The following is a 112411-nucleotide window of genomic DNA, read 5'->3' on the forward strand; positions in this document are numbered from 1 at the left end:
TATGGAGGTGGTAGCCGCCGCCTTCGCTGCGAATCCGCTTCCGGTCGGCGAAAAACTCCCTCAGCGTGTGGCTGACCGTGGGAAAAGCAATCTCGTCCCACGGAATCTCCGCCTCGGTGAAAAGTTGTACTTCAAGGCTTTCGACGCCGGCTGCATAGTCCAGGTCGAGCAGTGTCGCCCGATAGAACATATGTACCTGGTGGACGTGGGGCACATTCAGAAGCGAAAACAGCTCATGCAATTCGACGCGCGCGCCGGCTTCTTCCATCGTCTCGCGCAGTGCCGCTTCGTTGGTGGTCTCGTCGTTTTCCATGAATCCCGCGGGCAGCGTCCAGAAACCATAACGCGGCTCGATGGCGCGCTTGCAAAGCAATACCCGGCTTTCGCCTTCGGACTCCCATAGCGGAATGGAGCCGATCACCATCTTTGGATTTTGATAGTGGATGGTCCCGCACTGGCTGCAGACATAACGGAGACGGTTGTCATCCGGCGGAATCAGCAGGGATACCGGTTGCGCGCATTCAGAGCAGAATTTCATGGTGAAGAGGACGGCAATGGCAGTCGAATCGAGAACAGCGCAAGTGTATCACCCTGTCATTTGAAGCAATTGCATTTGCTTTGCATGCTGATACCCGATATACTTCTGTTCTTCAGACGCGGGGTGGAGCAGTCTGGCAGCTCGTCGGGCTCATAACCCGAAGGTCGCAGGTTCAAATCCTGCCCCCGCAACCAAGTCTTTAAGTCTTATCAATTCCCGCCCCCATCACTACTCTAATAAACCGGGCGTCGGAATAGCTTCAACGGGTTTCTCTAACCGGGCAGCATTGCAGCGGGATGCCTGCCGTTGACGAAAACTTCTGCAGTCAATTAAAAACAAGAAGCAAAATGAATACACTTGAGGCGAAGAAAGTCCTCGAAACCGCGTTACTGTGTGCCCATGAGCCCTTGTCGATCAACGACATGAAGAAGCTCTACGTGGAGGAGGGTGAGGCGGCCGAGGAGGTCGGCGGCGACACCATCAAGGCGATGCTCGAGGAGCTTCGCGGTGACTGGAGCGACAAGGGAATCGAAATCGTCTGCCTGTCCACAGGCTGGCGCTTTCAGAGCCGTCCCGAAATGAAGCGCTATCTCGAGCGCCTCAACCCCGAAAAGCCGCCGAAATACTCGCGTGCGACACTTGAAACCCTGGCGATTATTGCATACCGCCAGCCGGTCACGCGGGGCGACATCGAAGAAATCCGCGGCGTGACCGTGAACTCGCAGACGATCAAGATGCTCGAAGACCGAGGATGGATCGAGTCCATCGGACATCGTGACGTTCCAGGCCGGCCATCGCTGTTTGCGACGACCAAGCAGTTCCTGGACGACCTCGGCATGACCTCCCTCGATCAGCTTCCGCCGCTCCAGCAGGTCAGCAAGGACAATGTGCCGGACAGCATGCTCCCGGAGATGCAGGCGCTGGAGGCGGAAATGCAGGGGCGGCTGGATGCCTCCGGAACCGAAGGTGCCGCGGGCGCGTCCACTCAGAACTCGCAAGAAGATCCGGCAGGCGCAAAGCCGGATGATTCGCCGGTCACTGGAAGTGTGCCCTCTGCGCCTTCCGGTTCCTCTACCGCTCAAATGCAGTCGGACGAGGCCGTTCCCGGCCCCGACGACGAGATCCAGGGCTCCGCTGCTGCTACGGAAGCACAGGATGATGTGACGCGCAATCAGCAACCCAAAGACCCGAACGATGACTCTTCCACCAAACAGTGACGCGCCAGTGCCTGTAGCAACCGATTCTCCTTCCCGCAACGACAGAAAAGCAGATGCCAGCGACCCGACGCGGGACGCAACGGCAGGGGCGCCGGCGGGCGACGAGAGCAAGAAGAAGCCGGCCAAGCGCGGCTTGCGCGGTCCTCGCAGCCTGCGACGTACCCGCGGTGCGAAACAGGGCGATGGCGACGGTTCGGCGACGGACGGCGGCGCCGCGCCCCGCGAAGCCGCTCCCGCGCGTTCCGCCGGCCGCACGGAGCAGGGCGCCGACAAGAAGGAGCGTGCCGGTCGCGAAGGTCAAAAGCGCAACGAGCGCAGCAAGGGCAAACCGGAACAGAAGGCGGCCGGCGTCCAGGCGCGCGGCGGCAAGCCTCAGCGCGGGCAGGGCAGACCTGCCGCCGACGACGTGTTCGCTTTCGTGACTTCCGATGCGTTCGACGCCGCCGCCCAGGACGATGCGTCGCGCAGCGGCCGCCAGTCCCAGGCCAAGAGCGTGCGCCGCGACCTCACCGCGGAAGACGACGCGCCGAAACTGCACAAGGTGCTGGCCGAGGCGGGGCTTGGTTCGCGACGCGACATGGAGGAGCTGATCATCGCCGGACGGGTGTCCGTCAATGGCGAGCCGGCGCACATCGGGCAACGCATTCTGCCAACCGATCAGGTCAGGATCAACGGCAAGCTGATCCACCGCAAGGTCAGTAAGCGCCCCCCGCGCGTGCTGATGTACCACAAGCCGGCCGGGGAAATCGTGAGCCATGACGATCCGGAAGGCCGCCCGTCGGTGTTCGAGCGGCTGCCAACGATGAAGGCCGGTAAATGGCTCGCCGTCGGTCGCCTCGACTTCAACACCGAGGGACTCCTGCTGTTTACGACCTCCGGCGATCTGGCGAACCGCCTGATGCATCCCCGTTACAACATCGAGCGCGAATATGCCGTGCGTACGCTGGGCGAGCTGGAAGAGGGCATGCGCCAGAAACTGCTGAGCGGCGTCGAGCTGGAGGACGGTACGGCCCAGTTCTCGAAGATCGCCGACGGCGGCGGCGAAGGCGTCAACCGCTGGTACCGCGTCGTGATCGGCGAAGGCCGCAACCGCGAAGTCCGCCGCATGTTCGAGGCAGTCGGTCTGACGGTGTCGCGCCTGATCCGCACCCGTTACGGGGCGATGACCTTGCCGAGCAATCTGAAACGCGGGCGGTGGGAAGAGCTGGGCGAGCATGCGGTGCGCGATCTGATGGCCTTGAGCGGACTGGAAAAGCCGGCGGCAGCGGGCGGTGCAGGCAAGACGCGCGGCGAGCGCAACGGCAACGTGGCCGAGCGCGCCGAAGGAGGACGCCGCGGAGGCGGCGGTCAGCCGCGCGGCCCCGGCAAATCTCCCCAGGGCGGCCAGCGCAGCCGTCAGCCCGATCCGCTGCAGACGGCACTGGGGTTTCCTGACGCCGGACGGCCGCGCCGCGGTGCGCAGTTCAGGAGTGCAGGGGCAATGCCCGGACTTCCGAGGCGTCGCGCACGGGGCTGACCTGGGATGAAGTGCGCCGACGTGAATGCCGGAGAGGGGTGGGAAACCGCTCTTCGGCATTGCGACGCACCAAATATTTGTTTATAATTAGAGAGTTAACAGGGTGTGTGCCATCGGCTGTATGGCGGCGAACCTGGTTAGGGAGATTCCCGCGCTGGCAGGAATGATAAAAAGAGATGGGCAGATGCCCATTTTTTTTTTGTTCGACACTTTGTCGCACTGGCCTGTCGGCGGTAACGCCATCTGGAGAATGTTTTGCGCTTGTCGGAATTGATTGAGAAAACGCTTTCGGGCATGGGATACGAGCTTGTTGATTTCGAGCAAGCGGCCCGTGGCCTGTTGCGTGTCTTTATCGACCTGCCCTTCGATCCAGAAGCGGCCGAGCAGAGGAATATCACGGTCGAGGACTGCGAGAGCGTGAGTCACCAGTTGTCGCACCTGCTGACGGTGGAGAACGTGAACTACGAAAGGCTGGAGGTTTCCTCTCCCGGCCTGGACCGGCCGCTGAAGAAGGTGGCGGACTATGCGCGTTTCGCCGGGCACGAGGCGGTCGTCAAGCTGCGTGTGCCGATGCCCGCGGTGGCCAACCGCAAGTCGTTCGAAGGCGTGCTGCATGCTCCGGAGGGCGACACCCTGAAGCTGGAATTCGAATCAAAAGATGGGCCGGCGATGCTGGAGTTTTCGCTCGCCGACGTGGACAAGGCACGCCTGGTGCCGAAAGTGGACTTTAGGAGTCGCAAAGCATGAGTCGCGAAGTATTGTTGTTGGTCGATGCTCTGGCACGAGAAAAAAACGTCGATAAGGAAATCGTATTCGGGGCGCTCGAGCACGCGCTCGGGCAGGCGACCAAGAAACGCTACGAAGGCGATGTGGATGTGCGTGTGTCGATCGACCGCGAGACCGGCGAATTCGAGTCCTTCCGTCGCTGGCATGTGGTGCCGGACGAGGCCGGCCTGCAGCTCCCGGACCAGGAAGTGCTGCTGTTTGAAGCCAAGGAACAGATCCCCGATATCGAAGTCGATGACTATATCGAGGAACCGATCGAGTCCGTGGATTTCGGCCGCCGTTTTGCGCAGGATACCAAGCAGGTGGTGCTGCAGCGAATCCGCGATGCGGAGCGCGAGCAGATCCTGGCCGACTTCCTGGCGCGCGGCGACGCGCTGGTGACGGGTACCATCAAGCGCATGGAACGCGGCGATGCGATCGTCGAATCCGGCAAGATCGAGGCGCGCCTGCCGCGCGACCAGATGATCCCGAAGGAGAACCTGCGCATCGGCGACCGGGTGCGGGCGTACATCCTCCGGATCGACCGCAACGCGCGCGGCCCGCAGGTGATCCTGTCCCGAACGGCGCCTGAATTCATTATGAAACTGTTCGAACTCGAAGTGCCGGAGATCGAGCAGGGCCTGCTGGAGATCAAGTCCGCGGCGCGAGATTCGGGCGTGCGGGCGAAGATCGCCGTATTCACCAATGACAAGCGTATCGACCCGATCGGTACCTGCGTGGGCATGCGCGGTTCGCGCGTGCAGGCCGTCACCGGCGAACTCGGCGGCGAACGGGTGGACATCGTGCTGTGGTCCGATGACCCGGCTCAGTTCGTGATCGGCGCGCTGGCGCCGGCCAACGTCTCGTCGATCGTGGTCGACGAAGAGAAGCACGCGATGGACGTGGTTGTCGACGAAGAGAACCTTGCGATCGCGATCGGGCGCGGCGGCCAGAACGTACGCCTGGCTTCCGAGCTGACCGGATGGCAAATCAACATCATGACGGCGGAGGAGTCGGCGGACAAGTCCGCCGCCGAAACGGCAGCGACCCGCGCGCTGTTCATGGAAAAGCTGGATGTGGACGAGGAAGTCGCGAACATCCTGGTCGACGAGGGCTTTGCCAGCCTGGAAGAGATCGCCTACGTGCCGATCACCGAGATGCTGGATATCGAGGCATTCGACGAAGACACCGTCAACGAACTGCGCAGCCGCGCCCGCGATGCGCTCGTGACGGAAGCGATTGCTTCGGAAGAGGGCCTCGAGGGCATGGAAGATGCGCTGGTCAACCTGGAAGGCATGGACCGTACCGCCGCCGGCAAGCTCGGCCTGGCCGGCATCAAGACCGTGCAGGCTTTCGCTGACCTCGCCTACGACGAGTTTGGCGCGATCCTGGCCCTGCCGATCGAACGTGCACGTGAACTGATTCAAAACGAATTTAAGGATGTGACCGACGAGGAAATGCGTCTGATCGATGCCAAGTACGATGACCGTGCGAGGGCATTGCAGGGCATGGCGCGCGAGCTTGCCGAAGTAAAGTAAGTGCAGCGCCCCACCAACTTCCGTCGTGCCACATAGAAAAGAGGACTGAATGGCGAGTAACAACGTAGCCCAATTTGCCACCGAACTGAAGATGCCAGCAGATCTGCTGCTGACGCAATTGCGCGCTGCCGGCGTCGAGAAGAGTTCGGCGTCCGACCCCTTGTCGAAGGAAGACAAGGACAAGCTGTTGAACCACTTGCGTCGTGCCCACGGCGCGGCGCCCGACGGCGAAAAGAAGAAGATCACGCTGACGCGCAAGGAAACGACGGAAATCAAGCAAGCCGACGCGACTGGCAAGTCGCGCACCATCCAGGTGGAAGTGCGCAAGAAGCGCACGTTCATCAAGCGCGACGAACCGGCAGCCGAGGAAGCGCCGGTTGCCGCCGCGCCGGTCGTTGACGAGGCCGAGACGGCACGCCGCGCCGAGGAAGCTCGCCGCCAGGCGGAGCTGTTGGCGCGCCAGGAAGCCGACCTGCGCGAGAAGCAGGAGCGGCTCGCAAAGCTGGAAGCGGAAAAGGAAGCCCAAGCCAAGGCCATGCGCGAAGCGGAGGAAGCCGAGAAGGCTGCCGCCGCCCGTGCTGCGGCCGAGCAGGCCGCGCGCGTCGAGAAGGAGCAACTGAGCACCGCCGACGAGCAGAAGCGCCGCGAAGACGAAGAGGCCCGGAAGAAGGCAGCCGAGCAGGAAGCGCGTGCGGCCGCAGCCGAACGCGCCGCGGCGACGGAACGCGCCCGCAAGGCGGTCGCCGACGAGGTTGCCCAGATCAAGGCCATGATGAGCGCGCCGCGCAAGGTGATGAAGGCGCCCGAGCCGGCGCCCGCGCCCGCACCCGCCGCAAAGGCTGCCGAAGGCACGCTGCACAAGCCGGCCGACAAGAAGCCGGGTGACAAGCCCGGTGACAAGAAACCGGCTGTCGGCGACAAGAAATCGATCAAGTCGGCCAATGTATCGTCGACCTGGCAGGATGACGCGAAGAAGCGCGGAGCGGGGCTCAAGACCCGCGGCGCGACCACCGGGCCGGGTGGCCGCGACGGCTGGCGCGGTGGTCCGAAAGGGCGGCGTTCCCATCATGGCGACGATCAGCGCGAATCGAATTTCCAGGTGCCGACCGAAGCCATCGTCAAGGACGTGCACGTGCCGGAGACCATCACTGTCGCCGAACTGGCGCACAAGATGGCAGTGAAGGCGTCCGAAGTGATCAAGCACCTGATGAAGCTTGGCCAGATGGTGACGATCAACCAGGTGCTGGACCAGGAAACCGCAATGATCCTGGTCGAGGAAATGGGGCACAAGGCGTTTGCCGCAAAGCTCGACGATCCCGAGGCGATGCTGGAGGAAGCCGGCGAGCAGGCCGACGCCGAGCAATTGCCGCGCGCTCCGGTGGTGACCGTCATGGGTCACGTCGACCACGGCAAGACCTCCTTGCTGGACTCGATCCGCCGCGCGAAAGTGGCGGCGGGAGAAGCCGGCGGCATTACGCAGCATATCGGCGCATACCACGTCGAGACGCCGCGCGGCATCATCACCTTCCTCGATACCCCGGGCCACGAAGCGTTCACCGCAATGCGGGCGCGCGGCGCGAAGGCGACCGACATCGTGATCCTGGTGGTGGCAGCCGACGACGGCGTGATGCCGCAGACGAAGGAGGCGATCGCCCATGCGAAGGCCGCAGGCGTTCCTATCGTCGTCGCGATCAACAAGATCGACAAGCAGGGCGCCAACCCGGACCGGGTGAAGCAGGAACTGGTGGCCGAACAGGTGGTGCCGGAAGAGTACGGCGGCGATTCGCCGTTCATCGAAGTCTCCGCCAAGACCGGCCAGGGCATCGAGGACCTGCTTGAGAACGTGCTGCTGCAAGCGGAGGTGCTGGAACTGAAGGCGCCGGTCGATACCCATGCCAAGGGCCTGGTGATCGAAGCAAAGCTCGACAAGGGCCGCGGCCCTGTCGCCACAGTGCTGGTGCAGTCCGGTACGCTCAAGCGCGGCGACATCGTGCTGGCGGGTTCGTCCTACGGCCGCGTGCGCGCGATGCTGGACGAGAACGGCAAGAACATCGCGGATGCCGGTCCCTCGATCCCGGTCGAGATCCAGGGCCTGACCGAGGTGCCGGCAGCCGGCGAGGAGGTCATGGTGATGGCCGACGAGCGGAAAGCGCGCGAGATCGCCCTGTTCAGGCAGGGCAAGTTCCGCGACGTCAAGCTGGCCAAGCAGCAGGCGGCGAAGCTGGAGAACATGTTCGAGCAGATGGCCGAAGGGGAGGTGAAGAACCTGCCGCTGATCATCAAGGCCGACGTCCAGGGTTCGCAGGAGGCGATCGTCCATGCGATGCAGAAGCTGTCCACCAACGAGGTGCGCGTGCAGGTCGTCCATGCGGCGGTTGGCGGCATCAGCGAGTCGGACGTCAATCTGGCGGTCGCATCGAAGGCGGTCATCATCGGCTTCAACACGCGTGCCGACACATCTGCGCGCAAGCTTGCGGAAACCAGCGGCATCGACATCCGCTACTACAACATCATTTACGATGCGGTGGACGAGATCAAGGCGGCGATGTCCGGCATGCTGTCCCCCGAGAAGCGCGAAGCGGCACTGGGCCTGGTGGAAATCCGCCAGGTCTTCCTGGTCAGCAAGGTTGGCGCGATCGCCGGCTGCTACGTCCTCGACGGCCTCGTCAAGCGTGGCGCCTCGGTACGCCTGCTGCGCGACAACGTGGTGCTGTGGACCGGCGAGCTCGATTCGCTCAAGCGCTTCAAGGATGACGTGAAGGAAGTGAAGGCCGGCTTCGAATGCGGCCTGTCGCTGAAGAACTTCAACGACATCAAGGAAGGCGACCAGCTCGAGATCTTCGAGGTGCAGGAAGTCGCCCGCACGCTGTAATACAGGACCGATGCGCCCCATGCAACCCATGGGGCGCACCGCACTCCAACCGGTACAGCGAGTCCATCATGGCCAAACACAGTAAATCCATTCCCGGTCGCGGCGTGCGCGTCGCGGACCAGATCCAGCGCGACCTGGCGGAGATCATCGCCTACGAGTTGAAGGATCCGCGCGTCGGCATGATCACGATCACCGAAGTGCAGGTGACGCCGGATTATGCTCACGCGAAGGTGTTTTTCACTTCCCTTGTCGACAATGACGAGGCGGTGCAGAACACCTTGTCCGGCCTGCGCAAGGCGGCGGGCTTCATTCGTGGCCAGCTCGGGCGCCGCCTGACGATCCATACGACGCCCGACCTGCATTTCGTCTACGACAACTCGACTTCGCGCGGCATGCAGCTGTCGAAGCTGATCGACGAGGCAAACGCGACCCGCTCCGGCGACTCGGAGCAGGAATGATTCCCGCCGCCGTGCGCGGCATTCCCCCGATTCTCCATGGCGCAAGCGACGCTCAAGAAAACCCGCGTGCCGGTGCACGGTGTGCTGCTGATCGACAAGTCGGCCGGCCAGACCAGCAATGATGTCCTGATCAAGGCCAAACGCCTGCTCAATGCACAGAAGGCCGGCCATACCGGTACCCTCGATCCGTTCGCGACCGGCCTTCTGCCACTGTGCTTCGGCGAGGCCACCAAGTTCGCACAGGACCTGCTCGATGCAGACAAGACCTACGAAGCCGTGGTGCACCTTGGGGTCACCACGACCACCGGCGATACCGAGGGCGAGGTGCTGGAGCGTCGCGACGTCAAGGTGGATGCTGCGATGATCGAAGCCGCGTTGTCCGCATTCCGCGGCGAAATTGCACAGGTACCGCCGATGTATTCGGCCTTGAAGCGTGACGGCAAGCCACTCTATGAATATGCGCGGGCCGGCGTGACGCTGGAGCGCGAGGCGCGGCGCGTGACCATCCACGCACTGGAATGCACCGGATACGCGCCGCCGTTCCTGCGCCTGCGGGTGAGGTGCAGCAAGGGCACTTATGTACGCGTGCTGGGCGAGGACATCGGCGCCGCCCTCGGCTGCGGTGCGCATCTGCATGCATTGCGTCGCACCGGGGCAGGCTGCCTCTCGCTTGACCACGCCCTGACGCTGGAAGCGCTGGAAGCGATGGAAGGACCGGCGCGGACACAGCGCCTGTCCGCGGTGGATGCGCTGCTGACAACGTTTCCGCCGGTGGTTCTCAGCGACGAGATGGCGAAGCGCTTCCTGCATGGCCAGCGTCTGCCGCTGCGCAGGGAAGGGGCGTCCTGCCCGGCGGACGCCGGCAGGGTAAGGGTGTACCGGGAGACGGGTATGCAACTGCTGGGCACGGCGCAGTTGAACGAACACGGCGTCCTTGCACCGGAACGGCTGATTGCCAGCCCTGCACCGACTTAACATCGCGCAACTCTTTGAAATTCAAGCGCTTTCCTCGGTTATTGCGAGGCAGCATGCTATACTCTCCGGTTTCCCGAATCACGCACCAGGGCATCATGTCAAACACCAAACGCGCATTGCGCAACATCGCCATCATTGCACACGTCGACCATGGCAAGACCACGCTGGTCGACCAGCTGCTGCGCCAGTCCGGCACCTTCCGTGAAAACCAGCAGGTCGACAATCGGGTCATGGACTCGAACGATCTCGAAAAGGAACGCGGCATCACCATCCTGGCGAAGAATTGCGCAGTCGAGTATGAGGGCACGCACATCAACATCGTCGACACCCCGGGCCACGCCGATTTCGGCGGCGAGGTGGAGCGCGTGCTGTCGATGGTGGACTCGGTGCTGCTCCTGGTGGACGCGGTGGAAGGCCCGATGCCGCAGACCCGCTTCGTGACGCGCAAGGCGCTGGGCCTCGGCCTGAAGCCGATCGTCGTCGTCAACAAGATCGACCGTCCGGGCGCGCGTCCTGACTGGGTGATCAACGCGACCTTTGAGCTGTTCGACAAACTCGGCGCGACCGAAGAGCAGCTGGATTTCCCGGTTGTCTACGCATCCGCGCTGAACGGCTATGCCAGCCTCGACCCCTCGGTCCGCGAAGGCACGATGAAGCCCTTGTTCGACGCGGTGCTCGAGCACGTGCCGGTGCGCGACGACGATCCTGACGGCTCGCTGCAGCTGCAGATCACCTCCCTCGATTATTCTTCCTATGTCGGCAAGATCGGCATTGGACGCATCACCCGCGGCCGGGTGAAGGCGGCGCAGGACGTGATCGTGATGAACGGCCCGGACTCCTCCCCGATCAAGGCGCGCATCAACCAGGTGCTGAAGTTCAAGGGACTGGAGCGCGTGCTGGTCGACGAGGCGCAGGCCGGCGACATCGTCCTGATCAACGGCATCGAGGAGGTCGGCATCGGCAGCACGGTGTGCGCCCCTGACGCACCGGACGCCCTGCCGATGCTGAAGGTGGACGAACCGACGCTGACCATGAACTTCCTGGTCAACAGCTCGCCGCTCGCCGGGCGCGAAGGCAAGTTCGTCACCAGCCGCCAGATCCGCGAACGGCTCGACCGCGAGCTGAAATCCAACGTCGCGCTGCGCGTGACCGACACCGGCGACGAGACCACGTTCGAAGTCTCCGGACGCGGCGAACTGCACCTGACCATTCTGCTGGAAAACATGCGCCGGGAAGGTTACGAGCTGGCCGTGTCGCGCCCGCGCGTCGTGTTCAAGGAGATCGACGGCGTCAAATGCGAGCCGTACGAGCTGCTGACCGTAGACGTCGAAGAGCCGCACCAGGGCGGCGTGATGGAAGAGCTGGGCCGCCGCCGTGGCGACCTGCAGAACATGGAGCCGGACGGCAAGGGCCGTGTGCGCCTCGAATACCGTATTCCGGCGCGCGGCCTGATCGGGTTCCAGTCGGAATTCATGACGCTTACGCGGGGTACCGGCCTGATGAGCCATATCTTCGACGACTACGCGCCGGTGGACGCCAGCAAGCCGGAGATGGCCGGTCGCCGCAATGGTGTGCTGGTGTCGCAGGAAGACGGCGCTGCCGTCGCCTACGCGCTGTGGAAGCTGCAGGACCGCGGCCGCATGTTCGTGAGCCATAACGATCCGGTATACGAAGGCATGATCATCGGCATCCACTCGCGTGACAACGACCTGGTCGTGAACCCGGTGAAGGGCAAGCAGCTGACCAACGTCCGTGCCTCGGGTACCGACGAGGCGGTGCGCCTGGTGCCGCCCATCCAGCTGACCCTGGAGTACGCGGTGGAATTCATCGAGGATGACGAGCTGGTCGAGATCACGCCGAAGAGCATCCGCCTGCGCAAGCGCCACCTGAAGGAGCACGAGCGCAAGAAGGCATCGCGCGAAGCGGCATAAGCCCTTTCGCCGGCAAGCAGCAAGATCGACCTGGCCCGGCCAACCGAAAGGATGGCCGGGCCTTTCTACTTATTGGACTTGGCAACGATGACAACCCACCGGCAAGCCCTGCTGCTGATGGTGATTGCGCCCGCTTTGTGGAGCATCGCCGGCGTCCTGACACGCCAGCTCGATGCCGCACGCGGCTTCGAGGTGACGTTCTGGCGCAGCCTTTTCTCTGCGCTGTTCGTCGCGGCGGCCATGTGCTGGCAGCAGGGATGGCGGCAGTCGGTGGCGACGCTGCGCGGCGTAGGCGGCGCGGGCGTCGTGAGCGGCCTGATGTGGTGCACGATGTTTGTCGCATTCATGATTGCGCTCACCATGACCACGGTCGCCAATACGCTGATCGTCATGAGCGTGTCACCGCTGCTTACGGCACTGCTTGCGTGGATCGTGCTGAAACAGGCGATTCCGGGGCGTACCTGGCTGGCGATCGTGGCGGCCTTCGTCGGCATCTGCTGGATGTTCGTCAACAGCCTGGGCGGGGTCGACGGCAATCACCTGGCAGGCATGCTGATCGCATGCGCGGTGCCGGTTGCCGCCGCGGTCAACCTGATCGCGATAAAACGGGCAGGCCATGGCGTCGATTTGATTCCCGCGGTATTCCTGGGAAGCGTGTTCTCGGCCTGCCTGATGCTGCCGTTTGCCTGGCCGCTGCAGGCGTCGCTGCATGACATCGGCATCCTTGCCATCCTCGGCTTCTTCCAGCTCGGATTTCCCTGCATGCTGATGGTGCGCGCTGCCCGCAGCCTGACGGCGCCGGAGGTTTCCCTGCTGGCGTTGCTGGAAGTCCTGCTGGGACCGCTGTGGGCATGGCTGGGAGCGGGAGAAGTGCCGGCGCCAGAGACGCTGGTGGGTGGCGGCGTCGTGGTCGCCGCGCTGGTCCTCAACGAGGTGGCGGCAATGCGTTCGGCGCGGCTGGCGCGGGGCGCACTCCAGCCGCGGAGTTGAAAGGCGGCCGCGAGGCGGCCTTTCAGCCTGACATCAGGCCGCGACGGTACTGGTCTGCGGCAGTGCCTGCTGCGTCTTCAGCACTTCGCCGATGGCGGCGAACAGCTGGTCGACCTGCAGCTTGTCGATGATCAGCGGCGGCGACAGCGCAATGATGTCGCCGGTGGTGCGGATCAGCACGCCCTTGTCCCAGAAGCATTTCTGGAAAACGTCGAATGCGCGTGCCGTCGGCTTGCCCGGCACCCCTTCGAGCTCGATGCCGCAGACCATGCCGAGATTGCGAATGTCCTTCACGTAGGGCAGTCCCTTCAGGCTGTGTGCGGCTTCCTCGAAGTAGGGCGCCATGGCGGCCGCCCTGTCGAAGAGGCCTTCCTCTCGGTAGACCTCAATCGTCGCGACGCATGCTGCCGAGGCCAGGGGGTGGCCGGAGTAGGTATAGCCGTGGAAGAACTCGATTGTGTTCTCGGGCGCGGCGGACATGAACGCGTCGTGAATATCCTGGCGCACGATGACGGCGCCCATCGGCACCGCGGCGTTGGTGAGACCCTTCGCGCAGGTGATCATGTCGGGCACGACGCCGAAATGGTCGGCCGCGAATGCGGTGCCGAGGCGTCCGAAACCGGTGATGACCTCGTCGAAGATCAGCAGGATGCCGTACTTGTCACAGATCGCGCGCAGTTTCTGCAGATAGCCCTTGGGCGGCAGGATGACACCGGTCGAGCCCTGCACCGGCTCGACGATCACGGCGGCGACCGTGGCGGGATCGTGCAGCGCGAGCATGCGCTGCTCCAGCTCGTCCGCCAGTTCGGCGCCGTGCTCGGGCAGTCCGCGGGAATAGGCGTTCCTGGCGATGTCGAGCGGGTGCCGCAGGTGGTCGACGCCGGCGAGCGTCGGGCCGAAATGCTTGCGGTTGCCGGCGATGCCGCCGACGGCGATGCCACCGAAGCCGACGCCGTGGTAGCCGCGCTCACGTCCGATCAGGCGTGTGCGCAGGCCGTCGCCCCGCACCCGGTGATAGGCCAGCGCGATCTTCAGGGCGCTGTCCACTGCTTCGGAGCCATCATTGCAGAAGAAGACGCGATTGAGCCCTTCCGGGGCGATGCCGGCAAGTGCGGTGGCGGCTTCGAAGACCTTCGGATGACCCATCTGGAAGGTCGGCGCAAAATCCATGGTCGCCGCCTGCTGCTGGATGGCGGCAGTGATCTTGGGGTGGCAATGGCCGGCGTTCACGCACCAGAGGCCGGCGGTGCCGTCGAGGATGCGCCGCCCGTCGTCCGTCGTGTAGTGCATGCCAGATGCCGCGGCGAGCAGGCGCGGCTTGCTCTTGAACTGCCGGTTGGCGGTGAAGGGCATCCAGAAATGCGAAGTGTCGAGTTGTTCGGCCATGTCGTGTTTCCCTTGTGGAGAATGTTGGGGAGGGAGCGTCGCCGGCGGGGCGCCGGCGGCATCCTGTCTCACCGGAATTGCCGGCCAGCGGTACGGCTTCCGGGGCATACCGTTAAAATACCGTCCTTATTATGAGCGTCCTGAAAAAAACCGCCAAGCTGCCACCGCGCCGCCTTTCCGTCGCACCGATGATGGACTGGACTGACCGCCATTGCCGCATGTTCCATCGCCAGATCACCCGGCACACCTGGTTGTACACCGAAATGGTAACGACCGGCGCGCTGCTCCACGGAGACGTGCCGCGCCACCTTGACTTCAATCAAGAGGAGCACCCCGTCGCACTCCAGCTCGGCGGCAGCGAGCCGGCCGACCTGGCGAAGTGCGCGAAGCTCGGTGCGCAATGGGGCTATGACGAGATCAACCTGAATTGCGGATGTCCGTCCGAGCGGGTGCAGAAGGGCGCCTTCGGCGCCTGCCTGATGGCCGAGCCCTCGCTGGTCGCGGACTGCGTCAAGGCGATGCGCGATGCGGTCGACATCGATGTGACGGTGAAGCACCGCATCGGCATCGACGGCGTCGAGTCCTACGATTTCGTGCGCGATTTCGTCGGCACCATCGCCGCCGCCGGCTGCGCCACATTCATCGTCCATGCACGCAATGCGATCCTCAAGGGTCTGAGCCCGAAGGAGAACAGGGAAATTCCGCCGCTCAAGCCGGACTATGCCTACCGGCTGAAACGGGACTTTCCGCAACTGGAAATCCTGATCAACGGCGGTATCAAGACCCTGGAGGAGATCGACCTGCACCTGCAGCATGTCGATGGCGTGATGATCGGCCGCGAGGCATATCACAATCCCTACCTGATGGCGAGTTTCGACAGCCGCTACTACGGCGACAGCACCGCGCCCCGATCGCGCGAAGAGGTGCTGAAGGCCATGCAGCCCTATCTGCAGGAACAGCTGGCCCGCTACGGCAACAACGGCAACGGCCTCAAGCTCAACAGCATCACCCGCCACATGCTCGGCCTGACGAGCGGCCTGCCCGGCGCGCGTGCGTTCCGCCAGACCTTGTCCGATGCCCGGCAGCTCGCCGCGGGCGATCCCGCGTTGTTGTTGCGGGCACTCGCACGCATGCAGGCAAGCGCCGCCTGATCGCCGGCCGGCCGCCGTCGCCGTGCCGCAATGGCACGGAACCTGCTCGAATGATGCGTTTCGGATCGCGCCCTCCGGGCGCGATCGTCCTTGCCAACCGAAATTTTCAAACCTTGGAAAGGAAGACCATGTCGGATCAGGACAAGAAGATGGATATCCCGCCGCAGCACCAGGACCACCAGCCGGGATCACAGCAGCAGATGACGCCGAAGCCGCTTGCAGAAATGCGCAACTACAAGGGCAGCGGCAAGCTGAAAGGGAAGATTGCCCTCGTCACGGGCGGCGACAGCGGCATCGGCCGTGCAACCGCCATCGGTTTCGCGAAGGAAGGGGCAAGCGTGGTGGTCGCCTACCTCGACGAACACGAGGATGCCAAGGAGACCCAACGCCTGATCGAGGCGGAGGGGAGGGAGTGCGTGCTCATTGCAGGCGATATCGGCAGCGAGGACTACTGCCGCAAGATGGTGGAGACCGCGATCTCGTCCTTCGGGCGGCTCGACATCGTCGTCAACAACGCCGCGCAGCAGTATCCGCAGGAAAGCATTACCGACATCACGGAAGAACAGTTGCTGAAGACCTTCCGCACCAATATCTTCTCGATGTTCTTCACCGTCAAGGCAGCGCTGCCGCACCTGAAGGAAGGTGCGCGCATCATCAACACCACTTCGGTCACTGCCTACCGCGGCAGCCCGCAGCTGCTCGACTACTCGTCGACCAAGGGCGCCATCGTCGCCTTCACCCGTTCGCTGTCAAAACAGCTCATCTCGAAGAAGATCCTGGTCAATGCGGTGGCCCCGGGGCCGGTATGGACGCCGCTGATACCGTCATCCTTCTCCCCGGAAAACGTCGACAAGTTCGGCGAGCAGTCTCCGCTGGGGAGGGCAGGGCAGCCGGACGAGATTGCGCCGTCGTACATTTTCCTTGCTTCGGAAGATGCATCGTTCATGAGCGGCCAGGTGCTGCACCCGAACGGCGGCGACGTCGTCAATTCCTGATGCAGGAGGGCGCGGCCTCGGCCGCGCCAGTCATTGCACGCATGCCGCTCAGTATTCCTTCAGGCGGTTGTAGAGCGTCTTGAGGCTGATGCCGAGTGCTTCCGCCGTGAGGCGCTTGTTGCCGCTGTAATGCTTGAGCGTGGCGAGGATGATTTCCTTCTGCGCGTCCGCAAGCGGCGTGCCGACGAAGAAGTTGAGGTAGCCCTCGTGCACCGTGGGCTTCTTGGTCGACAGATCGGAAATGCAGTCCTCGATATTGAGCGTGTCGGTTGCCAGGATGAAGGCGCGCTGGACCACGTTCTTGAGCTCACGGACATTTCCTGGCCAGGAGTACGAGCGGATCACTTCCAGCGATGCGCGCGAAAAAGCCTTGGACGTGCCGTCCTTCTCGTTGAGCTCCTGCAGGAAGTGGTGCGCGAGAAATTCGATATCACTGCCGCGTTCCCGGAGCGGAGGGATGCGGATCGGGAAGACCGCCAGCCTGTACATCAGGTCCTCGCGCAAGTTGCCCTGCTTGACCGCGGCTTCCAGATCGCGGTTGGTGGCGGCGACCAATCGTACATCCACCTTGACCTCATGGTCGCCCCCGACCCTGACGAAGGTGCCCGACTCGAGCACGCGAAGGAGCTTCACCTGCATGTCGATCGGCATTTCGGTGATCTCGTCCAGAAACAGGGTGCCGCCCGATGCGTGTTCGAAATAGCCGATGTGCTGCTTGGAAGCGCCGGTAAAACTTCCCTTCTCGTGACCGAAAAGCGCCGCCTCGATCAGGTGGGCCGGGATCGCGCCGCAGTTGACGGCGACAAAGGCTTGCTCGCTGCGCTGACTTCCCTGATGGATGGCATTCGCAATGACTTCCTTGCCGGTACCGCTTTCCCCGACGAGGAGGACAGTCGCTTCGGTCGCCGCGACCCTGTCCACCTGTTCGTGGAGCCGCTCCATGATGGGGGAGTTGCCCGAGACGAAGCCGAATCGCTTGAGTTTGTCGTGGATCATGTATGTTCTCAGTGGGCGCGCCGGAGTTCGCATTGCCGACAAGGGCGGCGCCCCGTGGCGTGTGCCTTGATGCTTTGATTCTTACATCATTCGGCCGCCCTGCACTTGCGCTAATTCAGTTCATGCGGGCGAGTCGAAGATCAGCCTTGGTGCTTGCGGAGGATGGGACGACGACCTCGAACAATACACGATATACAGCCCGCCGTGGAGGCGCGATCCCGATACTTGCATGTGTATTCCGAACGGAAACAGGGCCGGTTCGAGCCTGGCGACAGCATGTGCGAAATAACGAAACGCGCGGTAAGTTTTACGAAGCGGCGCACAAACAAACGTGCGTTCATCGCCGGCGGGCGAAGAGGATCATGCTGCACTGAGCGACGTCGCAGTTGGCATGGAATCTGCGTTTTCCATCTTGCCGGCCTTCCGGCGCAGAAGAGAACTTATCGGAATTGAATCGGTCACTACTGAACCTTTAAGGCCAAATTTTCATGAAAGGAACAAGAATGAAATCAATCAAGACGACATCGAAGATCCTGCTGGTCCTTGCAGCGCTCGGCATGACTGCCGTAGGTTGCGATCGCGCCGGTGACGCAAGCTCCGGAGCGAGTGGCTCCTCCGGTAGCAGCGCGTCCGGCGCAGGCGGTAGCGGTGCCGGCTCCTCCGGTGGCAGCTCCGGCATGAGCGGAGGCTCCGGGATGAGCGGCGGCAGTGGCGCCGGCGGTGCCGGTGGCGCCAGCGGCAGCGGCAGCGGCAGCGGCTCGAAGTAAGCGTTCTGTCGACAACGCCCGGTGACGAAGGTCGTCGCCGGGCGTTGTCGCGCATATCCGACCGCTCACTCGCCGTGGCCCGCGACGGCGTCCTGATCCGCGGCGCCAGTCTCGCAAACCCGCGCATGCCTGCATCAACGGTATCAAAGGCATACCGGTACAAGCTGTCATGCCTTCCGCCAGCGTTCTTCAATACACCTGATCACTGCTCTGCCTCAATGAGGATTCGACAGCGCCCTTGGACAATGACGGCAAGGGGCGCGCGCGTTGAACGGACGGCCGGCACCGTGATCGAACTTCCTGCAACGGATCGTTCAGTGCCGCTTTCACTGATGGAAGCGGGACCGGCGGCCCCGGCAGCAAGCATGGCCGCACCGGAATAGCCGCAGACCGGGTGCACTCGATGTCGCACCGTCGACGTCGCCATGCGCGGAGACGCAGACGCAGCCAGCAAACGAACAGAGAAACCACGCCATGCCACATGTACTGATCGTAGACGACGATGTGAACACGCGCGAAGCGCTGATGGAAATCACCGCGGCCGAAGGCTTCACGACTGCCGTGGCCGGCAGCATCCGGGATGCCCAGGTGCAGATCGCCCGCCAGCGGCCGGATGTCGTGCTGATTGACCTTAAGCTGCCGGACGGCAACGGGATGGATCTGTTCAACGATATCGAGTCCCGTGCGACGACCGAGATCGTGCTGATCACCGGGCATGCGAGCGTAGAGACGGCAGTCGAGGCGCTGCGCCTCGGTGCCGCGGACTATCTGACCAAACCGATCAACTTCCGGCGACTGAAAGCGCTGCTCTCGCGCATTCCACGCACGATCGACCTGAAGGAGGAAATCGGCGTGCTCCGCAGCGAGCTGCGCAGGCTGGGCCATTTCGGCCAGATGCTTGGCGCGGCGCCTGCCATGCAGAAGCTGTACAACCATATCGGCCGCGTCGCGCCGACCGAGGCGACGGTGCTGCTGCTTGGCGAGAGCGGCACCGGGAAAGAGCTTGCGGCACAAACGATCCACGACCTCAGCCTGCGACAGAAGCATCCGTTCCTGCCGGTGAACTGCGGTGCGATCTCGCCGCAACTGATCGAGAGCGAGATCTTCGGTCATGAGAAGGGCAGTTTCACCGGCGCGGACCGGCAGCACAAGGGTTACTTCGAGCGCGCCAACGGCGGCACGCTGTTCCTCGACGAGATCACCGAGATGCCGGTCGAGTTGCAGGTCAAGCTGCTGCGGGTGCTGGAGACCGGCTCCTTCATGCGTATCGGCAGCAACCAGGAAATCGAGACCGACGTGCGCGTTGTCGCGGCGACCAATCGGGACCCCGAGGCCGCCGTCGCCGAAGGCAAGCTGCGGCTCGACCTCTATCATCGGCTGAACGTGTTCCCGCTGAAGATACCGCCGCTCCGCGAGCGCGGGAGCGACATCGAGCTGCTTGCCCAGCATTTCCTCGACGAGCTCAATGCCGCCCACGGCACCAGCAAGGTACTCTCGGCCGATGGCCTTGCCTGCCTGAGCAACTACCACTGGCCGGGCAACGTGCGCGAGTTGCGCAACTACATGCAGCGGGCATTCATCCTGTCCGATCATACGATCGATGCGGCGGCGCTCGCGCCCGTGATCACGACACAGTCGCCGGTCGGGCTGACGCTGGCCATCCCGGTGGGCACGTCGCTGGCGGACGTCGACCGCAAGCTGATCTATGCGACGCTGGAGCTCTGCGGCGGCGTGAAGAAGCGCGCCGCGGACATCCTGGGCATCAGCCTGAAGACGCTCTACAACCGCCTGGAGGAGTACGGGCCGTATGAGCCGGGCATGCACAAGAAGGAAGAGACGCAGGTACACGGCGGCGGCGACGCGATGCATTGAGCGCGGTGCCGCCGGGGCCCGTCGCAGCGATCTCAGCCGGCCGGCACGTCTGCCGTCACGCGGCTGAGGACCGCTTCTTGCGGCCCGTCGGACGATCCGGCCGCGTCCTGGGGGCGCACCCCGGAACCGCCGTCCGCAAGCATTGCGCAAGCAAATGAAGCCGACTGGCCATGCCTGTGCGTCGCGCGGTTGCGTGGCGCGCGGCCTGTCCTTTCCACCGCATCACTTTCCACCGTATCAGCACGGCCGCACCGCAGCGGAGCCGTTGCTCATCGCCGCGTGGCCATCGTGTCGATGACGACGATCAGCTCTTCCGGCGCGACCGGCTTCGTGACATGCATCTGGAAGCCGGCGGTGAGCGCGCGGATCCGGTCCTCGCGCTGCGCAAACGCGGTGAGCGCCAGTGCCGGCATGCGCTTCAGCGGTGTATCCCCCCGTGGCGAACGCCATCCCCGTATTCTCTGAAGTACGGAATAGCCGTCTTCGCCCGGCATGGCGATGTCGCATACCAGTACGTCCGGCAGCTGGTCCGGGCTGCGCCCCTCCAGCCAGGCGAACGCCTCGGGCGCGCAACTTCCGGCGAACACATTCGCGCCCGCGCCGGTGAGGACGATGGTGAGGGCCTCGCGGGCTTCTGCCTGGTCGTCGATCAGCAGCACGTTCAGGCCGGACAAGGAGGGCAGCGGCGTGCTTCCGCTCGTGTCTTCCGAAGGGCCGACGGTGAGGTACTGGTCGGAGCGCGCGCGAAGGGGGAAATAGACGTAGAAGGTGGTGCCCTTGCTTTCACCGGCGCTTTCGGCCTTTACCCAGCCGCCGTGCAGCTCGACCAGGTGCCGGACCAGGAACAGGCCGAGGCCGAGGCCGCTGTGGCCGCGGGTGCTCGACGTGTCTTCCTGGCTGAAGCGGCTGAACAGATGCGGCAGGAACTCGGGTGAAATGCCGGCACCATCGTCCCGCAACGTCACGCAGATCTCCTTGCCGGCCTCGGCCGCGCCGAGCCAGACGTTGCCGCCCTCAGGCGTGAACTTGATTGCGTTCGACAGCAAATTCCAGAAGATCTGCTGCACCCTGTCGGCGTCACCCTCGATCTGCTCGCTCGTGATACGGTAGTCGCAGGTAATGCCGATGCGCTTCGCGGCAGCGAGGTTCCGCACGCTTTCGACTGCCGACTGCAGGGTCGGCAGCAGGGCCAGCGGCTGCTTCACCAGGCGCAGCCTGCCGCTCATCATGCGGGTCACATCCAGCAAGTCCTCGATCAGACGCACCTGCTGGCTGACACCGGTCTTGATTCCCTGCAGCGCGCGTTGCGCCAAGGGAGCAGACGACGCGTCCTGCACGTAGTTTTCCAGTACATGGGCCCAGCTCTGGATGCCGTTCAACGGCGCCCGCAGCTCATGCGAGACCACCGCGAGGAATTCGTCTCGCGCCCGCGCAGCCGTCTCGGCCTGGATACGCGCATTGCGCTCGCGTGCCAGCAGGTCGTCGCGTTCCTTTTCCATGCGCGCCCGCTCGGTGACGTCGTAGGCGATGCCGACCACGGACTCGATGCGGCCGAAGGCATCTATTTCGGGGATCACGCGGCCGGAGAAATTACGGACATGGCCATCGATGACGCGGTTAAAGTCGAGCTTTTGCTCGACACCGCTGTCGAACGCCGCACGCGCGGCGTCGTCCCAGGCCTGCACCATGTCCGGGGGCAAACCGAGTTCGGCCTTGGTCTTGCCGAAAAAGGCCTCCGCCTTGAGGTCGGCAAGCTTCTCGATGGCCGGGTTGACGTAGAGGTGCCGCATCTCGCGGTCCATGCGCGAGATGATGTCGGTGGAATTCTCTACCAGCGTCGCGAACTCCCGGTCACGCCTGTGCAACTGCTCCTCGGTGATTCGCAACCGGGTGACGTCGCTGAGGACGAGTAGTGCGCCGCCGCCGACAGGATCGGGCCTGCACTCGAGGTGGAAGTGGCGGTCGTCCGTCATCTCGGGCAGCGCCATGCGCACCTCCGCCTGCTGGCTCGCGCCTGCAAGGGCGGCGTCGACATACTGGCGCAGCAGGGCAAATCCCTGTTCGCCGAAAACCTGCGGCAGCGTCGGCCCCGTCGATGCATGGATCCCGAGGCGAGCCGCCGCTTCGCCGTTTGCGTAGGTGATCGCGTAGTCCGGGTCGCAATGCATGGCGAGCGCGGGCAGCATGTCGGCGATCCGGCTTGCCGGATGGGCATGCTCGGCGAATGCACAGGCAAGACCGTACTGGGCCTGCGCGTCGTGCAGGACGAGCAGGCGGGCGTCCATCCCGGCGAGCAGCGGGCCGGCGATTTCATGCACCTCAAGCTCGGCAACGCTGCCGTCCGACCGCATGCGGCAAAGCGGATGGTGTTGTTCACCGTTGCCACCGCCGATATCGCCCAGCACCTCGTCAACCGCCGACCCTTCCAGCGCTTGTTCTGTCCAGTCGAGCAACAGCGCGGCGTTGTCGCTCGCGGCGACGACGATGCCGCCGGCTACGAGCAGGAAGGCGTCGCGGGCACGCGCGGCGAGACTGCTGCTCCGGAGTCCCGCAGGCAGATCGCCGCCTGGCTGGCGCGGTCCGGCCGCCAGCAGCGCACCTTCCCGATTTCCGCCATGAATGAAGAACACCTTGTCGCGCGATACTGCCATTGTTGAGCCTGCTCCTCTGTACTTTTCCACGTCCGCGCGTACCCCGGGGAGGGCTCGCGTAAGCCTTACACCTGTTTGCCATTTTTACATGACGCGCGCTGCCGGAATTGTCCGCCGTCAGCTTGCGCGCCGCCTTTGCTTGTGCGGCGACCACGGCAACCAATGGGCTCCAGCAGGAAGCATGCCGAGCTGCATGACGGGCTCCGGGCCGTTTGCGGAAGATCAGCGTGCGCGCGGCGGCAGCCTCGTATAGTGGGCAGGTTCGACCCTGTCGCCACACATGGCGGCAGCCGCGCCGGGCACGTGGCGTTCCTGTCCGTCGCGTCTTCGCGCTTCGCATCTTCGGACCACTTGACCGCAGCGCAGCGCGGGCGTGATGCATGTACCTGAAGCGCGCTGCAGGACGGTCCGGCATGCTGCGCGCCTGCGTGCGACTGGACGGCGCGCGGACGAGCCGCGTCGCAGCGCATTTTCCCGTGGCCTCAACTGCTCTCGGCATACGTCTTGCGTGTGCATCGACCGGTATGCGGTAGCGCAGAGAGATGCCTGCCCGCTTCCAAATTTCGCCCGGCCTGCACCGCTGACGAGGGCCGCAGCAACGGCCGTACGCGGCGGCGCGGTACGACAAGACATACACAGCGCAGACATGACAGGCATTCATCGGCATTTGCTTTCGACTCTTCATCGCGCGGCCAGCAGCCGCCCGTTGCGTATCCCGCAGCGGGAAGCGACGGCGCCCGCTTATCAGGCGGACACCTTCCGACCCATCCCCCCAGAACACCTCTACCTATCGGCAAGGAGATAGCATGGCTTCTGCAATCATCGTTTTTTCGCACCTGCGCTGGGACTTCGTCTACCAGCGGCCCCAGCATCTGCTTTCGCGCCTGGCCAAGCACTTCCCGATAGTGATCGTGGAAGAGCCGGTGTACGACGAGCATGAGACCCGCATGAAAACCTACTCGCCGGCGCCGAACATCCTGGTGTGCCAGCCGCACACGCCGGTCAACATGCCCGGCTTTCATGATGACCAGCTGCCCCACCTGCAGAAACTGCTGCGCCAGCTGGTGCGGGATTACGATGACCATATGGCGTGGTTCTATACCCCGATGGCATTGCCGCTCCTGCAGGAGCTGCATCCGCGGCTGGTGGTCTACGACTGCATGGACGAGCTGGCTTCTTTCAAGAACGCGCCCAAGCAATTGCTGCAACGGGAGAGCGCGTTGCTGAAGGTGGCCGACCTGGTGTTCACCGGCGGCCAGAGCCTGTACCGATCGAAGCGCGACCGGCATCCGAACGTCCACTGCTTTCCCAGCAGCGTCGACAGCGCCCATTTCATCCAGGCGCTGGACCGGACCAACTCGCATCCCGCGCACAAGGACATACCGGGCCCGCGGCTTGGATTCTACGGCGTGATCGACGAGCGCTTCGACGCGCGGCTGGTTGAGCAGCTCGCGGACGCGCACCCGATGTGGCAGATCGTGCTGGTGGGGCCGGTCGTCAAGATCGACCCTTCGCTGCTGCCGCAGCGGGCCAACATCCACTATCTCGGCCAGCAGCCCTACGAGGCGCTGCCCCAGTTCCTCGCTGGCTGGGACGTGTGCCTGCTGCCGTTCGCATTGAACGAATCCACCCGTTACATCAGTCCCACCAAGACGCTCGAGTACATGGCGGCAGAGCTTCCCATCGTGAGCACGCCGGTCACGGATGTCGCAGACGCCTACAGCGACATTGTCGCGATCGCGGATGATCCAAAGGCGTTCATCGCTGCCTGCGAGGCGGCGCTGCTCGCGAGCCCCGACCAGCACGCCGAGAAAGTGGCGAAAATGCGGCGCGTGCTGGCATCGACATCGTGGGACACCACCGCCGAGAAGATGCGTGCGCTGCTCGACAGCGTCCCGCGCCGAACCGACCGGACGACGCCGGCGATGGCCCCTGCCGATCCGGCCATCGCCGCGGCGTCCAACGTGAACCGCCTGCCGGTCCAGGATAACGCGCGCTTTGCCAGGACGGCGATCATCGGCGCCGGTCCGACCGGGCTCTCCGCCGCCTATCACCTCGGGCACGACGCCGTCCTGCTGGAGAAGGGCGACATGGTTGGCGGCTGGTGCCGTTCGATCAGGCAGGACGGATTCACTTTCGACCATGCCGGTCACATCATGTTTTCCAATGACCCCTACGTGCGCGACATGTACGACCTGCTGCTCGGCTCGAACGTCCACTGGCAGGATCGCGAAGCCTGGGTGTACAGCAAGAACGTCTACACGCGCTATCCGTTCCAGGGCGCGCTCTACGGACTGCCACCGGAGGTGGTCAAGGAATGCATCCTCGGGGCGGTGGAGGCACGCTATGGCGCCAGCGCCGAGCAGGCCGTCGCGCCGGCCCCGGCGCGCGCAGGAGAGGCGGCCGACGGGGCGGGGACAGGCGCGGCCAACGTGGCGGCGCTGGAGACCCGCGCCCCGGAGAACTTCGAGGAGTTCATCTACCAGGTCTGGGGCACCGGCATCGCCAAGCACTTCGCCATTCCCTACAATCGCAAGCTGTGGGCGGTGCCGCTGAACCAGATGGAGACCTCCTGGCTTGGCGGGCGCGTGCCCCTGCCGGACCTGGAGCAGATCCTCGACGGCGCGCTGCAGCCGGTCGCGAAGCCGCTCGGCCCTAACGCCCGTTTCGGCTATCCGCTGCGGGGCGGCTTCCAGGCGCTGATGTCCGCCTTCGTCCCGCACATCAAGGGCACGATCGAGCTCAACGCGGAAGTGGTCGGCGTGTCGCCGCGGCAGCGCACGCTGACGCTGGCGGACGGACGCCGCTACCAGTACGAAAACCTGATCAGCACCATGCCCTTGCCCCTGCTGGTGCAGATGATCGGCGACGAGGCGCCGCAGGAAGTACGGGATGCCGCCGCCGACCTGAAGCACGTCTCCGTGCGCTGCGTCAACCTTGGCGTGGCACGCGAGAACATCACCGACAAGCACTGGATCTATTATCCGGAGGACAGCATCTTCCATCGCATTTTCGTGCAGGGGAACGCCAGCCCGGAATGCAATCCGCCCGGCGGCTTCGGCCTGACCTGCGAGATCAGTTATTCGGCCGAATGGAAACCGCTGCCTTGCACCGGCCAGGCGCTGATCGACCGCTGCATACAGGACTGCATCAAGGTGGGCATCCTGCGCGAGGACGACCGCATCGTCGTCGCCAACGAGGTGGACATGCCCTATGCCTACGTGATCTACGACCATGCCCGGGCCAGGAACGTCGATGTCATCCGCTCCTGGCTGCAGAAGTACGACATCATCCTTGCCGGACGCTATAGCGAATGGGAGTACTACAACTCGGACCATGCCTTCCTGGCCGGGAAGAAGGCGGCGGACGCGGTCAGGTGGCAGGAGCAGAAGAGCGCGGTGGCTGCGGAATAGGGCGGGCGCGCAGGACGGCGTATGACGCCGACGTTCAACCTTCAAGGAAAACCCGTCCGCATGAGAAAACTGACCACCATCCTTCTTGCCGCGCTGGTGTATGCCGGGGCCGCCGACGCCGACGCCGCCGGCGACAGCGCACGCGGCGGCGGCGGACGCAAGGCCTCGTTGCAGCAGCAGGAGCTGTACCGGGGCAGCCGCATCATCGGCGCGCCCGTGCATGATGCGAACGACCGCAAGATCGGCGAAGTAAAGGACCTGCTCCTGGACAGCGGCCGGGGCGAGGTCGCCTACGCGGTGCTCGGCTTCAACTCGCGGCGCAGGCTGCATCCGGTCCCATGGCGCGCGCTCGAACCGGCAGCTGATGGCGGCCATTATGTCTTGCATGCCGACCGCGAGGTGATCGCCCAGGCGCCCGGCTTCGACATGGGCGAATGGCCCGACACGGATGACCAGCGCTGGAACGAGGAGATCGACCGCTACTGGAACCGGGCGGTGGGACGCGGCCCGTTCCCGACGCAGCCGCTCACTTCGGGCAACGCGGGGGGCAGCGCCAGTTCGGGCGCGGGCAACACAGGCAGCGGCAACGCAGGGCGCGGCGAACGGCGCTAGATCTGGCGCGTGCCGGTTCATGCCGGCAACCCCTGCATTGCGCGGGCGCCCGCGAAGGCGCCTATTTTTGTGCCGCAGGCAGGCGGCATATCACCGGAGACTTCATGGAAGCATTCTCGTCCGTCGACTGGGAGGCGCTGTTCCGCTTCAGCATTCCCCCAATGGAAATCGTGGTGCGAGGCACGGCGATCTACTGGTTCCTGTTCCTGATCTTCCGCTTCGTCATCCGACGCGACGTTGGCGCAGTGGGCATTGCCGACGTACTGCTGCTGGTGATCGTGGCCGACGCAGCACAGAACGGCATGTCGGGTGAGTATCAGTCCGTGGTGGACGGCATGCTGCTGGTGTCGGTGCTGATCGGATGGAATTTCCTGTTCGACTGGATGAGCTTCCGCTTTGCCTGGTTCCGGCGGCTGGCGGAGCCGCGGTCGCTACCTTTGGTGAAGGAGGGCCGTATCCAGTATCGCAACATGCGGCGCGAGCTGATCACGGAAGACGAACTGTGGAGCAAGCTGCGCCAGAACGGCTTCGAGTCGCTGGCACAGGTACGGCACGTCTACATGGAGTCCGACGGCCAGATCAGCGTCATCAAGAGGGACTGAGCGCCGCGAGCCGCGCGGCCGCGCCATGCGCTCCCATGGCGCGCGCCGCGTCCAGCGCCGTCATGCCGCGCCCGTCGCGGGCGAACATATCGGCGCCGGCCGCAAGCAGCAGTTCGAGCACCTCGACACGGTCGAACATCGCCGCCAGCATCAGGACCGTCCTGCCGTCGGGGCTCACCCCCTCGACATCCGCGCCGTGAGCCAGCAGCAGTGACACGACAGGCGTGTCGCCCTTGAAAGCGGCCGCCGCCAGCGGCGTCTGCCCGCGATCGTTGCGCAAGCCGGTATCCGCGCCGTGCAGGAGCAGCAGGCGCGCAGCCTCCGCATGGCCATGGTAGCTTGCCAGCATCAGCAGGCTGTCGCCGTTCTGGTTGCACAGATTGGGTGGCAGCCCACGCGCGAGCAACGGGCCGAGGCGGGCGGCGTCGCCGCCCCGCACCAGCTGAAAGATCAGCTGCGCATAGGCGAGCGTTTCGTCGTCGAGGGGCGGAGGGGCTGGGCGGACGCCAGCCTCCGCGTCCGCGCCGCGCCGTTCTCCTTGTGCCTGGCGTTCCATGCCTGCTACTTCGCGCCTGCGGTTTCGTCCGCCCGGGTGGTCGACGCCTCCTGGCTGCCGCTGCTGTAGGTCGACGCCTGGCGGGCCTGGTGCGGAGCCGGCTTGCCGGGCAGCGGCGGCAGCGCCCTGGCCTTGTCGAGGTCGACGCCGGCCGTCTCCGCCACCCGCCTTCCGTAGTCCTCGTCGCAATGCCAGAGATGCCAGACCATGCGCAGCTGCACCGGCTCCGGGCACTGCCTGAGGTCGCCGCCGATGTTGGCGACCAGGTCGTCGCGCTCCCAATCCGCGAAGGAGCGGTAGCGGTCACCCGCCTGCCGGTAGTCGTCCGCGGTACGGGTGGTCTGGTAGCGGCCCAGATGTCCTTCCACCCACTGGTGGTATTCCTTCTCCGGCTTTGGCGCTTCCCGCAGGCCGCCGAGGCCGCTTGGCTCATAGTTGATGTGCTTGTTCTGCGCCGACTGATCGACGTAGAACGCCATCTGCCCGTCGCGCTGGTTGGTGTGCGCACGCGCATTCTCCTGCGGCGCATTGATCGGCAGCTGCAGGTAGTTCGGGCCGACGCGGTAGCGCTGCGTGTCGGAATAGGACAAGGTACGGCCCTGCAGCATCTTATCGTCGGAGAAATCGATGCCGTCCACCAGCACGCCAGTGCCGAAGGCGGACTGCTCGGTCTCGGCAAAGACATTGTCGGGATTGCGGTCGAGCACCAGGCGTCCCGCGGGCAGCAGTGGAAAACGGTCTTCCGGCCAGCGCTTGGTATCGTCGAGCGGGTCGAAGTCCAGCTCGGGGTGCTCGCCGTCCTCCATGATCTGCACGCAGAATTCCCATTCCGGGAAGTCGCCACGCTCGATGGCCTCGTACAGGTCGCGCGTCGCATGGCCGACGTCGTTGGCCTGGATCTCGGCCGCCTGCTGTGCCGTCAGATTCCGCACGCCCTGCTTTGGCTGGAAGTGGAACTTGACCAGATGCGCGACGCCCTGGTCGTTGACCAGTTTGTAAGTGTTGACGCCCGAGCCCTCCATCTCACGATAGTTGGCAGGTATTCCCCATGGACTCTTCACCCAGGTGACCATGTGCAGGGCTTCGGGCGACTGGGATACGAAGTCGTAGAAGCGCCACGGCTCCTGGCGATTGGTGACCGGGTCGGGCTTGAACGCATGGATCATGTCGGGAAACTTGATGGCATCGCGGATGAAAAAAACCTTCAGGTTGTTGCCGACCAGGTCCCAGTTTCCGTCCACCGTCTTGAACTTGATGGCGAAGCCGCGCGGATCGCGCGCCGTCTCCGGCGACTCGCGTCCACCGATGACGGTGGAAAAGCGGACGAATACCGGCGTACGCACGCCGGTTTGGGTAAGCACCGTGGCGCGGGTATATTTCGATGCGGGCTCCTGGCCGATCCGCCCGTACGGTTCGAACCACCCATGGGCGCCGGTGCCGCGCGCATGCACCACGCGCTCGGGAATGCGCTCGCGGTCGAAATGGGTGATCTTCTCGATGAACTGGTAGTTCTCCAGGGTGGCCGGTCCGCGTTCGCCGACCGAACGCAAGGCCTGGTTGTCGCTGATGGGATGACCCTGCCGGTTGGTCAGGATGGGCGCTTGCTCTTTCATGGCGATTCCTTTCTTGAGGGCGATGCGGGTGCGGTCGCGGCGTGGTAGCGGTGCCAGGGCGCAACCCGGGTATGCGCAGCGGGAGCGGGGAGGAGAATGCCGTAGCGGTATAGAGGCTGCGGCCGCACAAGCGTTCCCGCCGCGTCCGGACGAAAAAAAGCAGGGCAATTTTCATTGCCCTGCAAGCCGAACAGGCATGGCTTCGCCTCAGGAAATCGTTATCTGCGCGTGCGCCAGTGGCCGCCCCGGGCGCGGCGCGCGGCATGGCCGTCCGCGAGGTGGCGGCGCTGCCGCAGCGTGTAGCACAGGTAATCGTCGAAATCGATGTCGTCCTCGTCGTCGCTGAACGCGTCCAGCTCCTCCACGACGATTGCCGGCCGGTTGTCAAGCTTGTCGGAGTGCTGGGCAAGGGTGTTGAAATCCCGCTCGTAGGACTGGCGGTGCCAGTCCAGGTCCCAGCTCGCGGTGCCGGCGTCGTCCCAGCGGGGCGACATCATGGCCAGTTCGCGGGCCTCCATCGCATCTTCCTCGGGCAGGCCGAAGAAGTCGGCGTCGCCCGCTTCGCTGGTCCAGCGCAGGGTATTCAGCACCAGCGACTGCCCTTGCGGCACGAGCGCGGCAAGGTGCCGCCGGGCGCGGATCACGACATACGCGATGCCGATCCTGCGGGTACGGCGGAGCGTCTCGCGCAGCAGCGCGTACGCCTTCTCGCCACCGGGCGCGGGAGACAGGGTGTAGGGCGTCTCGAAATAGTCCGGCGGTATCTCCTGCGCTTCGACGAACGCAAGGATGTCGACTGCGTGCGTCGGTCGCGACGCGGTTGGGTGGAGTTCCGTTTCAGGCAGAATCACAAGTAGCCTTTCTTCATTGAATATGCAGGTCTGCCACTACTGCGCGTGCCGGGCCTGCCGAGAGGCCCTGCCGGGGCGGATTTGATGCCGCCGCCCCGATTGCCGTTGCTGGCGCCTGCCGTCTGCTGCAGCGCCTCAGTGCACGCTGCGACGGCGCTTGGTGGTGCTGGGTGCTTCTTCCGCTTCGATTTCTTCCTCGTCGGAGGCGATGCCGAGCTCCTCGCGCAGTTCCATCCGGCGCTGCAGGATCTCCTCGCCGATCTCCTCCAGGTCGAGCTCGGCCTTCTTCACTTTCTTGAAGAGCTCGTTCTCTTCCTCTTCGACGTGATGCTTCACATACTCGCCGAGCACCGTGAACTTGGCGTCGTACAGGTCGTCGCCCGGCTGCATGGCGGACAGTTCGCTGATCAGCTGCTTGGCCGAAGCATGCTCGACCTCTGCCTCGTCGAGCAGGTCCATGTCCTCGATCGCGTCACGCGCGGCCGGGTAGAAGATCTCCTCCTCCAGCTGGGCGTGTATCGTGAGCTCCGCGCACGCGGTCTCGACGATGTACTGCTTCGACTCGTCATCCAGCTCGTCCTTCTTCTTCAGTTTCTCGAACTCGTCGAACAGATCGGCGACCTTCCGGTGGTCTTCGGTCAGGATCTTGATTGCGTCGGCTTTCTTTGCTGCCTTCGGCGCGGGTCGGGCGGATTTCGAGGCAGTCTTCGAGGCGGTCTTTGAAGGTGCATTGCGTGGCATCTTTGTTCTCCTATGTTTGGCTGCGTGATGACAGTATCGCAAGCTCCATGCCATGTGCCCCGGGTCCGGAATCCGGGCTGCGGCGGCGGGAAATCAACAGAAAACTTGATGCAGATCGGATCGGGAGGATGCCGGCGGCGGCACCTTGCCGCCGCAGCCCCGCGGGCTGTTGGAGCCCGCCTTCCGTTTTTTCATGCAGGTGTAAAAAGTTCAGCGGAACATGCCGCGGCCTCACGCCGCCCTGGCACGCACCGGAATGCGGACGACAGCAGTGTTCGGTTCTTGCTGCCTGCCACCTTGCAGCAGTTCAATCGCGGCGTTCGCGACCTGCTCCGGAGTGACACCGGCAAGGCAGCGGTTGTGGCCGTGGGGACAGGCGCTCTTGTAGCAGAAGGCGCAGTCGACCTCCTGGTAGAGGACGCGGCTGGGGACCTGCCATGGCGTGTGCTGCGGGTTGGTCAACGCGTACAGGTCGACCACCGGCGTACCTACCGCCGCAGCGATGTGCGCGGGACCGGTATTGTTGGAAATTAACAGCGGGGCCTCGGCCAGCAGGGCTGCGAGTTCGCCGAGCTGGAGTGCGCCGGCCAGGCTGTGGGTGCCCGGCATGCCCGCGCGCACCTGCTCGACCAGCTCGGCCTCGTCGGCGCCGCCGGTGAAGACCAGCTGGCAGCCGGTGCGCGACTGCAGGCGGCGCGCCGCTTCACGGAAGAGCTCTGGTGGATAGCGGCGGGAAGCAGCCGTGGCCCCGGGATGCACGACCGCCCAGGGACGTGCGCGATCGATCCCGAGTGCGTCGAGCCGTTCGCGCACCGCCCGCCGGTCGGCATCCCCGGGCGTGAAGGACAGGCGCTCGTCCGCGGTACGGGCGCCGACGCTGGCGACCAGGTCCAGCTGGCGCTGCACCTCGTGCCGCAGGTTTTCCTGTGGTTCGGTGTCGCGCACCCAGTTCGTCAGCAGCTGGTACGGATTCTCGCGGCAATGCGCGAGGCGCAGCGGAATGCCGGCGAGGTAGCAGAACATTGCCGCCGGCAGCGGGTTCTGGCTGTAGACGGTGAAGATGACCGCGGCGTCGAAGCGGCCGGCCGCGAGGCGCGCAATCATTTCCATGTCCTGGGCGGAGCCGTGCGGCGTGCTGCTCTTGAGCCATGGCGCGGCGTAAACGATCGTGTCGTCGATCTCCGGGATGTAGCGCGCGGCGGCCGCACCGCTGCCCGAGGTGAGCAGGGTGATATGACACCCCGGCAGCGACTCGCGCAGTGCGCGGATGGCGGGCGACGTCATCAGGACGTCGCCGAGATAATCGAGACGGATGCACAGCACGCGCCGTGCTTGCCGCCATTGCTGGTCATTCATGGTGTGGTGCTTCCTCCTGGCCCACGGCACATGCGGCATGCTGCGCCGCGATCATGGTGGCGGCCACGTAAAGATTGGGCGCGGTCAGGTGCGGCGCGCGCAGCGCCGACATCTCCCACTCGGTTTCGTTGCCGTTGTCGAGGAGCACCGTCCGGCAGCCGGCGCGCCGTCCGGCCTCGACGTCGTTCAGGATGTCGCCGATCATCCACGACTGCGACAGGTCGATGCCGTGCTCCTGTGCCGCGCGCAGCAGCATGCCGGGCATCGGCTTGCGGCAATCGCACTCGGTCGTGTAGCGGGCCACCACGCCGTCCGGACTGTGCGGACAGTAATAGAAACCGCGCAGGCTCACGCCATACTGCGCGAGCCGCTCGGCCAACCGGCTATGAATCGGCTGCAGCGCGGTTTCTGTAAACAGGCCCTTGGCGACGCCGGCCTGGTTGGTCACGACGAATAGCGCATAGCCGAGCTGCTGCAGGATCTGCAGCGCCTGGCCGGCCTGCCACGTCAGCTCGAGCAGGGCTGGGTTGACGTTGTAGGGAATGTCCTCCACCAAGGTCCCATCCTTGTCGAGAAAGATTGCGCGCATATGGGGTGTTCCAGGTATTCGGATGGGGGTGGGCCGGGCGGAAGACGCCGCCCGGCGCGGGTGCAACCCGCGGGCCGCCGCCCGCGGGAATCGGCGCCCGGGGTTCAGGGCCAGGAGCTCTCCTTCATCGGCAGCACCATGATCTCGGGGATCACGGTTTCTTCGGGCAGCAGGATCACGCCTTTCACTGCCTTGGCGACGTTGACCGGGTCCTGCAGGGTCGAGACGTCGATGTCCGGGAAGCGGTCGAGCAGGAAGGGGGTGCGCATGCCGCCGGCCAGGACCGCGGTGACCTTGATGTTCATCGAACGCAGCTCGGCATGCAGGGCATGCGACAGGCCGAGCAGGCCCCACTTGCTGGCGTGGTAGACGGAGGCATTCGGCCATGCGCGCTTGGCCGCAGTGGAGGCGATGTTGATGATCTGGCCGCCGGCCTTCTTCATGTGCCGCGCGGCGAACTTGGACAGCAGGAAGGGGCCGTAGAGATTGGTGCGCATCACCCGGTCCCAGTCGTTGAACGTCAGTTCCTCGACCGGCAAGGTGACGTCGGTGCCGGCATTGTTGATCAGCACGTCGAGCCGGCCGAAGCGCGCCACCGCGTCTTCGATCGCACGCTCGGCGGCGACCGGATCGCCAACGTTGAAGCCGACCGCATGCGTCTTGCCCGCCGATGCATCGAGCAACGAGGCGACAGTCTGCGCCTTGTCGAGGTTGAGGTCGCCGACGATCACGTTGGCGCCCGCCCCGGAAAGCACATGGCAGAGGGCGGTGCCGAGGCCGCTGGCGCCGCCGGTGACGAGGATGGTCTTGCCCGCCAGTTGGCCGGCGTCCGCCGGGTCTGCGACATAACTGGTCAGTTGTGTTGTGCTCAATTCACTCTCCAGAGAAGTTGATGACGAAAACTGCGACTAGCGTACGATGCGCTGCAACAAGCGTTCTTGACGCAAACGGAATTGCTGTTCAACTGCGCAAGCCGACCTCGCCGGACGCGACCAGCGGCGGCAGCGGATAGGTGCCGGCCGGTTCCAGCACGCGCTCGTAGACGGCGGCGACATTGCCCGCGACGCTTCGCCAGGTATAGTTCTGATAGGCGCGGCGCATGCCGGACCAGCCCATGCGTTGTGCCGCGTGCGGATGCCGGTACAGCCATTCAAGCCGCTCGGCCAGCGCCTCGGGGTCCTTCGGCGGCACCAGGCATCCGGTCTCGCCGTCGACCACGGTGGTCTTGATGCCGCCCACCGCGCTGCCAACCACCGGCGTACCGCAGGCCATTGCCTCCAGTGGCGTGATGCCGAAGGGTTCATACCAGGGCGTGGTGACGAAGACGTTCGCGGCGCTGTAGTAATAGCGCAGCTGTCCGCGCTGGCGCTGGCCGGTGAAAGTCACGCAGTCGTCGATGCCCAGCTCGCGGGTCTTCCGCTGCAGCCGCCCCAGCTCAGGCGTCGCCACCGGGTCCGGCGTCTCGGAATTGCCGCCGACGACCAGCAGCCGCACCGGCACCTTGTAGCGGTGCCGCAGGATCGCGGTTGCCTCGATCACGTTGTCGACGCCCTTGCGCGGCACCATGCGGCCCAGCTGCAGGATGATGAACTCGTCCCGGTTCAATCCGAGCTGCTGACGGGCGTCCAGGGTCACCGGCCAGAACTCGTCCGGATCGAAGCCGCAGGGAACGATGTCGATGCGATCCGCGGGCGCGTGATAGAGCGCCTCCATGTCCTGCCGGTCCTGCGGGCATTCGGCGATGACGCGGTCGGCCTCGCGCATCAGCTGTTCCTCGATGTCGAACCGGGCATCCGGGAAGCCGTCTGCCTCCTTCTGCGACAGGCGGCGTACGCGCCCGAGTGCATGGAAGGTGATCACGAACGGAATGCCGAGCGCCTGCCTGACCTGCTTTGCCACGATGCCCGACATGAAGAAGTTTGCATGGACGAGGTCGTACGGAATCTTTTCCCTGCGGGCGAAGCGGATCATGAAGCGCGCGAACTGCTCCATGAAGGGCAGCATCGACTCCTTCTGGATGAAATGCGCGGGGCCGGCCGGCACATGCACGACCCGTACGCCGGGGACCCAGTCCACGACCTGGTCGAGCAGCGTCGAATCGCGGCGGGTGAAAACGTCCACCAGGTAGCCGAGGCGGGCCAGGTGCATCGCCAGTTGGGCGACGTAGACGTTCTGGCCGCCGCTGTCGATGCTGCCGGGCTTGGCCAGGGGCGATGCATGTTCGCTGATGAGGGCAATTTTTCGCATGGTCGAAATAGAGTGTTGATGGTCAAGGTCCGCCATGTTGTTGCAGAAGCAAACCTTGTACCCAGTGCATGTCCTGTAGGTATTCCCGGCAGGTGCGGCATCCGAAGGTGCCGGATTGCATTGCAATGGCTTCGTAATTCCTACCCGTGGCTGTAAATCTTTCGGCGGGTCTGCTGCAGAGATATACGGTGACCTTACTGCAGCCTCCCGTGGTCCGAACTGCGCTTTAGCAAGCTCGTCGCGCGTTGGCACGGGACATGCATCGCGCCTTGTTCGAGACGGCGTGAAATTTTCCTGCTGGATGCAGGGGCGCCGACCTGTGAAGTCTGAAAAAGGAGATGACCATGCGTACCAACAAGATCAAACTGGCAGTTGCCAGCGCTTCGGTCGCACTGCTCGCCGCGTGCGGCAGTACCCCGACCAGTACCTCCTCCAGCAGCGCGATTCCCGTCACCACGACCAGCTCCATTCCAGTCACCACCACGACCAGCGCCGCGACCGGCTATGGCGTCGTGCAGGCGATTGACGTCGTGCCGCGCGAGCAGGCCGGTGTCGGCCTCGGCACCGTCGCCGGCGCAGTGGTCGGCGGCGTGCTCGGCAACCAGGTCGGCGGCGGCAGTGGTCGTACCGCGGCCACCGTCGCCGGCGTGGCGGGCGGCGCCCTGGCAGGGCGGGCGATGGAGCGCAATGCGCGCGCCGGCGAGGTCTACCGCGTCGCCGTGCGGATGGACAACGGCGCGGTCCAGACGCTGATGCAGGAAGTGCCGCCGGGTGTCCAGATCGGCGAGCGCGTCCGCTTGGACAACGGGGTGATAGTCGAGCGTTTCCGCTGACCCGCGCGGCCATTGCCACGGAAGTGCAGGCAGCGATGCCTGCACTTCCTTTTTGTGCTGAAGAAACGGGAGGACGATGGACAACGAACTGCTCGGCCTGAAACTCTGGATGGCCACGTTGCGCCCGTGGGTCGACATCCTGCTGATCTGGGCACTTGCCTGGCTCTCCCTGCGCCTGATACGGCGTACGCTGCGCACCCTCCGCACGCATATCGTCGAGCACCGGACCGGCCAGAACCGGGACGCGCGCCGTATCGAGACGCTGATGAACGTGTTCCGGTACACGGCGAACGTGGTGATCATCGGCATCGCCGTCATGCTCACCCTGGGTGCGATCGGAATTTCGGTGACGCCACTGCTTGCCACGGCCGGCGTGGCCGGCATCGCCGTCGGCTTTGGCGCCCAGAGCCTGGTCAAGGATTTCTTTACCGGACTGTTTCTGCTGATCGAGAACCAGGTAAGCGAAGGTGACGTGATCGAGGCGGCGGGCAAGAGCGGCTTCGTCGAGCGCGTGACGCTGCGCCACATCCGCATCCGCGACTACGATGGCAGCGTACATTTCATCCCGAACGGCATGATCACCACGGTCACCAACCGCAGCCGCGATTTTGCCTATGCGGTCATCGACCTCAACGTGCGCCGGCAGGACAACCTGGACGAAGTCTTCGGGACGATGCGCGCGATATCGGCAGCGCTGCGCGCCGATCCGGTAACCGGCCCGCTCATCCTCGAGGACATCGATATCGGCGGGGTCGAGCAGGTTGCGGACGCAGCCGTCACGCTGCGCTGCCGGATCAAGGTCATGCCGGGGAAGCAGTGGCGGGTGCGACGCGAGTTCCTGCGCAGGATGAAGCTCGCGATCGACGAGGTGAAGGAGACCGAGGCCGCTTCCTGAAGCACCTTGCGCCAGTGGAACTTAGCCCCGGTCCGGACAGTCTTGCCTAATGCAAGGCCCTTGCATCGGCACGGATGTTGCGTCCGTAAATACCGGGAAGAAGAATCTGACCCGATCGAAGGAGAGGACAAGATGGCGATCAGCGAAACCCACGGCGCCGGAGCCGATGCCGTCCGGCAGGTCGGCGCGGCCGGAGACGGCATGCGCCGCCAGGTGTTTCCGGCGATCCGCTGGGGTGCGGTGCTGGCCGGGGTCGCGGTCGGTATCTCTGTCCAGCTCGTCCTGACGCTCCTTGGCATTGCGATGGGCCTGTCGTCCACGGCGCTTGCCGAGGGCGAGAGCATGGGCACCGGACCATTGATCTGGGCCGGCATCAGCATGCTGGTGGCGGCGTTCTTCGGAGGTTACGTCGCTGCCCGCATGTCGGGCCTGAAGCGCAAGGCCGACGGCGTGCTGCACGGCGCGGTGTCATGGGCGGTCACCACGATCATGTTCGTGATCCTGGCGACGTCGGTCGGCGGCGCGCTGGTCAGCGGCGTCTTCAGCAACATGAACAAGCTGGCGGGGGCGGCGGGCGCCCAGACCGCCAGCGGCGGCCAGTCTCCCCTGGCCTCGCTGCTGCGGATGCAGGGCGCGAACGTGACGCCGCAGGCGATGCGGCAGTTGCAGCAGCACCTGCAGGACGGGCAGCGGGAGCAGGCGGTACAGCTGGTGGGCGGCACCATGGGCGTGGAGCAGGCGAAGGCGGAGGCGCTGGTGGACCAGGCGCTGATCCTTGCCGGCACCCCGGATGCCGCTTCGCAGCAAGGCAAGGTCAAGGCCGAGGATGCAGTACGCGCGGCAGGCACCGCGGCCTGGGTGGTGTTCCTGACGGTGGCGCTGGCGCTCGCCATCGGCATCATCGGCGGCATGCTTGGCGCGCGCGGATCGCGGCGCCGGGTCAGCTGGACCGGCAGCGGCGGTCGCTGAGCCTTGAACGTCACCCCTCTCCACCAAACTCTTACAGCAGGAGCCGTCATGCAAAGCAAAGCAGGCAGCCGCTTCCGGCCGCGTCGGGCGAAACCCGGACCGCCGCGGTTCATGAAGATGTCGGTACAGGAATCGAATACCGCGGAACTGCTGCACGGGTGCCCGGTGGTGACGACGGCGGGTGAGAGGATCGGCGTGGTCGATCATTTGATGGTGGATGCCGTCACCCATCAGCTGCGTTTCGTGCTGCTGGCGCGGCGGCGCCAGGGCGCCGTGGTGGCGATCCCCTGGCACACGCTGTACTTCGATTCGGAAAAGTCGCGGCTGGTGTTCTATACCTTTGCCTGAGGCAGGGCGGCGTTACTCCGCCGGCAGGAACAGGCCCCTCTTCCTTTCCTCGACCACCGCCGCCTTCGCCAGCGCACGCATGCACATCGCGATCGTGCCGGCAAAGGCCTCGTCATACCAGGCATTGGCGCCGCTGACGCCGACTACGATGCCGTCGACGACGACACTCCCCCACAACACCGTGTCCTTTGCCGCGAGCAGATGCGGCCGCAGCTCCTGTACCAGGTGGCTGTCCATGCCCGTACGCCAGGCGACGCGCGCCTTGGCGCGCGCAAATCCCGCATAGTCGGCATCCCACTTCTCGCGATCGCCGATGGCGTGTTCGTACAGGATCGCCTCCTCGAAGCTTGCGTTGTCGGGCGTGCGCAGCGGATCCATGATGACGATGTACAGGAAGCCGCTCTCGCCGACTTCCTTGTGCTTCATCGCCTCTTCGATCATGGGCAGGCTGAGCTTCACCGCCTTCGCGGCGGCGTCGCGGTCGAGCAGATAACTACCGGTGTGGCCAGGCATTGCGTTTCTCCCGTTTTGAATGAATCTGGTGGTTCAGGCGGCGACGGTGCGGAATACCGCGTCCCAGTCGCGCGCGAAGCGTTCGATGCCGAAGCGCTCAGAGGCGTAGCGGCGGGCGGCGTCGCCCATGCCGGCGGCCAGGTCCCGGTCCGCGAGCAGCCGTTGCATGCGGTCGGCGAGGGTCGAGGGGTCGTTGCTGGCGAAGCCGGACACGCCGTCCTGGATCACGGTCGCCATCTCGGTCGTGGCCAGCGCCACCACGGGCAAGCCGACCATCATCGCCTCGATCACCGCCAGGCCGAGGCTGGTGTAGCGGATCGGATTGAAGAAGAAGCGGTACTTTGCGGAGAAGGCGGGCAGTTGCGCATGCTGGACCTCGCCGATGCCGCCGATCTCGGCGGCGCCCATGCCCACCAGGTCGAGCGGCACCCGGTCGCGCATGTCGGCGAAGATGTCTCCGCCGAGACGGCGTCCGCGGCTGGCGATGTTGTTGACCACCACCAGCCCGCGCGGGATGTCGCCGGAATACGTGACGCCCGCGGGCACCTTGACGCCATGCTCGACCACCCGCGAGGGCGTGCGGCCGCTGTCCCACATCAGCGCGTTGAACGGGGTGACGTGCACCAGCAGCACATCGGGGTCGTCCACCGGGTGCCGCTCGTCGGTCGGGTTCTGGCGCGGCGGGTCATGCTCGATGTAGACCTTCGGCAGGCGGCGCTGCGCCTCGCTCAGGAATTCATGCTGATCGCTGAAGTACTGGTGGTCGTCCTGGAAGACGATGCAGTCGAACTCATGGTTGCGCACCTCGCTGACCGGCATGTCGAAGACGTTGTCGCCCCAGGGGATATGACCGCCGCGTCCGCCGTAGCCGGCCGGACGGCCGGGCTTCGACAGCACGTAGAAATCATGCGGCGCCTGGGTCAGGTAGTAGAGATAGCTGCCATGGGTATGCCAGGTCAGGATTCTGAGTTTTCTCTGCATGAGCGAAGGGTTCCAACAGGCCGTGGTTGACGGGTACGGAGGACGCCGGCCCGGAAGGGGCGGCGATGGCGCCGCTGTGCCGCGCTAGAACGTGCCCGCGTACAGCGCGCAGCTCCGGCAGACTTCCGGCGCCGGTCCTTTCTCGAGCTGATCGCGAAAGGCCGAGTAAGCCTGATTGTTCCAGACCTGTTCCACGCCGTCTTGCGCCATATCACCAAAGTGAATACGGTCCGGCGTGGCGACCATGCAGCAGGGCATCGCCTTGCCGTCATAGCTGATGTAGGCGCCGCGCCATGGCCAGTCGCAGCGGGCGCGGCCGGACGTGCCGGCAGGATGGCTGCGCGGCTGCAGACTGGGCAGGCGCAGTTCGAGGCCGAGGCCGGCGGCTTCCTCGCGCGCCTCGCCGAAGTAGCGTGCCACCCGATCCGGGTCTTCGTTGAGCAGGGTCTGCCGGTCGATGAAGCTGCGCATCGGCTGGTAGCGGCCGGGCAGGGTGGATTCGCCGAAATCGTGGCACAGGTGCTGGACGAAGATCGTCCGGATGCCCTCACGATGGGCCAGTCTGACCAGGTCGGGAAGCTCCTCGAGATTGCGCCGCATGGCGACCGCCACCAGGCGCAGGTGAGGCAGGAGGTTGTTGCGGCTTGCGCGCATCTGCACCAGCCGCCGCAGGTTGCGCAGCACCCGGTCGAACCGGGCGCGCAGGCGAATCTCCTGGTAGGTGTCGGCGGTGGCGCCGTCGAGCGAGACATGCAGGGTGTGCAGCCCGCTGTCGACGCATTCCGACGCCCCGCGCTCGCTCATCACCGTCATGTTGCTGTTGGTCGAGACCTGTATGCCGCGGGCCGTGGCATAGCGCACCATGTCGAAGAAGCGCGGATGCAGCAGCGGCTCCCCCAGTCCCTGCAGCTGCAGTTCGGTCATCGATGGAAACTGGTCCACCAGGCGGCAGAACAGGTCGAAGTCGATGTACGCGCGCGGCTGTCCGGGATGGCCCTCGTCCCGGAACTGGATCGGACACATGCGGCAGCGGAGGTTGCACTGCCCGACCGGCTCGATCTGCACGTAGCGGGGCAGGGCAGTGGTGGCGTTCACAGCAGTCCTGCCTTGAATCTCCAGGCGCCGACCACGCGCCAGAACACGGCAAGCGGCGGTATCAGCATCGAGGTCACCACCATCTCCAGGACATGCGAGGGAGAATGGGAAGTGTTGCGCAGCCGGCGGGCGCAGAAGCGCGCCGTCATCAACAACCAGACGGCGCCGGCGGCGCCGGCCAGCAGGCGCGCGCCGAACGGCAGCGCGGCCAGCGCCAGCGCCAGCGCCGCCACCGTCAGGTAGAAATCCCACCGGGGCGTCGCGCGGATGCGCCGCCGGTAAAGCTGGCGATGCTTCTTGTACAGCAGCGCATCGAACTGCACCTTCTTCACCTGCTGCAGGCTGACCCCCCAGCCGGCGGGGCGCACCGGGTGCATCATCACCGCGCGCGGCTCGCGCACGATATTGGCGTGGTAGTCGATCAGGCGGAAGTACAGGTCCGAGTCCTCGCGCCAGGCGCTGAGGAAGCGTTCGTCGAATCCGCCAAGATCCTCCAGCACCTTGCGCCGGCAGAAGCAGTTGGCCGTGACGAACTCGGCGTTCTCCAGCTGCTTGGCGTCGAGTTCATAGTCGGTCGGCGTTCCCGACAACGGCATGACGATGCGGCCGCAAACGGCGTCCACGCCGTCCTCGAACGCGCGCACCCCGTTCTTCAGCCAGTCGGTCCGGGCGATGGTGTCGTCGTCGGTGAACGCGATGATCGCACCGCGGGCCGCACGCCATCCATGGTTGCGTGCCGCGGCCGGCCCATGCGGCCCCATCGACGGAATGTAGATGACTTCCGGTCCCTTGCCTTCGGTGTGCGATGCCCAATCGGTCACGACTTCCCGGGTGCCGTCATCCGGTCCGTCATCCACCACGATGATTTCGAAGCGCTCGGGATCGAAACGCTGCAGCACCAGGCTGGCCAGGCATCGGTTGAGCAGCTGGGGACGGCCCTTGCTGGGCACGACCACCGAGACGGCAATCCTGCTCTCGATGGCGACACCGCCTGCGCCGCCCTCGATCACGGTGAATGGGACGGCGCCGCCGCGCAGCCTGAGGCCGCCAGTCTCGGCGCCGGCGCCGCGGCCGGCGGCGCCGCGGCGGTTCCTGTCAAATGCAAGTATCTTTGTCATGGATGCTGCCTCGCAAGCCCCTTATTGTTTTTCAAGCTGCCCGGTCGCACAGGCTACCGGCGTACCCGATACAGCAAGAGTTGTTCCAGCGCGTGGTACGGCGGCGTCCGGTCGTTTCAGGCAGCGCGATGCATCCGCCGCTGCGCGTTGTCGGTGTCCTCGCGCTGTTGCAACTGCCACAGCCGGGCATAGGCGCCGTTCTGCTGCAACAGCTGGCTGTGCGTACCGCGTTCGATGATCCTGCCGCGGTCCATCACCAGGATCTCGGTCGCGTCGACCACGGTCGACAGCCGGTGTGCGATCACCAGCGTGGTCCGGTTGACCGCGAGCGCGTCGAGTTCGGCCTGGATCGCCTGTTCGGATGCGGTATCGAGCGCCGACGTCGCCTCGTCGAAAATCAGCAGCGGCGGATTCTTCAGGATGGCGCGGGCCAGTGCGATCCGTTGCTTCTCCCCGCCCGACATCTTGACGCCGCGTTCCCCGACCGGCGTGTCGTACTTCTGCGGCAGCGAGTCGATCAGCTCGTGGATGTGCGCGGCGCGGGCGGCGGCGACGATCTGCTCCTTGGTGGCATTCTTGCGCCCGTAGCCGATGTTGTAGCCGATGGTGTCGTTGAACATGAGCGCCTCCTGCGGCACCACGCCGATCGCCTCCCTCAGGCTGGCCGAGCTGACCTTGCGGATGTCCTGGCCGTCCACCGATACCGTGCCCGAGCCGACTTCGTAGAAGCGCAGCAGCAGGCGCGCCAGGGTCGACTTGCCGGAGCCGCTGCCGCCGACCACCGCGACGGTGCCGCCCGGCGGAATGCGGAAGCTGACGTTGTGCAGGATCGGCCGCTCCGGCTCATAGGCGAAGCTGACGTTGTCGAACACCACTTCGCCGCGCGTCACCCGTAACGGCGGCAGGTTGGGGGCCTCCTCGATCTCCGGCCGTTCGCGCAGCAGCTGGAACAGCTTTTCGGCATTCACCAGGGCGTCGCGCGCCTCGCGGTAGACGAAGCCGAGGGCGTTCAGCGGAAGGCAGATCTGGATCACATAGGCGTTGATCAGGATCAGGTCGCCGACGGTCATGGCCCGCGTCAGCACGTCGCGTCCCGCAAGCAGCATCACGGCGCCGACGCCGAAGGCGATGATGGCGCTCTGGCCGACGTGAAGGGTGAACAGGGCTTTCTGGTTGTGCACCTGCGCGTCGGCCCAGTTGTCCATGATGTGGTTGAAGCGCTGCGACTCGACCTTCTCGTTGGTGAAGTACTTCACCGTGTCGTAGTTGAGCAGGCTGTCCGCCAGCAGGCTCTTGGCATTGGAGTCGAGGCGGTTGACCCGGCGCTGGAAGATCGCCCGGCGCGCGGTGAAGACCAGGGTGAAACCGCAGTAGACGACGAAAGTGACACCGAGGATCAGCGTGTACCAGTCACTGTAGCGGGCGGTCATGATGCCGACCACCATGGCGATCTCGAGAAAGGTCGGCACCAGCGTAAACAGCGCGACGCCGAGCAGGAAGGCGATGCCGTTGGTGCCGCGGTCGATATCCGGAAGCAGGCCGCCGATGCGCCGCTGCGCGTGGAAGCGCGAACCGAGCGCATGCAGGTGGGCGAAGGTGTTCAGCGCGTAGTTGGCGACCGTGTGCTGGGTCACGCGCGAGAAGGCCAGGTCGCGCAGCTCGTTGAAGAGCGTGCTCGCGAAGCGCAGCAGCGCATACCCGGCCAGCAGCATCACCGGCAGAATCAGCGTGTTTTCCGGCCGGGACAGTTCGTCGACGATGCTCTTCAACGCCAGCGGCACCGACACCACCGCCAGCTTTGCCAGGATCAGGAAGAACAGCGCAATCGCGATGCGGCCGCGGAACTGCTTGACGACCTGCCACAGGTCGCGCATCACCCGCGCGGTGTTGACCGGCTTTTCTTGTTTGGTTTCTGTCATCTGTGTTCAGTTCCCTTATTGCAAGCACTGCCGCTTGCCGTGGAATGGAAGTTGCAATAGCGACTTCAGTGCCTTGCCTGCCGGTCAGGCCGCATGCGGCGACCACCGGGGATGCACACCGCTATTTCGGTGCTGTCCGGCACTTTTGTTTGGCTGTGCTGCGCGAAGGGAACTGCAAACAAGGAGATCCATGATGGCTAGCGTCGAGCAATCGATAGAGGTCAATGTGTCACCGGGTACCGCTTACGCGCTGCTGACGCGCTTCGAGCAGTACCCGCGCTTCATGCAGGGAGTGAAGGAAGTGCGCAAGCTCGATGACCGGCGGCTGCGCTGGCACGCACATGTCGCCGGGATCGACAGGGAATGGGATGCGGAGATTACACAACAAGTTCCGGAGCAATGCATCGCCTGGCGCAGCCTCGACGGCCCGCGCATCGAGGCGAGGATCGCGCTGCAGCCGACCTCCGGTGCATGCACCCGGGTAACACTGCAGCGGGACCAGGACGGTCAGGCGACGGACGATGTCCGCCACGGCGCCGAGCAGGACCTTGTGCGTTTCAAGCAGTTCATCGAAAAGCTCGGGCGGGACAGCGGAGACTGGCGCGGGCGGGAGCAGGACGGCACGGCAAGTCACAGTGCCGCGGCGGAGCGCGCCGCGGGCACGCTTGATCCGCTGGCTGGCGGCACGGGATTGCGGGCGACGGCCAGCGTTGCGGAATTTCCCGACGGGCCGCAACAAGCTTTCGGCGCGGATGACGCGGACAACGTCGACAACGCGGCCACACTTGCGATCGGCGCGGGTGGCAGCGGGGGGAACGGCGCGGCCAGCGGCAATGGCGGTGGAAGCCGGGCCGGCGGGCGCGCGCGACGCAGTGGTCCGCGGCTGTCGCTGACGGACATGCTGCCCGCTCTTTTCGGCCGGTGGCAGGATCCGGTGACCACCATGCGCAGGGTATCGGACAGCGTCGAGCAGGCCTTTACCGTGCTGGCCCAGGCCTCGGGCGTGCTGCGCGGCCAGGAGGATGCCGGCGGCGCCTGGTCGCCGCGGATCGAAACGGTACAGAGTCCGGACCGGGTCCTGCTGTTCGTCGAAGTTCCCGGCGTCCCCCGTGCCGACATCACCGTCGATGCGCGGCCGGGGCGGCTGCAGGTCAGCGGCTTGCGGCCGCAGGCCGTGACCGTCGGCGAGGACGTACAGCATTGCAGCGAATTCCGCTACGGCCGCTTCCACCGCACGCTGGCCCTCCCCGAAGACGCCGATACCGAAGCAGTAAGCGCGGAATTGCGCAACGGTGTGCTGCAGGTGACGGTGCTGCGCAGACCGCGGCCCGCAACAGGGCGGGTGGAAATCAGCGAAGCATGAAGGGGCGCGGAACATCGCCACGGTTTCCGGCGTCCATTCCTGCAATGTCTTCAACCGATAAGGAAACCCATGAATGCCGACATCATCGGCTGGATCAGCGCCGCCATTCTCGTCCTCACCATTTCCCGACAGGTCTACTCGCAGTGGCGCAGCGGTAGCATCGCCGGCGTCTCGAAGTGGCTCTTCATCGGCCAGATCTCGGCTTCGCTGGGATTCACCATCTACAGCTATCTCGTGGAAAACTGGGTGTTCGTCTTTGCCAACTTCTTCATCCTGATGACCGCGCTTGCCGGCGAGGCGGTCTACCTGCGCAACAAGCGCATGGCGCAGCGCGAGCAGGCGGCGCCACTAAATGCACAGGCAGTGCGGCGCCGGGCATAGGCAAGGCAGGCAGCAAGGCGCCGGCGGAAACCAAAATTACAAGCCGCTGCACTTCTTACAGCCGGGCAGGACGGCCTGCCGGGGATTTGCGGAAGAGGAATGCCCCGGGTACAGGGATTGCATACGGCATGGAAAAACGGCTTTCCTGCTTTCAATGCCGCCGTCCACTCGGAGTGGCGCGTGTCCTGCCCGGAGGAAGATGTGCACACGCTCGGAATCAACGCCGCCTACCATGATTGTTCCGCCTGCCTGGTGCGCGATGGCGAGGTGATCGCCGCCGCCGAGGAAGAGCGGTTCACCCGCATCAAGCACGGCAAGAGACCGGTGCCGTTCTCCACCTGGCAGCTCCCTTTCCATGCGATCGACTACTGCCTGCGCGAGGCGGGCATACGGCTGGCGGATGTCGAGCATGTGGCGTACTCGTACGACCCCGGCATTCTGCTTGGCCCGCATCGCGGCAAGCCGGTGATCACGCTGCCGCTCGAACCGTCCGCGCATCCGGACAAGGAGTGGATGTCACCCTGGGACCCGCTGTTCCTGTCCTCCATCGTCAACGCACCGCGCCAGTTGGCCGGCGGAGCCCCGCACCACCTGCGCAAGCGCTTCGAAGGCGTGCGCCACGACGGGCCGTTCCGGTGGCATTTCATCGAGCACCATCTCGCGCACGAAGCCAGCGCTTTCCTGGCTGCGCCCTTCGACGAGTGCGCGGTGCTGACGATGGACGGCCGCGGCGAGCAGGCGACGACCAGCTACGGCATCTACCGGGACCGCCGCTATAAGCGGCTTGGCCAGGTGAACCTGCCGCACTCGCTCGGCCTGTTGTACGAGTCCCTGACCACCCATCTCGGCTTCCTGCATTCCTCCGACGAGTACAAGGTGATGGCGCTGGCGTCCTATGGCAAGCCGCTGTTCGCCGCGCAGTTCCGGGACATCCTGCGCTACCGCGGCGACGGCCAGTACGAGGTGCGTCCCGCGGACTGGACCGCACTGTTCGGCCCACAGCGCGAGCGCGGCAGCGAATTCACCGACCATCACATGAATGTCGCCGCCTCCTTGCAGCGCGTGCTGGAAGAGACCGTCCTGGAGATGGTGCGCTGGCTGCATGCGGCAACCGGGGCCGAGAACCTGGCGCTGGCCGGCGGCGTCGCGCTGAATTGCGTGATGAACGCGCGCATACGCGACCGCGGACCGTTCCGGCGGGTCTGGGTGCAGCCGGCGGCGGGGGACGCCGGCACCGCGCTCGGCGCTGCGCTGTGGGTCGACGCCTGCCAGCGCGGCAGCGACGGGCGGCGCTGGGTCATGGAGCATGCCTTCCTCGGCCCGGCCCACGGCGAGGAGGAGATCGAAGCCTTCCTGCGGCAGGCCAAGCTGCGCTACCGGCGCGCGCAGGACCTGTCGGAAGAGGTGGCCGGACTGCTGGCGGAGGACAAGGTCATCGGCTGGTTCCAGGGGCGGATGGAATTCGGCCCGCGCGCGCTCGGCGCCCGGTCGATCCTGGCGTCGCCGCTCGACCCCGGCATGCAGCAGCGCCTCAATCAGATCAAGGACCGGGAGGATTTCCGCCCGGTCGCGCCGGTGGTGCTGGAGGAGGAGGCGGCCGCATGGTTCGTCAACGGCGGCGTCTCGCCGTTCATGGTGTTCGTGTACGACGTGCGCCCGGACCGGGAGGCGCGGATTCCTGCTGTGCGGCACGTCGACGGCACGGCCCGCATCCAGACCATCAACCGCAGCCAGAACCCGGTGTACCACGACCTGCTGCGGGCATTCCACCGGCGCACCGGCGTGCCGGTGCTGATCAACACCTCGTTCAACACCCGTGGCGAGCCGGTGGTCTGCAATCCGCGCGATGCGGTGGAGTCGTTCTGCAGCACGCCGCTCGATGTGCTTGCCATCGGCCCCTTCATCGTGGAGAAGCCATGAAGACGGTCGCTTGCGGACGCCGCTGGATGGACGGACGGCGCAACGGCCCGACAACCAGGAGAAAGGGGCGGCGATGAAGCCAGCGGACGGAAAACGCATACTCGTGACCGGCGGCGCCGGCTTCCTCGGCTCCCACCTGTGCGACTACCTGCTGCGGCAAGGACACGAGGTGCTGTGCGTGGACAACTTCCATACGGGTTCGCGGCGCAACATACTGCACCTGCTGGGTCATCCGCGCTTCGAGCTCCTGCGGCACGACGTCACCGCGCCGCTGGCGGTCGAGGTCGATGAAATCTACAACCTGGCCTGTCCGGCGTCGCCGGTGCATTACCAGACCGACCCGATCCAGACCACCAAGACCAGCGTGCTCGGCACCCTCAACATGCTGGGACTGGCGCGGCGCCTGAAGGCGCGGTTCCTGCAGGCATCCACCAGCGAGGTTTACGGCGACCCGCTGCAGCATCCGCAGACCGAGGCCTACTGGGGGAATGTGAACCCGCTCGGCATCCGCGCCTGCTATGACGAGGGCAAGCGCTGCGCGGAGAGCCTGTGCATGGACTACCGGCGCCAGCATGGACTCGATGTGAAGATCGTCCGCATTTTCAACACCTACGGCCCCCGCATGCATCCGGAGGACGGCAGGGTAGTGTCCAATTTCGTGGTGCAGGCACTGTCCGGACAGCCGCTGACAATCTACGGCGACGGCAGCCAGACGCGTTCGTTCTGCTATGTGGACGACCTGGTCCGTGGCCTGGCGCGCCTGATGCAGACCCCCCCGGAGACCGCCGGGCCCGTCAACCTCGGCAACCCGGTGGAGTACAGCATGCGCGCCCTCGCCGAGACCGTCATCCGCTTGTGCGATTCGCGTTCGGGCATCCTGTTCATGCCGCTGCCGGGCGACGACCCGGCGCGGCGTCGACCGGACATCTCGCTGGCGCGCAAGCTGTTGCACTGGGCGCCGGAAATCGGGCTGGAGGAAGGCCTGGCGCGCACGATTGCCTATTTCCGCCAACAGCTCGACGATGCGGAACCGCCGCCGGTCGACGGGCCGCTTCACGCGCCGGCCGCCGCGGTGGGTGCGGACGCCCGGCAATAGACAGCGACGCGGCATGCGCTGGCACAAAGCTTGCGGAGGCCGGACGTTATCCCGCGTCCGCCACGGGCGGAGGGATGCGAGACGCGTGCCGGCGCGACGACGGTCTGCCGCTGCCCGTGCGTGCGCAGTGTAAGCCGGTTGGAGGTCGATGATGTCGTTGGGAATGCAGAGGGACAAGATCAGGATTCCGCTGAAACAGGCGGAGTTGGAAGGCGTACTGTGGCTGCCGGCCGATGCGCTTGGCATCGTCGTGTGCGCCAATAGCATCGCCGGACCGCGAATGACGCCGCCGAATGACTACGTGGGCAGCGTGCTGCGCAGCGCGCGCCTCGGCACGCTGTGGGTCGACCTGTCCGGGTCCGGCGGGGTCGGGCAGGGGACGCAGGAAGCCGAGGCGCCGGTGGAACTTGGCGATCGTATCGCCGCCGTTTGCAACTGGCTGGGCGAGCATCAGGCAACGACCGATTTGCCGGTTGCGCTGTTTGGCGCGGGCGAGGCCGGCGCCGCTGCGCTCGACCTGGCGGCGACGCGCCCGCCTTGCGTCTGCGCCGTCGTCACCCGCGGCGCGCGTACCGATATTGTCGGTACGGCGGCGCTGGCGCGAATCACGGCGCCGACGCTGTTGATCGTCGGCAGCCTGGACGACGCCATGATCGCCTCGCACCGCGGCGCCTATGCCGCGCTGCGCTGCAAGAAGCGACTGGAGATCATTCCAGGCGGCACGCGCACCTTCGAGGAACCTGGCAGCCTGGAGGTGGTGGCCAGGCTGACCCGGTCGTGGTTCCTGCAGCATGCGCATTTTGTGGTGACGTAGCAGGCGGCGGGCAGGCATTGGCGCAGGTCATCGGACGCGCGGGGAGCGGAAACCACAGCCCGGCGCGGCTCCTCTATGCATTTACCCACCCACGACACAGGAGGACTTCATGAGAAAAATTATGGTACCCGTCATGCTTGCATGCAGTTTGCTGGCGACGGGCTGCGGCACGATGGGCGGCTCCCAGCAGGACGGCAGCAAGAAGTCCGTCGGCGCAGTGGTCGATGACGCGCTGATCACCTCGAAGGTGAAGGCGGCCTTCGTCGCCGACCCGGACATCAGCGCCTTCAAGATCAACGTGGACACTGCCAAGGGCGTGGTCAGCCTGAAGGGCGAGGTGAAGACGCTGGCATTGCGGCGCAAGGCCGAGTCGATCGCCTCGGGCGTGGAAGGCGTGCGCAAGGTCGACAACCAGCTGATCATCACGGGCTGACGCGACCGAGCTGCCCGGCGGCCGAGGCGCCTTGCCGGGCCGCCGTTTTTCTTCCCTTGGGGCTGCCGGACGCCGGCGAGCGGATTACAATGCCGGCTGACAAGTCCGACCGACATGGAAGAATTGGCAATGGAAGCCCAGATCCTCGAAATCGACGCCACCGAGTGGCAACTGCCCGCTACCAGGAAGGAATGGATCGCCGCGCTCGAAGCCGGCAAGGTCCTGTATTTTCCCCGCCTGGCATTCCAGCCGGATGCGGCCGAGCGCGCGCTGATGAAACCCGAGCTGCTTGCCACCGGCATCCGCAGCATCACGCTCGAGGCGCAGGGGCGATTGAAGGGCGTCAACGGCGGACCGGACGAACAGGCGGTCGTGATGCGGATGATGGCGCGTTTCCGCCACCAGGCCGAGCAGCTGATTGCATCCCTGGTGCCGGACTACATGAAATCGATACGCTTCGCCACCACCAGCTATCGCCCCTTGCAGGTCGAGACGCGCCAGCAGACCTGGCGCGGCGACGACAAGCGCCTGCATGTGGATGCCTTTGCCGGCCGGCCGAACCACGGCGAGCGCATCCTGCGCGTGTTTGCCAATGTCAACCCGGACGGCGTGCCGCGGGTATGGCGGGTGGGCGAGCCTTTCGAGGACGCCGCCCGGCGCTTCATGCCCCGCATGGAAAAGTACCGCCGCTGGCACGCACTGTACCTGCGCGCAATGTACAAGACCAAGAAGGTGCGCAGCGAGTACGACCACCTGATGCTGCAATTGCATGACGCAATGAAGCTGGACATGGAGTACCAGAAGACCTCGCCGCAGGTGACGATGCCTTTCCCGGCCGGCAGCGTCTGGGTTTGCTTCTCCGACCAGACTACCCATGCGGCGATGTCGGGCCAGCACATGATGGAGCAGACGTTGCACCTGCCGCCGGAGTGCCAATACGATCCTGCCAGCAGTCCGCTTGGCATCCTTACCCGGATCGTGGGGCACGAACTCGTCTAGGCCGTTTCCGTGAAACCGGCGCGCGGCGTGTTCGCGTGCGATTTGGCCGGCCTCATCCGGCCGGCAATTTACGTGCGCCGGGCACCAGCAGCGTGAGATCCGATTCCGCACAGGCGACGCACGGCAGGATGTAGCCGTCGCGCTTTTCCTCGGCGCTCAGCCCGGGCCATTCGATCCGGTGCCGTATGCGCCCCTCGACCAGGATGCAGATGCAGGTGCGGCAGGTGCCATTCCTGCAGGATGCCGGCAGCGCGATGCCGGCGCAGCGCGCCGCCTCCATCAGCGTGGCCTCGCCGTTCGTCTCGAAACGCCAACCCGCGGGCTGCAACAGCACGCTGTAGGTATTTTCCGCCATCATCGCACCGCTTCGAACCGGGCGAACAACCAGGCCAGCAGCAGGCCGGCGAGCAGTAGCCACGCTGCGCCGATGACGATGGCGGCCACCAGGCTGACCGGCTTGCCTCCCGCTTCCGCCGCCCGTGCCCGGCATTCCTGCAATACCGGGCCGGGCACGAGGCGAATGGCGAGGGCGATACCGGCTGGCAGCAGCACGAGCTCGTCGAGCAGCCCGAGCACCGGGATGAAGTCGGGAATCAGGTCGATCGGGCTGCAGGCGTAGGCCACGATCGCGGCCACCAGCAGCTTCGCGTACCACGGCGTGGCGGGATGGCGGGCCGCGTAGTAGAGGGCGAGCGTGTCCGCCTTCAGGCGGCGCGCATGCTGTTTCAACCGGTCGAGCATGAGGTTGGGAAGGCGGCAGGAAAAGCTGCATTGTAGCCAAGGGGCGGCGCGTCACGCATGTGCAGTGTCGACCGCTTCCCGCAGTCCGGCAATCACCGCCGCGCGCAAGGCGCGCCACGCCTGCCCGCCTTCCAGCACATGCTTCTGGTTGATCTCCAGCTCGATGCCCAGGTACTGCTCCGGCGGGATGCGCCGGCGCAGGTGGGTGGTGAGGCCGTCCGCCGTGCCGGCGTAGGGATAGTTCATCCTTACCCGGGCCGACGGCGCATGGACCGAAAGCGCCGTCTTCCAACGCCGGCACAGCCGGGTCTCCGGCGCCCTGGCGGGATCGTAGAGCAGCCCGATGTCGGCATTCCTTACCTGTTCCCCCAGTTGCGGCGTGAAGCTGTGGCAGGAGACGTGCAGCACCCGCGCGCCCCTGCCGGCGGCCGCCGTCGCGATCGCCTCGGCCTGCACCCGGTAGGGCAGGTAGTGCTGCCGCAGGATTGCCTCGCGTACCGGTCCGGGGGCGCGCCGCGACGCTTCGGAAAAGAGACGGGGATGGCCCGGCGAGCGGTTGAGGTCGATCAGCAGGCGGCTGACGGTGGCGGCGAGCAGCGGGGCGTCGAAAGCGGCGGCAAGCTCCCGCGCCAGGCGCAGCGCGCCCGGGTCGTGGCCGCGATGGGTGCGCAGCAGGGATTCATGGCCCCGGAACAGGTGGCGGTAGGGGGGCGGGATGCGGTTGCCGCCGTGCTCGCAGGTGACCATCATGAAGCAGTCCCTGTCGTGGAGGGGGGGCGCCGCGCCTGCCATCCCCATCAGCCCGGCAGGAACATTGCGCCCTGACGCAGGCAGTCGCAGAGCCGGCGGTAGACTTCGTCGATCGCTTCGCGGCCGGGCTCGGGTCCGAGCGCGCGCAGGATGCGGCGGGACAGCGTGCCGTGCCGCAGGATGGCCTGCAGCGGCGTCGACCAGGGACCGGCTTGCGCCAGCGGGGCGGCGAGCTGGCGCCACAGGTCCCCCGCGCGGCAGCGGTTGGCCGGATAGCCGAGCAGCGCCAAATAGCGTGGGTCGTCGATGACCGCGTCTTCCGCATCCCGGATGCAATCCTGCAGGATCCTCGCCAGCGCCGCGGTCGGCATCTCCTGCTGCCGGTCCAGCGCGTGCGCGCCCTTGTCATACAGCATGCGCACGGCGGCGCAGCAGGCGACGGCAACCGCCAGGTCGGCCTGCACGCACTCCTGCGTATCGAGCACCCGGATCTCGATCGCATTGCGCGAGAAACGGGCGATCGCACCACGCGAGTTGAGCCACTCCTCGCGCAGCACGCCGTCGGGATCGTGCGGCGCGATGTCGCGGTACATTGGGGCGAGGATGCAGTCCTCATAGGCGCGCCGGCTGCTCACCGTTTCCGGCACCACCATGCCGGCAATGGACGGAATCCCGTTCGCGTTGTCGCTGTAGACCTGCATCCGGTAGTCCGCGCAACCGGTAACACGGCTGTCCGCGACCGGCGAACTGGCGGCGAGGGCCGGCAGCACGGGAAGCAGAAGGCGGATCGCCGCGTGCAGCCGCGCAAACTCCGCATCGCCGGCGAACGGCAGGTTCACATGCATGCTTTGCAGGTTTGCCCAGCCGTGGCTGCGGCTGTCGAAGATGCGGTCGTAGGCGCGGTAGATCGCGTCGTTGGCATGCGGCCAGAGCCGGGTTTCGGCGCGCGGATCCATGCACGGGTGCATGGCACCCGGCATCAGGCGCGCGTTCAGCGCCGCCAGCCGGGCGTCGATCGCCAGCACCTCCCGCTGGAATGCCGCCGGCAATTCCTCCAGGGTCGCCGCCGGGCGCAGGTTCTTGACCTCGATCACGTGCAGTACGAATTCATTGGACCACCCGAGCGGGCCGCCTGCAGGTCCGCCCGTGCCATCCTGTGCCAGCAACCGGTCTGCCACCGGGAGCACCGACAGATGCTCGCGATCGACGATCATGTATTCCAGCTCGATGCCGTACCCCGCGAATGCATGCAGCAACGGCGGCTCGTCGTCTTCGTTCATGCGCTGCTCCCCCGGCCGGACTCGATACGCTTGCGGAAGACGCCCATCACTTCCCGGTACAGCGCGTCGGAAAGCACCGCATCCTCATTGCCGGCATCGACGTTCGGATTGTCGTTGATCTCGATGACATGGACCTGCGCGCCGACCTGCTTCAGGTCGACCCCGTAGAATCCGTCGCCGATCAGGTTGGCGGCCTGCACGGCGATGCTCACCACCTCGTCAGGCGCCTCGCCGATCGAGAGCGCCTCGGTGCGGCCTTCACTGACCTGGTGCTGGTCGTGCCTGATGATTTGCCAGTGGCCCGGCGCCATGTAGTACTTGCAGACGAACAGCGGCCGGCGGTCGAGCACGCCGACGCGCCAGTCGTACTCTGTCGGCAAAAACTCCTGGGCAAGCACCAGTTCGGAGCTGCGCAGCATGTCCGTCACCTTGGCCGGCAGGTCCTGTTCGTTCTCGACCTTCACCACACCCCGCGAGAACGCGCCATCGGGTTGCTTGAGGATGCAGGGAAGGCCGAGCAGGGGCACGATCTGGTCGATATTGCCGCGATGGACAACCAGGGTCCGCGGCGTCGGCACATGATGGCGCGCGAGCAGCTCGTTGAGATAGATCTTGTTGGTGCAGCGCAGGATGGAGTCGGGATCGTCGATCACCACCATGCCGGCTTCCGCCGCCTGCCGCGACAATTGGTAGGTGTAGTGGTCGACGTTGGTGGTGGCACGGATGAACAGGGCGTCGTAGTCCGCCAGCCGGTGCGCGTCGCGCCGCGTCACCAGGGCGGTCTCCATCCCGATCAGTTCGGCCGCCTCCCGGAACTTGTCCATTGCCGCCGGATTGGAGGGCCGCTCGCGGTCGTCCGGCGCGTGCAGGATCGCCACCGTCGGCTTGCGCGCCGAAACCGGGCCGCCGCGGATCTTCTGTTCCCTCAGGTAGTCGGCCGCCGCCTGTAGCGCGAAGGCGCGATGCCGGTCGGGAATCTCCGCTGCCCCGCCCGGCGCGAGGCGGCACAGCATCCAGTGTCCCGCGCCCCGTTCGAAGCGCGCGCGCAGCACGGGTGTCTGCAGCAGCTTGAAGAGAGTGTCGGCCATGTGCGGATGCTGCTGGCCAGCGTCGCGTCCGAAGTAGATATCGAGATCGACCGTGTCCTCCTGTGTCAGCGCGAAGGAGCAGTCCGCCAGGGTGCCCAGCTTGTCGCCGATCTCCTGCAGCAGGGTGGGGGAGTGCAGGTCCTTCAGCACACCCACGCCGGGCACCGGACGATGCCCCCGGGCCTCCGCCAGCAGGGAGACGTAGTAGCCGGCGGTCTGGTAACCGTAGCTCCTGCACAGGTTGACGACGCGCGCCGCGGCGGTGTCGCCGAAGGCCGGGTCGAGCAGGTAGGTCCGGTCGGAAACGATGGTCACCCCCGTCATCTCGCCGGGCCAGTCGCCCGGCTCGCTGACGACGAAGAACACGTTCATGGCGCCTCCCCGCCGGGCGCATTGCGCGGGTGGATGACCAGCAGGTTGGCATCGTGCGTGACGATGCCGAGCAGGACCGCATTCACCACCCGGTCCACGCTCAGCCAGTATTCCTGGCTGGCCGCGTACGGATTCTGCTGGTAGGGATCGATCACCAGCAACTGGCGCCGCTCGCTGTCATAGCCGGCAATCACCACGAAATGCCCGGAGGGGCGGCCGCGCACGTCGTCCGGGATATCGTCGGGACCGTACTCCCGTGCGGTGCGGTACAGGTAGGTGGAACTGAGGCCGGTGATGATCGGCAGGCGCCGGCGCAGGATGCCGCGGATCAGGTAGCGCGACAGGTCGATCAGCTTGAGCCGTCCGCCCAGCTGGAGGAATTCGAGGTAGCCCTCGGTTGCATGGCGCAGCCGCGCATCGGTCTTGATCTCGGCCTGGCGCTGCAGGCGTCCGGCGATGTCGAAGTCCCGCTGCCTGAACCAGGTCGGGTCGAACACCGTCAGGTTGTAGGTATAGATGGTGGCCTTGTAGCCGCGTTTCAGCGCGTCGCAGGCCAGAAAGACGGCGAAGGTGCCGCCGTGCTCGAGGCGGCCCGTGCGGCCGATGATGTCGCCGAGCGCTTCCGTGTCGCCCCAGTACCGGTACACCGAATGCAGGCAGGTAGGGCCGCAGGTGGTCTCGTCGGGTTGCGGCAGGATCTTGAACGGCAGTTGCAGGACAGTCTTGATGGCGGACATGGCTGGTGGGCGGGATGAAGGGGGCGCGGGCGGCTCGATTTGCCCACGTGCAGCGGGTTTAGCATTTTCGGTGCCAGTCCTGCGGAGACGACAGTGCATGCACCGGACCGGCAGCCTGTTGGCCGAAGGACATCCGTGGCGGTGGCACTCCTTCGCCGTCCTTGCCGGGCTCCCCCGGGTGGACCTGTGATGCAGTGCAAAGCGGTCCCGGCGCGGGAGCACGATACTGCATCCATTGCCCGTGCCATGCCGGACGCGGCGCCGCCTTGCCTGTCAAGTGGAGAACATGAGAACGACAACCGATCCCAGCGCCCGTCGCAGTCCGTCTGCCCGTACAACCCGCCACCGCGCGGATGGCCGCTGACATGGCCGGCCGCATGGATACGCCGTTGGCGCCGGTCCCCGCGCCCGAGCATACCGCCGCGCAGGCGGAGCAGACCCTGCGCCTGAGCGATCCTGCACAGGCGGCGGCGAGCGAAGCGGCAGCCACTGTCGCCGCCGCCCAGGAGTTGAGCGACAGCCGCTTCCTGCGACGCGCATTGCTGGTGGCGGGGCTGTTCCTGTTCACCGGACTGACGCTCACCCTGATGTGGTTTGCAAGCGATGTATTCCTGGTGCTGTTCGCCGGCATCCTGATGGCGGTGCTGCTGCGCGCCCCGACCAACTGGCTGGTGCGGCGCACAGGCATCAGCCAGGCCCTTGCGCTCGGCGCAACGATCACCGTGCTCGCGCTCTCGCTGTTCGTGATGGTGTCGCTGTTTGCAAGACCGTTGGCGGAGCAGATCGGGCAACTGATCGAGACGCTGCCCCAGGCGATGGAGCGCGCCGAGGAATGGATGGGAAAGTACCGCTGGGCACGTCCGTTGCAGCCCCTGCTTGGCGAACTCAGCCGGATCCGGCTCGATTCCCAGCTGCTCGGCCGCGCCACCGGCCTGATCACTTCCATCGGTGCCGCCATCGGCGGACTGGTGGTGGTGATCTTCATCGGGATCTATCTTGCCGCTCAGCCGCGCCTGTACCAGCGCGGCATCATGCACCTGCTGCCGCGCCGCGCCCGCCCGCGCGCCTATGAGGTGATGGACGAGATCGGCCGGGTGTTGCGCGCCTGGCTGGTCGGCCGTCTCGTCACGATGGCCGTCGTCGGCGCCGCTGCCGGCATCGGACTGTGGTGGCTTCAGGTGCCGCTGGCCTTCACGCTGGCGGTAATGACCGGCCTGCTGGAGTTCGTGCCTTACATCGGACCCATCCTCGCGGCCGCTGCGCCGCTGCTCATCGCATTCAACCTGGATCCAGAGCTCGCCTTTTATGTCGCCTTGCTGTACATCGGCATCCAGTCCGCGGAGAACTACCTGCTCTCGCCGCTGATCGAGCAGCGCGCCGTCGCGCTGCCGCCGGCGCTGGTGGTGTTCTCGACACTGCTGCTGGCGGCGCTGGCGGGACCACTTGGCGTACTGCTGGCGTCGCCGCTGACCGCGACCGGCATCGTGGCGGTCAAGCTGCTCTACGTGGAGGACGTGGTCGAGAATCCGACCAGGAGTTGAGCCGGCGGCCCGGACTGCATGTCAGGTCCGGCCGATGCAGTTCCCAGGGCGCAGGAAACCGGGGGTTCCGGTGCGGATCTCGCCCGCCTTGACTTCCCCCCAATCGATTCCCTTGGGACGGCCGCTTGCCCCGTAACGCCTGTGCCCTGGGCGCAGCCGCTTGCCGCATCGCTGCACGCGCTCCAGGTGCGGAAGGCACGGAAGGCAGGCCGGAAAGGGGGCAGGTGGCCGAAGCAGGCGCGCGAACATCGCTGGAAGAACGAGCGGGCAAGTCCGCGGGACCGCAAGGGATAGCGCAAGCAAAGCAGGGCAGGCCGGGATCGCTCCCGGCCTGCCCTGCTTGTGGATCCTTCCCGCGTGGCGCTTACTTGTTCTTCTCTGCGGAACCCTGGATCTTCTCGCCGCCGCGCTCGATGTCCTTGCCCATGCCGGACATGGTGTTGCATGCGGCCAGGCCGAGGGTGAAAGCCAGGATGCTGAAGACGGAGACGATCTTTTTCATGATTTTTCCTTTCATTGATTAGCGATTAAAACGTTCTTTTCCTCTCCAAACGCTGCTCGGATCGTGCCCTGACGGGCAAGACACGCTCCGTTGCAACACTGCCTTGCCGGGTGCCGGCCAACGACTTCGCCCTTTGATTCAAGCACCCGCCATTGTTATGAGTCCGGCGAACAGGCCGGCGTTCGATTTGTTGTTCGCCGTCAAATCGACGGCGGCTTCCGAGCGGCCGGCGATGTGCGGTGCGATGCGCTACGGATTCCGCCTCGATTCGCTCCTCAGCCGCTTCGTACCGCGGGCCCCGCATCGGGGAACAAGCTCGTGACATCGCTTTGAATTCCGTAGCGTCGTGCCGATGCGGCCTGCGCCCGGAAAAACAATCGCGTGCCCCTGCGGCGCGGCGTTCAGCGCCGGCCGAACAGCATCCCGAGCAACAGCCCGGTGCCGACCGCGACCGCAACGGATTGCATCGGCTTTTCCTTCACATAGCCGGTGGTGGTCTCCACGCCGCGATTGAGCTGGCGCGAAGCTTCGCTGGCAATGCCCTTGGCGGCGTAGCGGACAGAGCTGAATTTGGCCATCAGCTGCGCATGCGCCTGGGTCAGTTCCTCGTCGCTCAGGCTGGCGGAACGGTCCACCAGCGAATCGAGGTCGCTCTTGAGGCTGGACAGTTCACTGCGCAGCGAGGCGGCACTTTTCGGCGCCGCGCCTTTCAGCGGATTGAAGCTGGTCCTGCCGCCCTGCTGTGGAGAGGCGGGGACCGGGTTGCTGCCATTGCCACCTGGGGTGGTCGTAATCGGGTCCATGAATCGTTCCTTGGCGGTGGATTGTCGAATGCGGTTACACGCGGTTCTTTCCGCAACTTGCCGGTTGCAGTCCCGCGCTTGTTTGTTCGGCAATAGCGCGCAGCAATTCGTATGCCACCCTGGGACGCATCCGTGCCGGGCCGCCGACTTTCCTTATCAGGGAAAAGATTTGCACGGATTGCTGTAATTCTTGCAAACATGAACACACGGAAAACTTGCGAACATTGCCTCGGAGAAACATAATGTCTGTTCCACGCGCAGAAGAGGTTTTTCCATGTCCAGCAATTTTGGCCCGGATGAAGCACGGGCCTATATGCACCAGCTGCTGAAGGCGATGTTCCAGCAGGGCGGTTCCGACCTGTTCATCTCCGCCGATTTCCCGCCAAGCATGAAGCATCAAGGCGCAATGAAGGCGCTCAGCCAGCAGAAGCTGCACGGCGACATCACCCGCATGCTTGCGCTCTCGCTGATGAACGACAAGCAGAGGAAGGAATTCGAGGCCGAGCTGGAATGCAATTTCGCCATTTCGCTGCCCAATGTATGCCGCTTCCGCGTCAACGTCTTCGTCCAGCAGCAGCAGGTCGGCATGGTGATCCGCACGATCGCGGCGGAGATCCCGAGCTTCGAAAAGCTGCAACTGCCCGAGGTGCTGAAGGATGTGATCATGACCAAGCGCGGGCTGGTGCTGGTGGTAGGCGGAACCGGCTCCGGCAAATCGACCACGCTGGCGGCGATGATCGACCACCGCAACGCGAGCTCGGCGGGGCATATCATCACCGTCGAGGACCCGGTCGAGTACGTCCACAAGAACAAGTCCTGCCTGATCACCCATCGGGAAGTCGGCGTCGACACGCTGTCCTGGCACCACGCCTTGAAGAACACCCTGCGACAGGCGCCCGACGTGATCCTGATCGGCGAGATCCGGGACACCGAGACCATGGAGCATGCAATTGCGTTCGCCGAGACGGGCCATCTTTGCCTCGGCACCCTGCACGCCAACAATGCGAACCAGACGATCGACCGCATCATCAACTTCTTCCCCGAAGAGCGGCGCCACCAGCTGCTCGGCGACCTGTCGTCGAACCTGCGGGCGATCATCTCGCAACGCCTGGTCCGCACCGAGGACGGCAAGGGCCGCCGGGCGGCGATCGAGATCCTGCTCAATACGCCGACCATCGCCGAGCAGATCCTGAAGGGCCAGTTCCACGGCATCAAGGAGATCATGGCCAAGTCGAAGGAACTCGGCATGCGCACCTTCGACCAGGCGCTGTTCGACTTGTACAACGCCGGCCATATCGGCTATGACGAGGCGATCCGCAATGCCGACTCGGCCAACGAGCTGCGCCTGCAGATCAAATTGCGCGGCAGCCGCGGCGCGCGGCCCGGCGGCAGCGACGGCTTCAACCTCGCGCTCGACGAGGAAAAGCAGGAAGCCGGCGAAGAGCAGAAATAGGACAGCCGGGCAATTCCGCCGCAGCCGCCTCGCCGAAACCGACGCCGCCCTGCCGGCTGCGTCCGCGGCACCCGCGGTCCTCCCCGCGGCGCGGCCGCGGCCGGGCGCGCGGCCGTGATAGGATCGTCGCGATACTTTCACACCTCAGCACGCCCACACCATGCAACATGCCGATGCCCTGGCCGATATCGCCACACCCGCCATCCTGCTCGACCGCCGACGCCTTGAGGCCAACTGCGCGCGCATGTCCGCACGCGCGGCATCGGCCGGCGTACGCCTGCGCCCGCATCTCAAGACCGCGAAATCGGCGGCGGTGGCGGCGCTCGCGACCGCCGGCCAGTTCGGCGGCATCACCGTCTCCACGCTGGCGGAACTTGCCTACTTCTTCGAGGCCGGGTTCACCGACCTGACCTATGCAGTCGGCATCGTGCCGTCCAAGCTGCCGGCGATCCACCGCCTGCTTGCCCGCGGCGCCCGCATCCAGGTGGTGGTCGACTCGGTGCAGGGCGTGGAGGCGATTGCCGGCCGCCAAGCCGGCCAGCCGCCGCTGCGCGTGCTGATCGAGATCGATTGCGGCGGCCACCGGGCCGGCGTTGCGCCGGACAGCGCCGCCTTGCTCGACATCGCCCGCCGCATCGGCGCCGCGCCCGGGCTCGCGCTCGAAGGCGTGCTGACCCACGCCGGCCACGCCTACCATGCACAGGACGGCCAGGCGCGCACCGCGATCGCCTTGCAGGAACGCGATGCGGCGCTGCTCGCGGCACAACGGCTGCGCGAAGCCGGCTTCGCCGTTCCCGTCGTCAGCATCGGCTCGACCCCGACCGCGCTGACGGACATCCCGCTCGACGGCATCACCGAGATCCGGCCGGGCGTCTACGTGTTCTTCGACCTGTCGCAGGCCCGGCTCGGCGTCTGCAGCACCGACGACATCGCCGTCAGCGTGCTCGCCACCGTCATCGGCCACCAGGCCGGCCATCTGCTGGTCGATGCGGGTGCGCTGGCGCTGTCGAAGGACATCAGCGCGAACGAATACGATGCCGCGATCGGCTACGGCCTGGTGTGCGACGAGCAGGGGCAGTTGATCGACGGCCTGCATGTGGCCGACGTGCACCAGGAGCACGGGTTCCTGAAAACCGCGGCCGGCGCGCTGCCGTACGCGCGGCTGCCGGTCGGCAGCCGGGTGCGCATCCTGCCCAACCATGCGTGCATGACGGTGGCGCCGTACCGGCAATACCTGGTGCCCGATGGCGCAGGCGGCATCGAGGCCTGGGACAAGACCGGTGGCTGGTGATCAGCCGAGCTGCATCCGCCTGCCCTCGATCACCATCTGCTCGAAGGCGTCGGCGGCCACCGGCGGGCTGAACAGGTAGCCCTGCAGCTGGTCGCAACCGAGGCTGCGCAAAAAGTGCATCTGCTCAGGCGTTTCCACGCCCTCGGCGACGATCTCCTGGCGCAGCTGCTGGCCCATCGTGACGATGGCGCGTGCGATGGCGCAGTCGTTCTCCTCGCGCGGCAGGCCGACCACGAAGGCGCGATCGATCTTCAGGGTGCTGATCGGGAATTTCTTCAGGTAGGCAAGGCTGGAATACCCAGTGCCGAAATCGTCCAGCGCCAGCGACAGTCCCATGGCGGCAAGCTCGTTCATGATCGGGATGACCAGGTCCGGCCCGCGCACCAGCAGCGTCTCCGTGATCTCCAGCCTGATCTGCTGCGGGGCCAGGCCATACTGGTCGAGCACCGCCTGCACCCGCATCGGCAGATGATGGTCGAACTGGCGCGATGACAGGTTGACGGCGACCGGCGGCACGTCGACGCCGCGGTCCTTCCATGCCCGGATCTGGCGGCAGGCTTCCTCCAGCACCCAGGTGCCGATGTCGAGAATCAGGCCGGTTTCCTCGGCGACCGGGATGAACTGCCCGGGCGGCACCATGCCGCGCTGCGGGTGACGCCAGCGGATCAGTGCCTCGGCCCCGACGATGCGGCCGGAGCGGAGGCTGACCTTTGGCTGGTAGTGCAGCAGCAGCTGGCCGGCGGCGAGTCCGCGGCGCAATTCGCTCTCGATGCGCAGGTGTTCCTTGGCGCGCCGGTTCATCTCCGGGCTGAAGAACAGGTAGCCGTTCTCGCCTTCCTGGCGGGCGCGGGTCAGCGCGGCGTCCGCAAAGCGCAGCAGCGAGGCGGTGTCGAGGGCATCCTCGGGATAGACCGCGATCCCGGCGCAGGCATGCACCCGCAGGTCGTGACCGTCGATCAGGAAGGGCGCCGCGAGGGCGGAGATGAGCTTCTGCGCGACCATGCCGGCGTGTTCGCGTTTCTGGATGTCGAGCAGGCCTATTGCAAACTTGCCGTTCTCGATGCGGGCCAGGATATCCTCCTCGCGCAGCGCGCCGCGCAGCCGCCGTCCGATCTCGGACACGAGTTCGTCGGCAACCTCCTGGCCCAGCGTGTCGTACACCTGCTCCAGCCGCTGCACGCCGATCGTCAGCAGCGCGCCATGGACCTGGTTGCGGCGGGCGACGTTGAGCGCATGCCCGACGAGCTGCATCAGCAGCGTGCGGTTCGGCAGGCCGGTGAGGGCGTCGTAGTTCGCCATGCGCTGCATGCGCGCCTCGGCCTCCTTGAAGACGCTGATATCGGAAAAGATCGAGAAGGCATGCGTGATGCGGCCGAGCTCGTCGCGCACCACGCTGATGGTCACCGATTGCGGAAAGATCTCGCCGTTCTTGCGGCGGCCAAGAATCTCGCCCTGCCACGGGCCCGATCCCTGCATCGCCGCCCGCACTTCGGCCCGGAAGTCGGCGTTATGCTTCCCGGAACGCAGCAGGTCCGGCGTCTGACCGATCGCCTCCGCCGCGGAGTAGCCGGTGATGCGGGTGAAGGCGGTGTTGACCGAGACGATCCTTTCGTTGGCGTCCGTGATCAGGATGCCCTGGTCGCTGTCCTCGATGATGCGGGCGTGCAGCCGCGATTTTTCCTGCTCGGACAGGCGCTCGGCGATCTCGGACATCTGCGCCACCAGGGCGACCGGATTGCCGTGCTCGTCGTGGTCGACCGAGAGCGCAAGGCTGGCCCAGAAAATCTCGCCGGATTTCTTGCGGCGCCTGACCTCCATCAGCGAGGTGCCCTGGTCGAGGAACAGCTCGGCCACCTGGCTGTCGTCGCTGGCGTACAGGAACAGCACATGCTGGCCTACCGCTTCCTTTGCGGTGTAGCCGAACAGCCTTTCTGCCCCGGCATTCCATGAGGTCACGTACCCCGCAAGGTCCATCGTGATCACCGGGGCGGGCGAGGCAACGGCGGCGCGGGCGGCCTGCAGCGCCGCTTCAAGCTGCGCGAGCGCCTGCCTGCCGTCCTCGCCCGGCAGTTCCCGCGCCTGCCTGCACAGCGCAAGCCAGTCTTGCAGATCGTTCTCAGCCATGCTGTCCTCCGCCGCTGTCGCGCACCACTTCCATCGCCCAGCCGTAGGCCTGCAGGACCAGCAGGTTGAATTCGGCGTGCCCGACCTGGAGGCCGGCCAGCAGGGTGGCCAGCGACGCGAAATCCGCGGCCTGCGCATGGTTCGCGACGCGTAGCAGCGTGCCCAGCTCGCCGCGCTGTTCGAGCAGCGCTTCCCGCAGCGATTCGCTGATCTGCAGCGGGCGCAGCACGTCCGCCAGCGGCATGCCGAACAGGATGCCGAGCAGCGAGAACATGCCGCCCATGAAGGCCAGCTCCTGGCCTGCCTTGTCCAGGCCGGCGGCACGCGCCAGCAGCTCCATCATGCGCGCGCGCGACGCGGCGCGGGCGAGCAGCATTCCCGCGCGGTCGTCGCCTGCGCGCGAGGAGAACAGCATGAGATTGAGCCAGCGCCGCAACTGCGTGCGTCCGAGGATCAGGATTGCCTGGGAAAAGCTGCCGACCTTTTTGCCCGCGCCGACACCGAGGGAATTCACCAGCCGCAGCAGGTGATAGGAAAGCGCGGGGTCGCGCCGCAGCACCGCCTCGATCTCATGGTTGTCGGCGTCGGCGACCACCAGCTCCACCAGCTGCAGTGCCAGCGCGCGCGAGGCAGACTGGCTGCTGCCGGCTTTCGCCGGCAGCCCCATGTACCAGTCGCCGGCGAGCCACTCGCCCGGCGGCAGCGGCAGCCAGCCGGCGGCCTCCATGTTTTCCTGGCCCGCTTGGCCCGGCAGGAAATGGCACTTGCAGAGGACGGCGAGCCGTTCCAGTTCTTCCTGCCCGTTCTCGTCCAGGTCGCTCGCCGCTTCGTCGGCGTCGCTGCGTTTTATCAGCAGTGCAGCCGGATTCTTCTTGCGATCGGCAAGCACTTCCAGCGCAATCAGGGGAACAGGTCGGTCCATGCTCGGGTGAACAATCAGTAGGGATGAGCAATACTAACCGAGATATTGTTATAAAGAAACTTTTCAAATGCGGTTGTACTGTGCCTTTGCGCGGCAGCGGCAACGCTGAACTTTGGCTTGCGCGGGTGGACTTAGCTGTTAACAAGCAGGCAAATAAATGCCTGCAGGAGCGAAAGCGAGATGGCGACAGGCAGCAAAACCATAGACGGCAAACCGATAGGTCCCCTGAATGTCCAGGGGGGCGGCCAGAGTGCGGGCGTGCCGGCGCAGACCGAGATGGATGACAGCAGCTACAATCCGCTCGGCAATCCCGGCGTCAAGCACTGGCAGGCATCCTACGTGACGCGGCCCGGCCTGGACGATCGCAGCAACATCTTCTTCGCCGCAGTGGAAATGACGAGGATGCCGATGGTCGTCGCCGACGCGCGCCAGCAAGACACCCCGATCGCTTTTGCCAACCGTGCCTTCCTCGACATGACGGGCTACGAGGAAGAGCAGGTGCTCGGACGGAACTGCCGTTTCCTGCAGGGGCCGGACACCGATCCGGCCAGCATCGCCGAGATACGCGCGGCGCTGGCCGAGAAGCGCGCGGTCGCGCTCGACCTGCTGAACTACAAGGCGGACGGCTCGCCTTTCTGGAATGCGCTGTTCATCGGTCCGGTATTCGACGATCACGGCGAGCTGCTCTATTTCTTTGCATCGCAGATGGACATCACGCGGCGCCGCGTGTCCGAGCAGGCCTTCCGGCAGGCGCAGAAGATGGAAGCGATCGGCCAGCTGACCGCGGGCCTCGCGCATGACTTCAACAACCTGCTGCAGGTCATCAGCGGCAACCTGGAGCTGGCGGAACACTTTGCCGGCGACGAGCCCGACGCGGCCCAGCTCCGCAATGCGATCCATCATGCCGCAAGCGCCGTCGAGAAGGGCGCCAAGCTTACCCAGCAGCTCCTCACCTTCGCCCGCAAGCAGCGGCTCGAGCCGCGGCACGTCAACCTCAACGCACTGGTGGTGGAATTCAGCGAGATGCTGGTGCGTACCCTGGGCGACAGGGTGGAACTGCGGCTGGACCTGCTGCCCGGCCTGCCTTCCTGTACGGTCGATCCGACCCATCTCGAAATGGCGCTGCTGAACGTGCTGATCAATGCCCGGGATGCCATGCGTACCGGCGGCCGGGTCGTGGTCGCCACCAGCATGCTGCAAGACCCGGCACGCCTCACCGCCCACAATCTGCCGGCAGGCGGCTATGTGATGCTGTGCGTGGTGGACGAAGGCGAAGGCATGCCGCCGGAGGTACTGCAAAGGGCGACCGAACCCTTCTTCACGACCAAGGGACCGGGTACCGGGCTGGGACTGGCCATGGTGCACGGTTTCGTCCAGCAATCCCACGGGCGCCTGGAACTGGACAGCACGCCGGGCAAGGGGACCACCGTGCGGATGATCTTCCCGGTCGCGTCCGGCCAGCCGGTACCGCCCGCACCGCTGGAATTGCCAGGACAGGCATCCGCTCCCCGCGGTGCGGTGCAGACCATCCTGCTGGCGGAGGACAGCGACGACGTGCGCCATCTCGCCGATACCTGGCTACGTGCGCAGGGCTACCGGGTGCTGGCGGCCCGCAGTGGTGAGGAGGCGCTCGCCTTGCTTGACGACGAGAGCGTGGTCGACCTGTTGCTGACGGACGTGATCATGCCGGGCGGGATGAACGGACTCGCGCTGGCAGAACGCCTGCGTCGACGGATGCCGCAGTTGCCGGTACTGCTGATGACCGGCTACATGGACGAGATCGTGAAGCCGGACGATGCGCCGAGCATGGATGTGATCACCAAGCCATTTCGCAGCGCCGAGCTCGCGGAGCGGGTGCGCGTCGCGATTGGCCGCCGCAGTCAGGGCGCGCCGCCTCCCACGCCTTCCACCTTCCGCCACGAAGGCTGAGTCCCGGCCTTGCCGCCCGCCCGGCAGCGACGGCCGGCTTCCATCCGGACCGCGGCCCACGCGGCTTGCGCTTCCTGTTCCCCGGCACCCCCCGGCGACGGCGCCGGATTGCTTGCATCGAGCAGGTGCACGCACCAGCGCTCCATGCCAGCCGGAACCTGCACCGCGCGGGCGTCTCCCGCATCCTTGCCGAGGAAGTGCAGCTTGGTGCCTTGCGACAGCCACCATCCGCGCATGTTGTGCTGCAGGCGCCAGCCTCCCACGACCGGGGTGGACTGGCGCGCACCGGCCGCCAGCTCGAGCCATGGCCTGGGATTGTCCACCAGGTGCATGGTGATGCGGTCGCTGGGTCCGGCCGGTGATGCGTGGCGCCGCGCTTCGACGACCTGCTCGCGGAATTCCTGCGGCAGGCGGGCGGGCCAGGGACGGATGCGCAGGTTGCGGTCGGCAAGCGGAATGTCGAGCACGCCGTCCCTGACGACCGGGACAGCCGAACCGGAGGCCGCGTTCTCGAACGGCAGCAGGCCGCTGATGCGCAGTTCATCCGCCTGGCCTGCCGGCGCAGCAAGCAGCCCCGTGAGCGCGGCGAGGAGGGCGAGTCCCGCGCGAAGCGGCCCTGCAGGTATCCCGGTCATCGTCCGTCTCCCGTCACTGCCAGAATCGTGCATACCGCACCATTTCGCGAACGTGATGCGGCAGCGGTTCTTCCACCGTGCGATTGCGCGCGAAGCGGTTCATCGGATTGGTGGGCCGTTCGGGCTGCTCGGCATCCGCCTGGACATTCGGCGAGTAGCCGAAGCTGGCGCCGGAATAGGCGCGCGAGAAACTCATCACCAGGTTGCCCCATTCGTTGTAGTCCTTCAGCACGGTCTTGTCCGAACCATACAGCGGATTGATATTGCGCGCCACGGCACTGCTGGTCCAGGCGCCGTTGTCGTCCCAGTCGGCAAACGCGCCGCCGCTGCTGCCGCGGCCGATATTGACGGCCTCCGCCAGGTTGCGTTCATCGAGATCGCTGCTGCTGCCATCCGAGAAGTCGATGACGAAGTTGCTCGAACAGGGGGAGTTTTCCGACAGGTTGCAATATGTCTTGCCCTTCAGGCCGTTGACCAGGTAGTAGCGCTCGGCCGCGAACGGGGAATGGGGCGTCGCGCTCAGGCCTGCGAACTGATACATGTAGTTCATGACGCTGTAGTGGTTCGGCTTGTAGTTGATGTCCTCGTTGCCGCCGTGGCGCAGGCCGAGGTTGTGGCCGAACTCGTGCATCAGCGTGCTGGCCTGCAGGTTGATCAGCATGTTCTGGTCCACGCCAGGGGCACCGGTGAAACCGTAGCCGCCGAGGGACACGACCAGGTCGGCGCCGTACAGTTCAGCCACGCCGGAAGAGCCGGCGCTGCCGTCGGTGCGCTGCGAATTCGCAAACAGCGCGTAGTGGAACACCAGTTTGCGGCGCACGTCGAAATGCCGGCTCTTGTAGCTGTAGAACGAGGCGCAGCCGGTACGCGTGGCGCTTCCCGCCAGATCGAGATCCACGCACTTCGCGAACTCCACCGGGTTGCCGCCGCCGAGGTTGAACGACGCCGCGTCGTTGCCATGCAATGCGCCGGTGTCGATGTGCAGCGCGATGTTTTTCGCGGCGAAGGCGGCGACCACCTTCTGCAGCGCCTCGCTGCGCGGCAGGAGGGCAGGATCGTCGCCCTGCATGTAGTCGATTTCCATGAAGGCGTCGCGCCTGCCGGGCCGTGCCCCCATCGCATACAGGTCGAGTCCGGCATAGGTGCCGCCGGGGACCTTGGCGCTGTCCGGGATGCCGTCGTGGTCGGAATCGGTCACCCCCGGTGCGACGTCGTTGGGCCCGGCCGGTGTCGCGAAACTGACCTGCTGCCAGTCGCTGTCGTTGTTGGTGTCGGGCATGCCGGCGGCGGCAAGGCGGACCATGGCCTTGCCGTGCTCGTTGGCCCCCGACGGCATCGCGCGGGCGCTGCCGCTGGTCCATTCTTCCGCGGCCGCGGGGGAGGCCGACGAGCGGCCGAAGCGCACGAAGTCGACGGTAGCGCCGTTGCGTCGCAACTCGAGCGAGCCGCTGCCGTTCCAGAACGGGATCTTGCTTCCGCTGCTGGTGTAGACCATCTGGCTGCTGTCGCGCAGCTTCGCATGCGCCTTGGCGGCCACCACCAGATAGCCGTGGGGAGGGACCGTCGCCATTGGCAAGGCAAACTCCATCGGCGTCAGCGAGCTGCGCTGCGTGACGGTATCGATCCACGAGCTGACCAGCGTGTAGTCCGATAGCTGCAACGGCGTTCCGCCGGTGTTGTGAATCTCGAACCAGGCGACGTCGTCGCTGTAGAAGTTGCTCGCGACTTCCGACAGGAGCAGCTTGCCGGCGGAGGCAGCCGCAGGCTGGGAAAGCTGGTCGCTGGTCGCGGCCAGGCTGGATGGCCCGTCTCCGCCGCCGCCGCCGCAGGCGCTGAGTCCGGCAAGAAGCAGGGTAGAGCAGGCGGAGCGGAGCAGGCGCGGAAAGCGGGGAGGAAGATTCATGACGGCGCGGTCGGGAAGTGGAGTAGTTCCCGTAGACAACACCTGTAAGAATTAGTTTCTTATTGGAAATAAGACAAGTGATATATGGCTGTCCCGTACTTTGCCGGCCTCATTCATGGACATAGGCTGAAGGAGCGGCGGAGAAGCGGAGAAGCGGAGAAGCGGAGAAGCGGAGGCGGGGGGTTGGCGTGCCGCCCCGTTTCTGTTCGGGTATGGCGGCACGCCGGGCTGCCGCCATGCATATCGGTTGCATGTGCAGCAGATGAGGAGATGATAGCGATGCCGTATGACGGCACCATGAAATCGCTCAAGCGATTCTTTTTTCTGCATGAGCTGGCGCAAACAGTCGTTTTCGCCGGTTGCCGGACGCAGAGCAGGCCTTCAGTGACAATGCTGACGCTGCGACCCCGCCGTCGCCGTCGCCGGCTGCGCCGGCTCACCGCATGCTATCGGCGCGACGAGGTGCTTGTGGCAAGCCGCTTCATCAGGGCGGCGTATTCATCGAAGGCGGCATTTTCCGCACCCGCCTTCTGGTAGCAGAGGGCCACCAGGCCGATCAGCGCTTCCAGCTCCGCGTCGGGCAGGCGATGGGCGACAGTCAGCAGGCTGTTCGCTGCCCGTGCCACCACACCCGTCCACCCGCACTGGTCCGTGGGCGGCGCGGTTCTGATGATTCCAAGGATTTCACTTTCAGTCACAACCCCTCCTTGCCAAACGAATAAGCAGATTAGAAGAGCGCGGGAGGACGCCTGCCTTGCGCAAGCGCAACATTGTCGTGCGGCCTGTTCCCGCGCAATGCCTGTCCGTACAGAAATGCTGTAATGACTACAGGAGGAATACCGTGGAAATCTTCATCATTCTGCTTGCCGGTGCCATCGTGTTGTTCGTCGCCTCGCACTTCATCGATCCGGTGCTTGCGTTGGGAGAGGACTGGGAGCGTACCGGACGCCGCGGTCCGAGCGATTCGGCACTGCTGCTGATGCGCCAAGACGAAGCCGCGCGCGAGGGCGGTGCGTCGATAAAACAATGCCTTGATTTTAGTCAACGAGAATTTATTGCATAGAATCAGCGACTTGGCGCTCGCTCTGCCGCTTATCCTCAGGCTTATCCACAGAAACAGTGGGTATGTGGGAGCGGTCTCGGACGCGCCCCGGCCCAGCGCCGGTACGCGCGTCATGCCGGCAATGCGAGTCCGGTGGCGTGCAGGCAGGGACACGATGATCGGGCGGCGCCAGCCGCCCATGCACGCCGTGATCAGCCGCGTTTCTTGCTCTTGGCCGAATCGGCTGTCTTGCGGACCGGGGTAGCCTTGCGGACCGTAGCGGTCTTGCGGGCGGAGGCGGGCGCCGCCTTGCGATAGGTTTTCGTCGCCGCGGTCCTCGTGGCTGTTCCCTTGCCGGAGGCCGCCACGCGATTCGGCAGGTTCAGCTCCAGGGTCTGGCCGGCACTGACCGTGTCCTTCTTCAGTTCGTTCCAGTCCTTTATCTGTGCGACGGTCACCTTGTGACGGCGCGCGATCGATGCGAGCGAATCCTTCTTGCCGACCTTGACCATCACCCGGCGGGTTTCCGGTACATCAGGCGCCGTCAGCAGGGTCGCGCTTTCCACCAGTTCCGGCGCAATGTCCTTTTCCGCCAGGTGCTCCGGGCGGGGAACAAGGATTGTCGAGCCGGCCTTGACGACTGTCTTCGGCGGAATGTTGTTGACCTCGCGGATCACTTCCGGCGTGGTGCCGAAGCGCTTGGCAATGGTGTCGATACGCTCGCGCGCGGCGGTCACCTTGTGCGCGGTCCAGCTGGACAAGGCACGGCCCCATTTCGACAGGTTGGACTTGAATTTCTCCGCATTCGACTGCGGCAGCAGGATCTGCGTGCCCGCGCTGCCCGGAATGACCGGCCGGTTGAATTGCGGATTGAGCGCCTTGAATTCATCGATCGATAACTCCGCCAGCTGCGCCGCCACCTTGATATCGATGTCCCGCGTCTTGCCGATCGTGACGAAATAGGGCTGGTTATCCACCTTCGGCAAGGTCAGTCCGTAGTCGGACGGCGCCGCCACGATGTTCTTGACCGCCTGGAGTTTGGGCACATAGTTGCGGGTCTCGGCCGGCATGTACTGCGACAGGCTGTTGAAATCCGTCCCCTGGCCCGCCGCGCGGGCCTTGTTGATGGCCCGCTGCACCGAACCCTCGCCCCAGTTGTACGCGGCCAGCGCGAGCTGCCAGTCGCCAAACATCCCGTACAGTTTCTGCAGGTAGCTCAGCGCCGCGTCGGTCGAGGCGATGATGTTGCGCCGTTCATCCTTGAAGAGATTTTGCGTCAGGTTGAAGTCGCGTCCAGTCGAGGGGATGAACTGCCACATGCCCGCCGCATGCGCGGTCGAATAGGCATTCGGGTTGAAGGCGGACTCGATGAAGGGCAGCAGGGCCAGCTCCATTGGCATGCCGCGCTTCTCAAGTTCCTGAACGACGTGGAACAGGTAGCGCGACGCGCGGGTCGTGGTGCGCTGGATGTAGTCCGGCCGTGCGACGTACCACTGCAGCTGGTTGTTCACCAGCGGATTCTCCAGGTCGGGAATGGCGAAACCCTTGCGGATGCGCGCCCAGACGTCGAACTCCTCGATGGCCAGCAGCTGGATCAGCGGATCGTTCGGATCGTAGGGCCGTTCCAGCGCGGACACCTGCGACCAGGTATGCAGGGGGAGCGAAAGATCCGCTGAATGAACGACCGGTGCGACGAAAGGGGTACCTAGAAGGAGGAGCGCTGTAAATGGGAGTTTTCTTATCTGCAGCGTGTGCATGTATCCTCGCTTGCTGGTGAAGGCGGAGCCCTGGGGCGACCGGTGAATCGACGAAGTTTACGGAAGGGTGTTTTCCTGCGTCAAGATTTATCGTAAACGTTAATTCGACGACAATGGCCCGGCCGCACTAGCGGAAGACGTTCTTCCAGGCGCGTAGGGCAGCGAAAACAGCAATTGGTTCCCGAGAGGAAACATGCCCTGCTGCAATCATCTGGTCTGCGATTGCAGGCTCGGCGTACCGCAGGAACGGGTTGGTCGCTTTTTCAAGTCCCACCGTGGTCGGCACGGTCGGCTGGCCGGCATCGCGTTTCGCCTGCTCGGCGCGGATCCGCTCCTGCAGCGCTTCGTTCCCCGGCTCGACGGCGGCGGCGAAGCGCAGGTTTGATAATGTATATTCGTGCGCGCAGAAGACTTGCGTTTGCTCAGGCAGGCCCGCGAGCTTCATCAAGGATGCCGCCATCTGTTCCGGCGTCCCCTCGAACAGCCGGCCGCAGCCGCCGGCGAACAGCGTGTCGCCGCAAAACAGCCATCCCTGTTCCGGCGCATGGTAGGCAATATGGCCCCGGGTATGGCCGGGCACGTCGATCACCTCGAGGCGCAGCGCCGGCCGGTCCAGCACTACCTGGTCGCCGCCTGTCAGCGTGCGGCTCACCACGTCGATCCCGTCGTTGCGCGGCCCGAATACGGGCACGGAATGCCGCGCCAGCAGTGCCGGCACACCGCCGACATGGTCAGCATGATGATGAGTCAGTAGAATAGCGGCCAGCGAGAGGCCATGCGCGTCGAGCGCGGCAAGAATGGGCTCGGCGTCGCCCGGGTCGACGGCAGCAGCGTGCGTACCATCGTGAATCAGCCAGAGGTAGTTGTCCTGGAATGCCGGAACGGTCAATACATTCAACATGCGATGGAAAATCGTTCGTCCGAAAAACCCATTATAGCCCTCGGCTCCTGGCTCGAAACGCCGGTTGGCGCCTACATGCGCGCGTGGCAGCAGCAGCGCCTGGACGTGCTGACCGCAGATATCTTCGGTTTCAATGCGGTGCAGATCGGGCTTCCGCAGATCAACGCGCTGCGGGCAAACCGGATGCCCAACAAATGGCTTACCGACACGAGCCTGCCGGCCGCCGGTGCCGCCGAAGGCACGCCGCCGGTGGTGATGGTGCATGACTTCGCCGAGCTGCCGTTCGCCTCGCAAAGCCTGGATTTGGTGGTCCTGCCCCACGCGCTGGAATTCACCGGCGAACCGCACCAGCTGCTGCGCGAGGTCGAGCGCGTGCTGATCCCGGAGGGGCAACTGATCATCTGCGGCTTCAATCCGGCAAGCATGTGGGGGCTGCGGCAGGTGGCGGGCCGCCTGACCGGCGCACACTTCCTGCCCCAGGACGGGGAATTCATCAGCCTGCCGCGACTGAAGGACTGGATGAAGCTGCTCAGCATGGAAGTCAATCGGGGCCATTTCGGCTGCTATGCGCCACCCTGCGTCACGGAAAAATGGCTCAGCCGCTTCGATTTCATGGAGCGGGCCGGCGACCGCTGGTGGCCCTACCTCGGCGCCGTCTACATCGTGCAGGCCATCAAGCGGGTACGCGGCATGCGCCTGATCGGACCTGCCTGGAGCCGGAAGGCGGCGAGTGCCGCCAAGGGTGTGCCGGCGACCAACAGAATTCACAAACAAGAGTAAAGATGGAAAAAGTCGAGATCTACACGGACGGTGCATGCAAGGGCAACCCTGGCACCGGCGGCTGGGGTGCGCTGATGATCGCCGGTACCCATACCAAGGAGCTGTACGGCGGCGAGCGCAACACCACCAACAACAGGATGGAACTGCGTGCCGTCATCGAGGCCCTCCTGGCGCTCAAGCGGCCGTGCGAGGTCGTCGTCCATACCGACAGCCAGTATGTGCAGAAGGGCATCAGCGAATGGATCCACGGCTGGAAGGCGCGCGGCTGGAAAACCGCCTCGAAGGAGCCGGTCAAGAACGTCGACCTGTGGCAGGCGCTGGATGCCGCGCAGGCGGTGCACAAGATCGAATGGCGCTGGGTCAAGGGGCATGCCGGGCATGCCGGTAACGAACGCGCCGACGCGCTTGCCAACCGGGGGGCTGCTTCCGTATCCTGAAAGACGCCGTGTGCTAAATTGACCGGCTGGCGATGCCCGCCCCCGACTGCCCCAACATAAAAAAGATAACGCAAATGAACGTTCGGAGACTCCTCTATCCCGTCGTTGCCCTGGCCGGCATCGGCGCTTTGGGCGGCTACGCCTGGCACGCGCAGCGGCAGCAACCTGCGCCGGTGGAGCAGGGCAACGGCCAGGCGCCCGGCACGGCGGCGAAGGATGCAGGCAAGCAGGGGCCGGCCGGGCCGGTGGCGGTCGACGTCGCCGTCGTCACCGGCATCAGGCTGGTCGACGACGTCAACGCGGTCGGCACGCTGCGCTCCAACGAAGCCGTGATCCTCCGCCCTGAAGTCGCCGGGCGCATCACCCGCCTCAATTTCTCCGACGGTCAGCAGGTGCGCAAGGGGCAGGTGCTGATCGCCTTCGATTCCGCCGTCAACCAGGCGGAAGTGCGGCAGGCCCGCGCCGAGCTCAACATCGCCCGTGCGAACTTCGAGCGCAACGCCGACCTGGCCAAGCAGAAGTTCATCTCGGATCGTGCCCGCGACGAGTCGCAGGCGAACGTGCAGGTCCTCGAAGCCAGGCTTGCGCTCGCCGAGGCCCGTCTTTCCAAGCTGGAGATCCGGGCGCCTTTCTCCGGCGTGGTCGGCATACGCAATGTCAGCGTCGGCGACTACGTCAAGGACGGTGCCGACCTGGTGAACCTAGAGGACCTTTCCAGCGTCAAGGTGGACTTCCGCCTGCCCGAACGCTACGTCGACCAGGTCAAGCGCGGCCAGGCGCTGGAGGTCATGGTCGACGCGCTGCCGGGCAAGCCGTTCGCCGCCAGGGTCGACGCGATCGACCCGCAGGTGGACAGCAACGGCCGTTCGGCCCTGCTGCGCGGACGCATCGACAACCCGGAGGGGCGGCTCAAGCCGGGCATGTTCGCCCGTGTGCGCCTGATCCTGTCCGAGCGTGCAAACGCCCTGATGGTCCCGGAAGAGGCGATCGTTCCCCAGGGCGCCAAGGTGACGGTATGGAAGGTGGTGGACGGCCAGGCGGTCCGCACCGAAGTCAAGACCGGCCTGCGGCGCGCCGCCAAGGTGGAGATCACCGAGGGCCTGAGCGCCGGCGACAGAGTGGTGACGGCCGGGCAGGTCCGGCTGGCACGCGACGGCACGCCCGTGCGCATCATGCAGGGCGGGACCATCCAGGGCATGCAGGAGGCCAAGCCGAATGCCGCCGCCACCGCCGCCGTCGCGAGAAGCTGACGGAGACGCCCATGGTCATCTCCGACATCTGCATTCGCCGTCCGGTCTTCGCGACGGTGCTCTCCCTCATCATCGTGCTCGTCGGCCTCGTCTGCTACAAGCGGCTCGCGGTGCGCGAGTATCCGAAGATCGACGAACCCGTCGTCACGGTGGAGACCCGCTATCCGGGCGCCAGCTCCGAGATCGTGGAGTCGCAGGTCACCAAGCCGATGGAGGATTCGATCGCCGGCATCGACGGCATCGATGTCCTGACGTCGATCTCGCGTGCGGAACAGAGCCAGATCACGGTGCGGTTCCGTCTCGAGAAGGATCCCGACTCGGGCGCCAATGACGTGCGCGACCGCGTCTCGCGGGTCAGGTCGAAGCTGCCGCAGACGATAGAGGAGCCAGTGATCGCCAAGGTCGAGGCGGACGCGTCGCCGATCATCTGGTTGTCGTTCTCGAGCGACAGCCTGTCCGCGCTGGACCTGACCGACATCGCCAACCGCATCGTCAAGCCGCGCCTGCAACTGTTGCCGGGCGCGGCGGACGTACGGATCGGGGGCGAGCGCAAGTATGCGATGCGCATCTGGCTCAATCGCGACAAGCTCGCGTCCTACAACCTGACGCCGGCCGACGTGGAGGAAGCGCTTCGCCGCCAGAACGTGGAAGTCCCGGCAGGCAGGATCGAGTCGCGCCAGCGCGAGTTCTCGGTCGTGTCCCAGACCGATCTCACCACGCCCGGCCAGTTCGAGGACATCATCGTCCGTACGGTCAATGGCTACGCGGTGCGCATCAAGGACGTGGCCAGCGTCGGCGTCGGCCCCGCGGCCGAACGTTCTTCGGTGCGCTTCAACGGCCAGAGCGCGGTGTCGCTCGGCGTGATCCGGCAGGCCACCGCCAACCCGCTGGAGCTCGCCGAGTACGTGAAGGCCGAGCTGCCGAAACTGAACGAGGAGCTTGCGCCCCAGGGGGTGAAGATCCTGATCTCGGTCGACAACACGGTATTCATCGACCGTTCGATCAAGTCCGTCTACCAGACCATCGGCGAGGCCGTGGTGCTGGTGGCCCTGGTGATTTTCGTGTTCCTGCGCTCGTTCCGCGCGTCGATCATTCCGCTCGTTACGATCCCGGTGTCGCTGATCGGGGCGTTCGCCGTCATGTCGCTCGCCGGATTCTCGATCAACACGCTGACCCTGCTGGCGCTGGTGCTGGCGATCGGCCTGGTGGTAGACGACGCGATCGTGGTGCTGGAGAACATCTACCGGCATGTCGAGGAGGGCATGCGACCCTTCGAGGCGGCGATCAAGGGCGCGCGCGAGATCGGTTTCGCGGTCGTCGCCATGACGCTGACGCTGGCGGCGGTCTATGCACCGGTCGCTTTCACGCCCGGGCGCACCGGCCGGCTTTTCGCCGAGTTCGCGCTGACCCTGGCCGGCGCGGTGATCGTGTCGGGCTTCATTGCGCTGACGCTGTCGCCGATGATGTGCTCGGTGCTACTGAAGCACCAGACGAGCCACGGCCCGATCTACCGGGCCGTGGAGAATGTGCTCAATGGTCTGACCTCGGCCTACCGCCGCGTCCTCGCCCTCAGCCTCGGCGCGCGCTGGCTGGTCGTGCTGCTGTATCTGGCCGTGATCGGCGCCTTGGTCTGGCTGGGCACCGGGATGAAGAAGGAACTGGCGCCGGTCGAGGACCGGGGCACCATTTTCACGGCGCTCACCGGGCCGGACGGCGCCTCGCTCGAGTACACCGAGAAGTACGCGCGGCAGCTGGAGCAGATCGCCGCCGAGACCAAGGAGATCGACCGCGTATTCATCATCGCCGGCAATCCGACGGTGGAACGCGGGGTGGCGTTCTTCCGGACGGTCGACTGGTCGGAGCGAAATCGCAGTACGCTCGACATGATCAGGGAAATGCAGCCGAAGATGGCGTCGGTACCGGGCGTCCTGGCTTTCCCCAATGCGCCGCCGTCGCTCGGGCAGTCGATCCGCGAGCGCCCGGTCAACCTCGTGATCCTGACCAATGAATCGTATGACGAGCTGCAGAACGTGGTGCAGCAGATTGTCGCCGAAGCCAGCAAGAACCCCGGGCTGTCCAACATCGACACCGACCTGCGCCTGAACAAGCCGCAGGTGAATGTCGAAGTCGACCGCGACAAGGCCGCCGATGCCGGTGTGCAGATCGAAACCGTCGGCCGCACCCTGGAGACGATGCTCGGCGGCCGCAACGTCACCCGCTTCAAGAAGGGCGGCGACCAGTATGACGTGATGGTGCAGATCGAGAACGAGGGGCGGACGGCGCCGGACGACATCAGCAACATCTTCGTGCGCGGCGCCGGCAAGAACGGCGGGCCCGACCAGATGATCCCATTGTCGAGCCTGCTCAAGGTGCGCGAGACCGTGGCGCCGCGCGAGCTCAATCACTTCGGACAGCGGCGTGCCGCCGTCATTTCGGCCAACCTTGCCAATGGCTATACCCAGGGCGAAGCGATCGATTTCATGGAGGAGACCGCAAGCCGCATCCTCAAGCCCGGGTATGCCACGGACCTGGCCGGCTCCTCCCGCGAATACCGCTCGTCGAGCGGAAGCCTGGTGCTGACGTTCATCCTGGCCCTGGCGTTCATCTACCTGGTGCTCGCCGCCCAGTTCGAGAGCTTCGTCGATCCGTTCATCATCATGCTGACCGTCCCGCTGTCGATGGCGGGCGCGCTCGCGGCACTCAAATGGAGCGGCGGGACGCTCAACGTCTACAGCCAGATCGGCCTGATCACGCTGGTCGGCCTGATCACCAAGCACGGCATCCTCATCGTCGAGTTCACCAACCAGCTGCGCGAGCAGGGCATGGAAATGCACGAGGCGATCAAGGAAGCGGCCGTGCTGCGCCTGCGCCCGATCCTGATGACGACCGGTGCCATGGTGTTGGGAGCGGTGCCGCTGGCGCTTGCCACCGGCGCCGGCGCCGAGTCGCGGATACAGATCGGCTGGGTGATCGTCGGCGGAATGAGCTTCGGCACGCTGCTCACGCTGTTCGTCGTCCCGACCTTCTATACTTTCCTCGCCCGCAGCAAGGCCCACCAGCCTGCCGCGGATGCTGTGCCTCACTTACCTGCCAACGTACACTGAACCATGCGTCAAATTGTCCTGGATACGGAAACCACCGGCCTCAACCCTCGCTCCGGCGACCGCATCATCGAAGTCGGCTGCGTCGAGATCGTCAACCGCCGGCTGACCGGCAACAACTTCCACACCTACATCAACCCGGAACGCGATTCGGAAGAGGGCGCGCTTGCGGTGCACGGCCTGACCACCGAATTCCTGAGCGACAAACCGAAGTTCGCCGATATCGCGGCTGAGCTGCTCGACTATGTCCGCGGCGCCGAGATCATCATCCACAATGCGCCGTTCGACCTGGCCTTTCTTGACGCCGAATTCGAACGCCTAGGCCAGCCGCGTTTCGCACAGCATGTCGCGCTGATCAGCGACACGCTGGTGCAGGCGAAGGAAATGCACCCGGGCAAGCGCAACTCGCTGGATTCGCTGTGCGACCGCTACGGCATCTCCAATGCCCATCGCACCCTGCACGGCGCGCTGCTGGATGCCGAGCTCCTGGCCGAGGTCTATCTCGCCATGACGCGCGGCCAGAACAGCCTGACCATCGACCTCGGCGCGATCGACCAGGGCGCAACCGTGGACACCGTGCTCGACGGCCTGCCGCTGGGCGACATCATCGTCCTCAAGGCGATCGAGGATGAGCTGGCGGAGCATGAGGCCTTGCTCGACAAGCTCGACAAGGAAGTGAAAGGAAACTGCGTCTGGCGCACCCGTCCGGCGGAAAGCGTGAATTGATATGCTGCAGTATTTGCTCTATAATGCGCAGCTTCCCGGACAGTTAGCTCAGGGGTAGAGCACCGCCTTCACACGGCGGGGGTCACTGGTTCAATCCCAGTACTGTCCACCAGGATTCAAACCATCTGCTTCAGCAGTAGCAGGTGAGAAGAAAACCCGCGAAACCGCGGGTTTTTTTTCGCCTGGACGAATTGATTTCCGTGCGCACGCGATCCCACTCTGGCGGACCCCCGCCACCCCGGCCGCATTCGGCTGTATAGCGCAGACATGCCATGGTAACTGTCCTGTCGGCAAAGGGACGTCCCCCGTACATCGAACGCTTGCGTGAGCCGTCGGCCTTGCAGCAGATATTCAGGTGGAACGCGCTCCCCGCCGCTGTTGACTAAACAGCACGAGGAGATTTGATCCATGGCCTGCAATGACCCGACACCGCGCAATCGACTGCCCGCCTTGCTTCTGTATGTCTGGCGGCTGGCAGTGCCGCTCTGGATGTTTCGCGACGCCAGTCGCGGCACCGCCGAGCAGCGCATTGCGAACTATCGCCATAACCGCGCCCAACGCAAAGTCCTGCCGTTTTACCTGTGGAAGTGGGTCGGTATTGCGGTCTGCCTGCTTCAGCTGACACGCGTCTTTTCCGTGCAGATGAACGCAGCGCCGGGTGAACCTGCCGGCGTGTGCGCCGCGGTTTTCTGTATGAGTGCCGGGATTGGATTCGCGCTGTCCTGTGTCGTCATTGCCGTGCTCAGCGCGAGCTACCTGTATCTGAGTTGCGTGGAACGCTAGGGCCGGGCACGGCCGCAGATCAGAGGAGGCGGGTGAGGGCGAAGTAGGTGAGACCGATACTGACAGCGGCGGAAGCAAGGATGCAGGCGGTCGCTTGCAGCTTGGCAAAATTGAAATGGACCGCAGCCGTGGGAACCTGGGTGGTATGTTCTGTCGGCCTCATTGTGTCTCCTATTGAAGTGCGGCAATCATTGCTGTAGGTCATTCTATCCAAGCCCTGAGGAGAATCAATAGCTGGTCCGACAACTTCCCGCTTTTCCTTTTGATTTGCGTCAGGGGTTTTCTTTCCGGGACGTACAGGCGAAAAAAAACCCACGGCGGTGAGGCCGTGGGTAAATCCAATTCAAGAAGAGTTGGAGGAGACGGGAGTAACTATATCCACTCCGCGTCCGCTCGTCCGCTTTCTTCTGGCAATAACAGTTATTTCGTTTCCGTATATCAACAGCGCGGACGAAGCGAAGCTACTTACGGCGCTGGTCCTGCTTCACGGCCGCCGGCTTGCGGCCCGCCGGTAGCGGCGTTGCGAGGCGCTTGCCGCTTGTCTTCTGTCCGGGTGTAATTGTCGTTGCGGGCTTCCGCGAGCCTGGCAGTCCCTTGCCCGCAAACGGCTGTCTCGGTTTCTCGTGGCGTGCCCCATCGCGGCCCGGTTTGTCGCGGCCCGGTTTGTCGTGTCCAGGACCGTCGTGGCGCGGGCCGTCGTGGCGCGGCACCAGGTGGCGGTCGCTGTTACCGATCAGGTCGCCGCGGCCCATGCGCTGCAGCGCCTCGCGCAGGATCGGCCAGTTGTCCGGATCGTGGTAACGCAGGAACGCCTTGTGCAACTTGCGGATCTTCCCGCTGCGCACCGTCTCGACGGCTTCCGAATCGGCGGAGACCTTGTGCAGCGGGTTCTTCCGGCCGTGATACATGGCGGTCGCCATTGCCATGGGCGTCGGCAGGAAAGTCTGCACCTGGTCCAGCTCGAATTTGTTCTGCTTCAGCCACAGGGCGAGGTTCAGCATGTCCTCGTCGGTGGTGCCGGGATGGGCGGCGATGAAGTACGGAATCAGGTACTGTTCCTTGCCTGCCTCGCGCGAGTAGCGCTCGAACATTTCCTTGAACTTGTAGTACGCGCCCATTCCGGGCTTCATCATCTTCGACAGCGGCCCTTCCTCGGAATGCTCGGGCGCGATCTTGAGCAGGCCGCCGACATGGTGCGACACCAGCTCCTTCACGTATTCGGGCGAGCGCACCGCGAGGTCGTAGCGCAAGCCCGAGCTCACCAGGATCTTCTTCACGCCCGGGATCGCGCGCGCCTTGCGGTACAGCTGGATCAGCTTGCCGTGGTCGGTATTGAGGTTGACGCAGATGGTCGGGTAGACGCAGGACAGGCGGCGGCAGGATTCCTCGATCTTCTTGTCCTTGCACGCGAGACGGTACATGTTGGCGGTCGGGCCGCCGAGATCGGAAATGGTGCCGGTGAAGCCCTTGGTCTTGTCGCGGATCAGTTCGATTTCGCGGAGTATCGATGGCTCGGAACGGCTCTGGATGATCCGTCCTTCGTGCTCGGTAATCGAGCAGAAGGTGCAGCCGCCAAAACAGCCGCGCATGATGTTGACCGAGAATCGGATCATTTCCCACGCCGGAATGCGGGCGTTGCCGTAGCTGGGATGCGGCGCACGTGCATAGGGGGCGTCGAATACGCCGTCCATCTCGTCCATTGCCAGTGGGAGCGGGGGCGGATTGAGCCAGACGTCCCGCTCGCCATGGGCCTGCACCAGCGCGCGCGCGTTGCCGGGATTGGATTCCAGGTGCAGCACGCGCGATGCATGGGCATACAGCACCGGATCGTCCTTCACCGCCTCATAGGCGGGCAAGCGCACGACAGTCTTGTTGCGCTGCTCGCGCAGCGCGGCCTGCCGCTCTTCCCGACTCAGCACCAGCACCGGCTTTTCCTTCGGCTGCTCGCTCGTCGCGCACGACGCCGTTTCCTTGGACTTCATTTCATAGGGATCGGGATGCGGCTCCACACGTCCGGGCGTGTCGTAGCGGGTGGAGTTTGCCTCGCCCCAGTCCCCGGCCGGTTTCCAGCCGCGGGGCACCATGAATGCGGTGCCCCGCAGGTCGCGAATGGACTTGATCGGTTCGCCCGCGGCCACGCGGTGGGTCAACTCGACCAGTGCACGTTCAGCATTGCCGAACAGGAGCAGGTCCGCCTTCGAATCGGGCAGAACCGACCGGCGAACCTTGTCGGACCAGTAATCGTAGTGCGCGATGCGGCGCAGGCTGGCTTCGATGCTGCCGATAATGAGGCCCGCGTCCGGATAGGCCTCCCGCGCGCGCTGCGCGTAGACCACCACCGCGCGGTCAGGCCGCCGGTTCGGTTCGCCGCCCGGCGTGTAGGCGTCATCGGAACGGATCTTCCTGTCTGATGTGTAGCGGTTGATCATCGAATCCATGTTGCCGGCCGTGATGCCGAAATAGAGATTCGGCTTGCCCAGCGAGCGGAAGGCATCCGCGGACTGCCAGTCCGGCTGGCTGATGATCCCTACGCGGAATCCCTGCTTTTCGAGCAGGCGGCCGACCAGCGCCATGCCGAAGCTGGGATGGTCGATATAGGCGTCGCCCGTCACGAGAATGACGTCGCAGCTGTCCCAGCCGAGTGCGTCCATCTCCGCGCGCGACATTGGCAGGAATGGCGCCGGCGTGGTGTAGTCGGGACGATAGCGGGGATAGGAAAACAGGTTTTTCGGCGTGTTCATGTTGGGGCGGATTGTACCGGAAGCAAAGGCGCAAGGGCGTTCCGGCAGGTGGAGGTCGCGCACGGCCAGGTTATGACCACGGGGTAAGCAGGGAGTTGCGGCAGCGGTCGGAACTCGTCGTCGGGCCAGCCATCCAAACTAGCCGTTGCACTTATCCGAACCACAACAAGGAGAGCACGAATGGAAACGAATGAAATGCAGCAACGCTTCAGCCAGGCCGAGACCATGATCCATCGCGCCGCCCAGCGCTGCCAGGTGGTCGACTCCGTGCCGATGGACCTGAAGGACAGTGTTCAGCAGCTCGACCAGAAGGCGATCCACGCGCGGGAATTGCTGAAGTCGCAAGACGAGAATCAGATTCGGCAATGCGTCGACGATCTGGAGCAGCTTGGCGATCGCGCCAAGGACGCCTGCGAGAATGCGCCCGCCGATGTTGACAGCGAACTGCGCGACGCCGTCATGCAGGCCCACCGCGAGCTATCCGACCTCAAGCACCAGTTGCACTAGGACGAAGCCCCCGGCAAGGGGGCTTCTGTTCACTTCACTTCACTTCGCTGCCGGCGCGTCCGGCAGCACCACGTTCACATCGAGCACTTCCAGGTTGCCCTGACGGTCCAGCGAGATCTTGATGTCGTCCGCATTGACCTTGGCATACTTGGAGATCACATCGATCAGTTCCTTGTGCAGGGCAGGCAGAAAATCCGGACCGTCGCGGCCATTCCGCTCGCGCGCGATGATCACCTGCAGGCGCTCCTTCGCCGTGTTCGCGCTTTTGGGCTTTGTATTGAACAGGAATGAAAGCAGCGCCATATCACTTCCCCTTGAAAAGTCTCTGGAACAGCCCCGGTTTTTCGTAGGACGTGAAACGCAGCGGCACTTCGTTGCCGAGGAAGCGCGCAACGACGTCCTTGTAGGCTTCCGACACTTCGCTGCCCTCGAGATGGATCGCCGGATTGCCCTGGTTGGAGGCGTGCAGCACCGACTCCGACTCCGGGATGATGCCGATCAGCGGGATCCGCAGGATTTCCTGGACGTCCGTATAGGAGAGCATCTCGCCCGCTTCGACGCGCTTGGGAACATAGCGGGTGATCAGCAGATGCTCCTTGACGGGCTCGCTGCCGTTCAGGGCGCGGCGGGACTTGGCCTGGATGATGCCCAGGATACGGTCCGAGTCGCGCACCGACGAGACTTCCGGATTCGTGACGACGATGGCTTCGTCGGCGAACGTCAGCGCCATGACCGCACCATGTTCGATACCTGCCGGCGAGTCGCAGACGATGTACTCGAAGTCCATCTTCGCAAGGTCGTTGAGCACGCGTTCGACGCCCTGTTCGGTGAGCGCGTCCTTGTCGCGGGTCTGCGAGGCAGGCAGGACGAACAGGTTCTCGCAGTGCTTGTCCTTGATCAGGGCCTGGTTGAGCGTCGCTTCATTGTTGACCACGTTGATCAGGTCATACACCACGCGCCTTTCGCAACCCATGATCAGGTCGAGATTGCGCAGGCCGACGTCGAAATCGATGACGACCGTCTTGTGGCCGCGCATCGCCAGGCCGGTGGAAAAGCTGGCACTGGAGGTGGTTTTGCCTACGCCCCCTTTGCCCGACGTTACAACAATGATTTTGGCCACGGACAAGCTCCTTATCTGAAAAATAATTACGCGCGAACGGATAGTACATCTATCCGATCCCCTGCAAGACGAACCTGGGCCGGCTGCTTTGCCAGTTCCTTTGGAAGGCCGGACTCGAAGGTCCGGTAGACGCCGGCGATGGACACCAGCTCGGCCTCCATGCATAGCGCGAAAATCCTTGCATCGGCATTGCCGGTCGCACCGGCCAGCGCACGTCCGCGCAGCGGCGCATAGACATGGATGCTGCCGTCGGCAATCAGCTCGGCGCCGTTGTTCACGACGGCGGTCACGATCAGGTCGCAGCCGCGCGCGTAGACGCGCTGTCCGGCACGCACCGGCGTGTCGATGATGAGCGCCCCCGTCCCTGCGGCTGCCACGGGGGCGGGTGCCGGCGCCGGTTCCGGTGCGACTGCAACGGGCGGGGCGGCAGGGGCAGGTGCCTCCTGCCTTGGCTTGGCCAGCGTGTCGATGCTCAGCCCGCTGTCGAGTATCGCCCGATGCTGCTCCTCTGCGGCGCCCCGTACGGCAACCGGATTGAGGCTATAGGATCTGAACAGCCCGACCAGCGCCTGCCAGTCAGGGGCGCCGGTCGAGAGATCGCAGGCAGTGACGTCCAGCACCGCGAACTCGTTGTCGAAATAATCCGCCGCACCGCCGGTCATCGACTTCATCGCGTTATCCAGCGTCGCGGTATCGACCGAGCGCAGAATGACGGCGACAGCGACGACGGTTGAAATCTTTATCTCAATCGGCTTGCTGCTGCTTTGGGTTTTTGACATGGATGCTTATTCGGTAAGGGAGCCGTCGGCGCGTGGAACCTTGCCCGCGCCGGGACAGGGCCTGCGGGTGGTGGCGGGACAGGGAGTCTGCCCGGTGCAGCTTGCGGGGCTCGTTTGTTCGCGCGGTATTATACCCGCTGCCGCTGCGGCATCTTCGCGCAGGGCCTTGAATTTACACGGTTGTTACACCGCTGCCGGGCGGCAGCGGCACGGGTTGTCCTGCTTTTGTCAGAGGGCGGTACGCAGCGACATCAGCTCGGGGAACAGGACGGTTTCCAGCATCTTCTTCAGGTAGCTGACGCCGGCGGTCCCGCCAGTGCCCGTCTTGAACCCGATGATGCGCTCCACGGTCGTCACGTGGCGGAAGCGCCAGAGCCGGAAGGCGCCTTCGAGGTCCACCAGCTTCTCCGCGAGTTCATACAGGCCCCAGTGTGCGGCCGGGTTGCGGTAGACCGCCAGCCAGGCGGCCTCGACGGAGGAATCGCTGCAGGTGGGCTGTCGGCAATCCCGCTCCAGGCGCTCGGCCGCGATCGCAAACCCCGACCGTGCAAGATACCGTATCGCTTCGTCGTAGAGCGACGGCGCCCTGAGAATCGATGCGAGGCGCGCATGGACCTCCGGTACCGTCGCATGCACCTGCAGCAGCGCCTCGTTCTTGTTGCCGAGGATGAATTCGATTTCCCGATACTGATGCGACTGGAAGCCCGAGGACTGGCCGAGGTAGGGCCGGATCGCGCTGTATTCGGTCGGGGTCATCGTGCCGAGGACGTCCCACGCGTGCACCAGCTGCTCCATGATGCGTGCCACCCGTGCCAGCATCTTGCAGGCAGGCGGCAGGTCGCCCGCCTGGAGCTGGACGATGGCCGCGTGCAGTTCGTGCAGCATCAGCTTCATCCACAATTCGCTGGTCTGGTGCTGAACGATGAACAGCATCTCGTTGTGATCGTCCGACCGCGGGTGTTGCGCTTGCAGCACCTGTTCCAGCGCGAGGTAGTCGCCATAGCTCATCCGCTTGCTGAAGTCCATCCTTGCGTTGTGCCAGGCATTGCCGTCTTTGTTCTCCATGGCGTCTCCTTCAGGTCACGGCGTCGCGCGGCGCGGCGGTGTCGTAGCGTGCGTTGTCGAGAATGTCGGCCAGGACGTCGACCGCGTCCCAGACATCGACGAATCGGGTGTAGAGGGGCGTGAAGCCGAAACGCATGATCTGCGGCTCGCGGTAATCGCCAATCACGCCGCGGGCAATGAGCGCCTGCATGACCGCATAGCCGTGCGGATGCGCGATGCTGACCTGGCTGCCGCGCCGGTCATGCTCGCGGGGCGTCACCAGCTCGAGTGGATGCGCAGTGCATCGTTTCTCGACCAGCGCGATGAACAGGTCGGTGAGCGCCAGCGACTTCGCGCGCACAGCTTCCATGTCGGTGCGCAGGAAGATGTCGAGCCCGCATTCGATCATGGCTAGCGACACCACCGGCTGGGTGCCGCAGAGTGCGCGCCGGATGTCGCCGGCCGGGGCGAATTCGGGCTGCATCACAAACGGGCTGGCATGCGCCCACCAGCCGGAAAGCGGATGCTGAAATTCGGCCATGTGGCGCGGTGCGACCCACAGGAAGGCGGGTGCGCCCGGGCCGCCGTTCAGGTATTTGTAGGTGCAGCCGACGGCGTAGTCGGCCTGCCATTCGTTTAGCAGTACCGGGACGGCGCCAGCCGAATGCGCGAGGTCCCAGACGGTGAGCGCGCCTTGCGCATGGGCGAATTCCGTCAAGCGCCGCATGTCGTGCATGTGCCCGGTCCGGTAGTTCACATGGGTCAGCATGACGACGGCCGTGCTCGCATCGATTGCACCGAAGAGATCTTCCGGCCGTTCGACCAGGTGCAGGCGGTAGCCCCGATCGAGCCAGGCGCTCAGGCCTTGCGCGATATACAGGTCGGTCGGGAAGTTGCTGCGCTCGCTGACGATCACTTTCCGCTCCGGGGCGGTGCGTAGCTGCTTCTCCAGCGCGGCGGCAAGCACCTTGAACAGGTTGATCGAGGTGGAGTCGCTGATGGCGATTTCGCCAGGGCGCGCGCCGACCAGCGGTGCCAGCTTGTCGCCCAGCCTGGTCGGCAGGGTGAACCAGCCCGCGGTGTTCCAGCTCCGGATCAGCCCGTTTCCCCATTCCTCTGCGATCAATTCCTGTGCCCGCATGAGTGCCGCACGCGGACGGGCGCCAAGGGAATTGCCGTCGAGGTAAATCACGCCCGGCGGCAGATCGAACGCGGGCCGCAGTGCCGCGAGCGCGTCGTTGCGGTCCAGTTCGGTGCATTGCTCTCGGGTGATGCTCATGCGTGTTCTCCAGACAGTGGACGCAGAACGGCGCGCACCGGGCTGGCGTCGAGGCCGGCCAGTTTCAATGGCAGTGCGATCAGCTCGTAGTCTCCCGGCGGCACTGCGTCAAGCACGACGCCTTCAAGAATCGCGATGCCGTTCGCGTGCACGGCGTGATGGGCGTCCATGGTTTTCGAGTCCTGCGGATCGAGCGAGGCGGTATCCACACCGATCAGGCGCACCCCGTGGGAAGCGAGGAGGGTGATCGTCTCCGGCGCAACCCCGGGAAATTGGCTATCCCAGCGATCCACCGGCGCTTTCTCGTAAGTGCGGAACAGCACGCGCGGCGGCAGGTTCTCGAGGGAGGCACGGACATGATGCGGCTCGACGCGGGCGACGCCGACGCAATGGATCACGCGGCACGGCCCGAGGTAGGCATCGAGGTCAACCTCGTCGATGGCCTTGGCGCCAAGGGAAAAATGGGAGGGCGCATCGCAGTGAGCGCCAGTATGGGTCGACAATGTCAGCCGGCTGACATGGACCGGGCATGCGTTCCCGATCTCCCAGAGGTGATCTGCCCGAAAGACGGTGTCCCCGGGCCATACCGGCAAGGCACTGTGGATGGAAGGGCTGATATCCCAGATCGGCGTTCGCATGTTCTCCTCGCATTGCATTTGCCGTGAGTTTAATGCGACCCACGCCGAGCATTATTGTGAAGTGCAGCGCTAGATAAGGGAGAATTAGAATATTATTGCGTCGTCACCGCATTTTCTTGGGTAAACGCATGGTTCTCGATGCCATCGATTTCAAGCTGCTGCAGTTTTTGCAGGAGGACGGCCGCATCAGCAATCTGGATCTGGCCGAAAAGGTCTTCCTGTCGCCCTCGGCTTGCCTGCGGCGTGTCAGGCTGCTTGAGGAGAAGGGGGTTATCGATCGCTATACCGCGCTCCTGGACCCGGCCAAGCTCGGCCTCGAGGTCGACGCCTTCGTACAGGTGACGATGCGGCGCGACGTCGATCAATGGCATGAGAATTTCACGGCGTCGGTGCAGACCTGGCCGGAAGTGGCGGGCGCTTACATCATCACCGGCGAGGCGAACTACCTGTTGCGCGTTCGCGCGCGTTCGCTCCGCCATTTTTCGGCCTTCGTGCTGGAGAAGCTCTACAAGACCAAGGGCGTGCTGGATATCCGATCGAACATCGTCCTGCAGAACATCAAGGACGACCAGCGCATCGGCGCCAGCCTGCTGGCCGAATAGCCGGCCTGACGCGCGCTGGAAAAGAAACGGCCCGCAATCGCGGGCCGTTTCTTCAAGCAGAGGAATCAGGCGCTTGCCAGTTGTCCCCATTCTCCATCGGGGCGTTCCTGCTGCGCCTGCTGCTTCGCCTTCTTCGACGCAAGCTGCTTGGCGCGGGAGCTCGACGGCGGAAGCCGGCGCAACGTCTTGAGCGCATCGACGTCCTTGATCCCGATGGAGCGCTGGTCCACTGAAATCAGTCCAATCTCATTGAATGCCGACAGGGTGCGACTTACTGTTTCAAGCGTAAGACCGAGGTAGCTGCCGATCTCATGGCGGGTCATCCTCAGGTTGAACAGCTTGCTCGAGTAGCCCATCTCTGCGTAGCGCTCGGACAGGCTCACCAGAAAACGTGCGACGCGCGCTTCGGCGCTGAGGGCGCCGAGCATGCTGACCATCGCCTGCTCGCGCACGAGTTCGCGGCTCATGACGCTGTACATTGCATGTTCGAACTCGACGTGTGCTCGGCCGAGCGCGGTGAGCTTCTTGAACGGCAGGAGGATCAGATCGCAATTCGACAGGGCGACCGCTTCGGATGCATAACGCTTGGTGTGGATTCCGTCGACGCCGAACAGGTCCCCCTTCATCGGGAAGCTGAGCACCTGCTCATTGCCGAATTCGTCGATCAACACGGTCTTCAGGAAGCCCGAATGGACGATGTAGAGGGTGTCGAATGGCTGGCCGATCGTGTGGACACGCTGGCCCGTCTTGAACTGCACGTGCTGGAAAAGCAGCTCCTCATCCGTGTGGATTGCGGCGGACGGAATCCGCAGCACATCGCAGAGCTCTTTCAGATTCGACCACAATTTGCCTTGACGCTGCCACCCCGCTTCCATGGACGGTGCATGCGGTACGGAAGCGCTTGCTTCCGGGCGGGAATCAGCCGTGTGCGAAGGCAGCATAGTCATCTCCTGGTTCATGTGAGTCGAAGTTTCGCGCATGTCAAAAGGAGTGGCGTTGTCGGCGCGGGCGGAAGTGCGTTGCTTTGTGCCGGAAGCCGACTTGCTTGCCTGCCATGCATGAATCGGAAGAGCCAGTATCGCAATCGCAACTGGCAATTGCTATCGGGTTGGGCTGAATTCGCTTGTCAGCGCTCCTTGAACGCCGTCGGAAAATTCCTACGCGGGGCAGAGAGAATTTCCGACTGCGGCAACCAGGGGGATCAAGTGGGAAGTCGATTCCGACAAGGTGCCCGGGAGCACCTCGCGTTCAGATTAATTCTTGAGCGGGCCGAGGAGGCGGTGCTGAACGGCATACTGCACCATCTCAGCAAGCGAATTCATGTTCATCTTGGTCAGGATTCGGGTCTTATGCGTGCTGACCGTTTTTGCGCTGAGATGCAATACCTCGGCGATCTCGGTGATGGATTTCCCGCTGACGAGCAGGGTAAAGACCTCGAATTCACGGTTGGAGAGCTGCTTATGGGGCAGGTCCTCATTCGCCGGCATGACATCCATGGCCAGCTGCTCGGCGACTTCCAGGCTGATGTACGGGCTGCCTGACGCAACTTTCCGGATCGCGCTTACCAGCTGGGTTCCGGCGCTTTCCTTCGTGAGATAGCCGCGGGCGCCGGCGCGGATTGCCCTGACCGCATACTGTTCCTCTTCATGCATGGTCAGGATCAGGATGGGCAGCTTCGGAACCTCATCCTTGATTTGCCGGATCAGCTCGACGCCACTGCGGCCAGGCATCGACAGGTCCAGCATCAAGAGATCAAAACCGCCTTTGCGAACATGAGCCAGGGCCTCGAAACCGTCGACGGCTTCGCCGACGACCTCAATGTCGTCGGCACCATCGAGGATGCGCTTCAGACCTTCGCGCATGATGGTATGGTCGTCAGCGATTACGATACGGATCATAGAACGGGCTTATTTAAGTTGTTCAGGGGATAACTCGATCGGAATCGATGCATGAATGGTAACACCATACGGCGCTTCGTTGCGAATGCTGATTGTACCTCCGAGTACGAAGATGCGTTCTTGCATGGCAATCAACCCATAGCAGCCGGCCTTGTTCTCGCTTCCCTCCGCCATCCCTATCCCATCGTCCTGAATGCCGACGCACAGGCTGTCTACCGTCCGTTGCAGCGTCAGCCTCACGTTTCTCGCCCGCGAGTGCTTCTCTATATTGGACAGGCCCTCCTGGATCACCCGAAAAACCGCCGATTCGACAATCTCATCCAGCTTCTCGGTCGGGCCGGCGCTTTCGACGAGGCAGGCGATCCCGGTCTTCTTGCGGAAATTCTCGGCCATCCACTCGACGGCGGGCAGGAGGCCGAAGTCGTCGAGGAGCGGGGGGCGCAGTGTCGAAGCCATGTTTTTCGTCATCGCAATGACGTTGTCTAGCAGGCCTTGCATCTCCGCCACCCGCGCTGGAACGCCGCCGCTTTCTTCCGGCAGGCTGTTCTCCAGCCAGTCGAGATCGAGTTTGAGCACACTCAGGCGCTGGCCGATGTCGTCGTACAGCTTCTTGGAGAACCGACGCTTCTCGATTTCCGTCGCGCGTTGCGAAGAGGCAGCCCAGCGTCGCAATTCGGCGGGCCGCACCGGCCGTTGCTTTTGTTCCTTGCTGCGGCACGGCGCGTCGTCATGGACGACCAGCGCAAGAAAGCTTTCACCCCTTACCGAAAGGCGGGAAACGCTGGCGTTCAGGCTCAATACCACGCCGTCGGACCTGACGCCCTTGAGCGCTTGCCGGCACCCGACCCGGTCCGGCGCAGACATCCCGGAAGCCTTCCGGCTCTGAACCTCGCTCAGGTCGATGCGTGTCCGCACGAGCACGTCAAGGGGCTTGTCGAGCAACTGGGCGGCTGTATAGTCGAACAGTCGCTCTGCCTTTTCATTGACGAGGACAATGTGCCGCCGGCCGTCGACAATGATGACGCCGTCCGTCGCCGAATGCATCATCGACAGCAGCGAGGAACCGACTTTGTTGGCCGGGAACCGCGGCAGCGTCGTCAAGGGGCTTGAAAATCGGCCTGTACTGTTTTCCAGATAGGTGGTCATCGCAATATCTACCGCAGATGGGCCTGCTTAATGCCGCCGGGTATGTCGGAGAGGAACAACGAGAGCGTTATGGCCTCGGCGGCCTGTGGTGCGCGAATTCCCGCGCACCTCGTTCGATGGAATCGATCCTAGCTTTGCAAAACTGCCTGCGCTTTGAGAAAACCGGGATGTCCGCAAACTTCCCGGATCTCGGCGGAGCACCTCAGCCAAATAAGCGCACGCCGTTCCAAGAAGCCTGAGATATGACCGTGGCGCGCGTGAAGTGATGAGTGAAAAGCGACCGGGTTTGAGGACGGACAATTGCACGGCCGGCTTGCCGCGAAGGGCGCCGCTTGTTCCGGCGAACAGGGAGAGGGCAGGGGGCGACGCCAAAGGAAAAGGGCTTACGTTTGCACGTAAGCCCTTGAGATTCTTTGGCTCCCCGACCTGGACTCGAACCAGGGACCTGCGGATTAACAGTCCGTCGCTCTACCGACTGAGCTATCAGGGAACAGAGCCGCTATTATAGGCCGATCTTTCCGGAAATGTCAAAAAAGCTGAACCAGAAATTGCACTCGCGGATCGGCGGACCGATTTTTCCTTACAGTACCTTCGCGATCGCGTCCACCACCGCATCGATGTTGCGCGAGTTGAGGGCGGCGACGCAGATGCGGCCCGTATCCACCGCGTACACGGCGTGCTCGCTGCGGAGGCGTTCAACCTGCGCCTTGCTGAGGCCCGAGTAGGAGAACATGCCGCGCTGGTTGATGACGAAATCGAAATTGTGCGAAGGAGCCTTTTCCTTCAGCTTTTGCACGAGGGCCTGGCGCATTTCGCGGATGCGCACACGCATCCCTGCCAGTTCGTCTTCCCACAGCTTGCGCAGCTCCGGTGAGGACAGGGTCGTCGAGACGACCTGGCCACCGTGCATCGGCGGGTTCGAATAGTTGGTGCGTACCACGCGCTTCAGCTGCGACAGGACGCGCGCGGCCTCCTCGGCATTGACGGCCACGATGCTCAGCGCGCCGACACGCTCCCCGTAGAGCGAGAACGACTTGGAGAAGGAATTGGAGACGAACAGCGGGCCTCCCGCCTCGGCGAACTGGCGGACAACCTTGCCGTCGGCATCGATGCCGTCGCCAAAGCCCTGGTAGGCCATGTCGAGGAAGGGGACCAGGCCACGGCCGGTCACGACCTCGATCACTTGCGTCCACTGGGCCTCGGTCAGGTCGGCGCCGGTCGGATTGTGGCAGCATGCGTGCAGCAGAACGATAGAGCCGGCAGGCATGTCCTTCAGCGCGGCGAGCATGCCGGCGAAGTTCACCCCGCGGGTTGCCGGGTCATAGTAAGGATAGTTGTTGACGACGAAACCGGCGGATTCGAACAGGGCGCGGTGGTTTTCCCAGCTCGGATCGCTGATCCAGACCTGTGCGTCAGGGGCAAAGCGCTTCAGGAAATCGGCGCCGATCTTCAGTGCCCCCGTCCCGCCGATCGCTTGCACCGTAATGGCACGCTTCTCTTGTACAACCGCGCTGTCGGCGCCAAATACCAGCTCCTGCACTGCCTTGTCGTAAGTGGGAAGGCCGTCGATCGGCAGGTAAGTGCGGGGAGCGGCTTTCGCCAGCAGTTCCGCCTCCGCCTTGCGCACGCATTCCAGCAGCGGCACCTTGCCGTTGTCGTCGTAGTAGACGCCGACGCCGAGGTTGACCTTGTTCGGGTTCTTGTCGGCGTTGAAGGCTTCTGTGATGCCGAGAATGGGATCACGCGGCGCCATTTCGACGGCGGTGAAGAGGGAGGCGGAATGAGGAAGGTTCATCGTGATAACATGAAAAATTGGCTGCGCGCGGGTGCCACGGGCAGCACGGTTGCGGTGAGTTTTACCTAAGAAACCAAGAACTTACGTGCAACTAAATATTTTACCAAAGGTCGAATCCAGATGGCAGATTTATCCCAGGTACATACCTCCCTCGATGAGGCGAAGATCGTCACCTTCCCCGATTCGCCCTATCGACTCTACCAGCCTTTTCCTCCAGCGGGCGACCAGCCCGGCGCGATTGCCAAGCTTGTCGAAGGCATCGAGGACGGCCTTTCCTATCAAACGCTGCTCGGCGTAACCGGTTCCGGCAAGACCTACACGATGGCGAATGTCATCGCCCGCCTCGGACGCCCGGCGATCGTGTTTGCCCCGAACAAGACGCTTGCTGCGCAGTTGTACAGCGAATTCCGGGAATTCTTCCCGCAGAACGCGGTGGAGTACTTCGTCAGCTATTACGACTACTACCAGCCCGAGGCCTACGTGCCGCAGCGCGACCTGTTCATCGAAAAGGATTCGTCGATCAACGAGCACATCGAGCAGATGCGCCTGTCGTGCACCAAGTCGCTGATGGAACGGCGCGACGTTGTCATCGTTGCCACGGTCTCCGCCATCTACGGTATCGGTAATCCGAATGAATATCACAGGATGATCCTGACGCTGCGCGCGAAGGACAAGGTCAGTCAGCGCGACTTGATTGCGCGCCTGATCCAGATGCAATACACCCGCAATGAAGTGGATTTCGGCCGGGGCACATTTCGCGTGCGCGGCGATACCATCGACGTATTCCCGGCGGAGCATGCTGAACTTGCAGTACGTATCGAGACCTTCGACGACGAGATCGACAGCCTGCAGCTGTTCGACCCGCTGACGGGCCGGGTCAGGCAGAAGATTCCCCGTTTCACCGTCTATCCCGGCTCACATTACGTGACCCCTCGCGAGACGGTCCTGCGCGCGATCGAAAGCATCAAGGACGAGCTGCGGGACCGCCTCGAGTTTTTCCGCAAGGAGAACAAGCTGATCGAAGAGCAGCGCCTCGAGCAGCGTACCCGGTTCGACCTCGAGATGATGCAGGAGATCGGCTTCACGAAGGGGATCGAAAATTATTCCCGCCACCTGACGGGGGCGCGTCCCGGAGAGCCGCCGCCGACACTCGTCGACTACCTGCCGCAGGATGCCGTGATGTTCCTCGACGAATCCCATGTGTTGTTAGGTCAGCTCAACGGCATGTACAACGGCGACCGGGCGCGCAAGGTCAACTTGGTCGACTACGGTTTCCGGCTGCCTTCGGCGCTGGACAACCGGCCGCTGAAGTTCGAGGAGTTCGAAAGCAAGATGCGGCAGACGGTCTTCGTCTCCGCCACGCCGGCGGAATACGAAGCCTCGCATGCAGGGCAGGTCGTGGAGCAGGTCGTTCGGCCGACCGGCCTGGTCGATCCGCAGATCATCGTACGGCCGGCGAGCTCCCAGGTCGACGACCTGATGACGGAGATCACGGACAGGGTGAAGAAGAACGAGCGGGTGCTGGTCACCACGCTGACAAAGAGAATGGCAGAGCAGCTGACGGAGTTCCTCAGCGATAACGCGATCAAGGTGCGCTATCTGCACAGCGACATCGATACGGTCGAGCGGGTGGAAATCATCCGCGACCTGCGGCTTGGCACCTTCGACGTACTGGTCGGCATCAACCTGCTGCGCGAGGGTCTGGATATTCCCGAGGTGTCGCTGGTGGCGATTCTCGATGCGGACAAGGAGGGCTTCCTGCGCTCGGAACGCAGTCTGATCCAGACCATCGGCCGCGCCGCGCGCAACCTCAACGGGACGGCAATCCTGTACGCGGACCGGATGACCGATTCGATGCAGCGGGCAATCGGCGAAACGGAGCGTCGCAGGCAGAAGCAGTTGGCTTTCAACGCGGCGAACAACATCACGCCGACAGGGGTCAGGAAGGAAATCCGCGACCTGATCGACGGCGTTTACAGTCCGCAGGAAGCGCGCGACGAGCTTCTGGTCGCCCAGGAGCAGGCCAAGTACGAAAACATGAGCGAGAAGCAGGTGAGCAAGGAGATCAAGCGGCTTGAAAAACTGATGGTCGAGCATGCGAAGAACCTGGAGTTCGAGAAGGCCGCCCAGGTGCGCGATCAATTGCACCTGCTGAAGGAGCAGTTGTTCGGCGCCCCGGGTTCGGACAACGTCGTGCCGATGCTCGGGAAGTAAGGGCAGACCTCGGAGGCAAACCTCGAAGGCGGGTCGTGGCGGCGGGTGTGACGTTAAAATGACCGCCCTGTAATCAATCCGTCGTTCCGTCGTCCATGCCGCATTCCATACCCGATCAGATAGGCGAGGCGCTCGGTCTCGCCCATCCTTCCTGGCACTCCATCCTGCAAGACGCCTTGCGGGAAGTGGCAGCAGCCGATCCCGCCTATCTGCCGTCTCTGGTGTCGGCTGCCTACCTGCCGACCGGCGGCCGCCTGTTCGCGGCGTTCCGTATTCCGCTGGACGCCGTACGTTACGTCCTCGTCGGCGAGGGGCCTTACCCGCGCGAGGCCAGCGCAACCGGCGTCTGCTTCATGGACGGGGCGGTGAGATCGCTCTGGTCGGAGAAGGGACTTTCGAAGCAGGTGAATCGTGCGACATCCCTGCGAAATTTCATGAAAATGCTGCTGGTTGCAGACGGGACGCTGAGCGTGGATGCCACCTCCGGGGCCGCGCTGGAGGAGGTGGCCCGCAGGGTCGCCGCCGGCACGTCCCCCTATATCCGGGACCTCTCCGAATTGCAGGACAATCTTGTTGGTCGGGGCTTTCTGTTGCTGAACGCGACATTGGTGTTCCGCCATGATGTCCCCCCGGTGAGGGACGCCAGGGCATGGCGTCCTTTCCTGCGAATCGTGCTGGAGGCGCTCGCCGCCCGGCGCGCCAGCGACCAGCTTCCGCTGCTCGTGTTATGGGGGAAGATCGCCGAGCAACTGGCAGGTCTTGAAGTGACTTCCCGCTTGCCAAGCGTACGTTCCGAGCATCCCTACAATCTCTCGTTCATTTCAAACGCGGCGATGAGGGAATTGTTCGGGCCGATGCGGCTCCTGCAGAAGGGTTAGAACCGCCGCAGGTTTGATCGATCTCGAGATCCGGTGCACTTCCCGGCCGCGGCGCGGACCGAGGCTTGCAGGTTTTGACGCGGGTTAATTCCCTGGTTTCGCCCTGCTGCAAAATCCACTGCATGAATACGCCGTCGCTTTCGGCGGCGAGATGGGCGGGGGTGGCCATGAAACACAACGGAAGATGTGCAGTGCTGTTCGTCTGCATGGGGAACATCTGCAGGTCCCCGACTGCCGAGGCCGTCATGCGCAAGTACCTGGTGGACGCCGGTCTGGCAAACCGGGTGATCGTCGATTCCGCGGGCACGCACGATTACCATGTAGGTTGCCCACCTGATCCCCGGGCACAGGCTGCGGCACGGAAGCGCGGCTATGACCTTTCAGCACTCCGTGCCCGGCAGGTGACGCCTGCGGACTTCGAGGCCTTCGACCTGGTCCTCGGCATGGATTTCAATAACCTGGATCTGCTCCAGCGTATGTGTCCGCCGCAGCATCGCGGCAAACTCGGCTTGTTGATGGCATACGCGCAGCGCCATAACGCTACCGTCGTCCATGATCCTTACTACCGCGGCTCGAAGGACTTCGATACGGTGCTTTCGTACATCGAGGACGGCTGCAAGGGATTGATGCAGTCGATGGTCGCGCATGGCGCATTGCTGGGGTAGGGTATGCCGAAGTTCCATGCCCTGACCCGCATTGCTGTCCTCGCAACGCTCCTGTCTGCCGCATTGCCCGGTTACGCCAGCGTGGAAGACAGGGGGGCGGAGCCGTCCGCGGACGTGGATACTGCGGCTGGAGCGGAAATTACGGCAGAACGGCTAGGCGTCGCCTTCGATGAGGCTGACGGATATGGGCGGGACAGGCTTGCCCAGGTCTATCGCTGGCTGTATCACACCGACGGGGAACCGACCGGAATGGTTTTTGGCTACCGGTGGCGTCAGTTCAGATTCGAGCGTGCTGCTACAGTGAGCGCCGGGCCCGACGACAAGGAGCGGGTTGCCGAAATCCAACGTGTCAGGGCGCGTTTTTCGCGCTTGTCCTTCCGGCCGGCGGAAAACCTGACGCTGCAACTTGTCCGCGGCCGCGTCAGCGGCCTTGACTACCTGGTCGCCGACGAGAGTCTGCGCAGGACCGCTTTGTCCGCCACCTATCACGCCCATCTCGGTTCTGTCAGCCTCGAAAGCACGCTTGCCTGGGGACGGAGCAGCCGGCGCTTGCGCGAGTCGACTTCGGGTTTCCTGCTGGAGGCCACGGCTAGGTTTGCCGGAGTGCACGCGCTATTCAGCCGCCTCGAGCGCGTCGGTAGTGATGAGCTGATCCGCGACAGCGAAGGCTACCGGCGCCAGTGGTTCACCCTGAACCGGCTGAGCGCAGGCTATTTCCAGGAGATCCAGTCGTCCCCCGGCGTGCAGGTGCAGGCCGGTGCCTTCGTCACGCGTCACCTTGTTCCCTCCGCTTTCACGCCTGCCTACGGTGAAAATCCCACCGTGTACATGATGTTCCTGCGCTTCAAGCTGCAGTAGTACGACCGCAACCGACGCCCCCGTAGCATTTATGAAATAATGACGAGTTGACTTCGCGCAACTCCTCAGATGCTTGTCCAGTACGACCTAATACCTGACAAATCTACTCAACTTTGTTATACTTGACCAAATTCTTCGGGTATCCGGGATATTGGGAATCGGCAGTTTTTTTGGAGCTGAGAGTTTATGCGTCTGACTACGAAAGGCCGTTTTGCAGTGACGGCGATGATCGATCTGGCACTACGCGAAGACAAGGGTCCGGTCACGTTATCCGCTATCAGCCAGCGCCAGGAAATTTCCCTCTCCTACCTGGAGCAGCTGTTCGGAAAACTGCGCCGCCACGAGATCGTGGAATCCGTGCGGGGTCCGGGCGGCGGATACACGCTGGCCCGCCGGCCCGAGGATGTCACGGTGGCCGACATTATCATCGCGGTCGATGAGCCACTCGACGCTACACAGTGCGGTGGCAAGGAAAACTGCCACGGTGCGGGACACGAGCATGGAAGCCGTTGCATGACCCATGACTTGTGGGCCACGCTCAACGCGAAGATGGTCGAATACCTGGATTCGGTTTCGCTAAAGGACCTCGTCGACCAGCAGCGGCAAAAGGCCGCCGAACAAAACATCATCATGGTGCCCCGTCCGCCGGTCGCCGCTTGATAGGAGTGAAGCAGAACATGAATGCCCCTTTGGAAAAGAGCCTGATTGATACCATCAAGGCGCCGCATTTCCCGATCTACATGGACTATTCGGCGACGACGCCGATCGACCCGCGCGTCGCCGACAAGATGATTCCGTATCTTCGCGAACAGTTCGGCAATCCGGCGTCGCGCAGCCACATGTATGGCTGGAGCGCGGAAAAGGCAGTCGAGGAGGCACGCGGCCATGTTGCCGCCCTGGTGAATGCCGATCCGCGCGAGATCATCTGGACCTCCGGCGCCACCGAGGGAAACAACCTTGCGTTGAAGGGCGCCGCCCACTTCTACAAGACCAAGGGCAAGCACATCATCACCGTAAAGACCGAGCACAAGGCTGTGCTGGACACGGTGCGCGAGCTTGAGCGCCAGGGATTCGAGGCCACCTATCTGCAGCCGCAGGACAACGGGCTGATCACGATCGAGCAGTTGCAGGAAGCGATCCGCCCGGACACGATCCTGGTTTCCGTCATGCTGGTCAATAATGAAATCGGGGTCATTCAGCCGATTCCGGAGATCGGCGAGCTGTGCCGCAGCAAGGGCATCGTCTTCCATTGCGATGCAGCACAGGCGACCGGCAAGCTGGCGATCGACCTGGAGAAGTGGAAGGTCGACCTGATGACTTTCACCGCACACAAGACCTATGGTCCGAAAGGCATCGGCGCGCTGTACGTCCGCCGGAAGCCGCGTGTGCGCATCGAAGCACAGATGCACGGCGGTGGCCATGAGCGCGGACTGCGTTCGGGCACGCTCCCAACCCACCAGATCGTGGGCATGGGCGAGGCGTTCCGCTTGGCCAAGGAAGAAATGGAAAGCGAGATCGCGCGCATCCGTGCACTGCGCGACCGGCTGGCGAAGGGCCTCGGCGAGATCGAGGAGGTTTACGTGAACGGCGACATGGAGCACCGTGTGCCGCACAACCTGAACGTGAGCTTCAACTATGTAGAGGGCGAGTCGCTGATCATGGCGATCAAGGACATCGCAGTGTCATCCGGTTCTGCTTGTACTTCGGCCAGTCTGGAACCATCTTATGTGCTGCGCGCCCTCGGTCGCAGCGATGAGCTGGCGCACAGCTCGATCCGCTTCACGATCGGCCGCTTTACGACGGAAGAGGACATTGACTTCACGATCAACCTGATCAAGTCGAAGGTGTCGAAATTGCGCGAGCTTTCACCGCTGTGGGAAATGTACAAGGATGGTATCGACCTGAGCACCATCCAGTGGGCCGCGCACTAGTCGCGGAACAAACTTCAAGTCATTAGGAGCATCAAGATGTCTTACTCTGAAAAAGTTCTTGACCATTACGAGAATCCCCGCAACGTCGGCACCTTCGAAAAAGGTGACGAGTCGGTGGGCACGGGAATGGTAGGTGCGCCCGCTTGCGGCGATGTGATGAAGCTGCAGATCAAGGTCGGCGCCGACGGCGTGATCGAGGATGCCAAGTTCAAGACCTATGGCTGCGGTTCCGCGATCGCGTCCTCTTCGCTGGTCACCGAATGGGTGAAGGGCAAGACGCTGGATCAGGCGATGTCGATCAAGAACACGCAGATTGCGGAGGAGCTGGCGCTGCCTCCGGTGAAGATCCATTGCTCGATCCTCGCCGAAGACGCAATCAAGGCCGCGGTGCAGGACTACAAGGCCAAGCACGGTAACGAGACGAAGGCAGCGGCCTGAGCCTCCGCTGCTGCGGATACGTGAAAGAGAGAAGACATGGCGATCACGCTGACTGAAAAGGCCGCGAAGCACATCAATCGCTACATGGAACGGCGCGGGAAAGGCCTCGGTCTTCGGCTGGGCGTCCGCACGACCGGTTGTTCCGGGCTGGCCTACAAGCTGGAATACGTCGACGAGAGCGCGCCGGAGGATACGGTGTTCGAATCCCACGGCGTCAAGGTATTCGTTGACCCGAAAAGCCTGCCCTACATTGACGGCACCCAGCTGGATTTTGCACGCGAAGGTCTGAACGAGGGCTTCAAGTTCAACAATCCAAACGTGAAGGATGAGTGCGGCTGCGGCGAGAGCTTTCGCATCTGACGCCGTATATGTACCCCTAGCGGGGCTGGAAACACGCTTTCCCCCAAGCCTGTCCGCGTGCGAACAGGCTTTTGTTTTAAGCAGACATGCAAAACCATTTCGAACTCTTCCACCTCCCCGAGCGCTTTGCGGTTGACCTCAACGCGCTGGAGGCCGCCTACCGCGAGGTGCAGAGCCGGGTCCATCCGGACAAGTTCACCAACGGTACGGATAGCGAAAAGCGTGTAGCACTGCAATGGGCGGCGCGTGCGAACGAGGCCTACAAGACGCTGCGGAACCCGTTCAGGCGCGCAGCCTACCTGTGCGAACTGCACGGGGTGGACCTGCAGGTCGAATCGAACACCGCGATGCCCCGCGACTTTCTGATGCAGCAGATGGAATGGCGCGAGGCACTGGACGACGCCAGGGAGGCAGCCGATATCGCCATGCTGGGCAGTCTCGAAAAGGATCTGCGGGCAGCGCGCGACGCGAAGCTGGCGGAGATCGCCGCCCGTCTGGACGCGAATGACTATGACGCTGCCGGACAAACTGTCCGGCAGCTGATGTTTCTGGAAAAACTCGATGAGGAAGTCCAGTCCGTTTATGAAAAGCTCGAAGGCTGAGGCGCGAACTGCGGCCCCAGCGAGCTGAAAACCTGATCAGGTAACATGGCCTTACTCCAAATCTCCGAACCCGGCATGTCCACCGCCCCGCACCAGCACCGGCTGGCGGTAGGCATCGACCTCGGCACAACCAATTCGCTGGTTGCCACCGTGCGCAATAGCATCCCGGAAGTGCTGACCGACGAGGACGGCCACCCGTTGCTGCCGTCGATCGTGCGCTATCTTCCCGCAGGCAATGCGCATATCGGCTACAAGGCCCAGGCTGCACAGACGGTCGATCCCAAGAATACGGTCGTCTCGGTCAAGCGTTTCATGGGACGCGGGCTGAAGGACATCGCGCATGTCGAGAACCTGCCGTACGATTTTGTCGACGGCAAGGGGATGGTGCAGCTGAAGACGGTGGCGGGCATCAAGAGCCCGGTCGAGATCTCTGCCGAGATCCTTGCGACCTTGCGCCAGCGTGCAGAGGACGTACTCGGCGACGAACTCGTCGGCGCGGTCATTACCGTGCCCGCGTATTTCGATGATGCGCAGCGGCAGGCGACCAAGGACGCGGCCAGGTTGGCGGGACTGAATGTCCTGCGGCTCCTGAACGAGCCGACCGCCGCGGCGATCGCGTATGGTCTCGACAATGGATCGCAGGGCGTGTACGCCGTCTATGATCTTGGTGGCGGCACGTTCGACATCTCCATCCTGAAGCTGAGCAAGGGGGTTTTCGAAGTGCTTGCCACTGGCGGCGATTCAGCGCTTGGCGGCGACGATTTCGACCACCGGCTGCTGTGCTGGATGATCGAGCAGGCCCGGCTTTCCCCGTTGTCGGACAAGGACATGCGGGTTCTGATGGTCAAAGCGCGGGAAGCAAAGGAATTGCTTTCCACCCAGGCGGAAACCAGTATTGACGCCATGCTGTCCTCCGGCGAAGAAGTCCATCTCGTGCTGTCTGCCGAGACCTTTTCCCAGATCACGCAGCATCTCGTCGCCAAGACCATCACGCCCTGCAGGAAAGCGCTGCGGGACGCCGGCCTCACTGCGGAAGACGTGGACGGCGTGGTCCTCGTTGGCGGCGCAACACGCATGCCCCATATTCGCAAGGCAGTCGGCGAGTTTTTCCACACCACGCCACTTGCCAATATCGACCCGGACAAGGTGGTGGCGCTCGGTGCCGCGATCCAGGCCAACCTGCTGGCCGGCAATCGCGCGGCCGGCGACGAGTGGCTGCTGCTGGACGTGATTCCCCTGTCCCTCGGCATCGAGACCATGGGCGGACTGGTTGAAAAGGTCATCCCGAGGAATTCAACGATTCCTTGTGCACGCGCACAGGAATTCACGACGTTCAAGGATGGACAGACGGCCATGGCGATCCACGTCGTTCAGGGAGAGCGGGAACTGGTGAGCGACTGCCGCTCGCTTGCGCGTTTCGAACTGCGCGGCATTCCCCCGATGGCCGCCGGCGCAGCGCGTATCCGGGTCACCTACCAGGTAGATGCCGATGGCTTGCTGTCGGTATCGGCCCGTGAGCAGCGGTCGGGCGTCGAGGCCTCGATCTCTGTCAAGCCGTCGTATGGCCTTGCAGACGATGAGATCGCCCGCATGCTGCAGGATTCCTATCGCGCCGCCGACGAGGACATGAAGCTGCGCGCATTGCGCGAGGAGCAAGTCGAGGCAGAGCGCATCCTGATTGCGACGCAGTCCGCGCTTGAGGCCGACGGCGAGCTTCTATCCGCAGAGGAGCGCAGCGCGCTCGAGGCATTGATGACTGCGGTACGGGAACGTGCCGGCGCTGACGACCAGGCCGCACTCAAGGACGCAGTCCAGGAACTGGCGCGGGGGACGGAAGAATTTGCAGCGCGGCGCATGGACCGCAGCGTGCGATCGGCGCTTGCGGGCAAGAAGCTGGATCAGCTCGCCTGAAGGCGACCGCCGGAAACAACTGAAATACACCACAAGGATAAAAAGTGCCGCAAATTGTCGTTCTTCCTCATGCAACGCTGTGCCCCGACGGGGCGGTCATTGATGCCCCGTCGGGCCGTTCCGTCTGCGATGTCCTGCTTGAGCACGATATCGAGATCGAACACGCCTGTGAAAAGTCTTGTGCCTGCACGACCTGCCATGTCGTGGTGCGGGAAGGATTTCAGTCTCTGGGCGACCCGGAAGAAAAAGAGGAGGATCTTCTTGATCGCGCGTGGGGTCTCGAGGCGACGTCCAGGCTGTCCTGCCAGGCTGTGGTCGGTGATGCGGACCTGGTGATTGAGATTCCGAAGTACACGATCAACCAGGTCAGCGAGAATCATTGAAAGGGTAGTGCGATGAAATGGACCGATACTGTGCGCATCGCTGAAGAACTTAACGACAAGCATCCGGACGTTGACCCGCTGACCGTACGGTTCACCGATTTGCACAAGTGGGTTTGCGCTCTGGAAGACTTCGACGACGATCCTTCACGCTCAGGGGAAAAAATTCTCGAAGCCATTCAGATGGCCTGGATCGAGGAGGCGCGCTGAGCAGGGCCGGCGCTATGTACTCAGTAGCGGCATGGACACGGTGAGCGTGGTGCCTTTGACCTTGTCGCCGTCGATAGAGAGCCCGCCGCCGAGGGCGCTGATGCGTTCTTCAATACCCACCAGTCCGAAGGAATTCGCTTTCCTCCTGCATGCCGGATAGATGCCCACTCCGTTGTCGCAGATTTGCATGAAGAGCTGTGCGCCTTCGCGGTGAAGCGAAATCCGAACCTGGCTTGCCCGCGCGTGGCGCAGGACGTTGTTCAGGGATTCCTGCAAGATGCGGAAGAGGGCAGTCGCCCGGTTGTCGTCCAGACTGAAGTCGTCGTCCATCTGCAACTCGCACGCAATGCCACTGCGCCGCTTGAAATCCTGTACCTGCCACTCGATTGCTGCGCCGAGCCCGAGGTCCAGCACGGCGGGCCGAAGATTGTTGATTGCCGCGCGCACTGCCTTGATCGTGGCATCGATGTGGTCAAGGGCGACCTGGACGCGCGCATTCAGCTTCGGATGGGATTGCAACGTGCGGGTGTGCAGCATCGAGACGTCGATACGCAGTGCCAGAAGGTTCTGGCCCAAGTCGTCGTGTATTTCCCTTGCGATGCGCTTGCGCTCGTCTTCCCTGACTTTTTCCTGGTATGACACGAGGTGACGCAACAGCTGGCGCGAGTGCCTGAGCGCCTCTTCGACCTTCTTCCGTTCGGTGATGTCGATCGTGCTGCCGATATAGCCCAGGAAGCGCCTGGTGGGAGAGCTGCGAGGGACACCGCGCGCAAGCATGTAGTGGAACTGACCGTCCTGGCCCATCAGACGGTACTCCATGCTGAAAGGCTCTCGGGTCCGGAATGCGGCCGTCTGGATGGCGACGCAGGCATCCCTGTCGTCTTCGTGAACCCCATCCAGCCATCCCGAGCCCAGTTCCTCGTCCAGCCTGCGGCCGCTGAAATCGAGCCACATCTTGTTGAACCAGAGGTAGTTCTGGTTCGGCCCGGTTATCCAGATGAGCACCGGCGCCGAGTCTGCCATGAGGCGGAAACGTTCTTCGCTTTCAATGAGCCCTACCTCGGCCTGCTTGCGTTCGCTGATGTCACACAAGACGATACGGCAGGTTTCACCGGCGACGTCTGCGCTGGCTTCTACATGGGCAAAAAAACGCTGTCCGTCGCTGTCGACGAATGTCAGTTCGCAGGTTTCCTTGCTGTCGCGAAGGAACACCTGCTCGAGAAAAATCGTATAGGACAGTCTTGCGCCGTCGGCAATGAAGCCCTCAAGGCGGCGGCCCCGGAGTGAGGAGCGCGTGGCGCCGAGCATTCCCGCCGCCATCAAGTTTGCATCGAGGATGACGCCTTCGGCATCAAGGCTGAAACAGGCGACGGGAGCGCTGCTGTAGAGGTCGGTGTAGCGGGCGATAGTTTGCTCTAGCTCGAAGTAGTGCATGTTCCTGCTGTCGGCGTAGGGGAGAAGGCAGTAGTTCGCAAACCCAGCACTTTTGTCGGTTGTCGCGCTACCGGTAGCGGCTTGCGCCGTCGCGACGCCTGTATGGCTGCGGGAAAAGTGGGGAAGGGCACCGCTGATTTTTTCCATCTGGTGTCGGCAGGCTGCATCCGGCCCTGCTTGTGTAATATCAAAAAAACAAGTATGCGATCGGCGGCATGCATTGGCAAGACCTCTGTGTCTTTCCCCCCACGGGATGCGCGGCCCACTCACTGCTGCAATGAAAAAAGGGCGGCATTTGCGCCGCCCTATTCGTGGTTATTGCGTCCGTATCAAGCGCGGGAAGCGAGCTGCCCGTTCACCACGCGCACGCGGTCGCCGATACCCCAGCCAGGCTGCTGTTGATAGGAGAACGTGCGGCTGGCACCGTCTTCCATCCTGACGTGGACCTGATAAGTAGTGGTCGCGCGGGTATGCTTCTCGATTTCATTGCCGGCGTAGCCGCCGCCGACGGCGCCTGCTACCGTGGCCAGTTTCCTCCCGTTGCCGCCGCCGACCTGGTTACCGAGGACACCGCCGAGCACAGCGCCTGCCACCATGCCGACGCCCGAACCTTGCGCCTGCTGCTTGATTGCCTGCACCGACTCCACCCGGCCGCAACTATGGCAGACGATAGGGGCACTTGCTACCCGGGCGGGTTCGGCATAGCTCGTCCGGCGCGCCGGGGTTTCTTTCGCCTGCGCCTGACGTGGGGCGGCCTTCTTTGGCTCTGCCGGTGTTTCCTGCAACTCCGCTTGCACTTGCGGTGTATGAACTTGTGCCTTCGGCGTGGCCTCGACCAGTGCGGCGGGCGAGGAAGCCGCCGCCGCTGCGCCGACGGCACTGGCAAGCTGGCTGGACGCGGGTGCGTCGGTGCTGTGTGAGTTCGGCAGCAGGCCGGTCATCGCGGCAATCCCGGTGAGACTGACCAGCATGACCGAGATTGATGCGCCTGCAACCAGGGGATGGATACGTGCGGGTTTCTTGTTGATTTCCATGCTTACCTCCTTCAGTGGATCCAAACGAATAGTTCGATGAGGTAATTATCGAAGAGGGGGTATTCGGCACAAAGGCCCTTTGCGTATCACCTGTAAGGCTTTGTAACCCCGCTGCGAACCCGCAAGAGGAAGGCGGCAGCGGCTTGTCCTGAATGAAAAACGGAGTCCCGAAGGACTCCGTCAAGGCTTCTGCAGCGGACCGTGCGTCAGTCTTCGCGGCGCAGATGAGGGAACAGGATCACGTCGCGGATATTCGGCGAGTCGGTGATGAGCATCATCAGCCGGTCGATGCCGATGCCGCAGCCTCCTGTCGGCGGCAGGCCGTATTCGAGCGCCCGGATGTAATCGGCATCGAAATACATCGCTTCTTCGTCGCCGGCATCCTTGGCGGCGACCTGCGCCTGGAAGCGGGCCGCCTGGTCTTCCGGATCGTTCAGCTCGGAGAAGCCGTTGGCGATTTCCCGGCCGGTGATGAACAGTTCGAAACGCTCGGTGATACCCGGCGTGGTGTCGGAAGCGCGGGCAAGCGGGGACACTTCGACAGGGTAATCGACAATGTAGGTCGGCTCCCACAACTGTGCCTCCGCCGTTTCCTCGAACAGCGCCAGTTGCAGGGCACCGAGGCCGGAACTGGACAAGGGCTGGACCTTGAAACGGGTCTTCAACTCTTCGCGCAGGAACGCGGCGTCGTTCAGCTGTGCAGTGTTGTACTGCGGCGCGTACTTGTTGATTGCTTCGACGATGGTCAGGCGATGGAACGGCTTGCTCAAGTCGAGTTCACGTCCCTGATAGCTGAGCAGGGCAGTGCCGTGGGCATCGATCGCGGCTTGGCGGATGACGGCCTCGGTGAAGTCCATCAGCCACTTGTAGTCGACATACGCCGCATAGAACTCCATCATCGTGAACTCCGGATTGTGGCGTGGCGACACGCCTTCATTCCGGAAGTTGCGGTTGACTTCGAATACACGCTCGAAGCCCCCGACCACCAGCCGCTTGAGGTAGAGCTCCGGCGCGATGCGCAGGTACATCTGCATGTCGAGCGCGTTGTGGTGGGTGATGAAAGGCTTCGCAGCCGCGCCGCCCGGAATCGGATGCAGCATTGGTGTTTCGACTTCCATGAAGCCGTGCTCGGCCATGAAGCGCCGCATGGACGACATGGCGGCGGTGCGCGCCCTGAACGTGCGGCGGGTCTCCTCGCTGGTAATCAGGTCGACATAGCGCTGGCGGTACCTCGTCTCCTGGTCGTGCAGGCCGTGGAACTTGTCCGGCAGCGGGCGCAGCGCCTTGGTCAGCAGGCGCAATCCGGTCACCTTGACCGACAGCTCGCCGGTCTTGGTCTTGAACAGGACGCCTTCCGCACCGAGGATGTCGCCGAGATCGTAGTGCTTGAAGGCGGCGTGCGTTTCCTCGCCAGCGTTGTCATTGGTGATGTAGAGCTGGATACGGCCGTCGGCATTGCGGCCGGAGGCATCCTGGATGGTCGCGAAGGAGGCCTTGCCCATGACCCGCTTGAGCATCATCCGGCCGGCCACCGTCACCGGGATCGGCTTGGCCTCGAGGGTCTCGTTGTCCAGGGAGCCATACTGCGCGTGCAGGTCGGCCGCCTTGTGCTGCGGGCGGAAGTCGTTCGGGTACGCCACGCCTTGCGCGCGCAGTGCGGCGAGCTTGCTGCGCCGTTCGGCGATGATGGCGTTCTCGTCTTGCGGAACCGCGTTTTCGTTCTGGTTGGTCATGAAGAGTCGGTCGATATAAGGAATGGCAGCTGCGGCCTACACGCCTTGCTTGAGAGAGGCCGCGATGAAGTCGTCGAGTTCACCGTCAAGAACGGCCTTGGTATTGCCGGTTTCGAAATTCGTCCGCAAGTCCTTGATACGCGACTGGTCGAGCACATAGGAGCGGATCTGGTGGCCCCAGCCCACGTCGGTCTTCGAGTCCTCCAGCTTCTGCTGCTCGCTCATGCGCTTGCGCAGTTCCATCTCGTAGAGGCGCGACTTCAGCATTTCCCAGGCCTCGGCGCGGTTGCGGTGCTGGCTTCGGTCGTTCTGGCACTGCACCACGATGCCCGAGGGCGCGTGCGTCAGGCGCACCGCGGAGTCGGTCTTGTTGATGTGCTGTCCACCGGCTCCCGAGGCGCGGTAGGTATCCACGCGGACGTCCGCGGGATTGATGTCGATGTCAATCGATTCGTCCACCTCGGGGTAGACGAAGATGCTGGAGAACGAGGTATGCCGGCCGTTGGCGGAATCGAACGGGGACTTGCGCACCAGGCGGTGCACGCCGGTCTCGGTGCGCAGGAAGCCGTAGGCGTAGTCGCCCTCGACTTTCAGGGTGGCGGTCTTGATGCCGGCCACTTCGCCTTCCGACTGCTCCAGGATCTCGACCTTGAATCCCTTGCGCTCGCAATAGCGCAGGTATTGGCGCAACAGCATCGACGCCCAGTCCTGGGCCTCGGTGCCGCCGGCGCCGGCCTGGATATCGATGAAGCAATTGTTCGGGTCCATCGGATTGGAGAACATCCGGCGGAATTCAAGGCCCTCGACCAGCTTGAGGATTGCCTGGGCGTCGCCTTCGATGGCGACGAGCGTGTCGTCATCCTGCTCGTCGCGCGCCATGTCGAACAGGTCGCGGGCGTCGCCAAGCTCGGCGTCGATCTTGACGAGGGTGTTGACGATGTCTTCCAGCGCTTTCTTTTCCTTCCCGAGGTCCTGGGCCCGCTTCGGGTCGTTCCAGACGTTCGGGTCTTCCAGCTCGCCGTTGACTTGCTCGAGTTTCTCGGACTTCACATCGAAGTCAAAGATACCTCCGAAGTTCGGCCGACCGACTGCTGAGGTCGGTCAACAGGGTGGAGAGGGCGTTGATGCGTTCGGCTTCCATGGCGGATTCTTGTGAAATCAAACCCGTCATTATACCCGACGGCCTCACCCGATTGGCCGGTCGAGGCCCTTCCGGCCGGGTTCAGGCGGCTTCCGCGTGCTCGACCAGCAATTGGACCCGCGTTGCCCCGTTGTACTCGTTGGCGTCGAGCCGATAAGCGATGCGGGCGCGTTCGGGAAGGTCGTCGACGTGGCCGAACCAGATGGCATCGTAGCGCCGCCCGCCTTTTTCCAGCGTCAGCTTCAAATGGCGTTCCTTCAGGATGCGCTGGTTGAGCACCCGGAACTCGTCGCAGAAGACGGGTGGCGAGAAACCCTGGCCCCAGACTTGTCCATCCATCAATTCGATGAACTGCGGCGTGAAGTAGGCTTCCTCCAGCGGGCCGTCGGTCTCGATGATGCGTTCGAGCTGATGTTCGCTCAGCCAGTCGCGCCCAACGGCCTCGAATGCCGCCGAGAAGTGGTCGAAGGCTTCGGCGCGTATGGTGAGGCCGGCCGCCATCGCATGCCCGCCGAACTTCTGGATCACGTCCGGCGCATGCTTTGACACCAGGTCGAGCGCGTCGCGCAGATGAAAGCCGGCAATGGAGCGGCCGGAACCCTTGATCAGCCCGTCGCCGCCGGGAGCAAATGTGATGGTGGGGCGATAGAACTTGTCCTTCAGCCGCGACGCCACGATGCCGATGACGCCTTGGTGCCAGCCGTCGTCAAAGACGCTGATGGTGGACCGGCTCTTCGGCTCGAAACTGTCGAGCAGCGCCAGCGCGGTGTCCTGCATGCCGGCTTCGATGTCGCGCCGCTCACGATTGATCGTGTCGAGTTGCTGGGCAATTGCCCATGCCCGGCCTTCGTCGTCCGTCGTCAGGCATTCGATGCCGAGCGACATGTCGGCCAGGCGGCCGGCCGCGTTCAGCCGCGGTCCGAGGGCAAAACCAAGGTCGAACGGCGAGGCGCGCCGCGCTTCCCTGCCCGAAGCGCGAAACAGCGCCGCGATGCCGGGATGCATGCGGCCGGACCGCATGCGCTTCAACCCCTGCGCCACCAGGATCCGGTTGTTGGCATCGAGCCTGACGACGTCGGCCACCGTGCCGAGTGCGACGAGGTCGAGCAGGGCGTCGAGCCGGGGCTGGTTCTGTGCATCGAATGCGCCGCGCCGGCGCATCTCGGCGCGCAGGGCGAGCAACACGTAGAACATGACGCCGACCCCGGCCAGGTTCTTGCTCGGAAAGCCGCACTGAGGCTGATTCGGATTGACGATTACCCGCGCGTCCGGCAGGGTGGCGCCGGGCAGGTGATGGTCGGTAACGACCACCTCGATTCCCAGGCGGTTCGCTTCGGCCACGCCGTCAACGCTGGCGATCCCGTTATCGACGGTGACGATGATGTCAGGTTGTTTTTCCCGTACCGTCAGGGCGACGATTTCCGGGGTCAGGCCGTAGCCGTATTCAAACCGGTTGGGGACGATGTAGTCCACCCGTGCACCCAGCGAGCGCAACCCTCGTAGTGCCACTGCGCACGCCGTCGCACCGTCGCAGTCATAGTCGGCCACGATCACCAGCTTCTTCCGCGCGGCGATCGCATCGGCGAGAAAGGCCGCGGCGGCATCGACATGCAGCAGGCCGGACGGCGCAATCAGCGCGCCGAGCTCGCTCGACAACTCGTCGATTGTAGCCAGGCCGCGCGCCGCAAAGAGGCGGGCAAGGACGGGGTGGATGCCTTGCTGCCGGAGCATCTCTGCGGTACGAAACGGATAGGGGCGTGCAACGATGCGGGTCATGGAACGAGGGGGGCGAGGCTGGGTTTGCGCCAGAATTTGCGGAGCGCGGGACGGGTCAACGTGAATTCCAACAGATGGTTGTCGTCCGACAGCAGGATCGACAGCCGCTCATGAACGCCGGATTTTACTCCTTCCAGCAGGGGGCCGAACCATGCCTCTTCGAGTTCCTGCACGCGCGCAAGCCAACTGCCCCAGTCGGCCGACAGGTAGTGCGGCACCAGCGCGTCGACCAGGATGAGCATGTTCCCTGCGCCATCCGACGGCAACATCGAGGCCGACCGGGCATGGACGGAGGCGCCGGCACACCGGCGGAATGCCGCGGCCCAGCCGTCCAGGTTGCAGGCGTGGGTGAAAGGGACCCCGGGCGCCGGCTGGTTAGGGGACGCGCCCGCCCAGAGCCAGAGGGAGTTTACGGGTTTCAGGCCGCGTGCTTCGCGCGCGGCATTCAGCGGGTGCGTGAACCAGTGCATCTGCACTTCGTTCTGCACTTTTCGCCACGCGCGTTCATGCGTCCCGCGCGGCATCCAGATGTCGATGTTATGGCCGGCCGCCGCGTCCGGCGTGGCGGTATCCATGTCCGTCCAGGCGTCGGCGCGCAGGAACCAGGTCTGCGCGTCGCCGTAGACCGCATCCAGCCCGTGTTCCTCGAACAAGGGGCGGGCAAGCGCAAAAAGCACGCGCGCCTCCTCGTCGCCGAGCGCCAGTTGCCTTGGGTCGGTGAGAACGAGGTGATCCCGGGCGACATGAATGTGGACTGGCTGCAGCACGAACCAGGTTCCCCGCGGCGCCTCCTTGCAGTATGTGTCGAGCAGGAGCCGGGCGACCGGCGGGCTGCTGTTGGCCGCGCCTGCATCCGCGATGCCGACGCGCGACGCCAGCCAGCGCTCATGCGGCAGCGCACGCTGGAAAGGGGCATCGGACTTCACGCCCACGACGTCCCTGTGCGCACGGGACAGCATGGTTGCAAGGGAAGGGGCTGGCAGCTGCCGCAGCATGTCGCCGGCCAGTTCGGCGGGGGGTAGCCCGAAGGGAATCAGTATTTCCGGATGACTCATTGACGCATTGTATGGCAAACTTCCCGCTTCATCGGATGTTGCCAAGAAATCCATAAAGTGATGCATCGCAATTCCCGCGGCGGCGGGATCGGCGATGATCTGGGCAATTCTTCAGGAGTCTTTTTTGAGCAAGTCCAGGAATGTCCCGTTCGAATGGCTGGTCGGCATGCGCTACACGCGCGCGGGACGGCGCAGCGGGCGCAACAGTTTCATCTCCTTTATTTCCCTGATCTCGATGGCGGGCATCGCGCTCGGCGTGGCGGCGCTGATCGTCGTGCTTTCGGTGATGAACGGCTTTCAGAAGGAAGTGCGCGACCGCATGCTGTCGGTGCTGTCCCACATCGAGGTGTTCGACGCCAATGGCAGCATGCCCGACTGGCGCGCGACAGCGAAGGAAGCCTTCCAGCTGGAGGAGGTGAAGGGCGCCGCGCCATACGTCGCGGCCCAGGCGATGGTGATGAAGGAGGACACGGTGCGTGGCGTCGTGATCCGCGGCGTGCTGCCGGAAGAGGAGCCGAA

The 112411-nt window shown here is 64.3% G+C and carries 103 protein-coding genes and 3 tRNA genes (2 of these 106 only partly in view); 55 read left to right on the forward strand and 51 right to left on the reverse strand.

Annotated features, from left to right (window positions below; all coding sequences use genetic code 11):
- Positions 1 to 538 carry the 5' portion of an NUDIX hydrolase gene (locus VIM12_RS19085; RefSeq protein ID WP_331943629.1) on the reverse strand. It extends 35 nt beyond the left edge of the window, so only the first 538 of its 573 coding nucleotides appear in the window; the start codon lies at positions 536 to 538; its stop codon lies beyond the left edge, outside the window.
- Positions 539 to 655: 117 nt separating this feature from the next.
- On the opposite strand from VIM12_RS19085, the gene VIM12_RS19090 reads away from it, so the two are divergent.
- The 10 genes from VIM12_RS19090 to VIM12_RS19135 all read left to right on the forward strand — a co-directional run bounded on the left by VIM12_RS19090 (position 656) and on the right by VIM12_RS19135 (position 12800).
- Positions 656 to 732 (forward strand) — tRNA-Met (locus tag VIM12_RS19090).
- A 153-nt stretch (positions 733 to 885) separates the two neighbouring features.
- Positions 886 to 1755 carry an SMC-Scp complex subunit ScpB gene (gene scpB, locus VIM12_RS19095; protein WP_331943631.1) on the forward strand — a complete coding sequence of 290 codons (870 nt, stop codon included), beginning with the start codon at positions 886 to 888 and terminating at the stop codon, positions 1753 to 1755.
- On the forward strand, positions 1733 to 3271 hold the full coding sequence (rluB, locus tag VIM12_RS19100; RefSeq protein ID WP_331943633.1) for a 23S rRNA pseudouridine(2605) synthase RluB: 1539 nt from the start codon (positions 1733 to 1735) through the stop codon (positions 3269 to 3271). Before scpB ends, rluB begins: the two co-directional genes overlap by 23 nt.
- A 255-nt stretch (positions 3272 to 3526) precedes the next feature.
- On the forward strand, positions 3527 to 4018 hold the full coding sequence (gene rimP / locus VIM12_RS19105) for a ribosome maturation factor RimP (protein WP_331943635.1): 492 nt from the start codon (positions 3527 to 3529) through the stop codon (positions 4016 to 4018).
- Positions 4015 to 5574, forward strand: coding sequence for a transcription termination factor NusA (nusA, locus tag VIM12_RS19110; RefSeq protein ID WP_331943637.1), 1560 nt, complete (start codon positions 4015 to 4017; stop codon positions 5572 to 5574). The genes rimP and nusA overlap by 4 nt, the downstream gene beginning before the upstream one ends.
- 49 nt (positions 5575 to 5623) lie before the next feature.
- The gene (infB, locus tag VIM12_RS19115) at positions 5624 to 8446 is read left to right on the forward strand and encodes a translation initiation factor IF-2 (RefSeq protein ID WP_331943639.1); all 2823 of its coding nucleotides are present in this window, start codon (positions 5624 to 5626) and stop codon (positions 8444 to 8446) included.
- Positions 8447 to 8514: 68 nt separating this feature from the next.
- A complete protein-coding gene (rbfA, locus tag VIM12_RS19120) occupies positions 8515 to 8904 on the forward strand; it encodes a 30S ribosome-binding factor RbfA (RefSeq protein ID WP_331943641.1) in 390 nt (129 codons plus the stop codon).
- A 36-nt stretch (positions 8905 to 8940) separates the two neighbouring features.
- Positions 8941 to 9879 carry a tRNA pseudouridine(55) synthase TruB gene (truB, locus tag VIM12_RS19125; RefSeq protein ID WP_331943643.1) on the forward strand — a complete coding sequence of 313 codons (939 nt, stop codon included), beginning with the start codon at positions 8941 to 8943 and terminating at the stop codon, positions 9877 to 9879.
- A 95-nt stretch (positions 9880 to 9974) separates the two neighbouring features.
- Complete coding sequence (gene typA, locus VIM12_RS19130; protein WP_331943645.1) at positions 9975 to 11810, forward strand: translational GTPase TypA; 1836 nt, start codon at positions 9975 to 9977, stop codon at positions 11808 to 11810.
- Between the two features lie 87 nt (positions 11811 to 11897).
- Positions 11898 to 12800, forward strand: coding sequence for a DMT family transporter (locus VIM12_RS19135; RefSeq protein WP_331943647.1), 903 nt, complete (start codon positions 11898 to 11900; stop codon positions 12798 to 12800).
- 33 nt (positions 12801 to 12833) lie between these two features.
- On the opposite strand, the gene VIM12_RS19140 is transcribed toward VIM12_RS19135, so the two are convergent.
- Positions 12834 to 14186, reverse strand: coding sequence for an aspartate aminotransferase family protein (locus VIM12_RS19140; RefSeq protein WP_331943649.1), 1353 nt, complete (start codon positions 14184 to 14186; stop codon positions 12834 to 12836).
- Positions 14187 to 14317: 131 nt separating this feature from the next.
- On the opposite strand from VIM12_RS19140, the gene dusA reads away from it, so the two are divergent.
- Positions 14318 to 15337, forward strand: coding sequence for a tRNA dihydrouridine(20/20a) synthase DusA (gene dusA / locus VIM12_RS19145; RefSeq protein ID WP_331943651.1), 1020 nt, complete (start codon positions 14318 to 14320; stop codon positions 15335 to 15337).
- 128 nt (positions 15338 to 15465) lie between these two features.
- Positions 15466 to 16332, forward strand: coding sequence for an SDR family oxidoreductase (locus VIM12_RS19150; RefSeq protein ID WP_331943653.1), 867 nt, complete (start codon positions 15466 to 15468; stop codon positions 16330 to 16332).
- Between the two features lie 48 nt (positions 16333 to 16380).
- On the opposite strand, the gene VIM12_RS19155 is transcribed toward VIM12_RS19150, so the two are convergent.
- Positions 16381 to 17328, reverse strand: a complete 948-nt coding sequence (locus VIM12_RS19155; protein ID WP_331943655.1) for a sigma-54 dependent transcriptional regulator — start codon at positions 17326 to 17328, stop codon at positions 16381 to 16383.
- 503 nt (positions 17329 to 17831) lie between these two features.
- Here VIM12_RS19155 and VIM12_RS19160 point away from each other — a divergent pair.
- Entirely contained in the window at positions 17832 to 18095 is a 264-nt protein-coding gene (locus tag VIM12_RS19160) for a hypothetical protein (RefSeq protein ID WP_331943657.1), read from the forward strand.
- Between the two features lie 474 nt (positions 18096 to 18569).
- Positions 18570 to 19967: a sigma-54 dependent transcriptional regulator gene (locus VIM12_RS19165; RefSeq protein ID WP_331943659.1), complete on the forward strand. Its 1398-nt coding sequence runs from the start codon at positions 18570 to 18572 to the stop codon at positions 19965 to 19967.
- 269 nt (positions 19968 to 20236) lie between these two features.
- Here the strand turns inward: VIM12_RS19165 and VIM12_RS19170 are convergent, their stop codons facing one another.
- A complete protein-coding gene (locus VIM12_RS19170; RefSeq protein ID WP_331943661.1) occupies positions 20237 to 22618 on the reverse strand; it encodes an ATP-binding protein in 2382 nt (793 codons plus the stop codon).
- Between the two features lie 806 nt (positions 22619 to 23424).
- Here VIM12_RS19170 and VIM12_RS19175 point away from each other — a divergent pair.
- The 3 genes from VIM12_RS19175 (at position 23425) to VIM12_RS19185 (ending at position 27245) form a co-directional block, all read left to right on the forward strand.
- Positions 23425 to 26031, forward strand: a complete 2607-nt coding sequence (locus VIM12_RS19175; protein WP_331943663.1) for an FAD-dependent oxidoreductase — start codon at positions 23425 to 23427, stop codon at positions 26029 to 26031.
- 60 nt (positions 26032 to 26091) lie between these two features.
- Positions 26092 to 26643: a PRC-barrel domain-containing protein gene (locus VIM12_RS19180; RefSeq protein WP_331943665.1), complete on the forward strand. Its 552-nt coding sequence runs from the start codon at positions 26092 to 26094 to the stop codon at positions 26641 to 26643.
- 104 nt (positions 26644 to 26747) lie between these two features.
- Positions 26748 to 27245, forward strand: coding sequence for a DUF421 domain-containing protein (locus VIM12_RS19185; RefSeq protein WP_331943667.1), 498 nt, complete (start codon positions 26748 to 26750; stop codon positions 27243 to 27245).
- On the opposite strand, the gene VIM12_RS19190 is transcribed toward VIM12_RS19185, so the two are convergent.
- The 8 genes from VIM12_RS19190 to VIM12_RS19225 form a co-directional block, all read right to left on the reverse strand.
- Positions 27232 to 27801 carry an ankyrin repeat domain-containing protein gene (locus tag VIM12_RS19190; RefSeq protein ID WP_331943669.1) on the reverse strand — a complete coding sequence of 190 codons (570 nt, stop codon included), beginning with the start codon at positions 27799 to 27801 and terminating at the stop codon, positions 27232 to 27234. The genes VIM12_RS19185 and VIM12_RS19190 overlap by 14 nt on opposite strands.
- A 5-nt stretch (positions 27802 to 27806) precedes the next feature.
- Positions 27807 to 29414, reverse strand: coding sequence for a catalase (locus VIM12_RS19195; protein ID WP_331943671.1), 1608 nt, complete (start codon positions 29412 to 29414; stop codon positions 27807 to 27809).
- A gap of 218 nt (positions 29415 to 29632) precedes the next feature.
- On the reverse strand, positions 29633 to 30265 hold the full coding sequence (locus VIM12_RS19200; protein WP_331943673.1) for a Ku protein: 633 nt from the start codon (positions 30263 to 30265) through the stop codon (positions 29633 to 29635).
- A 135-nt stretch (positions 30266 to 30400) separates the two neighbouring features.
- Positions 30401 to 31006 (reverse strand): hemerythrin domain-containing protein, encoded by a 606-nt coding sequence (locus VIM12_RS19205; RefSeq protein ID WP_331943675.1) that lies wholly within the window; start codon positions 31004 to 31006, stop codon positions 30401 to 30403.
- A gap of 231 nt (positions 31007 to 31237) precedes the next feature.
- On the reverse strand, positions 31238 to 32362 hold the full coding sequence (waaF, locus tag VIM12_RS19210; protein ID WP_331943677.1) for a lipopolysaccharide heptosyltransferase II: 1125 nt from the start codon (positions 32360 to 32362) through the stop codon (positions 31238 to 31240).
- Complete coding sequence (locus tag VIM12_RS19215) at positions 32355 to 32951, reverse strand: HAD family hydrolase (protein ID WP_331943679.1); 597 nt, start codon at positions 32949 to 32951, stop codon at positions 32355 to 32357. The genes waaF and VIM12_RS19215 overlap by 8 nt, the downstream gene beginning before the upstream one ends.
- Before the next feature lie 104 nt (positions 32952 to 33055).
- Positions 33056 to 33823: an SDR family oxidoreductase gene (locus tag VIM12_RS19220; protein ID WP_331943681.1), complete on the reverse strand. Its 768-nt coding sequence runs from the start codon at positions 33821 to 33823 to the stop codon at positions 33056 to 33058.
- Between the two features lie 88 nt (positions 33824 to 33911).
- Positions 33912 to 35198 carry a glycosyltransferase family 1 protein gene (locus tag VIM12_RS19225; RefSeq protein WP_331943683.1) on the reverse strand — a complete coding sequence of 429 codons (1287 nt, stop codon included), beginning with the start codon at positions 35196 to 35198 and terminating at the stop codon, positions 33912 to 33914.
- Between the two features lie 344 nt (positions 35199 to 35542).
- On the opposite strand from VIM12_RS19225, the gene VIM12_RS19230 reads away from it, so the two are divergent.
- From VIM12_RS19230 to VIM12_RS19245, 4 genes are all read left to right on the forward strand, one after another.
- Positions 35543 to 36031: a glycine zipper 2TM domain-containing protein gene (locus VIM12_RS19230; protein ID WP_331943685.1), complete on the forward strand. Its 489-nt coding sequence runs from the start codon at positions 35543 to 35545 to the stop codon at positions 36029 to 36031.
- Between the two features lie 76 nt (positions 36032 to 36107).
- A complete protein-coding gene (locus tag VIM12_RS19235) occupies positions 36108 to 36926 on the forward strand; it encodes a mechanosensitive ion channel family protein (protein ID WP_331943687.1) in 819 nt (272 codons plus the stop codon).
- Positions 36927 to 37058: 132 nt separating this feature from the next.
- Positions 37059 to 37895: a hypothetical protein gene (locus tag VIM12_RS19240; protein ID WP_331943689.1), complete on the forward strand. Its 837-nt coding sequence runs from the start codon at positions 37059 to 37061 to the stop codon at positions 37893 to 37895.
- A gap of 48 nt (positions 37896 to 37943) precedes the next feature.
- A complete protein-coding gene (locus VIM12_RS19245; protein WP_331943691.1) occupies positions 37944 to 38243 on the forward strand; it encodes a PRC-barrel domain-containing protein in 300 nt (99 codons plus the stop codon).
- Positions 38244 to 38255: 12 nt separating this feature from the next.
- Here VIM12_RS19245 and VIM12_RS19250 read toward each other — a convergent pair whose 3' ends face one another.
- The 5 genes from VIM12_RS19250 to VIM12_RS19270 form a co-directional block, all read right to left on the reverse strand.
- Positions 38256 to 38756 (reverse strand): hypothetical protein, encoded by a 501-nt coding sequence (locus VIM12_RS19250; RefSeq protein WP_331943692.1) that lies wholly within the window; start codon positions 38754 to 38756, stop codon positions 38256 to 38258.
- Between the two features lie 33 nt (positions 38757 to 38789).
- Entirely contained in the window at positions 38790 to 39737 is a 948-nt protein-coding gene (locus VIM12_RS19255; RefSeq protein ID WP_331943694.1) for a glycosyltransferase family 4 protein, read from the reverse strand.
- Positions 39738 to 39821: 84 nt separating this feature from the next.
- The gene (locus VIM12_RS19260) at positions 39822 to 40832 is read right to left on the reverse strand and encodes an SPASM domain-containing protein (protein WP_331943696.1); all 1011 of its coding nucleotides are present in this window, start codon (positions 40830 to 40832) and stop codon (positions 39822 to 39824) included.
- Complete coding sequence (locus VIM12_RS19265; RefSeq protein ID WP_331943698.1) at positions 40829 to 41950, reverse strand: glycosyltransferase family 2 protein; 1122 nt, start codon at positions 41948 to 41950, stop codon at positions 40829 to 40831. Before VIM12_RS19265 ends, VIM12_RS19260 begins: the two co-directional genes overlap by 4 nt.
- 116 nt (positions 41951 to 42066) lie before the next feature.
- Positions 42067 to 43869, reverse strand: coding sequence for an ABC transporter ATP-binding protein/permease (locus tag VIM12_RS19270; protein ID WP_331943700.1), 1803 nt, complete (start codon positions 43867 to 43869; stop codon positions 42067 to 42069).
- A gap of 190 nt (positions 43870 to 44059) precedes the next feature.
- On the opposite strand from VIM12_RS19270, the gene VIM12_RS19275 reads away from it, so the two are divergent.
- The 7 genes from VIM12_RS19275 to VIM12_RS19305 all read left to right on the forward strand — a co-directional run bounded on the left by VIM12_RS19275 (position 44060) and on the right by VIM12_RS19305 (position 50875).
- Positions 44060 to 45232 (forward strand): SRPBCC family protein, encoded by a 1173-nt coding sequence (locus VIM12_RS19275; RefSeq protein ID WP_331943702.1) that lies wholly within the window; start codon positions 44060 to 44062, stop codon positions 45230 to 45232.
- A 69-nt stretch (positions 45233 to 45301) separates the two neighbouring features.
- Positions 45302 to 45613 carry a hypothetical protein gene (locus VIM12_RS19280; protein WP_331943704.1) on the forward strand — a complete coding sequence of 104 codons (312 nt, stop codon included), beginning with the start codon at positions 45302 to 45304 and terminating at the stop codon, positions 45611 to 45613.
- Positions 45614 to 45814: 201 nt separating this feature from the next.
- Positions 45815 to 47533 carry a carbamoyltransferase family protein gene (locus VIM12_RS19285; protein WP_331943706.1) on the forward strand — a complete coding sequence of 573 codons (1719 nt, stop codon included), beginning with the start codon at positions 45815 to 45817 and terminating at the stop codon, positions 47531 to 47533.
- A 73-nt stretch (positions 47534 to 47606) separates the two neighbouring features.
- A complete protein-coding gene (locus tag VIM12_RS19290) occupies positions 47607 to 48629 on the forward strand; it encodes a UDP-glucuronic acid decarboxylase family protein (RefSeq protein ID WP_331943708.1) in 1023 nt (340 codons plus the stop codon).
- Between the two features lie 148 nt (positions 48630 to 48777).
- On the forward strand, positions 48778 to 49443 hold the full coding sequence (locus tag VIM12_RS19295) for an alpha/beta hydrolase (RefSeq protein ID WP_331943710.1): 666 nt from the start codon (positions 48778 to 48780) through the stop codon (positions 49441 to 49443).
- Positions 49444 to 49552: 109 nt separating this feature from the next.
- A complete protein-coding gene (locus tag VIM12_RS19300) occupies positions 49553 to 49876 on the forward strand; it encodes a BON domain-containing protein (protein WP_331943712.1) in 324 nt (107 codons plus the stop codon).
- Between the two features lie 129 nt (positions 49877 to 50005).
- Positions 50006 to 50875, forward strand: coding sequence for a Kdo hydroxylase family protein (locus VIM12_RS19305; protein ID WP_331943714.1), 870 nt, complete (start codon positions 50006 to 50008; stop codon positions 50873 to 50875).
- Between the two features lie 52 nt (positions 50876 to 50927).
- Here the strand turns inward: VIM12_RS19305 and VIM12_RS19310 are convergent, their stop codons facing one another.
- From VIM12_RS19310 to VIM12_RS19335, 6 genes are read right to left on the reverse strand one after another with little or no spacing between them, the layout of a single operon-like run.
- Positions 50928 to 51233, reverse strand: coding sequence for a 2Fe-2S iron-sulfur cluster-binding protein (locus tag VIM12_RS19310; RefSeq protein WP_331943716.1), 306 nt, complete (start codon positions 51231 to 51233; stop codon positions 50928 to 50930).
- Positions 51230 to 51616 carry a YkvA family protein gene (locus tag VIM12_RS19315; protein ID WP_331943718.1) on the reverse strand — a complete coding sequence of 129 codons (387 nt, stop codon included), beginning with the start codon at positions 51614 to 51616 and terminating at the stop codon, positions 51230 to 51232. The genes VIM12_RS19310 and VIM12_RS19315 overlap by 4 nt, the downstream gene beginning before the upstream one ends.
- A gap of 51 nt (positions 51617 to 51667) precedes the next feature.
- A complete protein-coding gene (locus VIM12_RS19320) occupies positions 51668 to 52366 on the reverse strand; it encodes an N-formylglutamate amidohydrolase (RefSeq protein WP_331943720.1) in 699 nt (232 codons plus the stop codon).
- 47 nt (positions 52367 to 52413) lie between these two features.
- On the reverse strand, positions 52414 to 53646 hold the full coding sequence (locus VIM12_RS19325; protein ID WP_331943722.1) for a carboxylate-amine ligase: 1233 nt from the start codon (positions 53644 to 53646) through the stop codon (positions 52414 to 52416).
- A complete protein-coding gene (locus VIM12_RS19330) occupies positions 53643 to 55106 on the reverse strand; it encodes a RimK family protein (protein ID WP_331943724.1) in 1464 nt (487 codons plus the stop codon). The genes VIM12_RS19325 and VIM12_RS19330 overlap by 4 nt, the downstream gene beginning before the upstream one ends.
- The gene (locus VIM12_RS19335; protein WP_331943726.1) at positions 55103 to 55843 is read right to left on the reverse strand and encodes a hypothetical protein; all 741 of its coding nucleotides are present in this window, start codon (positions 55841 to 55843) and stop codon (positions 55103 to 55105) included. Before VIM12_RS19335 ends, VIM12_RS19330 begins: the two co-directional genes overlap by 4 nt.
- Positions 55844 to 56220: 377 nt before the next feature.
- Between VIM12_RS19335 and VIM12_RS19340 the strand changes: the two genes are divergently transcribed.
- Positions 56221 to 57384, forward strand: coding sequence for an AI-2E family transporter (locus VIM12_RS19340; protein ID WP_331943728.1), 1164 nt, complete (start codon positions 56221 to 56223; stop codon positions 57382 to 57384).
- Between the two features lie 364 nt (positions 57385 to 57748).
- Here VIM12_RS19340 and VIM12_RS19345 read toward each other — a convergent pair whose 3' ends face one another.
- The gene (locus VIM12_RS19345) at positions 57749 to 57886 is read right to left on the reverse strand and encodes an entericidin A/B family lipoprotein (protein WP_331943730.1); all 138 of its coding nucleotides are present in this window, start codon (positions 57884 to 57886) and stop codon (positions 57749 to 57751) included.
- Between the two features lie 401 nt (positions 57887 to 58287).
- Positions 58288 to 58689 carry a DUF883 family protein gene (locus tag VIM12_RS19350; RefSeq protein ID WP_331943732.1) on the reverse strand — a complete coding sequence of 134 codons (402 nt, stop codon included), beginning with the start codon at positions 58687 to 58689 and terminating at the stop codon, positions 58288 to 58290.
- A 274-nt stretch (positions 58690 to 58963) separates the two neighbouring features.
- On the opposite strand from VIM12_RS19350, the gene VIM12_RS19355 reads away from it, so the two are divergent.
- Both VIM12_RS19355 and VIM12_RS19360 read left to right on the forward strand, forming a co-directional pair.
- Positions 58964 to 60142: a PilT/PilU family type 4a pilus ATPase gene (locus tag VIM12_RS19355; protein WP_331943734.1), complete on the forward strand. Its 1179-nt coding sequence runs from the start codon at positions 58964 to 58966 to the stop codon at positions 60140 to 60142.
- A 160-nt stretch (positions 60143 to 60302) separates the two neighbouring features.
- Positions 60303 to 61433 carry an alanine racemase gene (locus tag VIM12_RS19360; RefSeq protein WP_331943736.1) on the forward strand — a complete coding sequence of 377 codons (1131 nt, stop codon included), beginning with the start codon at positions 60303 to 60305 and terminating at the stop codon, positions 61431 to 61433.
- Here the strand turns inward: VIM12_RS19360 and VIM12_RS19365 are convergent, their stop codons facing one another.
- On the reverse strand, positions 61434 to 63557 hold the full coding sequence (locus tag VIM12_RS19365) for a sensor domain-containing protein (protein WP_331943738.1): 2124 nt from the start codon (positions 63555 to 63557) through the stop codon (positions 61434 to 61436). It lies immediately after the preceding gene.
- Positions 63550 to 64479: an EAL and HDOD domain-containing protein gene (locus VIM12_RS19370; RefSeq protein ID WP_331943740.1), complete on the reverse strand. Its 930-nt coding sequence runs from the start codon at positions 64477 to 64479 to the stop codon at positions 63550 to 63552. The genes VIM12_RS19365 and VIM12_RS19370 overlap by 8 nt, the downstream gene beginning before the upstream one ends.
- 180 nt (positions 64480 to 64659) lie before the next feature.
- On the opposite strand from VIM12_RS19370, the gene VIM12_RS19375 reads away from it, so the two are divergent.
- A complete protein-coding gene (locus VIM12_RS19375) occupies positions 64660 to 66408 on the forward strand; it encodes a histidine kinase famiy protein (protein WP_331943742.1) in 1749 nt (582 codons plus the stop codon).
- Here VIM12_RS19375 and VIM12_RS19380 read toward each other — a convergent pair.
- The 3 genes from VIM12_RS19380 to VIM12_RS19390 form a co-directional block, all read right to left on the reverse strand.
- Entirely contained in the window at positions 66360 to 67043 is a 684-nt protein-coding gene (locus VIM12_RS19380; protein ID WP_331943744.1) for a hypothetical protein, read from the reverse strand. The two genes, VIM12_RS19375 and VIM12_RS19380, sit on opposite strands and share 49 nt — an antisense overlap.
- Before the next feature lie 13 nt (positions 67044 to 67056).
- A complete protein-coding gene (locus tag VIM12_RS19385) occupies positions 67057 to 68946 on the reverse strand; it encodes a hypothetical protein (RefSeq protein ID WP_331943746.1) in 1890 nt (629 codons plus the stop codon).
- Between the two features lie 446 nt (positions 68947 to 69392).
- The gene (locus tag VIM12_RS19390) at positions 69393 to 69644 is read right to left on the reverse strand and encodes a hypothetical protein (protein WP_331943748.1); all 252 of its coding nucleotides are present in this window, start codon (positions 69642 to 69644) and stop codon (positions 69393 to 69395) included.
- Positions 69645 to 69787: 143 nt separating this feature from the next.
- Here VIM12_RS19390 and VIM12_RS19395 point away from each other — a divergent pair, with 143 nt between their 5' ends.
- A complete protein-coding gene (locus tag VIM12_RS19395; protein ID WP_331943750.1) occupies positions 69788 to 70009 on the forward strand; it encodes a hypothetical protein in 222 nt (73 codons plus the stop codon).
- 191 nt (positions 70010 to 70200) lie between these two features.
- Here VIM12_RS19395 and VIM12_RS19400 read toward each other — a convergent pair whose 3' ends face one another.
- Positions 70201 to 71745 (reverse strand): transglycosylase SLT domain-containing protein, encoded by a 1545-nt coding sequence (locus VIM12_RS19400; RefSeq protein WP_331943752.1) that lies wholly within the window; start codon positions 71743 to 71745, stop codon positions 70201 to 70203.
- Between the two features lie 127 nt (positions 71746 to 71872).
- Positions 71873 to 72646 carry a hydroxyacylglutathione hydrolase gene (gene gloB, locus VIM12_RS19405; RefSeq protein ID WP_331943754.1) on the reverse strand — a complete coding sequence of 258 codons (774 nt, stop codon included), beginning with the start codon at positions 72644 to 72646 and terminating at the stop codon, positions 71873 to 71875.
- A gap of 3 nt (positions 72647 to 72649) precedes the next feature.
- Between gloB and VIM12_RS19410 the strand changes: the two genes are divergently transcribed.
- The 7 genes from VIM12_RS19410 to VIM12_RS19440 all read left to right on the forward strand — a co-directional run bounded on the left by VIM12_RS19410 (position 72650) and on the right by VIM12_RS19440 (position 79723).
- Complete coding sequence (locus VIM12_RS19410) at positions 72650 to 73426, forward strand: class I SAM-dependent methyltransferase (RefSeq protein WP_331943756.1); 777 nt, start codon at positions 72650 to 72652, stop codon at positions 73424 to 73426.
- A 2-nt stretch (positions 73427 to 73428) separates the two neighbouring features.
- Positions 73429 to 73863, forward strand: a complete 435-nt coding sequence (rnhA, locus tag VIM12_RS19415; RefSeq protein ID WP_331943758.1) for a ribonuclease HI — start codon at positions 73429 to 73431, stop codon at positions 73861 to 73863.
- Positions 73864 to 73937: 74 nt separating this feature from the next.
- Entirely contained in the window at positions 73938 to 75113 is a 1176-nt protein-coding gene (locus tag VIM12_RS19420) for an efflux RND transporter periplasmic adaptor subunit (RefSeq protein WP_331943760.1), read from the forward strand.
- An 11-nt stretch (positions 75114 to 75124) separates the two neighbouring features.
- Positions 75125 to 78217, forward strand: coding sequence for an efflux RND transporter permease subunit (locus VIM12_RS19425; RefSeq protein ID WP_331943762.1), 3093 nt, complete (start codon positions 75125 to 75127; stop codon positions 78215 to 78217).
- Between the two features lie 3 nt (positions 78218 to 78220).
- Positions 78221 to 78940, forward strand: a complete 720-nt coding sequence (gene dnaQ / locus VIM12_RS19430; RefSeq protein WP_331943764.1) for a DNA polymerase III subunit epsilon — start codon at positions 78221 to 78223, stop codon at positions 78938 to 78940.
- A gap of 37 nt (positions 78941 to 78977) precedes the next feature.
- Positions 78978 to 79052 (forward strand) — tRNA-Val (locus VIM12_RS19435).
- A gap of 296 nt (positions 79053 to 79348) precedes the next feature.
- Positions 79349 to 79723 (forward strand): hypothetical protein, encoded by a 375-nt coding sequence (locus VIM12_RS19440; RefSeq protein WP_331943766.1) that lies wholly within the window; start codon positions 79349 to 79351, stop codon positions 79721 to 79723.
- Between the two features lie 19 nt (positions 79724 to 79742).
- Here the strand turns inward: VIM12_RS19440 and VIM12_RS19445 are convergent, their stop codons facing one another.
- Positions 79743 to 79886, reverse strand: coding sequence for a hypothetical protein (locus tag VIM12_RS19445; RefSeq protein WP_331943768.1), 144 nt, complete (start codon positions 79884 to 79886; stop codon positions 79743 to 79745).
- A 298-nt stretch (positions 79887 to 80184) separates the two neighbouring features.
- Entirely contained in the window at positions 80185 to 82464 is a 2280-nt protein-coding gene (locus VIM12_RS19450) for a YgiQ family radical SAM protein (RefSeq protein WP_414691808.1), read from the reverse strand.
- A 180-nt stretch (positions 82465 to 82644) separates the two neighbouring features.
- On the opposite strand from VIM12_RS19450, the gene VIM12_RS19455 reads away from it, so the two are divergent.
- Positions 82645 to 82971: a hypothetical protein gene (locus VIM12_RS19455; protein WP_331943770.1), complete on the forward strand. Its 327-nt coding sequence runs from the start codon at positions 82645 to 82647 to the stop codon at positions 82969 to 82971.
- A 39-nt stretch (positions 82972 to 83010) separates the two neighbouring features.
- On the opposite strand, the gene minE is transcribed toward VIM12_RS19455, so the two are convergent.
- From minE to kynB, 6 genes are all read right to left on the reverse strand, one after another.
- Positions 83011 to 83274: a cell division topological specificity factor MinE gene (gene minE, locus VIM12_RS19460; protein ID WP_331943772.1), complete on the reverse strand. Its 264-nt coding sequence runs from the start codon at positions 83272 to 83274 to the stop codon at positions 83011 to 83013.
- Position 83275: 1 nt separating this feature from the next.
- Entirely contained in the window at positions 83276 to 84091 is an 816-nt protein-coding gene (minD, locus tag VIM12_RS19465; protein ID WP_331943774.1) for a septum site-determining protein MinD, read from the reverse strand.
- 26 nt (positions 84092 to 84117) lie between these two features.
- Positions 84118 to 84870 carry a septum site-determining protein MinC gene (gene minC, locus VIM12_RS19470; RefSeq protein ID WP_331943776.1) on the reverse strand — a complete coding sequence of 251 codons (753 nt, stop codon included), beginning with the start codon at positions 84868 to 84870 and terminating at the stop codon, positions 84118 to 84120.
- Between the two features lie 228 nt (positions 84871 to 85098).
- Entirely contained in the window at positions 85099 to 85935 is an 837-nt protein-coding gene (gene kynA / locus VIM12_RS19475) for a tryptophan 2,3-dioxygenase (protein WP_331943778.1), read from the reverse strand.
- Positions 85936 to 85945: 10 nt separating this feature from the next.
- Positions 85946 to 87193: a kynureninase gene (kynU, locus tag VIM12_RS19480; protein WP_331943780.1), complete on the reverse strand. Its 1248-nt coding sequence runs from the start codon at positions 87191 to 87193 to the stop codon at positions 85946 to 85948.
- Positions 87190 to 87831, reverse strand: coding sequence for an arylformamidase (gene kynB / locus VIM12_RS19485; protein WP_331943782.1), 642 nt, complete (start codon positions 87829 to 87831; stop codon positions 87190 to 87192). Before kynB ends, kynU begins: the two co-directional genes overlap by 4 nt.
- Before the next feature lie 128 nt (positions 87832 to 87959).
- On the opposite strand from kynB, the gene VIM12_RS19490 reads away from it, so the two are divergent.
- Complete coding sequence (locus VIM12_RS19490; protein ID WP_331943784.1) at positions 87960 to 88433, forward strand: Lrp/AsnC family transcriptional regulator; 474 nt, start codon at positions 87960 to 87962, stop codon at positions 88431 to 88433.
- 65 nt (positions 88434 to 88498) lie between these two features.
- Here the strand turns inward: VIM12_RS19490 and VIM12_RS19495 are convergent, their stop codons facing one another.
- The 5 genes from VIM12_RS19495 to VIM12_RS19515 all read right to left on the reverse strand — a co-directional run bounded on the left by VIM12_RS19495 (position 88499) and on the right by VIM12_RS19515 (position 93272).
- Entirely contained in the window at positions 88499 to 89308 is an 810-nt protein-coding gene (locus VIM12_RS19495; protein WP_331943897.1) for a Crp/Fnr family transcriptional regulator, read from the reverse strand.
- Positions 89309 to 89686: 378 nt separating this feature from the next.
- Positions 89687 to 90331: a response regulator transcription factor gene (locus VIM12_RS19500; protein ID WP_331943786.1), complete on the reverse strand. Its 645-nt coding sequence runs from the start codon at positions 90329 to 90331 to the stop codon at positions 89687 to 89689.
- Positions 90332 to 90340: 9 nt separating this feature from the next.
- A complete protein-coding gene (locus VIM12_RS19505; protein WP_331943788.1) occupies positions 90341 to 91477 on the reverse strand; it encodes a PAS domain-containing sensor histidine kinase in 1137 nt (378 codons plus the stop codon).
- 414 nt (positions 91478 to 91891) lie between these two features.
- A tRNA-Asn gene (locus VIM12_RS19510) sits at positions 91892 to 91967 on the reverse strand.
- 90 nt (positions 91968 to 92057) lie between these two features.
- Positions 92058 to 93272, reverse strand: a complete 1215-nt coding sequence (locus VIM12_RS19515) for an amino acid aminotransferase (protein ID WP_331943790.1) — start codon at positions 93270 to 93272, stop codon at positions 92058 to 92060.
- 120 nt (positions 93273 to 93392) lie between these two features.
- On the opposite strand from VIM12_RS19515, the gene uvrB reads away from it, so the two are divergent.
- The 12 genes from uvrB (at position 93393) to iscX (ending at position 103719) form a co-directional block, all read left to right on the forward strand.
- Positions 93393 to 95486: an excinuclease ABC subunit UvrB gene (uvrB, locus tag VIM12_RS19520; RefSeq protein ID WP_331943792.1), complete on the forward strand. Its 2094-nt coding sequence runs from the start codon at positions 93393 to 93395 to the stop codon at positions 95484 to 95486.
- A gap of 95 nt (positions 95487 to 95581) precedes the next feature.
- Entirely contained in the window at positions 95582 to 96364 is a 783-nt protein-coding gene (locus VIM12_RS19525; protein ID WP_331943794.1) for a uracil-DNA glycosylase, read from the forward strand.
- 167 nt (positions 96365 to 96531) lie between these two features.
- A complete protein-coding gene (locus VIM12_RS19530; protein WP_331943899.1) occupies positions 96532 to 97029 on the forward strand; it encodes a low molecular weight protein-tyrosine-phosphatase in 498 nt (165 codons plus the stop codon).
- A gap of 3 nt (positions 97030 to 97032) precedes the next feature.
- The gene (locus VIM12_RS19535) at positions 97033 to 97887 is read left to right on the forward strand and encodes a hypothetical protein (RefSeq protein WP_331943796.1); all 855 of its coding nucleotides are present in this window, start codon (positions 97033 to 97035) and stop codon (positions 97885 to 97887) included.
- A gap of 186 nt (positions 97888 to 98073) precedes the next feature.
- On the forward strand, positions 98074 to 98547 hold the full coding sequence (iscR, locus tag VIM12_RS19540) for a Fe-S cluster assembly transcriptional regulator IscR (RefSeq protein WP_331943798.1): 474 nt from the start codon (positions 98074 to 98076) through the stop codon (positions 98545 to 98547).
- A 17-nt stretch (positions 98548 to 98564) separates the two neighbouring features.
- Entirely contained in the window at positions 98565 to 99818 is a 1254-nt protein-coding gene (locus VIM12_RS19545; RefSeq protein ID WP_331943800.1) for an IscS subfamily cysteine desulfurase, read from the forward strand.
- A 36-nt stretch (positions 99819 to 99854) separates the two neighbouring features.
- Entirely contained in the window at positions 99855 to 100256 is a 402-nt protein-coding gene (iscU, locus tag VIM12_RS19550) for a Fe-S cluster assembly scaffold IscU (protein ID WP_331943802.1), read from the forward strand.
- Positions 100257 to 100292: 36 nt separating this feature from the next.
- On the forward strand, positions 100293 to 100616 hold the full coding sequence (gene iscA, locus VIM12_RS19555) for an iron-sulfur cluster assembly protein IscA (RefSeq protein WP_331943804.1): 324 nt from the start codon (positions 100293 to 100295) through the stop codon (positions 100614 to 100616).
- Between the two features lie 86 nt (positions 100617 to 100702).
- Entirely contained in the window at positions 100703 to 101218 is a 516-nt protein-coding gene (gene hscB / locus VIM12_RS19560) for a Fe-S protein assembly co-chaperone HscB (RefSeq protein WP_331943806.1), read from the forward strand.
- Positions 101219 to 101263: 45 nt separating this feature from the next.
- A complete protein-coding gene (hscA, locus tag VIM12_RS19565) occupies positions 101264 to 103129 on the forward strand; it encodes a Fe-S protein assembly chaperone HscA (protein WP_331943808.1) in 1866 nt (621 codons plus the stop codon).
- Between the two features lie 44 nt (positions 103130 to 103173).
- Positions 103174 to 103512, forward strand: coding sequence for an ISC system 2Fe-2S type ferredoxin (gene fdx / locus VIM12_RS19570; protein WP_331943810.1), 339 nt, complete (start codon positions 103174 to 103176; stop codon positions 103510 to 103512).
- Positions 103513 to 103524: 12 nt separating this feature from the next.
- Positions 103525 to 103719, forward strand: a complete 195-nt coding sequence (gene iscX, locus VIM12_RS19575) for a Fe-S cluster assembly protein IscX (protein ID WP_331943812.1) — start codon at positions 103525 to 103527, stop codon at positions 103717 to 103719.
- A 12-nt stretch (positions 103720 to 103731) separates the two neighbouring features.
- Here the strand turns inward: iscX and VIM12_RS19580 are convergent, their stop codons facing one another.
- The 6 genes from VIM12_RS19580 to VIM12_RS19605 form a co-directional block, all read right to left on the reverse strand.
- Positions 103732 to 105300, reverse strand: a complete 1569-nt coding sequence (locus VIM12_RS19580) for a PAS domain S-box protein (protein ID WP_331943814.1) — start codon at positions 105298 to 105300, stop codon at positions 103732 to 103734.
- A 182-nt stretch (positions 105301 to 105482) separates the two neighbouring features.
- A complete protein-coding gene (locus VIM12_RS19585; RefSeq protein WP_331943816.1) occupies positions 105483 to 106187 on the reverse strand; it encodes a glycine zipper 2TM domain-containing protein in 705 nt (234 codons plus the stop codon).
- Positions 106188 to 106393: 206 nt separating this feature from the next.
- On the reverse strand, positions 106394 to 107920 hold the full coding sequence (gene lysS / locus VIM12_RS19590) for a lysine--tRNA ligase (RefSeq protein WP_331943818.1): 1527 nt from the start codon (positions 107918 to 107920) through the stop codon (positions 106394 to 106396).
- 36 nt (positions 107921 to 107956) lie between these two features.
- A protein-coding gene (gene prfB / locus VIM12_RS19595; protein ID WP_331943820.1) for a peptide chain release factor 2 occupies positions 107957 to 109061 on the reverse strand; the annotation gives its coding sequence in 2 pieces (ribosomal slippage) (positions 107957 to 108979 and positions 108981 to 109061; 1104 coding nt in all).
- 81 nt (positions 109062 to 109142) lie between these two features.
- Positions 109143 to 110837 carry a single-stranded-DNA-specific exonuclease RecJ gene (gene recJ, locus VIM12_RS19600; RefSeq protein ID WP_331943822.1) on the reverse strand — a complete coding sequence of 565 codons (1695 nt, stop codon included), beginning with the start codon at positions 110835 to 110837 and terminating at the stop codon, positions 109143 to 109145.
- Positions 110834 to 111892, reverse strand: a complete 1059-nt coding sequence (locus VIM12_RS19605; RefSeq protein ID WP_331943824.1) for a hypothetical protein — start codon at positions 111890 to 111892, stop codon at positions 110834 to 110836. Before VIM12_RS19605 ends, recJ begins: the two co-directional genes overlap by 4 nt.
- A gap of 94 nt (positions 111893 to 111986) precedes the next feature.
- Between VIM12_RS19605 and VIM12_RS19610 the strand changes: the two genes are divergently transcribed.
- On the forward strand, positions 111987 to 112411 hold the 5' end (the start) of the coding sequence (locus tag VIM12_RS19610) for a lipoprotein-releasing ABC transporter permease subunit (RefSeq protein ID WP_414691809.1). It continues 871 nt past the right edge of the window; only the first 425 of its 1296 coding nucleotides appear in the window; the start codon lies at positions 111987 to 111989; its stop codon lies off the right edge, out of view.

Origin of the sequence: Noviherbaspirillum sp., from assembly GCF_036563305.1 — a bacterium.
GTDB lineage: Bacteria > Pseudomonadota > Gammaproteobacteria > Burkholderiales > Burkholderiaceae_D > Noviherbaspirillum.

What these genes read in the sequence shown, in the direction of transcription:
- scpB (WP_331943631.1), top strand. Translation starts at nt 886, where the DNA reads ATGAATACACTTGAGGCGAAGAAAGTCCTCGAAACCGCGTTACTGTGT.
- rluB (WP_331943633.1), top strand. Translation starts at nt 1,733, where the DNA reads ATGACTCTTCCACCAAACAGTGACGCGCCAGTGCCTGTAGCAACCGAT.
- nusA (WP_331943637.1), top strand. Translation starts at nt 4,015, where the DNA reads ATGAGTCGCGAAGTATTGTTGTTGGTCGATGCTCTGGCACGAGAAAAA.
- infB (WP_331943639.1), top strand. Translation starts at nt 5,624, where the DNA reads ATGGCGAGTAACAACGTAGCCCAATTTGCCACCGAACTGAAGATGCCA.
- rbfA (WP_331943641.1), top strand. Translation starts at nt 8,515, where the DNA reads ATGGCCAAACACAGTAAATCCATTCCCGGTCGCGGCGTGCGCGTCGCG.
- truB (WP_331943643.1), top strand. Translation starts at nt 8,941, where the DNA reads ATGGCGCAAGCGACGCTCAAGAAAACCCGCGTGCCGGTGCACGGTGTG.
- typA (WP_331943645.1), top strand. Translation starts at nt 9,975, where the DNA reads ATGTCAAACACCAAACGCGCATTGCGCAACATCGCCATCATTGCACAC.
- VIM12_RS19135 (WP_331943647.1), top strand. Translation starts at nt 11,898, where the DNA reads ATGACAACCCACCGGCAAGCCCTGCTGCTGATGGTGATTGCGCCCGCT.
- VIM12_RS19140 (WP_331943649.1), bottom strand. Translation starts at nt 14,186, where the DNA reads ATGGCCGAACAACTCGACACTTCGCATTTCTGGATGCCCTTCACCGCC.
- dusA (WP_331943651.1), top strand. Translation starts at nt 14,318, where the DNA reads ATGAGCGTCCTGAAAAAAACCGCCAAGCTGCCACCGCGCCGCCTTTCC.
- VIM12_RS19150 (WP_331943653.1), top strand. Translation starts at nt 15,466, where the DNA reads ATGTCGGATCAGGACAAGAAGATGGATATCCCGCCGCAGCACCAGGAC.
- VIM12_RS19155 (WP_331943655.1), bottom strand. Translation starts at nt 17,328, where the DNA reads ATGATCCACGACAAACTCAAGCGATTCGGCTTCGTCTCGGGCAACTCC.
- VIM12_RS19160 (WP_331943657.1), top strand. Translation starts at nt 17,832, where the DNA reads ATGAAATCAATCAAGACGACATCGAAGATCCTGCTGGTCCTTGCAGCG.
- VIM12_RS19165 (WP_331943659.1), top strand. Translation starts at nt 18,570, where the DNA reads ATGCCACATGTACTGATCGTAGACGACGATGTGAACACGCGCGAAGCG.
- VIM12_RS19170 (WP_331943661.1), bottom strand. Translation starts at nt 22,618, where the DNA reads ATGGCAGTATCGCGCGACAAGGTGTTCTTCATTCATGGCGGAAATCGG.
- VIM12_RS19175 (WP_331943663.1), top strand. Translation starts at nt 23,425, where the DNA reads ATGGCTTCTGCAATCATCGTTTTTTCGCACCTGCGCTGGGACTTCGTC.
- VIM12_RS19180 (WP_331943665.1), top strand. Translation starts at nt 26,092, where the DNA reads ATGAGAAAACTGACCACCATCCTTCTTGCCGCGCTGGTGTATGCCGGG.
- VIM12_RS19185 (WP_331943667.1), top strand. Translation starts at nt 26,748, where the DNA reads ATGGAAGCATTCTCGTCCGTCGACTGGGAGGCGCTGTTCCGCTTCAGC.
- VIM12_RS19190 (WP_331943669.1), bottom strand. Translation starts at nt 27,801, where the DNA reads ATGGAACGCCAGGCACAAGGAGAACGGCGCGGCGCGGACGCGGAGGCT.
- VIM12_RS19195 (WP_331943671.1), bottom strand. Translation starts at nt 29,414, where the DNA reads ATGAAAGAGCAAGCGCCCATCCTGACCAACCGGCAGGGTCATCCCATC.
- VIM12_RS19205 (WP_331943675.1), bottom strand. Translation starts at nt 31,006, where the DNA reads ATGCCACGCAATGCACCTTCAAAGACCGCCTCGAAGACTGCCTCGAAA.
- waaF (WP_331943677.1), bottom strand. Translation starts at nt 32,362, where the DNA reads ATGAATGACCAGCAATGGCGGCAAGCACGGCGCGTGCTGTGCATCCGT.
- VIM12_RS19215 (WP_331943679.1), bottom strand. Translation starts at nt 32,951, where the DNA reads ATGCGCGCAATCTTTCTCGACAAGGATGGGACCTTGGTGGAGGACATT.
- VIM12_RS19225 (WP_331943683.1), bottom strand. Translation starts at nt 35,198, where the DNA reads ATGCGAAAAATTGCCCTCATCAGCGAACATGCATCGCCCCTGGCCAAG.
- VIM12_RS19230 (WP_331943685.1), top strand. Translation starts at nt 35,543, where the DNA reads ATGCGTACCAACAAGATCAAACTGGCAGTTGCCAGCGCTTCGGTCGCA.
- VIM12_RS19235 (WP_331943687.1), top strand. Translation starts at nt 36,108, where the DNA reads ATGGACAACGAACTGCTCGGCCTGAAACTCTGGATGGCCACGTTGCGC.
- VIM12_RS19240 (WP_331943689.1), top strand. Translation starts at nt 37,059, where the DNA reads ATGGCGATCAGCGAAACCCACGGCGCCGGAGCCGATGCCGTCCGGCAG.
- VIM12_RS19245 (WP_331943691.1), top strand. Translation starts at nt 37,944, where the DNA reads ATGCAAAGCAAAGCAGGCAGCCGCTTCCGGCCGCGTCGGGCGAAACCC.
- VIM12_RS19250 (WP_331943692.1), bottom strand. Translation starts at nt 38,756, where the DNA reads ATGCCTGGCCACACCGGTAGTTATCTGCTCGACCGCGACGCCGCCGCG.
- VIM12_RS19255 (WP_331943694.1), bottom strand. Translation starts at nt 39,737, where the DNA reads ATGCAGAGAAAACTCAGAATCCTGACCTGGCATACCCATGGCAGCTAT.
- VIM12_RS19265 (WP_331943698.1), bottom strand. Translation starts at nt 41,950, where the DNA reads ATGACAAAGATACTTGCATTTGACAGGAACCGCCGCGGCGCCGCCGGC.
- VIM12_RS19270 (WP_331943700.1), bottom strand. Translation starts at nt 43,869, where the DNA reads ATGACAGAAACCAAACAAGAAAAGCCGGTCAACACCGCGCGGGTGATG.
- VIM12_RS19275 (WP_331943702.1), top strand. Translation starts at nt 44,060, where the DNA reads ATGATGGCTAGCGTCGAGCAATCGATAGAGGTCAATGTGTCACCGGGT.
- VIM12_RS19280 (WP_331943704.1), top strand. Translation starts at nt 45,302, where the DNA reads ATGAATGCCGACATCATCGGCTGGATCAGCGCCGCCATTCTCGTCCTC.
- VIM12_RS19290 (WP_331943708.1), top strand. Translation starts at nt 47,607, where the DNA reads ATGAAGCCAGCGGACGGAAAACGCATACTCGTGACCGGCGGCGCCGGC.
- VIM12_RS19295 (WP_331943710.1), top strand. Translation starts at nt 48,778, where the DNA reads ATGATGTCGTTGGGAATGCAGAGGGACAAGATCAGGATTCCGCTGAAA.
- VIM12_RS19300 (WP_331943712.1), top strand. Translation starts at nt 49,553, where the DNA reads ATGAGAAAAATTATGGTACCCGTCATGCTTGCATGCAGTTTGCTGGCG.
- VIM12_RS19305 (WP_331943714.1), top strand. Translation starts at nt 50,006, where the DNA reads ATGGAAGCCCAGATCCTCGAAATCGACGCCACCGAGTGGCAACTGCCC.
- VIM12_RS19310 (WP_331943716.1), bottom strand. Translation starts at nt 51,233, where the DNA reads ATGATGGCGGAAAATACCTACAGCGTGCTGTTGCAGCCCGCGGGTTGG.
- VIM12_RS19315 (WP_331943718.1), bottom strand. Translation starts at nt 51,616, where the DNA reads ATGCTCGACCGGTTGAAACAGCATGCGCGCCGCCTGAAGGCGGACACG.
- VIM12_RS19320 (WP_331943720.1), bottom strand. Translation starts at nt 52,366, where the DNA reads ATGATGGTCACCTGCGAGCACGGCGGCAACCGCATCCCGCCCCCCTAC.
- VIM12_RS19325 (WP_331943722.1), bottom strand. Translation starts at nt 53,646, where the DNA reads ATGAACGAAGACGACGAGCCGCCGTTGCTGCATGCATTCGCGGGGTAC.
- VIM12_RS19330 (WP_331943724.1), bottom strand. Translation starts at nt 55,106, where the DNA reads ATGAACGTGTTCTTCGTCGTCAGCGAGCCGGGCGACTGGCCCGGCGAG.
- VIM12_RS19335 (WP_331943726.1), bottom strand. Translation starts at nt 55,843, where the DNA reads ATGTCCGCCATCAAGACTGTCCTGCAACTGCCGTTCAAGATCCTGCCG.
- VIM12_RS19340 (WP_331943728.1), top strand. Translation starts at nt 56,221, where the DNA reads ATGGATACGCCGTTGGCGCCGGTCCCCGCGCCCGAGCATACCGCCGCG.
- VIM12_RS19345 (WP_331943730.1), bottom strand. Translation starts at nt 57,886, where the DNA reads ATGAAAAAGATCGTCTCCGTCTTCAGCATCCTGGCTTTCACCCTCGGC.
- VIM12_RS19350 (WP_331943732.1), bottom strand. Translation starts at nt 58,689, where the DNA reads ATGGACCCGATTACGACCACCCCAGGTGGCAATGGCAGCAACCCGGTC.
- VIM12_RS19355 (WP_331943734.1), top strand. Translation starts at nt 58,964, where the DNA reads ATGTCCAGCAATTTTGGCCCGGATGAAGCACGGGCCTATATGCACCAG.
- VIM12_RS19360 (WP_331943736.1), top strand. Translation starts at nt 60,303, where the DNA reads ATGCAACATGCCGATGCCCTGGCCGATATCGCCACACCCGCCATCCTG.
- VIM12_RS19365 (WP_331943738.1), bottom strand. Translation starts at nt 63,557, where the DNA reads ATGGCTGAGAACGATCTGCAAGACTGGCTTGCGCTGTGCAGGCAGGCG.
- VIM12_RS19370 (WP_331943740.1), bottom strand. Translation starts at nt 64,479, where the DNA reads ATGGACCGACCTGTTCCCCTGATTGCGCTGGAAGTGCTTGCCGATCGC.
- VIM12_RS19375 (WP_331943742.1), top strand. Translation starts at nt 64,660, where the DNA reads ATGGCGACAGGCAGCAAAACCATAGACGGCAAACCGATAGGTCCCCTG.
- VIM12_RS19380 (WP_331943744.1), bottom strand. Translation starts at nt 67,043, where the DNA reads ATGACCGGGATACCTGCAGGGCCGCTTCGCGCGGGACTCGCCCTCCTC.
- VIM12_RS19385 (WP_331943746.1), bottom strand. Translation starts at nt 68,946, where the DNA reads ATGAATCTTCCTCCCCGCTTTCCGCGCCTGCTCCGCTCCGCCTGCTCT.
- VIM12_RS19400 (WP_331943752.1), bottom strand. Translation starts at nt 71,745, where the DNA reads ATGCACACGCTGCAGATAAGAAAACTCCCATTTACAGCGCTCCTCCTT.
- gloB (WP_331943754.1), bottom strand. Translation starts at nt 72,646, where the DNA reads ATGTTGAATGTATTGACCGTTCCGGCATTCCAGGACAACTACCTCTGG.
- VIM12_RS19410 (WP_331943756.1), top strand. Translation starts at nt 72,650, where the DNA reads ATGGAAAATCGTTCGTCCGAAAAACCCATTATAGCCCTCGGCTCCTGG.
- rnhA (WP_331943758.1), top strand. Translation starts at nt 73,429, where the DNA reads ATGGAAAAAGTCGAGATCTACACGGACGGTGCATGCAAGGGCAACCCT.
- VIM12_RS19420 (WP_331943760.1), top strand. Translation starts at nt 73,938, where the DNA reads ATGAACGTTCGGAGACTCCTCTATCCCGTCGTTGCCCTGGCCGGCATC.
- VIM12_RS19425 (WP_331943762.1), top strand. Translation starts at nt 75,125, where the DNA reads ATGGTCATCTCCGACATCTGCATTCGCCGTCCGGTCTTCGCGACGGTG.
- dnaQ (WP_331943764.1), top strand. Translation starts at nt 78,221, where the DNA reads ATGCGTCAAATTGTCCTGGATACGGAAACCACCGGCCTCAACCCTCGC.
- VIM12_RS19440 (WP_331943766.1), top strand. Translation starts at nt 79,349, where the DNA reads ATGGCCTGCAATGACCCGACACCGCGCAATCGACTGCCCGCCTTGCTT.
- VIM12_RS19445 (WP_331943768.1), bottom strand. Translation starts at nt 79,886, where the DNA reads ATGAGGCCGACAGAACATACCACCCAGGTTCCCACGGCTGCGGTCCAT.
- VIM12_RS19450 (WP_414691808.1), bottom strand. Translation starts at nt 82,464, where the DNA reads ATGAACACGCCGAAAAACCTGTTTTCCTATCCCCGCTATCGTCCCGAC.
- VIM12_RS19455 (WP_331943770.1), top strand. Translation starts at nt 82,645, where the DNA reads ATGGAAACGAATGAAATGCAGCAACGCTTCAGCCAGGCCGAGACCATG.
- minE (WP_331943772.1), bottom strand. Translation starts at nt 83,274, where the DNA reads ATGGCGCTGCTTTCATTCCTGTTCAATACAAAGCCCAAAAGCGCGAAC.
- minC (WP_331943776.1), bottom strand. Translation starts at nt 84,870, where the DNA reads ATGTCAAAAACCCAAAGCAGCAGCAAGCCGATTGAGATAAAGATTTCA.
- kynA (WP_331943778.1), bottom strand. Translation starts at nt 85,935, where the DNA reads ATGGAGAACAAAGACGGCAATGCCTGGCACAACGCAAGGATGGACTTC.
- kynU (WP_331943780.1), bottom strand. Translation starts at nt 87,193, where the DNA reads ATGAGCATCACCCGAGAGCAATGCACCGAACTGGACCGCAACGACGCG.
- kynB (WP_331943782.1), bottom strand. Translation starts at nt 87,831, where the DNA reads ATGCGAACGCCGATCTGGGATATCAGCCCTTCCATCCACAGTGCCTTG.
- VIM12_RS19490 (WP_331943784.1), top strand. Translation starts at nt 87,960, where the DNA reads ATGGTTCTCGATGCCATCGATTTCAAGCTGCTGCAGTTTTTGCAGGAG.
- VIM12_RS19495 (WP_331943897.1), bottom strand. Translation starts at nt 89,308, where the DNA reads ATGGAAGCGGGGTGGCAGCGTCAAGGCAAATTGTGGTCGAATCTGAAA.
- VIM12_RS19500 (WP_331943786.1), bottom strand. Translation starts at nt 90,331, where the DNA reads ATGATCCGTATCGTAATCGCTGACGACCATACCATCATGCGCGAAGGT.
- VIM12_RS19505 (WP_331943788.1), bottom strand. Translation starts at nt 91,477, where the DNA reads ATGACCACCTATCTGGAAAACAGTACAGGCCGATTTTCAAGCCCCTTG.
- VIM12_RS19515 (WP_331943790.1), bottom strand. Translation starts at nt 93,272, where the DNA reads ATGAACCTTCCTCATTCCGCCTCCCTCTTCACCGCCGTCGAAATGGCG.
- uvrB (WP_331943792.1), top strand. Translation starts at nt 93,393, where the DNA reads ATGGCAGATTTATCCCAGGTACATACCTCCCTCGATGAGGCGAAGATC.
- VIM12_RS19525 (WP_331943794.1), top strand. Translation starts at nt 95,582, where the DNA reads ATGCCGCATTCCATACCCGATCAGATAGGCGAGGCGCTCGGTCTCGCC.
- VIM12_RS19530 (WP_331943899.1), top strand. Translation starts at nt 96,532, where the DNA reads ATGAAACACAACGGAAGATGTGCAGTGCTGTTCGTCTGCATGGGGAAC.
- VIM12_RS19535 (WP_331943796.1), top strand. Translation starts at nt 97,033, where the DNA reads ATGCCGAAGTTCCATGCCCTGACCCGCATTGCTGTCCTCGCAACGCTC.
- iscR (WP_331943798.1), top strand. Translation starts at nt 98,074, where the DNA reads ATGCGTCTGACTACGAAAGGCCGTTTTGCAGTGACGGCGATGATCGAT.
- VIM12_RS19545 (WP_331943800.1), top strand. Translation starts at nt 98,565, where the DNA reads ATGAATGCCCCTTTGGAAAAGAGCCTGATTGATACCATCAAGGCGCCG.
- iscU (WP_331943802.1), top strand. Translation starts at nt 99,855, where the DNA reads ATGTCTTACTCTGAAAAAGTTCTTGACCATTACGAGAATCCCCGCAAC.
- iscA (WP_331943804.1), top strand. Translation starts at nt 100,293, where the DNA reads ATGGCGATCACGCTGACTGAAAAGGCCGCGAAGCACATCAATCGCTAC.
- hscB (WP_331943806.1), top strand. Translation starts at nt 100,703, where the DNA reads ATGCAAAACCATTTCGAACTCTTCCACCTCCCCGAGCGCTTTGCGGTT.
- hscA (WP_331943808.1), top strand. Translation starts at nt 101,264, where the DNA reads ATGGCCTTACTCCAAATCTCCGAACCCGGCATGTCCACCGCCCCGCAC.
- iscX (WP_331943812.1), top strand. Translation starts at nt 103,525, where the DNA reads ATGAAATGGACCGATACTGTGCGCATCGCTGAAGAACTTAACGACAAG.
- VIM12_RS19580 (WP_331943814.1), bottom strand. Translation starts at nt 105,300, where the DNA reads ATGGAAAAAATCAGCGGTGCCCTTCCCCACTTTTCCCGCAGCCATACA.
- VIM12_RS19585 (WP_331943816.1), bottom strand. Translation starts at nt 106,187, where the DNA reads ATGGAAATCAACAAGAAACCCGCACGTATCCATCCCCTGGTTGCAGGC.
- lysS (WP_331943818.1), bottom strand. Translation starts at nt 107,920, where the DNA reads ATGACCAACCAGAACGAAAACGCGGTTCCGCAAGACGAGAACGCCATC.
- recJ (WP_331943822.1), bottom strand. Translation starts at nt 110,837, where the DNA reads ATGACCCGCATCGTTGCACGCCCCTATCCGTTTCGTACCGCAGAGATG.
- VIM12_RS19605 (WP_331943824.1), bottom strand. Translation starts at nt 111,892, where the DNA reads ATGAGTCATCCGGAAATACTGATTCCCTTCGGGCTACCCCCCGCCGAA.